Annotated in this window: 99 protein-coding genes, 1 tRNA gene and 10 pseudogenes (1 of these 110 running past the window's edge); 60 read left to right on the plus strand and 50 right to left on the minus strand. The window is 74.2% G+C overall.

The window, feature by feature from the left end; all coding sequences use genetic code 11:
* A pseudogene (locus ACFVVU_RS02925) lies at window positions 1–194 on the plus strand (M23 family peptidase); the annotation flags it as partial.
* Between the two features lie 92 nt (window positions 195–286).
* Here ACFVVU_RS02925 and helR read toward each other — a convergent pair.
* Window positions 287–2,516: pseudogene (helR, locus tag ACFVVU_RS02930) on the minus strand (RNA polymerase recycling motor ATPase HelR).
* 346 nt (window positions 2,517–2,862) lie between these two features.
* Here helR and ACFVVU_RS02935 point away from each other — a divergent pair.
* Window positions 2,863–4,080, plus strand: coding sequence for an ROK family transcriptional regulator (locus ACFVVU_RS02935; RefSeq protein ID WP_387788064.1), 1,218 nt, complete (start codon window positions 2,863–2,865; stop codon window positions 4,078–4,080).
* 33 nt (window positions 4,081–4,113) lie between these two features.
* On the opposite strand, the gene ACFVVU_RS02940 is transcribed toward ACFVVU_RS02935, so the two are convergent.
* Window positions 4,114–4,581: a DUF6623 family protein gene (locus tag ACFVVU_RS02940; protein WP_380681493.1), complete on the minus strand. Its 468-nt coding sequence runs from the start codon at window positions 4,579–4,581 to the stop codon at window positions 4,114–4,116.
* 41 nt (window positions 4,582–4,622) lie between these two features.
* Window positions 4,623–5,276 carry a DUF397 domain-containing protein gene (locus ACFVVU_RS02945; protein WP_387788067.1) on the minus strand — a complete coding sequence of 218 codons (654 nt, stop codon included), beginning with the start codon at window positions 5,274–5,276 and terminating at the stop codon, window positions 4,623–4,625.
* Window positions 5,277–5,320: 44 nt separating this feature from the next.
* Between ACFVVU_RS02945 and ACFVVU_RS02950 the strand changes: the two genes are divergently transcribed.
* From ACFVVU_RS02950 to ACFVVU_RS02970, 5 genes and pseudogenes are all read left to right on the plus strand, one after another.
* Complete coding sequence (locus ACFVVU_RS02950; RefSeq protein WP_387788069.1) at window positions 5,321–6,088, plus strand: class I SAM-dependent methyltransferase; 768 nt, start codon at window positions 5,321–5,323, stop codon at window positions 6,086–6,088.
* Entirely contained in the window at window positions 6,085–6,678 is a 594-nt protein-coding gene (locus tag ACFVVU_RS02955) for a DedA family protein (protein WP_387788071.1), read from the plus strand. Before ACFVVU_RS02950 ends, ACFVVU_RS02955 begins: the two co-directional genes overlap by 4 nt.
* Before the next feature lie 179 nt (window positions 6,679–6,857).
* A complete protein-coding gene (locus ACFVVU_RS02960) occupies window positions 6,858–7,481 on the plus strand; it encodes a hypothetical protein (RefSeq protein WP_387788073.1) in 624 nt (207 codons plus the stop codon).
* Between the two features lie 118 nt (window positions 7,482–7,599).
* A pseudogene (locus ACFVVU_RS02965) lies at window positions 7,600–7,788 on the plus strand (transposase); the annotation flags it as partial.
* A gap of 223 nt (window positions 7,789–8,011) precedes the next feature.
* Window positions 8,012–8,164: pseudogene (locus ACFVVU_RS02970) on the plus strand (IS5/IS1182 family transposase); the annotation flags it as partial.
* Window positions 8,165–8,227: 63 nt separating this feature from the next.
* Here the strand turns inward: ACFVVU_RS02970 and ACFVVU_RS02975 are convergent.
* Together ACFVVU_RS02975 and ACFVVU_RS02980 are read right to left on the minus strand one after the other, a co-directional pair.
* The gene (locus ACFVVU_RS02975; RefSeq protein WP_387788075.1) at window positions 8,228–8,797 is read right to left on the minus strand and encodes an SMI1/KNR4 family protein; all 570 of its coding nucleotides are present in this window, start codon (window positions 8,795–8,797) and stop codon (window positions 8,228–8,230) included.
* A 128-nt stretch (window positions 8,798–8,925) separates the two neighbouring features.
* Window positions 8,926–9,972 (minus strand): saccharopine dehydrogenase family protein, encoded by a 1,047-nt coding sequence (locus ACFVVU_RS02980; protein ID WP_387788076.1) that lies wholly within the window; start codon window positions 9,970–9,972, stop codon window positions 8,926–8,928.
* Between the two features lie 128 nt (window positions 9,973–10,100).
* Here ACFVVU_RS02980 and ACFVVU_RS02985 point away from each other — a divergent pair, with 128 nt between their 5' ends.
* Window positions 10,101–11,036 carry a helix-turn-helix domain-containing protein gene (locus ACFVVU_RS02985; protein ID WP_387788078.1) on the plus strand — a complete coding sequence of 312 codons (936 nt, stop codon included), beginning with the start codon at window positions 10,101–10,103 and terminating at the stop codon, window positions 11,034–11,036.
* 16 nt (window positions 11,037–11,052) lie between these two features.
* Here the strand turns inward: ACFVVU_RS02985 and ACFVVU_RS02990 are convergent.
* Window positions 11,053–11,241: pseudogene (locus ACFVVU_RS02990) on the minus strand (transposase domain-containing protein); the annotation flags it as partial.
* A 91-nt stretch (window positions 11,242–11,332) separates the two neighbouring features.
* The gene (locus ACFVVU_RS02995) at window positions 11,333–11,941 is read right to left on the minus strand and encodes a TetR/AcrR family transcriptional regulator (protein WP_380681509.1); all 609 of its coding nucleotides are present in this window, start codon (window positions 11,939–11,941) and stop codon (window positions 11,333–11,335) included.
* 142 nt (window positions 11,942–12,083) lie between these two features.
* Between ACFVVU_RS02995 and ACFVVU_RS03000 the strand changes: the two genes are divergently transcribed.
* The 4 genes from ACFVVU_RS03000 to ACFVVU_RS03015 all read left to right on the plus strand — a co-directional run bounded on the left by ACFVVU_RS03000 (window position 12,084) and on the right by ACFVVU_RS03015 (window position 16,618).
* Entirely contained in the window at window positions 12,084–12,875 is a 792-nt protein-coding gene (locus tag ACFVVU_RS03000) for a cyclase family protein (protein ID WP_387788080.1), read from the plus strand.
* 103 nt (window positions 12,876–12,978) lie between these two features.
* Window positions 12,979–13,911 carry a fumarylacetoacetate hydrolase family protein gene (locus tag ACFVVU_RS03005; RefSeq protein ID WP_387788081.1) on the plus strand — a complete coding sequence of 311 codons (933 nt, stop codon included), beginning with the start codon at window positions 12,979–12,981 and terminating at the stop codon, window positions 13,909–13,911.
* Complete coding sequence (locus ACFVVU_RS03010; protein WP_380681515.1) at window positions 13,908–15,137, plus strand: thiolase family protein; 1,230 nt, start codon at window positions 13,908–13,910, stop codon at window positions 15,135–15,137. The genes ACFVVU_RS03005 and ACFVVU_RS03010 overlap by 4 nt, the downstream gene beginning before the upstream one ends.
* A complete protein-coding gene (locus ACFVVU_RS03015) occupies window positions 15,134–16,618 on the plus strand; it encodes an AMP-binding protein (RefSeq protein WP_387788083.1) in 1,485 nt (494 codons plus the stop codon). Before ACFVVU_RS03010 ends, ACFVVU_RS03015 begins: the two co-directional genes overlap by 4 nt.
* A gap of 209 nt (window positions 16,619–16,827) precedes the next feature.
* Here ACFVVU_RS03015 and ACFVVU_RS03020 read toward each other — a convergent pair whose 3' ends face one another.
* The 3 genes and pseudogenes from ACFVVU_RS03020 to ACFVVU_RS03030 all read right to left on the minus strand — a co-directional run bounded on the left by ACFVVU_RS03020 (window position 16,828) and on the right by ACFVVU_RS03030 (window position 18,183).
* Entirely contained in the window at window positions 16,828–17,304 is a 477-nt protein-coding gene (locus ACFVVU_RS03020; protein ID WP_387788294.1) for a hypothetical protein, read from the minus strand.
* 21 nt (window positions 17,305–17,325) lie between these two features.
* Window positions 17,326–17,742, minus strand: a pseudogene (locus tag ACFVVU_RS03025) (peptidoglycan-binding protein); the annotation flags it as partial.
* 78 nt (window positions 17,743–17,820) lie between these two features.
* The gene (locus ACFVVU_RS03030) at window positions 17,821–18,183 is read right to left on the minus strand and encodes a peptidoglycan-binding protein (RefSeq protein ID WP_387788085.1); all 363 of its coding nucleotides are present in this window, start codon (window positions 18,181–18,183) and stop codon (window positions 17,821–17,823) included.
* Window positions 18,184–18,712: 529 nt separating this feature from the next.
* On the opposite strand from ACFVVU_RS03030, the gene ACFVVU_RS03035 reads away from it, so the two are divergent.
* Window positions 18,713–19,195: a helix-turn-helix domain-containing protein gene (locus tag ACFVVU_RS03035; RefSeq protein ID WP_387788087.1), complete on the plus strand. Its 483-nt coding sequence runs from the start codon at window positions 18,713–18,715 to the stop codon at window positions 19,193–19,195.
* Between the two features lie 56 nt (window positions 19,196–19,251).
* On the opposite strand, the gene ACFVVU_RS03040 is transcribed toward ACFVVU_RS03035, so the two are convergent.
* From ACFVVU_RS03040 to ACFVVU_RS03055, 4 genes are all read right to left on the minus strand, one after another.
* On the minus strand, window positions 19,252–19,971 hold the full coding sequence (locus tag ACFVVU_RS03040; RefSeq protein WP_387788089.1) for a peptidoglycan-binding protein: 720 nt from the start codon (window positions 19,969–19,971) through the stop codon (window positions 19,252–19,254).
* Window positions 19,972–20,168: 197 nt separating this feature from the next.
* Entirely contained in the window at window positions 20,169–21,248 is a 1,080-nt protein-coding gene (locus ACFVVU_RS03045) for an N-acetylmuramoyl-L-alanine amidase (protein ID WP_387788091.1), read from the minus strand.
* Window positions 21,249–21,391: 143 nt separating this feature from the next.
* Entirely contained in the window at window positions 21,392–21,757 is a 366-nt protein-coding gene (locus ACFVVU_RS03050) for a peptidoglycan-binding protein (RefSeq protein ID WP_380684763.1), read from the minus strand.
* Window positions 21,758–22,126: 369 nt separating this feature from the next.
* Window positions 22,127–23,035 (minus strand): NAD(+)/NADH kinase, encoded by a 909-nt coding sequence (locus ACFVVU_RS03055; protein WP_387788093.1) that lies wholly within the window; start codon window positions 23,033–23,035, stop codon window positions 22,127–22,129.
* A 507-nt stretch (window positions 23,036–23,542) separates the two neighbouring features.
* Between ACFVVU_RS03055 and ACFVVU_RS03060 the strand changes: the two genes are divergently transcribed.
* Both ACFVVU_RS03060 and ACFVVU_RS03065 read left to right on the plus strand, forming a co-directional pair.
* Window positions 23,543–24,457: an NAD(P)H-binding protein gene (locus tag ACFVVU_RS03060; RefSeq protein ID WP_387788295.1), complete on the plus strand. Its 915-nt coding sequence runs from the start codon at window positions 23,543–23,545 to the stop codon at window positions 24,455–24,457.
* Between the two features lie 92 nt (window positions 24,458–24,549).
* Window positions 24,550–24,939 carry a cupin domain-containing protein gene (locus ACFVVU_RS03065; protein WP_387788095.1) on the plus strand — a complete coding sequence of 130 codons (390 nt, stop codon included), beginning with the start codon at window positions 24,550–24,552 and terminating at the stop codon, window positions 24,937–24,939.
* On the opposite strand, the gene ACFVVU_RS03070 is transcribed toward ACFVVU_RS03065, so the two are convergent.
* On the minus strand, window positions 24,908–25,738 hold the full coding sequence (locus ACFVVU_RS03070; RefSeq protein ID WP_387788098.1) for an SDR family NAD(P)-dependent oxidoreductase: 831 nt from the start codon (window positions 25,736–25,738) through the stop codon (window positions 24,908–24,910). The genes ACFVVU_RS03065 and ACFVVU_RS03070 overlap by 32 nt on opposite strands.
* 487 nt (window positions 25,739–26,225) lie before the next feature.
* Between ACFVVU_RS03070 and ACFVVU_RS03075 the strand changes: the two genes are divergently transcribed.
* Complete coding sequence (locus ACFVVU_RS03075; RefSeq protein ID WP_380684758.1) at window positions 26,226–26,912, plus strand: alpha/beta fold hydrolase; 687 nt, start codon at window positions 26,226–26,228, stop codon at window positions 26,910–26,912.
* Window positions 26,913–27,831: 919 nt separating this feature from the next.
* On the opposite strand, the gene ACFVVU_RS03080 is transcribed toward ACFVVU_RS03075, so the two are convergent.
* The gene (locus tag ACFVVU_RS03080) at window positions 27,832–28,320 is read right to left on the minus strand and encodes a hypothetical protein (RefSeq protein WP_380684757.1); all 489 of its coding nucleotides are present in this window, start codon (window positions 28,318–28,320) and stop codon (window positions 27,832–27,834) included.
* A gap of 260 nt (window positions 28,321–28,580) precedes the next feature.
* Between ACFVVU_RS03080 and ACFVVU_RS03085 the strand changes: the two genes are divergently transcribed.
* The 3 genes from ACFVVU_RS03085 to ACFVVU_RS03095 all read left to right on the plus strand — a co-directional run bounded on the left by ACFVVU_RS03085 (window position 28,581) and on the right by ACFVVU_RS03095 (window position 30,678).
* A complete protein-coding gene (locus tag ACFVVU_RS03085) occupies window positions 28,581–28,952 on the plus strand; it encodes a hypothetical protein (protein WP_387788101.1) in 372 nt (123 codons plus the stop codon).
* 11 nt (window positions 28,953–28,963) lie between these two features.
* Complete coding sequence (locus ACFVVU_RS03090; protein WP_380684755.1) at window positions 28,964–30,316, plus strand: ammonium transporter; 1,353 nt, start codon at window positions 28,964–28,966, stop codon at window positions 30,314–30,316.
* 179 nt (window positions 30,317–30,495) lie between these two features.
* Window positions 30,496–30,678 (plus strand): hypothetical protein, encoded by a 183-nt coding sequence (locus ACFVVU_RS03095; RefSeq protein WP_387788103.1) that lies wholly within the window; start codon window positions 30,496–30,498, stop codon window positions 30,676–30,678.
* Here the strand turns inward: ACFVVU_RS03095 and ACFVVU_RS03100 are convergent.
* Genes ACFVVU_RS03100 through ACFVVU_RS03110 form a run of 3 tightly spaced genes read right to left on the minus strand, consistent with a single transcriptional unit; the run spans window position 30,665 to window position 39,764 of the window.
* The gene (locus tag ACFVVU_RS03100; protein ID WP_387788105.1) at window positions 30,665–32,353 is read right to left on the minus strand and encodes an acyl-CoA dehydrogenase; all 1,689 of its coding nucleotides are present in this window, start codon (window positions 32,351–32,353) and stop codon (window positions 30,665–30,667) included. The two genes, ACFVVU_RS03095 and ACFVVU_RS03100, sit on opposite strands and share 14 nt — an antisense overlap.
* Window positions 32,350–38,034, minus strand: a complete 5,685-nt coding sequence (locus ACFVVU_RS03105) for a beta-ketoacyl synthase N-terminal-like domain-containing protein (RefSeq protein WP_387788108.1) — start codon at window positions 38,032–38,034, stop codon at window positions 32,350–32,352. Before ACFVVU_RS03105 ends, ACFVVU_RS03100 begins: the two co-directional genes overlap by 4 nt.
* Window positions 38,031–39,764, minus strand: a complete 1,734-nt coding sequence (locus ACFVVU_RS03110) for a methyltransferase (protein ID WP_387788110.1) — start codon at window positions 39,762–39,764, stop codon at window positions 38,031–38,033. The genes ACFVVU_RS03105 and ACFVVU_RS03110 overlap by 4 nt, the downstream gene beginning before the upstream one ends.
* 802 nt (window positions 39,765–40,566) lie before the next feature.
* Between ACFVVU_RS03110 and ACFVVU_RS03115 the strand changes: the two genes are divergently transcribed.
* On the plus strand, window positions 40,567–41,097 hold the full coding sequence (locus ACFVVU_RS03115; RefSeq protein ID WP_380684086.1) for a hypothetical protein: 531 nt from the start codon (window positions 40,567–40,569) through the stop codon (window positions 41,095–41,097).
* 223 nt (window positions 41,098–41,320) lie between these two features.
* A complete protein-coding gene (locus tag ACFVVU_RS03120; RefSeq protein WP_380684087.1) occupies window positions 41,321–41,476 on the plus strand; it encodes a DUF6131 family protein in 156 nt (51 codons plus the stop codon).
* A 97-nt stretch (window positions 41,477–41,573) separates the two neighbouring features.
* On the opposite strand, the gene ACFVVU_RS03125 is transcribed toward ACFVVU_RS03120, so the two are convergent.
* The 3 genes from ACFVVU_RS03125 to ACFVVU_RS03135 form a co-directional block, all read right to left on the minus strand.
* On the minus strand, window positions 41,574–42,494 hold the full coding sequence (locus ACFVVU_RS03125) for a Rieske 2Fe-2S domain-containing protein (RefSeq protein WP_387788113.1): 921 nt from the start codon (window positions 42,492–42,494) through the stop codon (window positions 41,574–41,576).
* 729 nt (window positions 42,495–43,223) lie between these two features.
* Complete coding sequence (locus ACFVVU_RS03130) at window positions 43,224–43,397, minus strand: CsbD family protein (RefSeq protein WP_380684089.1); 174 nt, start codon at window positions 43,395–43,397, stop codon at window positions 43,224–43,226.
* Window positions 43,398–43,444: 47 nt separating this feature from the next.
* Window positions 43,445–44,050, minus strand: coding sequence for a hypothetical protein (locus tag ACFVVU_RS03135; protein ID WP_387788115.1), 606 nt, complete (start codon window positions 44,048–44,050; stop codon window positions 43,445–43,447).
* Window positions 44,051–44,174: 124 nt separating this feature from the next.
* Here ACFVVU_RS03135 and ACFVVU_RS03140 point away from each other — a divergent pair, with 124 nt between their 5' ends.
* Window positions 44,175–44,879, plus strand: coding sequence for a TetR/AcrR family transcriptional regulator (locus ACFVVU_RS03140; protein ID WP_387788117.1), 705 nt, complete (start codon window positions 44,175–44,177; stop codon window positions 44,877–44,879).
* 272 nt (window positions 44,880–45,151) lie between these two features.
* On the opposite strand, the gene ACFVVU_RS03145 is transcribed toward ACFVVU_RS03140, so the two are convergent.
* Window positions 45,152–45,670 (minus strand): winged helix-turn-helix transcriptional regulator, encoded by a 519-nt coding sequence (locus tag ACFVVU_RS03145; RefSeq protein ID WP_380684093.1) that lies wholly within the window; start codon window positions 45,668–45,670, stop codon window positions 45,152–45,154.
* Window positions 45,671–45,814: 144 nt separating this feature from the next.
* Here ACFVVU_RS03145 and ACFVVU_RS03150 point away from each other — a divergent pair, with 144 nt between their 5' ends.
* The 3 genes and pseudogenes from ACFVVU_RS03150 to ACFVVU_RS03160 form a co-directional block, all read left to right on the plus strand.
* Window positions 45,815–46,600: an SDR family oxidoreductase gene (locus tag ACFVVU_RS03150; RefSeq protein ID WP_387788119.1), complete on the plus strand. Its 786-nt coding sequence runs from the start codon at window positions 45,815–45,817 to the stop codon at window positions 46,598–46,600.
* A 25-nt stretch (window positions 46,601–46,625) separates the two neighbouring features.
* A complete protein-coding gene (locus tag ACFVVU_RS03155; protein ID WP_380684095.1) occupies window positions 46,626–46,985 on the plus strand; it encodes a nuclear transport factor 2 family protein in 360 nt (119 codons plus the stop codon).
* Between the two features lie 246 nt (window positions 46,986–47,231).
* Window positions 47,232–47,771: pseudogene (locus ACFVVU_RS03160) on the plus strand (IS5 family transposase); the annotation flags it as partial.
* A gap of 42 nt (window positions 47,772–47,813) precedes the next feature.
* Here the strand turns inward: ACFVVU_RS03160 and ACFVVU_RS03165 are convergent.
* From ACFVVU_RS03165 to ACFVVU_RS03185, 5 genes and pseudogenes are all read right to left on the minus strand, one after another.
* A pseudogene (locus tag ACFVVU_RS03165) lies at window positions 47,814–47,873 on the minus strand (hypothetical protein); the annotation flags it as partial.
* An 86-nt stretch (window positions 47,874–47,959) separates the two neighbouring features.
* Window positions 47,960–48,358, minus strand: a complete 399-nt coding sequence (locus ACFVVU_RS03170) for a DUF2267 domain-containing protein (protein ID WP_387788122.1) — start codon at window positions 48,356–48,358, stop codon at window positions 47,960–47,962.
* 57 nt (window positions 48,359–48,415) lie between these two features.
* Window positions 48,416–48,820: a DUF2267 domain-containing protein gene (locus tag ACFVVU_RS03175; RefSeq protein WP_387788124.1), complete on the minus strand. Its 405-nt coding sequence runs from the start codon at window positions 48,818–48,820 to the stop codon at window positions 48,416–48,418.
* Window positions 48,821–48,869: 49 nt separating this feature from the next.
* A complete protein-coding gene (locus ACFVVU_RS03180; RefSeq protein ID WP_387788126.1) occupies window positions 48,870–49,163 on the minus strand; it encodes an STAS domain-containing protein in 294 nt (97 codons plus the stop codon).
* A gap of 130 nt (window positions 49,164–49,293) precedes the next feature.
* Window positions 49,294–49,728, minus strand: a complete 435-nt coding sequence (locus ACFVVU_RS03185) for an Hsp20/alpha crystallin family protein (RefSeq protein WP_380684099.1) — start codon at window positions 49,726–49,728, stop codon at window positions 49,294–49,296.
* 109 nt (window positions 49,729–49,837) lie between these two features.
* Between ACFVVU_RS03185 and ACFVVU_RS03190 the strand changes: the two genes are divergently transcribed.
* Together ACFVVU_RS03190 and ACFVVU_RS03195 are read left to right on the plus strand one after the other, a co-directional pair.
* Window positions 49,838–50,527 carry a hypothetical protein gene (locus ACFVVU_RS03190; protein ID WP_387788128.1) on the plus strand — a complete coding sequence of 230 codons (690 nt, stop codon included), beginning with the start codon at window positions 49,838–49,840 and terminating at the stop codon, window positions 50,525–50,527.
* Window positions 50,502–50,750, plus strand: a complete 249-nt coding sequence (locus tag ACFVVU_RS03195; RefSeq protein ID WP_387788130.1) for a hypothetical protein — start codon at window positions 50,502–50,504, stop codon at window positions 50,748–50,750. The genes ACFVVU_RS03190 and ACFVVU_RS03195 overlap by 26 nt, the downstream gene beginning before the upstream one ends.
* Before the next feature lie 175 nt (window positions 50,751–50,925).
* Here ACFVVU_RS03195 and ACFVVU_RS03200 read toward each other — a convergent pair whose 3' ends face one another.
* Window positions 50,926–51,621 carry a response regulator gene (locus ACFVVU_RS03200; protein ID WP_387788132.1) on the minus strand — a complete coding sequence of 232 codons (696 nt, stop codon included), beginning with the start codon at window positions 51,619–51,621 and terminating at the stop codon, window positions 50,926–50,928.
* A complete protein-coding gene (locus ACFVVU_RS03205) occupies window positions 51,618–52,856 on the minus strand; it encodes a sensor histidine kinase (RefSeq protein ID WP_387788134.1) in 1,239 nt (412 codons plus the stop codon). The genes ACFVVU_RS03200 and ACFVVU_RS03205 overlap by 4 nt, the downstream gene beginning before the upstream one ends.
* A gap of 134 nt (window positions 52,857–52,990) precedes the next feature.
* Between ACFVVU_RS03205 and ACFVVU_RS03210 the strand changes: the two genes are divergently transcribed.
* The 3 genes from ACFVVU_RS03210 (at window position 52,991) to ACFVVU_RS03220 (ending at window position 56,571) form a co-directional block, all read left to right on the plus strand.
* A complete protein-coding gene (locus ACFVVU_RS03210) occupies window positions 52,991–53,920 on the plus strand; it encodes an ABC transporter ATP-binding protein (protein WP_380685561.1) in 930 nt (309 codons plus the stop codon).
* Window positions 53,917–54,756: an ABC transporter permease gene (locus ACFVVU_RS03215; RefSeq protein WP_387788137.1), complete on the plus strand. Its 840-nt coding sequence runs from the start codon at window positions 53,917–53,919 to the stop codon at window positions 54,754–54,756. The genes ACFVVU_RS03210 and ACFVVU_RS03215 overlap by 4 nt, the downstream gene beginning before the upstream one ends.
* A gap of 174 nt (window positions 54,757–54,930) precedes the next feature.
* Window positions 54,931–56,571 (plus strand): MFS transporter, encoded by a 1,641-nt coding sequence (locus ACFVVU_RS03220; protein WP_387788139.1) that lies wholly within the window; start codon window positions 54,931–54,933, stop codon window positions 56,569–56,571.
* A gap of 34 nt (window positions 56,572–56,605) precedes the next feature.
* Here the strand turns inward: ACFVVU_RS03220 and ACFVVU_RS03225 are convergent, their stop codons facing one another.
* Entirely contained in the window at window positions 56,606–56,773 is a 168-nt protein-coding gene (locus ACFVVU_RS03225; RefSeq protein WP_387788140.1) for a hypothetical protein, read from the minus strand.
* A 171-nt stretch (window positions 56,774–56,944) separates the two neighbouring features.
* Between ACFVVU_RS03225 and ACFVVU_RS03230 the strand changes: the two genes are divergently transcribed.
* Window positions 56,945–57,463: a DUF4240 domain-containing protein gene (locus tag ACFVVU_RS03230; protein ID WP_387788142.1), complete on the plus strand. Its 519-nt coding sequence runs from the start codon at window positions 56,945–56,947 to the stop codon at window positions 57,461–57,463.
* A 31-nt stretch (window positions 57,464–57,494) separates the two neighbouring features.
* Here the strand turns inward: ACFVVU_RS03230 and ACFVVU_RS03235 are convergent, their stop codons facing one another.
* Complete coding sequence (locus ACFVVU_RS03235) at window positions 57,495–58,430, minus strand: CAP domain-containing protein (RefSeq protein ID WP_380685567.1); 936 nt, start codon at window positions 58,428–58,430, stop codon at window positions 57,495–57,497.
* Window positions 58,431–58,628: 198 nt separating this feature from the next.
* Between ACFVVU_RS03235 and ACFVVU_RS03240 the strand changes: the two genes are divergently transcribed.
* From ACFVVU_RS03240 to ACFVVU_RS03265, 6 genes are all read left to right on the plus strand, one after another.
* Window positions 58,629–59,795 carry an AAA family ATPase gene (locus ACFVVU_RS03240; RefSeq protein WP_387788144.1) on the plus strand — a complete coding sequence of 389 codons (1,167 nt, stop codon included), beginning with the start codon at window positions 58,629–58,631 and terminating at the stop codon, window positions 59,793–59,795.
* Window positions 59,792–60,226: a hypothetical protein gene (locus ACFVVU_RS03245; RefSeq protein ID WP_387788146.1), complete on the plus strand. Its 435-nt coding sequence runs from the start codon at window positions 59,792–59,794 to the stop codon at window positions 60,224–60,226. The genes ACFVVU_RS03240 and ACFVVU_RS03245 overlap by 4 nt, the downstream gene beginning before the upstream one ends.
* Complete coding sequence (locus ACFVVU_RS03250; protein WP_387788148.1) at window positions 60,223–61,911, plus strand: hypothetical protein; 1,689 nt, start codon at window positions 60,223–60,225, stop codon at window positions 61,909–61,911. Before ACFVVU_RS03245 ends, ACFVVU_RS03250 begins: the two co-directional genes overlap by 4 nt.
* Window positions 61,908–64,775: a bpX6 domain-containing protein gene (locus ACFVVU_RS03255; RefSeq protein ID WP_387788150.1), complete on the plus strand. Its 2,868-nt coding sequence runs from the start codon at window positions 61,908–61,910 to the stop codon at window positions 64,773–64,775. The genes ACFVVU_RS03250 and ACFVVU_RS03255 overlap by 4 nt, the downstream gene beginning before the upstream one ends.
* 115 nt (window positions 64,776–64,890) lie before the next feature.
* Entirely contained in the window at window positions 64,891–65,430 is a 540-nt protein-coding gene (locus tag ACFVVU_RS03260) for a hypothetical protein (RefSeq protein ID WP_380688163.1), read from the plus strand.
* 14 nt (window positions 65,431–65,444) lie between these two features.
* Window positions 65,445–66,296, plus strand: a complete 852-nt coding sequence (locus tag ACFVVU_RS03265; protein ID WP_387788152.1) for a LysR family transcriptional regulator — start codon at window positions 65,445–65,447, stop codon at window positions 66,294–66,296.
* Between the two features lie 77 nt (window positions 66,297–66,373).
* On the opposite strand, the pseudogene ACFVVU_RS03270 reads toward ACFVVU_RS03265, so the two are convergent.
* Window positions 66,374–66,499: pseudogene (locus tag ACFVVU_RS03270) on the minus strand (TetR/AcrR family transcriptional regulator); the annotation flags it as partial.
* A gap of 13 nt (window positions 66,500–66,512) precedes the next feature.
* The gene (locus ACFVVU_RS03275; protein WP_387788156.1) at window positions 66,513–67,355 is read right to left on the minus strand and encodes a MerR family transcriptional regulator; all 843 of its coding nucleotides are present in this window, start codon (window positions 67,353–67,355) and stop codon (window positions 66,513–66,515) included.
* Between the two features lie 122 nt (window positions 67,356–67,477).
* Between ACFVVU_RS03275 and ACFVVU_RS03280 the strand changes: the two genes are divergently transcribed.
* Genes ACFVVU_RS03280 through ACFVVU_RS03290 form a run of 3 tightly spaced genes read left to right on the plus strand, consistent with a single transcriptional unit; the run spans window position 67,478 to window position 69,899 of the window.
* Window positions 67,478–67,951, plus strand: a complete 474-nt coding sequence (locus ACFVVU_RS03280; RefSeq protein ID WP_387788158.1) for an RrF2 family transcriptional regulator — start codon at window positions 67,478–67,480, stop codon at window positions 67,949–67,951.
* Window positions 67,952–68,010: 59 nt separating this feature from the next.
* On the plus strand, window positions 68,011–69,231 hold the full coding sequence (locus tag ACFVVU_RS03285) for an MFS transporter (RefSeq protein WP_387788160.1): 1,221 nt from the start codon (window positions 68,011–68,013) through the stop codon (window positions 69,229–69,231).
* Window positions 69,228–69,899 carry an HD domain-containing protein gene (locus ACFVVU_RS03290; RefSeq protein ID WP_387788162.1) on the plus strand — a complete coding sequence of 224 codons (672 nt, stop codon included), beginning with the start codon at window positions 69,228–69,230 and terminating at the stop codon, window positions 69,897–69,899. Before ACFVVU_RS03285 ends, ACFVVU_RS03290 begins: the two co-directional genes overlap by 4 nt.
* 8 nt (window positions 69,900–69,907) lie before the next feature.
* Here the strand turns inward: ACFVVU_RS03290 and ACFVVU_RS03295 are convergent, their stop codons facing one another.
* Window positions 69,908–70,234: a hypothetical protein gene (locus ACFVVU_RS03295; protein WP_355359280.1), complete on the minus strand. Its 327-nt coding sequence runs from the start codon at window positions 70,232–70,234 to the stop codon at window positions 69,908–69,910.
* A gap of 189 nt (window positions 70,235–70,423) precedes the next feature.
* Between ACFVVU_RS03295 and ACFVVU_RS03300 the strand changes: the two genes are divergently transcribed.
* The gene (locus ACFVVU_RS03300; protein ID WP_387788164.1) at window positions 70,424–71,275 is read left to right on the plus strand and encodes a helix-turn-helix domain-containing protein; all 852 of its coding nucleotides are present in this window, start codon (window positions 70,424–70,426) and stop codon (window positions 71,273–71,275) included.
* A gap of 13 nt (window positions 71,276–71,288) precedes the next feature.
* Window positions 71,289–71,486, plus strand: coding sequence for a DUF397 domain-containing protein (locus tag ACFVVU_RS03305; protein WP_387788165.1), 198 nt, complete (start codon window positions 71,289–71,291; stop codon window positions 71,484–71,486).
* Window positions 71,487–71,525: 39 nt separating this feature from the next.
* On the opposite strand, the gene ACFVVU_RS03310 is transcribed toward ACFVVU_RS03305, so the two are convergent.
* Window positions 71,526–72,842 (minus strand): serine hydrolase domain-containing protein, encoded by a 1,317-nt coding sequence (locus ACFVVU_RS03310; protein ID WP_387788167.1) that lies wholly within the window; start codon window positions 72,840–72,842, stop codon window positions 71,526–71,528.
* 276 nt (window positions 72,843–73,118) lie between these two features.
* Between ACFVVU_RS03310 and ACFVVU_RS03315 the strand changes: the two genes are divergently transcribed.
* Window positions 73,119–74,567, plus strand: coding sequence for an MFS transporter (locus ACFVVU_RS03315; RefSeq protein ID WP_387788169.1), 1,449 nt, complete (start codon window positions 73,119–73,121; stop codon window positions 74,565–74,567).
* Between the two features lie 396 nt (window positions 74,568–74,963).
* Entirely contained in the window at window positions 74,964–77,510 is a 2,547-nt protein-coding gene (locus ACFVVU_RS03320; RefSeq protein ID WP_387788171.1) for a collagenase, read from the plus strand.
* A 72-nt stretch (window positions 77,511–77,582) separates the two neighbouring features.
* On the opposite strand, the gene ACFVVU_RS03325 is transcribed toward ACFVVU_RS03320, so the two are convergent.
* Window positions 77,583–77,921 (minus strand): ArsR/SmtB family transcription factor, encoded by a 339-nt coding sequence (locus ACFVVU_RS03325; protein WP_380689977.1) that lies wholly within the window; start codon window positions 77,919–77,921, stop codon window positions 77,583–77,585.
* 216 nt (window positions 77,922–78,137) lie between these two features.
* The gene (locus ACFVVU_RS03330) at window positions 78,138–79,667 is read right to left on the minus strand and encodes an FAD-binding protein (RefSeq protein ID WP_387788172.1); all 1,530 of its coding nucleotides are present in this window, start codon (window positions 79,665–79,667) and stop codon (window positions 78,138–78,140) included.
* A 319-nt stretch (window positions 79,668–79,986) separates the two neighbouring features.
* On the opposite strand from ACFVVU_RS03330, the gene ACFVVU_RS03335 reads away from it, so the two are divergent.
* The 3 genes from ACFVVU_RS03335 (at window position 79,987) to pgm (ending at window position 82,326) form a co-directional block, all read left to right on the plus strand.
* Window positions 79,987–80,066: transfer RNA gene (locus tag ACFVVU_RS03335), tRNA-Tyr, on the plus strand.
* 103 nt (window positions 80,067–80,169) lie between these two features.
* Window positions 80,170–80,469 (plus strand): YciI family protein, encoded by a 300-nt coding sequence (locus tag ACFVVU_RS03340; RefSeq protein ID WP_387788174.1) that lies wholly within the window; start codon window positions 80,170–80,172, stop codon window positions 80,467–80,469.
* A gap of 201 nt (window positions 80,470–80,670) precedes the next feature.
* Complete coding sequence (gene pgm, locus ACFVVU_RS03345) at window positions 80,671–82,326, plus strand: phosphoglucomutase (alpha-D-glucose-1,6-bisphosphate-dependent) (RefSeq protein WP_380686695.1); 1,656 nt, start codon at window positions 80,671–80,673, stop codon at window positions 82,324–82,326.
* A gap of 78 nt (window positions 82,327–82,404) precedes the next feature.
* Here the strand turns inward: pgm and ACFVVU_RS03350 are convergent, their stop codons facing one another.
* Window positions 82,405–83,946, minus strand: coding sequence for an oxidoreductase (locus ACFVVU_RS03350; RefSeq protein ID WP_387788176.1), 1,542 nt, complete (start codon window positions 83,944–83,946; stop codon window positions 82,405–82,407).
* Window positions 83,947–84,092: 146 nt separating this feature from the next.
* Here ACFVVU_RS03350 and ACFVVU_RS03355 point away from each other — a divergent pair, with 146 nt between their 5' ends.
* Window positions 84,093–84,839, plus strand: coding sequence for a hypothetical protein (locus ACFVVU_RS03355; RefSeq protein WP_387788177.1), 747 nt, complete (start codon window positions 84,093–84,095; stop codon window positions 84,837–84,839).
* Between the two features lie 70 nt (window positions 84,840–84,909).
* Here the strand turns inward: ACFVVU_RS03355 and ACFVVU_RS03360 are convergent, their stop codons facing one another.
* From ACFVVU_RS03360 to ACFVVU_RS03380, 5 genes are all read right to left on the minus strand, one after another.
* Complete coding sequence (locus tag ACFVVU_RS03360) at window positions 84,910–87,753, minus strand: hypothetical protein (RefSeq protein ID WP_387788178.1); 2,844 nt, start codon at window positions 87,751–87,753, stop codon at window positions 84,910–84,912.
* 67 nt (window positions 87,754–87,820) lie between these two features.
* Window positions 87,821–88,177 carry a hypothetical protein gene (locus ACFVVU_RS03365; RefSeq protein WP_387788179.1) on the minus strand — a complete coding sequence of 119 codons (357 nt, stop codon included), beginning with the start codon at window positions 88,175–88,177 and terminating at the stop codon, window positions 87,821–87,823.
* 589 nt (window positions 88,178–88,766) lie between these two features.
* Window positions 88,767–89,618 carry a hypothetical protein gene (locus tag ACFVVU_RS03370; protein WP_387788180.1) on the minus strand — a complete coding sequence of 284 codons (852 nt, stop codon included), beginning with the start codon at window positions 89,616–89,618 and terminating at the stop codon, window positions 88,767–88,769.
* 253 nt (window positions 89,619–89,871) lie between these two features.
* The gene (locus ACFVVU_RS03375) at window positions 89,872–90,135 is read right to left on the minus strand and encodes a hypothetical protein (protein ID WP_380686543.1); all 264 of its coding nucleotides are present in this window, start codon (window positions 90,133–90,135) and stop codon (window positions 89,872–89,874) included.
* Window positions 90,136–90,466: 331 nt separating this feature from the next.
* Entirely contained in the window at window positions 90,467–90,784 is a 318-nt protein-coding gene (locus ACFVVU_RS03380) for a hypothetical protein (protein ID WP_387788182.1), read from the minus strand.
* 642 nt (window positions 90,785–91,426) lie between these two features.
* Between ACFVVU_RS03380 and ACFVVU_RS03385 the strand changes: the two are divergent.
* The 8 genes and pseudogenes from ACFVVU_RS03385 to ACFVVU_RS03420 all read left to right on the plus strand — a co-directional run.
* A pseudogene (locus ACFVVU_RS03385) lies at window positions 91,427–91,732 on the plus strand (Hsp70 family protein); the annotation flags it as partial.
* Window positions 91,733–91,773: 41 nt separating this feature from the next.
* The gene (locus ACFVVU_RS03390; RefSeq protein WP_387788184.1) at window positions 91,774–92,385 is read left to right on the plus strand and encodes an Hsp70 family protein; all 612 of its coding nucleotides are present in this window, start codon (window positions 91,774–91,776) and stop codon (window positions 92,383–92,385) included.
* Window positions 92,386–92,553: 168 nt separating this feature from the next.
* On the plus strand, window positions 92,554–93,450 hold the full coding sequence (locus ACFVVU_RS03395) for a hypothetical protein (RefSeq protein WP_380686549.1): 897 nt from the start codon (window positions 92,554–92,556) through the stop codon (window positions 93,448–93,450).
* A gap of 87 nt (window positions 93,451–93,537) precedes the next feature.
* Window positions 93,538–94,593: a hypothetical protein gene (locus ACFVVU_RS03400; protein WP_380686551.1), complete on the plus strand. Its 1,056-nt coding sequence runs from the start codon at window positions 93,538–93,540 to the stop codon at window positions 94,591–94,593.
* 85 nt (window positions 94,594–94,678) lie between these two features.
* Entirely contained in the window at window positions 94,679–96,136 is a 1,458-nt protein-coding gene (locus ACFVVU_RS03405) for a hypothetical protein (RefSeq protein ID WP_387788185.1), read from the plus strand.
* On the plus strand, window positions 96,133–98,169 hold the full coding sequence (locus tag ACFVVU_RS03410; RefSeq protein ID WP_387788187.1) for a dynamin family protein: 2,037 nt from the start codon (window positions 96,133–96,135) through the stop codon (window positions 98,167–98,169). The genes ACFVVU_RS03405 and ACFVVU_RS03410 overlap by 4 nt, the downstream gene beginning before the upstream one ends.
* A 4-nt stretch (window positions 98,170–98,173) precedes the next feature.
* The gene (locus ACFVVU_RS03415; protein WP_387788189.1) at window positions 98,174–99,118 is read left to right on the plus strand and encodes a hypothetical protein; all 945 of its coding nucleotides are present in this window, start codon (window positions 98,174–98,176) and stop codon (window positions 99,116–99,118) included.
* A complete protein-coding gene (locus tag ACFVVU_RS03420; RefSeq protein ID WP_387788191.1) occupies window positions 99,115–100,590 on the plus strand; it encodes a dynamin family protein in 1,476 nt (491 codons plus the stop codon). Before ACFVVU_RS03415 ends, ACFVVU_RS03420 begins: the two co-directional genes overlap by 4 nt.
* A gap of 23 nt (window positions 100,591–100,613) precedes the next feature.
* On the opposite strand, the gene ACFVVU_RS03425 is transcribed toward ACFVVU_RS03420, so the two are convergent.
* Window positions 100,614–101,267 (minus strand): hypothetical protein, encoded by a 654-nt coding sequence (locus tag ACFVVU_RS03425; protein ID WP_380682990.1) that lies wholly within the window; start codon window positions 101,265–101,267, stop codon window positions 100,614–100,616.
* A gap of 35 nt (window positions 101,268–101,302) precedes the next feature.
* Window positions 101,303–101,935, minus strand: coding sequence for a hypothetical protein (locus tag ACFVVU_RS03430; protein ID WP_387788193.1), 633 nt, complete (start codon window positions 101,933–101,935; stop codon window positions 101,303–101,305).
* 377 nt (window positions 101,936–102,312) lie between these two features.
* Here ACFVVU_RS03430 and ACFVVU_RS03435 point away from each other — a divergent pair, with 377 nt between their 5' ends.
* The gene (locus ACFVVU_RS03435) at window positions 102,313–103,695 is read left to right on the plus strand and encodes an SMI1/KNR4 family protein (RefSeq protein WP_387788195.1); all 1,383 of its coding nucleotides are present in this window, start codon (window positions 102,313–102,315) and stop codon (window positions 103,693–103,695) included.
* Between the two features lie 317 nt (window positions 103,696–104,012).
* Here ACFVVU_RS03435 and ACFVVU_RS03440 read toward each other — a convergent pair whose 3' ends face one another.
* A complete protein-coding gene (locus ACFVVU_RS03440) occupies window positions 104,013–105,050 on the minus strand; it encodes a hypothetical protein (RefSeq protein ID WP_387788197.1) in 1,038 nt (345 codons plus the stop codon).
* Window positions 105,047–105,811 (minus strand): Crp/Fnr family transcriptional regulator, encoded by a 765-nt coding sequence (locus ACFVVU_RS03445; protein WP_387788198.1) that lies wholly within the window; start codon window positions 105,809–105,811, stop codon window positions 105,047–105,049. Before ACFVVU_RS03445 ends, ACFVVU_RS03440 begins: the two co-directional genes overlap by 4 nt.
* Window positions 105,812–106,032: 221 nt before the next feature.
* Between ACFVVU_RS03445 and ACFVVU_RS03450 the strand changes: the two genes are divergently transcribed.
* Window positions 106,033–107,607, plus strand: coding sequence for a S8 family serine peptidase (locus ACFVVU_RS03450; protein ID WP_380682985.1), 1,575 nt, complete (start codon window positions 106,033–106,035; stop codon window positions 107,605–107,607).
* Between the two features lie 55 nt (window positions 107,608–107,662).
* Here ACFVVU_RS03450 and ACFVVU_RS03455 read toward each other — a convergent pair whose 3' ends face one another.
* On the minus strand, window positions 107,663–108,565 hold the full coding sequence (locus ACFVVU_RS03455) for a LysR family transcriptional regulator (protein ID WP_380682984.1): 903 nt from the start codon (window positions 108,563–108,565) through the stop codon (window positions 107,663–107,665).
* A 115-nt stretch (window positions 108,566–108,680) separates the two neighbouring features.
* On the opposite strand from ACFVVU_RS03455, the gene ACFVVU_RS03460 reads away from it, so the two are divergent.
* Both ACFVVU_RS03460 and ACFVVU_RS03465 read left to right on the plus strand, forming a co-directional pair.
* The gene (locus tag ACFVVU_RS03460) at window positions 108,681–109,607 is read left to right on the plus strand and encodes a pseudouridine-5'-phosphate glycosidase (RefSeq protein ID WP_380682983.1); all 927 of its coding nucleotides are present in this window, start codon (window positions 108,681–108,683) and stop codon (window positions 109,605–109,607) included.
* Window positions 109,608–109,610: 3 nt separating this feature from the next.
* Window positions 109,611–110,516 carry a carbohydrate kinase family protein gene (locus ACFVVU_RS03465; RefSeq protein ID WP_387788200.1) on the plus strand — a complete coding sequence of 302 codons (906 nt, stop codon included), beginning with the start codon at window positions 109,611–109,613 and terminating at the stop codon, window positions 110,514–110,516.
* A 111-nt stretch (window positions 110,517–110,627) separates the two neighbouring features.
* Here ACFVVU_RS03465 and ACFVVU_RS03470 read toward each other — a convergent pair whose 3' ends face one another.
* Window positions 110,628–111,588, minus strand: the 3' portion of a protein-coding gene (locus tag ACFVVU_RS03470; protein ID WP_387788202.1) for an endonuclease/exonuclease/phosphatase family protein. 77 nt of this gene lie beyond the right edge of the window; only the last 961 of its 1,038 coding nucleotides appear in the window; its start codon lies off the right edge, out of view — the gene reads right to left on this strand; it ends in the stop codon at window positions 110,628–110,630.

The raw sequence follows: 111,588 nt of genomic DNA on the forward strand, positions 1-111,588 counted from the left end.
ACCAGGGGACGAACTACGTGTACTGCAAGGCGTGGGGCCGTGAGGTGTCCAGCGGCGGCAGCTTCAACCACTGGTGGCTGAAGACCGACCCGGACTCGGGCCCCAGCCGTCAGTGGGTGTCGGCGTTCTACCTGTCCCGGTGGGGCAACGACACCGCCAAGGACAACAACGGCACCACCATCCCCGACTGCTAGGACGCGCTCGGGACGGACGGATGCCGGCCGTGCCGCTCGCAGCCTCGAACCCCTGGCTGCGACCGGCACGATCGCTCGGTACCCGCCCGCCCTCAGCCGCCGCTCGTGAGCACGACGAGCTGCCGGGTCGCCCGGGTCATCGCGACGTAGCGGTCGACCGCGCCCGCGACACCCTCGCCGAAGGACGCCGGCTCGACGAGCACCACCAGGTCGAACTCCAGGCCCTTCGCCAGCTCCGGCGTGAGCGAGCGGATCCGGTCGGTCTCCCCGGACCCCTCCCCGAACGTCTCCGCGAAAGCCGCCGTGAACGCCGCGTCGCCGATCACGCAGGCGGTGCCCTCGGCGTGCGCGTCGAGCCAGGCGCCGAGCACGCCGTCCAGCTCCGCGACCGCCCCGTGGGTGACCGGCACCCCGCTGCGCCGCACCGAGGTGGGCACGTTGGCGTCCGGCAGGGCGGCCCGGACGACCGGCTCGGCCTCCGCCATGACCTCCTCGGGCGTGCGGTAGTTGACGCTCAGCGAGGCGACCTCGGCGCGGTCCAGGCCGATCCGCGCCAGCCGCTCCCGCCTCCCGCCAGGACTCCGCGAAGCCGTCCCGGGACTGGGCGCGGTCCCCGACGACGGTGAAGCTCCGCGACGGGCAGCGCGCCAGCAGCATCTGCCACTCGGCGTCGGTCAGCTCCTGCGCTTCGTCCACGACGACGTGGGCGAACGGCCCGGCCAGCCGGTCCGGGTCGGCGGCGGGCAGCGCGTTCCCGTCGGCCAGGGTGTCCCTGAGGTCCTGGCCGCGCAGCATGGTGACCGCGCCCTCGCCGTCGTCGTCGGCCGCGAGGATGTCCGTGATCACCTCGGCCATCCGGGCCCGCTCGGCGGCGAGCGCGGCCTCCTGGCGCCGCTTGCGCCGGGCGGTCTCCGGATCGCCGAGCCGCCGGCGTGCCGCGTCCAGGATCGGCAGGTCGGACAGTGTCCAGGCCTGCGCCTCGGTGCGCCGCAGCCGGCGCACCTCCTCGGGGGCGAGCCACGGGGCGCACAGCCGCAGGTAGGCGGGCACCGTCCAGAGGTCGCCGACCAGGTCGGTGGCCTCCAGTAGCGGCCAGGCACGGTGCAGGGCGGCGACCAGCTCCTCGTCCCGTCGCAGCGAGCGCAGGAACGTCTCGACCGGAATCACCTCGCCACCCTCCAGCTTGGCCAGCAGCAGCTCGGCCAGTTCCGCCCAGATCTCCTCGCGCGCCTCGTTGTGCGGGGTGCCCGGGTCCGGTGCCTCGAAGGCCTCGGCCCAGTCCTCGGCGCTCAGCCACAGGTCGTCCCAGTCCGTGGAGACGGTCATCCCCTCGGTCGGCGGCTCCTCGTAGATCCGCACCGCCTGCTCCACCGCCCGCACCATGGCCGCCGAGGACTTCAGCCGCGCCACCTCCGGATCGGGTTCGGGCGCCGCGTCCGCGCCCTCGGCGAGCAGGTCCCGCACGGTGCAGGTCCGCACGCCCTCCTCGCCGAGGCAGGGCAGCACGTCGGAGACGTAGTCCAGGTAGGGCTGGTGCGGGCCGACGAACAGCAGGCCGCCGCGGCGGTGGCCGAGCCGCGGGTCGGAGTGGAGCAGATACGCCGCGCGGTGCAGGGCGACCACCGTCTTGCCGGTGCCGGGGCCGCCGTCGACCACCAGCGCGCCGCGCGAGCCGGCCCGCACGATGGCGTTCTGGTCCGCCTGGATGGTTGCCAGCACGTCCCGCATCCGCGCCGAGCGGCTGCCGCCCAGGGTGGCGATGAACGCGGACTGGTCGTCGAGGGCGGCGTGCCCCGCCAGTCCCTCGGCGGCGAACACCTCGTCCCAGTAGTCGGTGATCCGCCCGTCCGTCCAGCGGTAGCGGCGGCGGCTCGCCAGGCCCATCGGGTCGCCGTGGGTCGCGGCGAAGAACGGCTCGGCGGCGGGTGAGCGCCAGTCGAGCAGCAGCCGGCGGCCCTCGCTGTCGGTGAGGCCGAGCCGGCCGATGTACACCGGTTCGCCGCCGTCGGCCGGAACGATGCGCCCCAGGCACAGGTCCAGGCCGAAGCGGCGCAGCGTCCGGAGCCGCCCGGTCAGACGGTGGACCTCGATGTCCCGGTCCATCGCGGCCCGTCCGGCACCGCCGGGCGCCCGCCGGGTGGTGTCGAGGAGCTCGGAGACCTCGGCGGTCGCCCGCTCCAGGCTCCGCGCGACGGCCGCGAAGTGCCGCTCGTCCTGGGCGACGAGCGCCGGGTCGGCCTTGGCGCGGAGGCGGTCGGGGAGGCCGAACGCACTGGTGGTGTCCGCGCCGGTGGCGAACGTGCTGGTGGCGGGGGCGGTCATGGCAGCGGCTCCGGTCCTGGAATCCGACACAAGCTGATGCACTACGCAAAGCTCCCAAGTGGGGTTGGTTCCGGCTTCGGTCGACGATTGTGCGCCAGGACCGGGGCCTTGCGGCAAGGCCCCCCGTGCGCTATAGCTTGAGAGTGGCAGGAGGAGCGTGCCGTTCTTCCGCTCCCTGCTCTCCCCTTCGGTTTCCGTCCGTGCGCGCGGGACATCCCGCCGATGACGCCGTGACGACCGGTCATACTGGCTGATGCCCAGGCCCGGGCGCCGACCGACGCACCCCGGACCGCGCCTGGCTGCGCCTGACCGCGCCCCACTGCCGCGTCCGAGACCGGAGGACCCGATGAGCCGCGACCTGCCGACCACCGTTCCGCCGGGCCCCGCGCCGGCGCAGCCGTGGAACCGGCAGCGGCTGCGCAGCAACAACGAGTGGCTGCTGCTCGAACGGCTGCGCCTCGACGGACCGTCCTCCCGGGCCCAACTCGCCCGCGACACCGGCCTGTCCAAGCCCACCGTCTCCGCCGCCCTGGCCGCTCTCGAACAGGCCGGACTGGCCCGCGAGGCCGGGCGGTTCATCCCCGAGCGCGGGCGCACCGCCGTGCTGTACGAACCCGACCCGCTCGCCGGGCACGTCCTCGGCGTCGACATCGGCCGGGCCCGGCTACGGGTCGCCGTCGCCGACCTCGCCGGGGACATCGTGGCCCGCCGCTCCGTCCCCAACCGGGGGCGGACGGCGAACGCGGTCGCCGACGCGGTCGTGGCCGCCGCCCACGAGGCCATCGCCGAAGCCGGCGTCGGGGCGGCCGACATCGTGCACGCGGTGATCGGCACGCCGGGCGTCTGGGACGAGCAGCGGCGCGGCGTGCGGTACGCCACCAGCCTGCCCGGCTGGGGCAGACCCGGGCTGTTCGACCGGATAGCGGCCGGGCTCTCGACCGCCATCACCGTCGGCAACGACGCCAACCTCGCCGCGCTCGGCGAGTACACGCTCGGCGCCGGGCGGGGGAGCGGCAGCCGGATGTTCGCCTATGTGCTGGTCGGCACCGGCCTCGGCGTGGGCGTGGTCAAGGACGGCGAGCCGCTGGTCGGCGCGCACGGCGCGCTGGGCGAGGTCGGCCTGGTCCCGCTCCCGCCGCACGCCGACGGGACGCCGGGCGGCACCGTCGAGCAGGCGGCGGCCGCCGACGCCGTCGTCCGCACGGCCCTGGACCTCGGCATGACCGGCCCGTTGACGGCCAAGGGTGTTTTCGACGCGGCCCGCTCCGGCGATCCGCTGGCGGCCGTCGCCGTGCACCGAGCCGCCGGTCAACTCGCCTATGCCGTCGCCGTGTTGTCGGCCGTACTCGACCCGGACCTGATCGTTCTCGGCGGCGGCATCGGCGCCGGCGCCGACCTGCTGCTCGACCCCCTCGGCCGGGCCCTGGACCGCCTCAGCCCGATGCGGCCCACCCTCGCCCCGAGCCGCCTCGGTGAGGAGGCCGTCCTCCTGGGCGCCGTCGCCACCGCCCTCGACCGAGCCCGCCCCGAGGTCTTCGAACGCCGCTCGGCGCCGGTGGACTGAGCGGCCGGGATTCTGATTTCCGGTCAGGCCGTGTCAGGTCGTGAAATCACCGCCCGCCGTTCCCAGGATCAGGCGCGAGGGGGCGATCGGCGTGTCGAACCCGATCGCCGCGACGACGAAGAAGGAGATTCCGATCCCGAAGGCCACCGAATGCGGCTGATCGAGGGTGAACGTGTTCTGACCGTCCAGCCCGGTGCGGTGCTCGCCCTCGGAGGCGAGGTTCTCGAATTGTTGGAGCGGTCCTCCGGACCCGTCCCAGACGTGAACCCGGGTGAGCCGGCCGAATCCGACGTCGGTCTTGAACAGGACGAACACCCTGACCAGGTTCGTCCGGACGTCATTGACGATCACCGGCGTCGGCACGGCGACGTGGAACCAGCTGGACTTGCCCGGTGTGATGTCCACGTCGGAACCCCACCCGAAGTGCCCGTTGCGGCTGAGATTCTCGGGATTCTCCACCACCATGGCGTTCCCGTGGACCCAACTCGCCTGCAATGCCACAAGACCCACCTCCTCGGCAGGTTATTTCTTTTCTTGTAGTCTCACACCCCGAAGTCGGGGCTTTCAAGAGCCGAGCCCTGCATACTTTCCGCTATCAAGGCCCCATTACTGATTCGTACAGTAATGGTGAACACCGCGGCCCCGCACCGGATCGGTGGGGCCGCGCTCGCGGTTTCAGCGGCGGGTGACGAAGCCTTCGACACGGACGCGGCCACGAAGGCGAGCCACGCATCGCTGCTGAAGGTGAGCGCGGGCCCGTGCGGATCCTTGCTGTCGCGGACCACGATCGTGTCCTCCAGCGTGCCGCACTCCACGCAATCGTCGTTCGGACTACTGGCCGTCGCCTTCCGCCACATCACTGGGAGGGCGGAAGCAGCGGAATGAAAGCTCGCCTGAACTGTTCTCCTTCGCGGGCGGTCCAGCCAGTGGAAGGACTGGCCGAACGCGACGACGTCGAACTCGCCGAGGTCGTCCGGCAACTGCTCGGCCCGGGCCCGGATCCAGTGACACGAATCGCTCAACCCGATTTCGGCGGCGGCCCGTTCGGCCTCGGCGATCATCCCGGCGTCCGGATCAGGGAAGACCGGGTGGACGTCAAGGGCACCGTCACCCGGGCGACCGCCGGTCTGACCAACGTCGCCGTCACGCCGTGATGACGGGGCGGTCCCCACTTTCGTCGGGGAACCGCGTCGCACAATGGCGGTCCCGGGGCGAACCGACGCTTCCTACCGTCGAGTCCATGAAGCACACCGACCGGCAGGCCGCGGACCGAGGCCCCTCCACGACACTCGGCCGTGCGGACGGTTGGGCGTTCCTGCGGGAGGCCGTGCGGGATCTGCGGACCACCGGCGCCGTCGCCCCCAGCGGCAGGGCCCTGGCCCGGACCGTGACCGACCCGATCCGCGTCCGGGCCCCGCGCCCGCTGTCCGTCCTGGAGGCGGGGGCCGGTACCGGTGCGGTCACCCGTGCCCTGCTGCCCCAGCTGCCGCGCGGCAGCCGCCTCGACATCGTGGAGGCCAACCCGCGTTTTGTCGCCCGGCTCCACGACTTCCTCGACGCGCACCCGGCCCCGCCCGCCCGGCACATCCGGGTCACCGTGCACCAGGCCCGCGTGGAGGACCTGGACACCGAGCAGCGCTACGACGTCATCGTCTCCGGCCTGCCGCTGACCAACTTCACCCCCGACCGGGTCGACCGGATCATGGCCCGCTACCTGGACCTGCTCCACCCCGGCGGCACCCTCTCCTACTTCGCCTACCTCGGCACCCGCCGGGCCCGGACCCTGCTCGCCTCCCGGGCGGAGGCCCGCCGCCACGCCGCCGTCGACGCGGTCACGGCCGCCTACCGGCGCCGCTACGCCACCGGCCGCTGGACGGTCCTCGCCAATCTGCCCCCGGCCCACGTGTGGGAACTGCGGCGTCCCCAGGCGACCGGCGAGCAGTCCGGGGAGCAAGTCGATGGGCAGGTCGATGGGCAGGTCGATGGGCAGGCCGGTCACCGGCGGTGAACGTCCTGACCGACGCCCTCGGCCACCTGTCGCCGATCGCCGTGTACGCGGTGGTGGCCCTGACCGTCTGTGCCGAGTCGGTCCTGGTGCTGGGCGCGTTCGCCCCCACCCTCGCCCTCCTGCTGACCGCCGGTGCCCTGGCCCGCGCCGGCGACGTCAGCCTGCCGCTGGTGATCACGGCCGCCGCCGTGGCAGCGTTCGCGGGCGACTGCCTCGCCCATCGCACGGGCCGCGTGATGGGTGAGCGCCTGCGGGCCGGCCGCCTCGGCGGGCGCCTCCCCGCCGTGGCCTGGCAGCACGCCGAGAGGCTGATGACCCGCCACGGGGGGCGGGCCGTGTTCCTCGGGCGGTTCCTTCCCGTGGTCCGCACCCTCACTCCCCACCTGGCCGGTGCCACCGGTCTGTCCTACCGGAGCATCGCTCCCTACAGCGCCTGCGCCGCCGGACTGTGGGCCGTCGCCGAAGCCGGCACCGGATACGCCGCGGCGACCTCCCTCCAGGGGCTCCTCGGCGTCGGTGGCCCCGTCCTCGCGGTGGTGGCCGTTCTGGTGGTCACGGGCGCGGTTCTCTGGGTGAGGAAGCGGTACTGACAGATCCACGGCTCAGCTGGACCGAAAGGGGGCGGTATGTGATCGAAACTCTCCGCTGATCGACGCTCCGTGATCGTCAGATCTCGATCTGCTTACAAGTGCTTGAACTATGGACAGATCGTGTGGCTTATCTGGTTGACTCGCGAACCTCTTCCAAGCGGAACGGAGCGTTCACGTCCATGCCTTCACGGATGCGCGGCGGTCGTCGCGGCCTGGCCGCCGTCGCCGGACTCGTCCTCACGGTCGGCCTCGCGCTGACCGGCTGTGACCCCACGACGGGCGATGCCTCGACCACCGCGGCCTCCTCGCCCGCCGTCACGGTCACGGCCACCACCCCGGCCGCGCCGGCTCCGGAGCCGCCCGCGCCGGTGGTCACCGCGCCGGTGGTCACCCCGCCGCCGGCCGTGCCCGTCGAGACGCCGCCGGTGCCCCCGGCACCTCCGGCACCGGAGCCGACCGCGGCGGCGCCCGCGCCGACCTCCCCGGCGGTACCGTCGAAGGCGCAGCCGACCAAGACCGCCGCCGCCCCCGCCAACACCCCCAAGCCGCAGCCGACGCCCACCAAGGCCGAGCCGCAGCCCAAGGTGACGACCGCCCAGCCGCCGACCGATCCCGACCCGGCGCCCGCCGAGACCAAGGCCGCGGCGGCCACCGGCGACTGCGAGATCAGGTCGAACGCGGGCAACTGCTACAAGGCCGGCCAGTTCTGCCGCAACGACGACCTCGGCAAGAGCACCCACGAGGCGAGCGGCCGGGTGATCAGCTGCGTGATGGTCAGCGGCAAGCCGCACTGGCAGGCGTGAGCCCGGCGCCGGCAGCCGGGAGCGACGGCTCAGGGCAGCTCGGCGAGCGTGCTCCGGAACCCTCGCTCGTACGCCTGTAGCAACCGGCCGTACTCGCGGGCGGCGTCGAGGTCCGGGCCGGCGTCCACTGGACCTGCTGCCCGACCGGGAGGCGGCCAGCCTGGCGGCTTGGCTCGCGAAACGGCCGGGGGTGGAGGTGGTCTGCCGCGATCGGGCACCGTTCTTCGCCGAAGGCGCCACGGCGGGGCGCCGCAGGCGGTGCAGGTCGCGGACAGGTGGCATCTTTGGCGCAACCTGAGCGAGGCTGCAGAGCGGTGCGTCGCAGACCACCGCGGATGCCTGCAGGTCCTGGCGCCGGATCCAGGCCAGCCTGCCCCCGAGCCGAAGAAGTTCGAGGACCCCTCCGGCTCGCCCTGGCCGAGGGGACACCGCTTCGCCGACCGCACCCGTGCCAACCACGCGACCGTCCAGGAACTCCCGCCGCGCGGGGTCGGACTCGGCTTCGGCCATCGTCCCGAGCAGAGCGGGCGATCAACCGAGCCCTGCCAGCGGCACGAGCACCGGTCGAACGAAGCATCGCGCGACTCAAGTCCTGGCAGATCCTCCGCCGGGCCCGCTGCAGCCCCAACCGGATGACTTTCATCGACGCAGCCATCCTCACCTTGGAACGTCAATGCTGCTGAATCCCATTGCCGTTCCAGGGTGGGGACGGATTGGCAATGGCCGTCCTCCAGTTGGGAGCCGTCTCACGACCAGACAAGTCGACCTTCGGTGAACCGACAGACCGGTGAGCTTCCATCGGCGATCCTCGTCAGCGTCTCCGCCACGGAGTCGAAATACTGGGCCATCGATTCGTACTCGCCCGTGACCGTGGGGTCACCCACGAACCAGCTGCCGACGCGCCCGTCCCGAACATCGACGAACTTTCCCATCCAGCCGTCCTGGTCCGACAGGAACGGGATCCACTCATTCCGCCAGAACGGGGAGTCCGGCTGGTCCGGAGGGTCGAATCCGCAGGAGGTGGAGCGGTTCGCGTGGAGCCTCTCCATCGCCCGGATGCCCAGAAAGAAGCTTCCCTCGTCGGGGAACCCGTCGAAGCCGCAGCATGCCGCTTCGTCGTCGACGTCTCCCTCTGGCAGATCCAGATTGTTCTGCAACAGCCACGTCCGCAGGTCCCCATGCAGGGAGATCCCCATCCGTGCCTCGGCTGCCGCGAGCATCTGCTCCGTAGCGGGCCCCGGCAGATCTGCGTGATCGGCCGGTGCGTGCTCCCGAAGAAGAGTCATCACACGCGACCAACTCTCAGTCACACTCATCGCCCTTTGCCCTCCGTCCTCTCTGCAGGGATGTCTCCGCCCGACCGCGCCGCTGCGGGTTGGGAAGTATCGGCCGAAGAACCTTGCAGGGATGGTACTTCGAGTGTGTGTTCCTCCTCTCCCCATGATCATCTTCCCGTCTGCTTGTGCGGGTGCAGGTCGAGTGTGATGTGCGGGTCGAGCGCGTGCAGGAAGTCGGGGGCGTCGAAGATCTCGCCGGCGGAGACGACGCCGACGGTCTTGGTGCGGCCGGTCAGGACGCGCTCGAGGGCCTCGGTGACGAGGGGCGCGGTGACGGCGTAGATGTCCTTGCCGGCGGCCGTGGCCCGGCGTTCGGCTCCGCCGGAGCGGACGACGACGTCGACGAGGAAGGTCTGGTTCGAGCGCCCGCTCTCGTCGGCGGCGGTCGGGGCCGGCGTGTGGGGCGCGGCGACGTCTCGGGCCGCCTCGGCGGTCATGTAGGTGGTCACATCGGGGATGGAGAGGTGCTGGGGGACGGTGACGACGTCCGCCATCGTGAATTCCCCGATCACCGGCCGGGGTCCCATCGGTTCCGGGAAGGTCCACTCCAGGGTGGGCGCGGCGTCGGTGCGGTGCTCCCACTGTCCGCCGCTGTAGCGCAGACGGTGGTCGCCGCGTCGCTTGCGGGAGACCGCACCCGAGAGCCGGGTACCGGCGGTGGGGTGCCAGTTGCTGAGCGCGTAGGCGATGTGGGCCTCGTCGGCTTCGGTCCAATCGCCCATCGCGGCGGTGGCCAGCAGGTCGCCGAGGCCGCCGAAAAAGGCCATGGCCGGAACGATCACCGCCTCCGCGTCCCGGGCCCGCTCGCGGTAGTGGGCGAAGGTGTCGAGGTTGGCCTCGAGTTCGGCGGCCACGTCCAGGTAGGGGATCTTCGCGCGGAGCGCGGCCTCGATCACCGGGCCGGTGGTCGAGGCGAAGGGGCCGGCGCAGTTGACGACCGCCGCCGTTCCCGCCAGAGCCCGGTCCAGCGAGGCCGAATCGTTGACCGACGCCACCCGGGCCTCCAGCCCGTGCTCGTGGGCCAGCTCTTGCAAGGTCTGCGCGTTGCGCCCGGACAGTACCGGGACGAACCCGCGCGCGGCCAGCTCGGCGACCACGAACCGTCCGGTGTGACCGTAGGCGCCGAACACCGTAACCAGCTGACCTGACCCCATGAGACCGCTCCCGTGGATTGCAACACCCGCTGCGAGGTCGATCCGCCGCGGCTTGACTTCCCCATCCTGTCCCTCGGCCGACGCCCGGCGGGAGCGTCGGAAACGACATGCCACGTACAGTTTCGGACATGCCCACCGTTGCGCTGGCCGTCACCGACGGCATGCTCCACTACGAACTCTCCGTGGCTGTCGAGGTCTTCGGATCCGACCTGACCCATATCGTGGACCCTTGGTACGAGTTCTCCCTCTGCGGGAGCGGTCCGGTGCGCATCGACCGTTTCCGCCTGGAACCTGACCACGGACTCGACCACCTCGCCCAGGCGGACACAGTGATCGTCCCCGGCTGGGCCGACACCGACCTCGACCCGTCCGCCGAACTGGTCGAGGCGGTGCGTGCGGCCCACGCGGCCGGTGCCCGCGTGGCCTCACTGTGCACGGGGGCCTTCGTCCTGGGCGCGGCAGGACTGCTCGACGGCAGACGTGCCACCACGCACTGGGCTCACACGCGGGAACTGGCCCGGCGCCATCCGTCAGCCGTCGTCGATCCGGACGTCCTCTACGTCGACAACGGCGACGTCCTCACCTCCGCGGGCAAGGCCGCCGCCATGGACCTGTGCCTGCACCTGGTCCGCCTCGACCACGGCTCGGCCAACGCCAACAAGATCGCCCGACGCCTGGTCGTCCCGCCCCACCGCGACGGGGGCCAAGCCCAGTTCATCGCCACGCCCCTCCCCGCCCCGGGCAACCACCCCCTGGGTGAGATCTTCCCCTGGGCGCTGGAGCGGCTGGACCAGCCGCTGACCGTGGAGGACCTGGCCCGACAGGCCCGCATGAGCTCACGTCACCTCGGCCGCCACTTCAAGCACCTCACCGGCACCACGCCACTGCAATGGCTCCACACCCAGCGCATTCGCCGCGCCCAGGAACTGCTGGAGACCACCGACGCCACCGTGGACACCATCGCCGCGGCCACCGGCATGGGCACCGCTACTACCCTGCGCCGCCACTTCCACCGCAACGTCGGCGTCCCACCCGACACCTACCGCCGAACCTTCCGTCCCTAGAGGCAATACCGGTGATTTAACTGGGTTTTCGGTTGGTTGGGCCGGTCTTGGTGTCGGTCCGACCAGCTCGCCGGGCCCGGCCGATGGCCGCCGTCGTCGGCACCCGCCAGGCACCGGCCCACCGGCCCTCCCGCTCCAGGCCCTGGACGAGAAGCCGGGCCACCTCCTCATAGCCCTGCCCGAAGAACAGGCACATCGCCAGGACGAAATGGACACTTCGCGTGCGGCGCGGTCGGCGTGGAGGGGGTCGGGGAGGTGGGTGGAGGGTGGGAAGCCGGTGGTCCGCTCCTCGGGCCTCAGGTGCCTGCGGAGGTGGGGGGCTCGGTGTCGGAGAGCGCGTCGGTGTAGATGCCGGTCATCGCCGTCACGGCGCGTCGGCGGTCCAGGTCCGGGTCCAGGCGGTGCTGGATGTTGATGCCCAGGGTGCCGCCGAGCAGGGCCGCCGCGACGGCCTCCGGGTCGGCGGCGTGCGCGCCGGTCGCGCGCAGGTGGTCGGCGTACAGGCCGCGGATCTTGGCGTACTCCTCGGCGTAGGTGGCGCGCAGGGGGGACTCGCGGCTCACGGCCTCGATCAGGAGCGTCGAGAAGATGTGCGACTCGGGGCGGGACATCAGCGCGAAGTTCGCCTCGATCAGGGCCTCGACCCCGGCCTGCGGACCGGCGGCGGAGAGGCGCTCGCGCATGAACTCCACGCCCCACCGGAACGCTTCCTCGATCACCGCCTTCAGCAGGCCGTCCTTCGAGCCGAAGTGCCAGGCCACCGAGCCCCGGCTGATGCCGGAGCGCTCCGCCACGGCCTGGACGGAGGCCGCGGCGGTTCCGCCCTCGGCGGCGAGTTCCCAGGCGGCGGCCACCAGCCGGCGCCGGGTCTCGGCGGAGATCTCCTGCTTGCGGGTCGCGCCCACGCGGTGTCCTTTCCAATGCTGCGGCCGCTTGACCGGGCCGATTCTGTCACGCCACGGCCGGGTGGTTCCGGGGCGGCGAGCGGTTGCCTGTGTTGGAAGTCCAGTTCTATGCTGAGCGTCCAATAACAAAGGAGGATCCGTGATGGAACTGATCGACCTGACCAGGACGCTGGACCCCGCCGACCGCGAACTGCTCCCCGAGCCGCTGCGCCCGCTCGCCGAGGTGATCGCGCCTTCCATCGCCTACGCCCACCCCGCGGGCGAGGGCCGCGAGCAGTTCGCCGCCGCCCTGCACTGCCGCGTCGAGGACCTGCCCGACGGCGAGGGCTGGGGCGCGGAGACGCTGACCGACTTCAGCACCCACCTCGGCACCCACGTCGACGCCCCGCTGCACTACGGCTCGACCTGCGAAGGCAGGCCCGCCCGCACCATCACCGACATCGCCCTGGACGAGCTGTGGTGCGAGGCGCTCGTGCTGGACCTGCGGGGACGCTGCGAGCTCGACGCCCCGATCACCGTCGAGGCGCTGGAGTCCGCCCTCGCCGACAACGGCGCCCCGGTCCCGGCCGGCGGCGCGGTCCTGCTGCGCACCGGCCAGGAGCGCTACGGGCTGTCCGACCCCGAGTTCTTCCGCTACCCGGGGATGAGCCGTGAGTCGACGCTCTTCCTGGCCGACCTCGGAGCCAAGGTGCTCGGCACCGACGCCGGGGGCTGGGACCTGAGCTTCCCCGTGATGGCCCGCAGGTTCCGTGAGAGCGGCGACAACTCCGTGCTGTGGGACGGCCACCGGGCCGGCCGCGAGCGGGAGGTCTTCATCGTCCAGCAGCTGACCAACCTCGCCGCCCTGCCCCCGTCGGGATTCCGGGTGGCGTTCTTCCCGATCAAGATCGCCCGCGCGAGCGCCGCCCCGGCCCGCGTCGTCGCCTTCGTCTGACCCCACCGGCCTTCGCCCGATCCCAGGGGTCTTCGTCCGACCCCCTCGGCCTTCGTCCGACCCCACCCCGCTTCCCGTTCCCTCCTGAGAAGAGGAACCGACCGTGAAACTCGCAACCGTGGAACACGAGCGCGCCGAACGGACCGCGCTCGTCCTCGACCAGGGCGCCCGCCTGCTGCTGCTCGACCGCGCCCACCACCTGGCGACCGGCGACCACGCCCCCGCGCTGGCCACCATGCAGGCGATCATCGACGGCGGCGATCCCGTACGGCGGATCCTGGACCGGCTCGCCGGACAGGCCCCGGACGAAGCCGTGGTCGCCGCCGCCGAGGTGCGCTGGCTCTCCCCGCTGCCCAGGCCCGTGCAGATCCGGGACTTCGGCGCCTTCCCGGGCCACTTCCGCAACGCCCGCGCCCGGATCGAAGGCATTCCGGCCGAGCAGGTCGAGCTGCCGGCCGTCATGCTCGAACGGCCCCTGTACTACTTCACCAACCGGCTCTCGGTGACCGGCCACGACAGCGACATCGCCTGGCCCGGCTACTCCTCGGTGCGGGACTACGAGCTGGAGTTCGCCTGCGTGCTCGGCCGCGGCGGGACGGACATCACGGCCGCGGACGCCCCTTCGCACATCTTCGGCTACACCATCTTCAACGACTTCAGCGCCCGCGACACCCAGCTGGAGGAGATCGCCACCGGCCTGGGCCTGAGCAAGAGCAAGGACTTCACCGACGCCAACGTGCTCGGCCCCTGGATCACCACCGCCGACGAGGTCGGTGACCCCTACGGGCTCACCATGACCGCCCGCGTCAACGGCGAGGAGGTCAGCCGCGGCACCACCGCCGACATGCACCACACCTTCGCCGACATGATCGCCTTCGCCTCCCGGGCGACCCGGCTGCACGCCGGAGAGGTCTTCGGCTCGGGCACCGTGCCCACCGGCTGCGGACTGGAACACGGCCGCTTCCTGGAACCCGGCGACACCGTGGAGCTCGAAGTCTCCGGCCTCGGCATCCTGCGCAACCGGGTGGTGTCATGAACCGCGAAGCACTGATCCTCGGCGTCGGCGCCACCCCCTTCGGCCGCCACCTCGACCGCACCGCCGGCGACCTCGCCGGGCAGGCCGCCCACGAAGCGCTGCGCGACGCCGGACTCACCCCCGCCGACGTCGGCGCCGTCTTCCACGCCACGGTCAGCCAGAAGGCCATCGACGGCCAGCACATGATCCCCGGCCAGGTCGCGCTGCGCCCGCACGGCTTCGCCGGCGTTCCCGTGGTGAACGTGGAGAACGCCTGCGCCGGCGGCGCCACCGCGCTGTGGCTGGCGATCGCCCACGTCCGGGCGGGTCTGGCGGACGTCGCCCTGGCCGTCGGCGTGGACAAGCTGGTCTGCGCCGACCCCGCCCAGGGGCTGGCGGTGTTCGACGGCGCCATGGACGTCGCCCACCGCGAGGAGACCCTCGCCGCCCTCGCCGCCCTGTCCGACCCCCTGCCGCCCGAGCTGTCCGTGCCCGACGGCGACCGGTCGGTGTTCATGGAGATCTACGCCTCCCTGGCCCGCGCCCACATGCGGCGCTTCGGAACCACCGAAGCCCAGCTGGCCGCGGTCGCCGCGAAGAACCACGCCCACTCCGTCCACAACCCCCGGGCCCACTTCCGTAAGCCGTTCACCGCCGACCAGGTCCTCGCGGCGCGACGGGTGGCCTGGCCGCTGACCGTGCCGATGTGCTCACCGGTCAGCGACGGCGCCGCCGCCGTCGTCGTGAGCAGGGCCGGCTTCACCCGCGACGAAGCGGCCGTGGCGGTGCTCGGCAGCGTCCTGCTGTCCGGCACGGACCGGGCGGCGGACGAGGCCGAGCGGCACATCGGCCGCCGGGCCGCCCTCGCCGCCTACGAGCAGGCCGGCGTCGGACCGCAGGACGTCGACGTGGCGGAGGTCCACGACGCCACCGCCTTCGGCGAGATCCAGCAGGTGGAGAACCTGGGATTCTGCCCGATCGGCGACGGCGGCCCCTGGTCCGCCTCCGGCGCCGGCGCCCTCGGCGGCAGCCTCCCGGTGAACCCGTCCGGAGGACTCGAATCCCGCGGCCACCCGGTCTCCGCCACCGGGCTCGCCCAGGTCTTCGAACTGGTCACCCAGCTGCGCGGCCGCGCCGGCGAGCGCCAGGTCCCCGGCGCGCGCATCGCCGTCGCCGAGAACGGCGGCGGCCTCTACGGAATCGAGGAGGCGGTGGCCGCCGTCACCGTCCTGGGGAGAACACGATGAGACCCGGATACGCCGAGCTGATCCTGTCCGCGCTGCGCAGGCGGCCCGAACGCACCGCCTTCCGCTTCACCGACGACGACGGGGCCGAGCACAGCTGGACCTACGGCGGGACCGCGGACCGGATCGAGCGCACCGCGGCCGCGTTCAGGCGGCTGGGTCTCGCACCCGGCGACGGCGTCGCCCTGCTGTGCGGCCCGGACCCGCGCGCGTTCACCGTCATGGCCGCCGCCTGCCTGGCCGGACTGCGCTACACCGCCCTGCACCCGCTGGCCACCGCCGCCACCGACCGGACCGTCCTGCGCGACAGCGCGTCGGACTGCCTGGTCGTGGACGACACCCGCTTCGCCTCCCGCGCCCGCCCCGAGGGCGTCCGGGCGATCACCCTCGCCGAACTCGACGGCCTCGCCGCCGACACGGCTCCCGGCCCCGACGACCCGCGCGGCCCCGCCCTGTACCTCTTCTACACCGGCGGCACGACCGGCGAGCCCAAGGGCGTGATGCTGCGCGACCGCTCCCTGCTCGCCAACGCCTGGGCCTGTTCCACCTGGGCGTGGCCGCCGGACACCCACTTCCTGATCACCACCCCCATGTCGCACGCCGCCGGCCTCCTCGTCGCCCCCGGCCTGCTGCGCGGCGCGAGCTTCGAGCTGCACCCCTCCTTCGACCCGGACCGCGTCATCGACGCGATCGAGCACGACGGGGTGAGCGCCACGTTCGTCGTCCCCACCATGCTCTACGCGCTGCTCGACCACCCCCGGCTCCTCACCGCCGACCTGTCGGGGCTGAACTGGGTCCTCTACGGCGCCGCACCCGCCGACCCCGCCCGGCTCGCCGAGGCGCACCGCCTCCTCGGCCCGGTGCTCAGCCAGCACTACGGCCAGGCCGAGGCCCCCAACGCGCTGACCGTCCTGGATCCGGCCGAACACCGCGACGACCCGCACGTCCTGGGCAGCTGCGGCCGGCCGGTGCCCGGCGTGGAGATCGCCCTGCTCGACGCGCACGGCCGGCCGGTCCCGGACGGCGAGCCCGGCGAACTGTGCGTCCGCGGGCCGCTCGTGATGGACGGTTACTGGAACAAGCCCGAGCAGACCGCGGCGGCTCTCGAAGGCGGCTGGCTGCACACCGGCGACCTGGCCCGCCGGGACGGCACCGGCCTGATCACGATCATCGACCGGCTCAAGGACATCATCATCACCGGCGGCTTCAACGTCTACCCGCGCGAGGTCGAGGACGCCCTCGCCGCCCACCCGGCGGTCGCCGCCGCCGCCGTGTACGGCACAGCCGATCCGCACTGGGGCGAAGCCGTCACCGCCGCCGTGGTCCTGCGCCCCGGGCGGCACGCCACCCCCGCCGAACTGGCCGAGCACGTCCGGGCCGGCCGGGGCGCCCTCTGGGCCCCGAAGCGGATCCACCTCGTCGACGCCTTTCCGGTCACCGCTCTGGGCAAGATCGACAAGAAGAAGCTCCGCAACCGGCCCTGAACGGCCGCGAGTCCCCGCCCGCACCGACGACTCCGTGGCCGAAGCACCCCGGCCTCGATGGCGCCGGAAAGCCTCGGGACCTCGGGCACCACGCGATCGAGTCGTTTCCCGTGGTCGGCTCCGGCGGCGCGCTCGCGGAGCTGCTCGAAGCCCCGAGGGGCACCGGATGCGTCCGGTGCCCCTCGGGGTGTGGTCCTGCCGGGTGGCCGTCAGCCCGTGAAGGTCACGTCCCAGTGGTTGCCCTCGTTGGCGTAGACGTTGCCCGAGGGGGCGGTGTAGAGGGTGGCGCCGTCGCCGCGCACGCCGCTGTAGGCGAAGTTGCCGGTGATGTGGCTGGTCAGGCAGCTCACCATCGCGAAGTCCAGCTTGTAGCCGTTGGCGTGGCTGTAGGTACCGGCGGCGTGGCCGGTCTCGGTGCCTCCGGTGATGGTCAGGCCGCAGCCGCCCACGGCGTGCTTGAGCGCGACGGCGCCGTCCGCCGAGGCGCGGCGCAGGCCGTCGAAGGAGGTGCAGCTGCTGTTGTTGCGGTTGGAGCAGTTGCCCGAGGAGGACCAGGTGATGCCCGCGGAGGAGAACATCGAGGCGGCCTGGGACTGGCTGAGCAGGTCGCCGCTGCCGCCGCCGGTGCCGCCGCCCGTGCCGGAGAGCAGGGCGGACCAGGTGGCGGGGCCGGCGATGCCGTCCACCGGGCTCAGGCCCGCGGACTGCTGGAAGCCGCGCACCGAGGAGTCGGTGCCGGCCCCGAAGGCGCCGTCCACGGCGAGGTTGGCGCCGCGGGCGTTGAGCTGGACCTGGAGCGCCTTGACGGCGTCGCCGTTGTCGCCCTGGCGGACGGTGACGATCAGCTTCGGCCAGGTGGCGCCGCCGACGATGCCGTCCACCGGGCTCAGGCCGTTGGCGCTCTGGAAGCTCTTGACCTTGGCCTCGGTCGCGGGGCCGAACGCGCCGTCGGCGTCGGTCGCGTAGCCGCGGGCGTTCAGCAGGTACTGGACGGTGGACACCTTGGCGCCCTGGTCGCCGCTGCGGACGACGGGCCAGCTCGCGGCGTGGGCGGCGGGGACGGACAGCACCGCCGCCAGGAGGCCGGCGAAGATCGCGGCCACGACGGCCGGGAAGCGCTTCACAGAAGTTCCTCATTTCTGCTGAGGTGGAGGAGGGGAAGGGGACGTACCGTCGGCGGACGGCCCCGGGAACGGGTCGGGCTACCAGGTCGGCAGGTTCTCCCAGCAGGTGGTGCCCCAGGAGAACTCGTTGTGGACGATCACTTCCTGCATCTTGCTGCCGGTCTGGATGCCGACGATCCCGTCCACGTCGAGGCCGTTGGCCTGCTGGTACCGGCGCACGGCGGCCTCGGTGCGGTCGCCCCAGATGCCGTCGACCTGGAGGCCGGAGTGCAGGGAGGCGTTGACCGCGAGCTGGACGCACTTGACGCCGGTTCCCCGGTCGCCGTAGGCGATCTCGCCGGCGGTGGGCCGCGCACTGGCCGTGCCCGCCAGGACGGTGACCGCGAGGGCGGTGGTGGCCGTCACGACGGCGGCGCGCTTGATGACCGGGAACATGGGCATGGCGGGGCTCCTGGGAGACGTGGGTGAGGACGGCCGCAACGGCCGGTCGACAGCCGACACTAGGAAGCCCCGAGGACGTCCCGCGATCGTTTTCGCGTCCCTGGGACGCCCTCCCTCACGGGGCGTCGGCCGGGGACGGCGGCGGAGTCGCCGCGCCGTGCCGGGCGCTGGGCCCCGGCTCCGGACCGCGGGCGGCGACGGCGTCCCACGGCGCCCGTCCGAGGCCAGCGGTGTCTCAACCTGAGCGGTTCCGGCGTCTCAAACCGCAGCTCAGGGCGGTTCGATGCGTCGTACCCATCCCAAAAATCCGAAAGATCGTGGACTTCGTCCCGGGGATGGCACACAGTGGATCAAGCCGCAGCACGTGACCCGGGGTGGGCCGTGCCGCGGGAGGGCGCACCGTGGGGGCGGGGGGCCTCGGCCGCCGGGAGACCGGTTCGGCCCGTGGGGACCGGCCGGCGGGAGTGCGGCACGGCGCCCGGCTCCGTTGCGCGTCCTCGATCGCACCGGAACGACCTGGGGGGTACACATGATGGACCACGTTCCTTTGTCCGGCGGCGCGCCGAAGGGCCCTGCCGACCGGCTCTGCGAGGAGCTTCAGTCACTGAAGTCCTCGTCCGGCCTGACCTACGCCCGGATCAGCGAGCGCACCCACTACGCGAAGTCCTCGTGGGAGCGGTGGGTGAACGGCAAGCAGTTCCCGCCGCGTGACGCCGTCGAACGGATCGCCGCCGTCTGCCAGGCCGACGAACGGCGCCTGCTGGAGCTGTGGACCCTGGCGGAGGCCTGCCGCACACCGGCCGCCGTACTGGGCGCCGCACCGGGGGCCGCACCGGGGGCCGCCGGGTGCGGCGCCGCGCCCGGCGAGGGGGACGCCGCCTCGCCGGACCGCCGGCAGGCGGTCCGGCTGCTGCTGACCGTGCTGGCACTGGCCCTGACGGCGGGTCTGGCGCGGTCCGTGGCCCTGCGACGGGAGCTGCGGCGCGATACCCTTCCCGGCGGCGGCGTGTAGGGACGACGCGGGCAGGGCCCCACCCCGCCCGGGGTGGGGCCCTGCCCGCGTGCCGCTCAGTACCAGTTGTGGGACTGCCAGAAGCTCCAGGCCGAGCACGGGTCGCCGTAGCGCGACTTGATGTAGCTCAGGCCCCAGCTGAGCTGGGTGGCCGGGTTGGTCTGCCAGTCGGGCCCGGCGGTCGCCATCTTGGTGGCGGGCAGCGCCTGCGGTATCCCGTACGCGCCGGACGAGGGGTTGGTCGCGTAGACCTTCCAGCCGCTCTCGTGGGTGTAGAGCTGCTCCAGGCAGCCGAACTGCCCGCTCACGCTCCAGCCGAGGGCGGGGAACTTCCACTGCGCGGTGATCCGCACGGTGCGGGCGATCCCCAGCGCGTTCATGGTCGCGGGCCCGGCGATGCCGTCGGCGTCGAGCCCGTGCGCCCGCTGCCAGGCGGTGACGGAGGAGGTCGTCCCCGCGCCGTAGGCCCCGTCGGCGCCCGAGCCGGTCGCGCGCTGGACCTCGGCGACCTTGTTGTGGAGGGCGAGTTCGGTCCGGGGGCCGTACACGCCGTCCTCGTCCAGCCCGTTGTCGCGCTGGAAGCCGCGGACGGCGGCGGTGGTGGCCGGGCCGTAGTCGCCGTCGACACCGCCGCTCGCCAGGTAGCCGATCCCGACCAGGTTGCGCTGGATCCAGGTGGTCGAGTCGATGGCCTGCGCCTGGGCGGGCAGCAGGGCGAAGGCGACGAGTGCGAGCACGGCCACGGCGAGGCCGCGCAGGGCTGCGATGTGTTTCACGGTCATTCCTTCCGGTGCGCCTGTCGGACGATCAGGCGGTGCGGTTCACTCTCGGCCCGGGTACGGGCGTCCCACCACGGTCCGTGGCGTCCCGGGGACGTCCCGCGACGGCCCGGGCCGGCCCCCGTGCGCCGGGCGTGACGCCGCCCGCGGTGACCTGGTCCGCGGGCGGCGCCGGAGCCGTACGGCATCGTGCGTCAGGCGAGCAGCCGGCTCCAGGTCCGGGCGTCGACCACGCCGTCGGCGGGCAGCGACGCCGCGCTCTGGAAGGACGCCACCCCGGACTGCGTCCCGGGGCCGAAGGCGCCGTCGACCGCCACCGTGACGCCGTGCGCGACCAGCTGGCTCTGCACGGCGGTCACCGCGCTGCCCGAGGCCCCGCGCGCGAGCGGCGCGACCGCCTGGCTCCACGTCTGGTTGCCCGCCACGCCGTCCGCCGAGGCGTGCACCGTGCTCTGGAAGGCCGTGACGGCGCTGCGGGTGGCGGGACCGAACGAGCCGTCCACGGTCAGGGAGGCGCCCCGCTGCACCAGCAGGTACTGCAGGGTCTTCACCCGCTCGCCCGAGGCGCCGCTGCTCAGCACCGGCCACACCGGGCCGGTCGGGTCCCCGCCGATCTGGGCGGCCACGTCGCGGCGCAGCTGCGGAATCAGCGCGTACAGGCGGTCGCCGGGGCACTCGGTGGCGTTGAAGTCGCGGTGCCCGTAGATCTGGTAGGCCCGCAGTCCGTACTGGCGGCAGATGTGGGTGATGAGGGCGACCAGCGCCGCGTACTGCTCGCTGCGCGGGTCGACGGTGCTGTAGGTGCCCTCGTTCTCGATGCCGATCGCCACCGTGTTCTGCCCCGTGCAGTGGGCGGACTCCACGTGCTGGGTGCCGCCGGTCAGCGTGGAGAGGCTGTTGTGTCGGCCTTCCGTGATGTACGCGCCTCGGCTGACGGTGAAGTGCTGGCCGGTGTCGATCCAGCCCTCGGTGTCCATCTGGTACGTCTGCATCGACCTGGCCAGCGAGAACGCGGCGGCCTGCGAGTAGTCGGTGACGTTGGCGGTCGCGGTGTGGTGCACGATCACCTTGTCGGGCGCGCCGGGCAGGATGTTGAGCGGGCCGGACGCGGGCCGGGCGCCCCAGGCGGCCGTGGAGGCGATCGCCGGGCCGGTGGCGGCGCGTGCCGTCCCGGAGGGGAGCGCGGTGGAGAGCAGCGCGCCGGTGCCGAGAGCGAAGGCGCCGGCGAGTACCGAGCGGCGCCCGGGGTGGGAGGGGGTGGGGTCGGTGGTCATGTCGAGGGCTACCTGGTCCTTCGGAGGAGGAGTGGGAGGTCCGGGGCGCGGCGGAGCACCGCTGCCCCCGCGCCTGCTGTCGGCACGAGGGCAGCGGTGGGCCGCCGGGATCCGGCGGGTGGGTGGGGCGTCCGGGCGGCGGGTCAGCTGCTGGTGGGGATGTACTCGTAGCAGAGCTCGCTCAGGACCACGTCGCCCGAGTTCAGGAGAAAGCCGTTGTAGAGGACGTCGCCGGTCCTCCTACCGACGATGCCGTCCGCCGAGAGGCCGTGGCGGCTCTGGAAGTCGGTCAGTGCCGCGTAGGTCGCGTTGCCGTACTGGCCGTCGACCGCGAGGGAGTACCCCGCCCTGTTCAGCCCCGCCTGCACGCAGGAGACCGCCCGGCTGTGCTGGCCGGGCTTGATGTTCGCGGCGCTCGTACTGGCCTGGGCGACGCCGGCAAGCGAGGTGACGGCGATGGCCGCGGCGCCGAGGGTGACGGCTCCGCGCCGGAACACGTGCTTGATCATGGAAGGTTCCCCCTTCTCGGAAGCGGTCACGGGCCGCCCCCGCGGGAAACTCCCCCCGAGGCTGCGGTCCGTGACTCGGACACGGCCCATGCTCAGCGCCGCGGCACCCGTCCCTCCAGGGCCTCTCCGTCCCTGGGACGCCCCGGACCGGCCGGGGGAGAGCGGCCGGGGCGTCCCCCTCCGTCCCGCTCCCTCCCTGCCCTTTCCCGCCCGCGTCCCGGCCCCGGTCCCCGGTGCGGGACGCCGTCGCGGCCCCTTCTGGACGTGCCGGAGGCGAGGGCTCCCTGTCCGGTCGACCGGATCGAGGCCTGGTCTGCTGGTGCGTAGCCCACTGAGGCCGGGCGCGCGTTTCCTCACCGGACCGGGGAGTCAGCCGTGTTCCGCCGAGCCGCTGAGTCGGAGTTTGCGCTGGGCCCGCTGGTAGAAGGTGGTGTGGCCGAGCCGTACGACGCGGGCGGCGGCAGGGAGCATGGTCACCTCGACGGTGTCGCCCGGTGCGACGTGGCCGACCAGGAGGCCGTCGGCCTCGACGGCGAGGTCGCCGCTGTGCGGGAGGACCTTCAGTTCGAGTCGCTCGCCGCTGGAGAGGAACACGGAGCGGTTGAACGCGGCGTGCGGTGCCACGGGCGTGATCAGCAGGCCCTCCGCGTTGGGGGAGACGATCGGGCCGCCGGCGGAGAAGCTGTAGGCGGTGGAGCCCGTCGGGGTGGCCACGACGACCGCGTCGGCGGTGTAGGCCACGAACGGCTCGCCCTGGACCCGCACGGCGACCGCCGCGGACCTGTGCCCGGGGCTGCGCAGGAGCACCACGTCGTTGAGGGCCGTCTCCTGCGCGGCCCCGAAGCGGGCGTGGACGCCGGAGCGGGCCTCCACGGTGAAGCGTTGGGCGTCGATCGCGTCCAGCGCGCCGGGGAGTTCCGGGATGTCGACCTCGGCGAGGAACCCCAGGCGTCCGACGTTGACGCCGAGGACCGGCGCGTGGCCGCCGGTCGCGAGCCGCATGGCGCGCAGCATGGTGCCGTCCCCGCCGAGGCTGATCAGCAGGTCGGCGCTCGCGGCCATCTCCTCGGCCTCGACCGGAACGGCCTCGCAGCCGATCCGCGTCACCTCCGCCGTCAGCCCCAGCACCTTGGTGCCCCGGGCCCGGCTCCACTCGATCACGGCCTCCACGGTGGGCGCGCAGGTGCGCTCGGGGTGGAGGACCAGTCCCACCGTGCCGATGAATCCCATCCGGGCCACCTCGATGTCCGCCTGGCTGCTGTTGCCCCCTCCAGTCATGCACAGCCCGGGCCGGAACGCCTGCGCTGAGGCGGTCCGACTGCTGCTCGTGGCGGCCTCTCCGTGCGAGTCGGCCGGTCGGGATCCGGACGGGCGGCCCGACGGCTTCGGCGTCGACCTGCCCGGGAGAACATCCGCCCCAAGGCCTTCTCGCCTGCGGACCGGCTCTCGGGCGAGCGGGTGTAGAAGACGTCGAGCACCTTCGCGGGATCGATCTCGGGGGTGCCGACGGCATCGATGACCCAGGGCGCCCAGCCGTGCATGCCGGGCGCCCCTGAGGTGCGGCCGAGGCGAGCACGAGACGCCGGACCAGTGAGGGTCGGATCAGCGCGATCTCCTGGGCCACGAAGGAGCCCAGGGAGAAACCGTGCGCAGTGATGGATCACCCCCCGCCGAGCGGGCGGTGCCGGCCGAAGGCGGCTGCGTGGACGATTCGTGGTCCGTAGGGTTGTCCCGAACGGGCCGAGCGGAGTGGCTGTCCGGCCCGGAGGGCAGGAGGTGGTCGTGGTGCAGGTCCAACCCGTCCTTGTCACCGGTGTCGGCGGGCGCGTCGGGGGAGTCGGACGAGCGGTCCTGGACCGGTTGCGTGCCGGGGGTGTGCCCGTGCGGGCGTTTGTGCACCACGACGACGAACGGGCCTCGGCGCTGCGGGCCGTGGACGGCGTCGAGGTGGTGGTCGGAGACCTCACCCGCGGCGCCGACGTGCTGAAGGCCCTGGCGGGCTGCCGTCGGGCCTACTTCGGGATGGGCGTGTCGCCCGCGTACCTGGAGGCCGCGACGACGGTCGCCGCGGCCGCGCGGGAGGGTGAGGGCCTCGACCTGCTGGTGAGCATCTCGCAGATGACGGTCTCGCAGATGGACCTCACCAGCGCCGCCGAGTCCCGGCAGCAGCGGCTGCACTGGCTGGCGGAGCACGTCCTCGACTGGTCGGGTGCGCCGGTGGTGCACGTCCGGCCCACGGTGTTCATGGAGAATCCGTTGTTCGCGCGGATCGCCGTCGCCTCGATCCGGCGGGACCGCACGATCCGCCTGCCGTTCGGCTCCGCCCGGACCTCACCGGTCGCCGCGGCCGACGTGGCGGAGGTCGTCGCACGGCTGCTGCTCGATCCGGCGCCGCCGTCCCGCCGCGTCTACGAACTGACCGGGGCGCGCTCGCGTGACATGACGGCCGTCGCGGCCGAGTTCTCCGCCGCCCTGGGCGATGCCGTCACCTACGTCGACGTGCCGTACGAGGAGTGGCTGGAGCGCGACCTGAAGACGCAGGACCTGCCGCCCCACGTCTTCGAGCACATCGCCACGATGGCGCGCCTGCACGGCGAGAACCGGTACGACCGGGCCACGAACGACGTCGCCGAGCTGCTCGGGCGCCCCCCGCTGGGGTTCGACCACTTCATCAGGAGCACCGCCGGCCTGCGGTTGTAGGCCGACTCCGCCGGCCCTTGCCGTGGAGGTCGTACGCGGTCCGCAACTGCGTTCGGGCCGCTTGGCAGTGGCGCTTGCGGCGGAGCTGTGCCGTGCCCGGCGGCGGTGCGATCCCGCACGCCCACGGCCGCGAGGAGGAGGCGTTCCACGTGCTCTCCGGCGACTGCGGCTTCGTCAATGGCGACGTGATCATCAAGGCGGGGCCCGGGGACCTCCGCTTCGTCCCACGAGGCAACCGGCGCGGTTCCACCGGCACCGGTGACCTGCCAGGCGGATTGCCCGCCTTCATCATGCTCGGCGGACGCGAGGGCTTCTGGCTCGACACGGCATCGATCCGGAGCCCGGGAAGGCGGCGCCGCCCCTGGCCCCGGAGGGCCTCATGGCCTCACGGCGGAGCCGGCGAGGCACCAGGTGACGATCATGCCCGACCGGGAACCCTGACCTCCCGCCTCACAGGGAGTCCACGAGCCCGCCGTCGATGACGAAGTCGGCGCCCGTGATGTTCGCGGCACCGGGACCGGCGAGGAACAGGACGAGGTCCGCGACCTCCGCCGGGCGGGTGAAGCGGCCGGTCGCGGACTGGGCCGCGGCGGCCCGGGCCACGTCGTCGGGGCCGACACCACGGGACCGTCCGACCGTGGCGGCGACGCCGTCGGCGCCCTGCCACAGCGCGGTCTCCACCGGGCCGGGGCCGATCGTGTTCACCCGTACGCCTCGTGGCCCCACCTCCTTGGACAGGGCTTTGCAGAAGTTGGTCAACGCGGCCTTGGCGGCTCCGTAGTCGATGACCAGCGGGTCCGGCAGCCGGGCGTTGACCGAGGAGACGGTGACGATGCGTCCCGCGCCGGAGGCCAGCAGGTGCGGCAGGGCGGCTCGGGTGGCGCGGACGGCGGTCAGGAGGTTGACGTTCAGGGCCCAGTCCCACTCCTCGTCCGTCACGCTCAGGAAGCCATCCACCCTCGGGCGCACCGCTCCGACATTGTTCACCAGCACGTCGATGCCGCCATGGAGCCCGGCGGCCTTGGTGATCAGCTCGGCCGGACCGCCCGGTGTCGCGAGATCGACTTCCACGACGGTGAGGTCCGCGCCCTGCTTCACGTGCGCGTCGAGGGCCCCGGTGCGTGCCCGTGATCCCGCGACGACGTGGCATCCCGCTGAAAGGAACGCCTCGGTGATCGCGAGCCCGATGCCGCGCCCGGCCCCGGTGACGACGACGGTCCGGCCGGCCAGACCCGGGTCGGCACCCGGCACTGCCCCTCGCGACGGTGTGGAAGGGGTCATCGCAAGGTCTCCGCGGTCGGTCGTGTCGGACCGCTGAACGCGGTGCCTGCCAGGCTGCTGTGCGGTCGGCGTCCGTGAACGAGGATGACGGGAATCGAGGTGGTCACGGTTGCGGCCTCTCTGCGCGTGCGTGCGCGGGTGCCCTGACCCGGTATGTCCATATCAGACCGGAACCCTGGCGGCCCCGCATCAGGAAGGGCCGTGGTGTTCACGGTCGGCTACCGACAGCCGCGGGCCGGGCGTGAATCCGGCGGGGCTTCGACACCGCCCGCGCGTTCTCCTCGATGCGGGGGCCGCGTGGTCGTCGGCGGTGACGCCGGTGGTCGGGGTGGACGGCGTCGGCCCCAGTTCCATGACGACCATGGCAGTCCGAACCCGCAGACGGAGGTGGAAGGAGCAGCAGTCGCGGCCGACTGCGACGAGTCATAGCATGGCGACCCGGTGTAGCCGGATCATCATGGCTCGATGACGACGAAATGAGGAACCCATGGCCAGCAAGGCCGGCATCGTCTTCGCTCACGGGCTCTGGGCCGACGGCTCGTGCTTCAACAAGCTCATCCCCGTGCTCCAGGCCGAGGGGCATGCGGTCTCCAGCTCGCAGCACGGCCTCGACTCGCTCGAAAGCGACGTCGCGTGCGTCACCCGCTCCATCGACCACGTGCCCGGCCCGGTCGTGCTCGTCGGTCACTCCTACGGCGGGACCCTGATCACCAAGGCCGGCGTTCACGATCGCGTCGGCGCACTGGTCTACATCGCCGCGCTCGGCCCGGACGAGGACGAGACCTCGCAGGAGCAGCAGAACAAGTTCCCCCGTACGCCCGTGTTCGATCACATCGACATCTCCCACGGCCGGATCTGGCTCAAGGAGTCGGGCACCGACGATTTCTGCGGCGATCTGCCGCCGGCCGAGCAGCAGCTCGTCCGGGCCGTGGGCGCCGTGCCGGTCCCCGACCTGTTCGACCAGCAGGTACCCGGCACCGCCTGGCGCACCAAGCCGAGTTGGTACATCGTCGCGAACAACGACCGGACGGTGAACCCGGACCTGGAGCGGGCCGCCGCCGAGCGCATGGGCGCCAAGACCTACGCCGTCGACAGCAGCCACGTGCCCATGCTCTCGCACCCGGACTTCGTCCTCGACGTCATCCGCGACGCCGCCAAGTCCCTCGAAGCGTAGGCACCGGTCGAGCGGCTCTCTCCCGGCGGCACACGCGGTAGGTCACGGCGAGCCCCGCAGGATCACGAAGAGCTTGGGTGGCGCTGTGACGAGTCGGGTACCGGCGACTTCTGCGGGTACGAGCGGTCCGGCGGGCGGCTTGGAGGCGGCTCCGAGGCCGTGACGGCGGGTGGATGCCGCGCCTCCGGAGGGGCATTCGGGCCGGTGGCCGTCCGGGGCCGAGATCGTGTGAGGGCGGTCAGCGGCAGGAGCCGGAGGTGCCCGGCTGCGCGGCGGTCGGACACCTCCCGTCCGTTCAGGGGGCGGCCCGGTGGTCGTCAGCGAACTCGCCGAGCCCGGTCGTGCTTGTGCGAAGCCGCTCGGGGTGGGCGAAGCCTCGTTCCCGCACGCGGTCGCGGTGGATCTCCTTGTCGAAGCCGAGCAGTCCGCCGCCCGGCGCTCGACGGCCGAGGGAGCGCGGGCCAATGGGTTCCGGGAAGTACGGAGTGACCGGAACCGATTGCCGTCCCGATGCTCCGTGCTCCCGGTTCGGGAGGCGGTGGGGCGTCGGTGCGACGATCGACGCGGGGCCCTGCCGGTTGGCGGCGGAGCGCGGTTCCGCAGGGTCGCGGCCGGGCGGTCGCGGCCTGCTGCTGGTACACGGCCATGTGGGCCGACAGCCCCGTCGCCCGCGCGCCGCCGACGGTCTCGCGCAGCAGGCCCAGCCGATACGGACCGGGTGGCACCCGGGCGGCGGCCAGCGCTGACAGGGCCGTGCCGACGGCTTCTCGCAGGGTGGCCCAGGCCGCGTCCTGCTCCTGGGGCCAGGCCGCATCAGGCACCTGGAGCATCCGCGCCGCACACCCCAGGTGGCGCCGTGCGCCCCGCTCCGCCGCCACGTGAGGGCGGCCGCTGGGTGCGGGGCGAGGGGTGAGGGCGCTCATGCCGGCCATCCCCTTCGGCGGGCGGCCACCAGGAACGAGTGCAATGGCCCGGTCAGCTCCGCAGCGTGGGTGAAGGAGCAGTACCGGGTGTCCACGAGTGGGCTGAGGTCCTGCAGCAGGGTCGTCCTGATCGGGCAGGATGCGTGGACGGCGAAGAAGATGGGCAGCCGGGGCCCGGCGTGGACGTTGTACGCCACCTCGTACGCGCCCGACTCGCTCAGCTCGGTGCGCACGACCAGCATCGCGTGTGCGCTGTCGAGCAGACCCAAGCGCCAGGCCCGGAAATCCGCGGGCGTGAACTCCAGGCCGGTCTCCTCGGTGAAGGCCTCCTTGAACGTGCCCGCGTGCTGGGCGGCGGGATAGGGCAGGAGGGCCACCAGGCCGCTTGCCACCCCGGGATCGGCGGCCAGGTCCACCACGGCCTGCACCACGTTCCGGTCGCCCGGGCCGGAACGGGTCAGCGGTTGGCGGACGAACAGGCGCAAGGGACCCGACGTGGGAGTGGCCGTCGGTGTCGTGGTCAGCGAAGGGGACGAGGTCGGGACGGGAGGCATCAGGATCACCCCAAGTTGATTTACCTTTCCGCAATCTCTCCGTAGCTCCAAGGTTACCCACTGGGGTTGCTCGGCGGCGCGCCGTACACCGACCGCCATGGGCGCTTCCGGCGGGCGTCGGACGGGGAGGCGCCTTAGCATTCCGGTGGGACAGGGGGCCGCACGCACGGGAACATCCGAGGAGTTTCGCCATGAGCACGCAGCCGTACCCTCCTCGCGCACGCCGTGGCCGACGGCTGCGGGTGCACGGCCACCTGTGGCCGCATGGGCAGGCCGCCCGGCAGTATCCTCACCCGCCCACGGTCCATGGCGTCACCACCCATCTGGCGGAGGCGGCGGCCGCGCTGCACAGCCTCGGTGAGGACGACGACCAGGAGCGCACGGCGATCCTGCGGACCGCGCGCCATGCGACGGACACCGCGCTCGGCGTGCTCACCGCCCTGGGTGCCGCTCCCGGCCCCCGCCGACTGGAGCTGTTGCGCGACTCGGTCCGCGCGGCGCGCGGCACGTTGGAGTCCGGGAAGACGGCGATATACCGGAGCACCGGCGACCGGCTCAGCTGAGCCGGCCCGTGATGCCGGCCGGTTTCAGCGCGGGCGACACCGCTTTCGTCCTGGTCAGCGCGGCTCTGGTGATGCTGATGACCCCGGGGCTGGCGTTCTTCTACGGCGGGATGGCCAGGGTCAAGAGCACGCTGAACATGCTGTTGATGTGCTTCGTCGTCCTGGCGATCGTCAGCGTGCTGTGGGTGCTCTACGGCTACTCGCTCAGCTTCGGGCCCGACGCCTTCCACGGCCTGATCGGCAACCTCGACCACTTGGGGATGCGCGGTATCGGGCGGGACGACCTGCACGGCTCGGTCCCGGTCACCGTGTTCGCCGCGTTCCAGCTGATGTTCGCGGTGATCACCCCGGCGCTGGTGAGCGGCGCGATCGCCGACCGGGCCAGGTTCACCGCGTGGACGCTGTTCGTGGCGCTCTGGGCCACGGTGGTCTACTTCCCCGTCGCGCACTGGGTGTTCAGCACCGACAACGGGCGCGGCGGCTGGCTGGTCGACCGGGTAGGCGTGATCGACTTCGCCGGCGGCACCGCGGTGCACGTCAATGCCGGGGTCGCGGGCCTGGCGCTCTGCCTGGTGTTGGACAAGCGGGTCGGCTTTCGGAAGAGCCCGATGCGCCCGCACAGTCTGCCGCTGGTGATGCTCGGCTCCGGACTGCTCTGGTTCGGCTGGTTCGGCTTCAACGCGGGCTCGGCGTTGGCCGCGAACGGCATCGCCGGCACGGCGTTCCTGAACACCCAGATCGCCGCCGCCGCCGCGATGCTCGGCTGGCTGGCCTACGTGCGGGCGAGGAACGGTGTGTTCACCTCGCTCGGCGCGGTCTCCGGCGCGGTCGCCGGCCTGGTCGCGATCACCCCGGCCTGCGGGTCGGTCTCGGTCCTCGGCGCCGTTGTGATCGGGCTGGTCGCGGGCGCGGTCTGCGCTGCGGCGGTCAGCCTCAAGTACCGGCTGGGCTTCGACGACTCGCTCGACGTGGTCGGCGTGCACGCGGTCGGCGGGGCGGTCGGCTCGATGCTGATCGGCTTCCTCGCCACCGGACACGTCGCCCAGAGCGCCCGGGGCCTGTTCTACGGCGGCGGGATCGGACAACTCGGCAAACAGGCGGTCGGAGTGGTCGTGGTCGCCTGCTACTCCTTCGCGGTGTCCTGGCTACTCGGCCGGACGATCGAGCGGACCGTCGGCTTCCGGGTCGCCGAGGAGGTCGAGGTGGACGGCATCGACCAGACCGAGCACGCCGAGACCGCCTACGACTTCACCGCGGCGGGGGCTCCCCGGCGCGAGCCCGCAGCCCCCCGCCCCCGGCTGCGAGGTGCGGTGGGCGGCCTGGCGACGGCCGTGCGGAAGGCGTTGCGAAGGAACGCCCGGTAGGCGCTCGCACTGTCGACGACCTCGCGTAGCGGCGTCGGCGGCGTTCAGCCAGGAGGAGGTGGACGGGGTGTGGGCGATCTCAACGTTCTTGGTCCCGGCCCGGTCCACCACCCGGCGGCCCTTCCCTGTCGGCGCCGCATTGGTCACACTCTCTGTGGATGGTCAACAGGTGCCGTGCGATGAGGAAGGACAGGAAGCTCTGCGGGAACCGGGTCTCCCACGCCTGTCGGCTGCACGTGCAGGGCAGCGACAGCGACGGCACACCCGTGCAGATCTACTGGTGGAACGGCACCGGAGCCCGGGACGGGACGACCGCCGAATGGACGCCCCCGGAGGTGGGGTGTCGGCTCACTCCCCGCTGAGTGCCGCGATGTAGTCCGGGCGAGCGAGGGGGCTGTCGAGGAGTGCGGGCGGGACGGCCATCAGGTCCACCACACGCGCGGCCAGCGGGCGAAGCCTGTCGTGGATTCCGTCCAGGGCCACGGACCAGCTGGTGACCTGATCCGCAGTCGCCAGTCCGGACATGAGGTATCCGGCGGGGTCCGAAACCACCCGGTCCAGGCGGGCAGCGCGCAGGAGGTCGGCTGCCACGGGGTCGTCGGCCTGCCGGGGCAGCGCGGTCTCGGCAGCGGTGCGGGTGACGTGGGCGCGGGCCAGGGCTCCCGCCAGGGCTGACTGGTCGTCCCAGGCGTCGGCCGGGTCGGCTCCGTCGGCGGCGGCTCTGGCGAGTCGTTCCGTCAGGTCTTCGTGCAACGTGCGCTCGTGCGTGCGGAAGAGGGCGCCGAGGCCGTCCTCGTCCCGGAGGTGCGCGAGGCCCGCGGGTGGCGCGGGTTGTGCCGCGAGGGAGCGGGCGGCGTCCAGCATGATCAGCCGGTTGTCCCCGCCGGCGGAGTGGAAGGCCGCGGTGAGTGCCTGGTAGTCGACGAGTCGGTTCTCGGAGAAGAAACCGAGTGCTCCGGTCGCCGAGCGGCACCGTGCCACCGCCCGGTCGGCGAGCAGGTCGACGGCCGCCTTGGTGAGCGCCAGGGTGCTCATCACCTCGGGAGATGGTCCGCGGCCGCGCCCGCCGCCTGCGGGGATGTCCCAGCAGGCGGCGGTCACCTGGCGGGCGAGGACGGTGGCGGTGTAGGCGTCGGCCGCCGCACCGAACAGCAGACGCTGCTGGTCCCGGTGATCCAGGGCGGTCCGCTCGCCGCCGTTACGGTCGGCGGTGATGCGGCGCAGCGCGTGCGGCAGTGCGATGGAGACGGCGGCACGGGCGGCGGCGGCCAGGCCGACGGTGACGGCGCCCCACGCGAAGCGGCTCATGCCCAGGCTGCGCCGGGTGCGCTCCCCGGCACCGCCGGCCGGGTCGTGGAAGCCGCCGTCGGGAGTGAGGGCGGCGCCGTCGGCGAGCCAGCGGTGGCCGGGGATCCGGACCCGGTCGAAGCGGACGGTGGCGTAGTCCAGCGGCAGCAGGGCGGTCGGGGGATGCCGGCGGATGGTGACACCCGGCGCGGTGGCGTGCGCGTCGCGGAGCTCGACCAGGAAGAGGAAGACACCACGGTCAGTGCCGTCGACCCGCAGCCGGGCGCTCACGACGGCGAGCCGTGGCACGCCGGGTTCACCCACGTTGGGCGGGTACTTGGCCGCGCCGGGCTCTGGTGAGTGCAGGACGAACTCGCCGCCGGCGCGGTCGAGGACCGCTTCGGTGCGGATGGCGGCACTGCTGTTCCCCCGTCCGAGTTCGGTCATCAGGGCGGCGCCGACGAAGCTGCCGGTGGCGAGTGCGTCGAGGTCGGCCGGGTGGGCACCGTAGTCGAGTGCCGGGCCCAGCGTCATGCAGTGGTGGAGGAACATGACGTGGAAGAGCCGGGGGTCGGCGGCGGCGGTGAGTTCGAGCAGGTTCCGCAGCCGCGGCTGATCGGTGATCATGGGCTGGCCGGCGCCGAGTTCGGCGGTGAGCCGGCGCAGCGCGGGGTAGGGAGAGGCCGTCCGGTCCGCGTCGCGCACGCGCAGCAGCGCCTCGGTCACCTGGTGGTGGGGGCGTCCGGTCACGGGTGTGGCTCCTCGGGGTGGGGTGGTCCGCCGCACCGGTCGGCGATCCAGGATTCGATGACCCGGGCCAGGGCGGGCGCGTGCTCGGTCATGACGGTGAGGTGGTCGCCCGGGACGTCCGCGGTGGTGTGCGGCAGGTTCCAGCGGGCCAACGGACCGACGCTGGACAGTGGTTCGGCTGCCCGAACCAGCAGCGTCGGGGAGCACAGGGGGCCGGGAACGAGGTGCTCCAGCAGGCGGAGGTAGCCGCCGGCGGCGCTGAGTCGGCGGGTGCCGATCGGCTCGGTGGCCAGCGGGTCGGGGCGTTGGGCCAGGCGGGCGAGGACGGGCGGGAGGGTGGTGGCGTGGAAGGCGGCGTCGGGCCACGGGGTGTCGAGCAGGACCAGGCCGTGCGCCGGGTGGCCCAGCCGTTCCAGATGCTGGGCCAGGGCGTGGGCCAGCAGACCGCCGGAGGAATGTCCGCAGAGCAGTATCGGCGACTGCGGTGCGTGCCGGCGCAGGCTTTCGACGTGGCTGGTGGTGAGTGCCGTCAGGTCGGCGGGCAGGGCCTCGGTTGCGGCGAAGCCGGGCAGTGGCAGGACGGTGGTTCGGCCGCGGTAGTGCCGGGCGAGTTCGGTGTACTCGTGGGGGCCGCCGGTGGGGAGCACGGAGGGGACGCAGAGCAGGAGGGGAAGGCCCGCGGCGGGGTGTGAGGTCCCGCCGGGCAGCGGGATCGTCCGGGGCGCCTGCGCGCCGGCAGCCTCGCGGGCGAAGGTCCGGCGGAGCGCCGCGGCGGCCTGGAGGAGGTCGCGCGCCGCCGCGCCGTTGCCCGTGCGGCAGGCTTCGCGGTACAGCGCGTCCAGGCCGTCCGGGAGTTCGGGGTCGTCGTCGGGAACGGACCGCTCCGGGGGCCTGGCGACATCAGGGGTGGCGGGCTGCTGTCGGAACTGTTGTGACAGGTGGTCGGCGAGCCGTCGCGGGGTCGGGTGGTCGAGGACGACTGTTGCCCGCAGGGCGAGGCCGAGCTCCCGGGCAAGGCGGGTCCGCAGCTCCAAGGCCGCCAGGGAGCCGGCGCCGAGCTCGCTGAAGGTCGCGTCGGTCGGCACTTCGGCGTCCGAGGACCGGCCGAGGACGGCCGCGGTGTGCGCCACCACACGGGTCAGCAGGTCGGGGCCGCCGGTACTGGGCTCGTCATCTTCGACGGGTGCGGCGGGATCGGCGGTGCGGGTGGTGGTGAGCCAGAAGCGCCGGCGCTGGAACGGGTAGGTCGGCAGCTCCACCCGCTCCGGCGGTGCGTCATGCAGAACGGGCCGCCAGTCGACCGGACCGCCGGCCGTGTGGACCTCGGCCGCCGAGAGCAGGAAGCGGTGCGGGCCGGGCTCCCCGCGGACCAGGGTGGGGATGACGGTGGCGGGCAGGGCGGCCGCGTCGGCGGTCTCCGCCACGGCCTGGGTGAGCACGGGGTGGGGGCTGATCTCGATGAAGCGCCGGTGGCCGCCGTCCAGGAGGGTGCGGACGGTGTCGGCGAAGCGCACCGGTTCGCGCAGGTTGCGGTACCAGTACCCGGGGTCCAGGCGGACGGTGTCCAGGTGGCCGGGTTCGACGGTCGAGTAGAACGGCACGGTGGCGGGGGCGGCGCGGACCCCGGCCAGCGCGGTGGTCAACGTGGCGGCGAGCGGTGCCACGTGGGCGGAGTGCGAGGCGTAGCCGACGGGCAGCAGTCGGGCCGGTACGCCCTCGGCGGTGAGATCGGCGACCAGCCGTTCGACGGCCGCGGTCTCCCCCGCGACGACTGCGGAGCGAGGCGAGTTGCGGGCCGCCACCGTGATCGCGCGGCGGCCCGCCAACTCGGCGGCCAGTCCGTCCTCCGGCAGCGCCACGGCTGCCATCGCGCCGGGCGCCAGCCGCCGGACCTCGCGGGCGCGGACGGCGACCAGGCGGGCCGCGTCCTCCAGGGAGAGGGCTCCGCACACATGCGCGGCAGCGATCTCGCCCTGGCTGTGGCCGGCCACGGCGTCCGGGTGGATGTCGAACGACCGCCACAGCGCCGCCAGGGACACCATGACCGCGAACAGCGCGGGTTGGGCGACATCGGCGCGTTCCAGCGGGGGCGAGTCGGCCTCATCGCGCAGCAGTGCCGTCAGGGACCAGTCGACGTGCGGGCTGAGCGCGCTCTCGCAGGCGACCAGCGATCGGGCGAACGCCGGGAAGGCCGCGGCCAGGTCGCCGGCCATACCCGGCCACTGGGATCCCTGCCCGGGGAAGACGAACACCGTGCGGCCCGGCTCGTCGGCCCGTCCGAGGACGGTGTCCGGCGACCACGCGCCCGCCGCCACCGCGTCCAGCCCGGTCAGCAGCGTCTCCTGGCGGGTACCGACGACGACCGCCCGCTGCCGCAGCGCCGGGCGGGTCCCGAGCAGGGCCCGCCCGACCGCTGCCGGTACCTGCTGCGGCGCCGCCCGTACGGTCGCCGCCAGCCGCCCGGCCACCTCGCGAAGCGCCTGTGGGTCGTGCGCGGAGAGCAGCCAGGGCACTGGGGTGTCCGCACGGAGCTCCGGCCGTGGCCGCGCCGGTGCGGGCGGCTCCGGCGGCGGTTCGGCGAGGATCACGTGGGCGTTGGTGCCGCTGATGCCGAACGCCGAGACGCCGGCGCGACGCGGCCGGTCGGTCGAGGGCCAGGGCCGCGCCCGGTGCAGCAGTTTGAGCGCGCCGTCCGCGAGGCCTGGGGGCAGGTCCGGCCCGGTGACGTGGCGGGTGGCAGGCAGCGTGCCGTGCCGCAGCGCCAGTACCGTCGTGACCACCCCGGCCATGCCGGCCGCGGCCTGGGTGTGGCCGAGGTGGGACTTGACCGAGCCGAGCCACACCGGGCGATCGGCGCGCGTGAAGACGGCGGTCAGCGCCCCGGCTTCGATCCGGTCGCCCAGCGGGGTTCCGCTGCCGTGTGCCTCGATGGCGTCGATCTGTTCGGGTGTCAGGTCGGCGTCCGCGAGGGCCTGGCGGATCACCCGTTCCTGGGCGGGACCGCTGGGTGCGGTCAGGCCGTTGCTGGCCCCGTCCTGGTTGACGGCGCTGCCCGCCACCACGGCGAGCACCGGGTGGCCCTTGGCGCGGGCGTCGGACAGCCGCTCCAGGACGATCACCGCGGCGCCCTCGCCCCAGCCCGTGCCGTCCGCCTCCGCGGTGAACGGCTTGCAGCGGCCGTCGGGGGCCAGCGCCCGCTGCCGGGCGAAGTCCACGAAGGGGGCGGGCGTTCCCATCACGGTGGCACCACCCGCCAGGGCCAGGTCGACCTCGCCCTCGCGCAGGGCTCGCACGGCCAGGTGCATCGCCACCAGGGAGGACGAGCAGGCGGTGTCGAGGGTCAGGGCGGGCCCGGTCAGGCCGAGCTGGTAGGCCAGCCGGCCGGAGGCGACGCTCGGCGCGGTCCCGATGAGCAGCTGCCCGTCGTACAGTCCGGGGGCCTCGCCCACGCGCGGCGCGTAGTCACCGGGCATCACCCCGAGGTAGACGCCTCCGGCGGTGCCTTGCAGGGTGGTGGGGTCGATGCCCGAGCGCTCCAGCGCCTCCCAGCCAGTCTCCAGCAGCAGGCGCTGCTGCGGATCCATCCGCAGGGCCTCCCGGGGCGAGATGCCGAAGAAGGCCGCGTCGAAGCCGGCGGCGTCGGACAGGAAGCTCCCGCCGCGGGCGTACGTGCGCCCGGGGCGCCCCGGCTCGGGATGGTACAGCCGGTCGACGTCCCAGCCCCGGTCACGGGGAAGGCCGGTCACCGTGTCGCGGCCCTCGGTGAGCAGCCGCCACAGTGTCTCCGGGGAGTCCACCGCGCCGGGGAAGCGGCAGCCGATGCCGGTGATCACCACGGGATCGTCATCGTGCTCCCGGAGCCGGTCGGCTGCCGGGGCGGGCGAGGGTGTGGCCGTGAGGAAGCGGGCCAGTTCACGCGGCGAGGGGTGGTCGTAGGCCGCGGTGCTCGCCACCGGCCGCCCGAGCCGTCCGGACAGGCGGACAGCCAGGCGCACGGCCCCGGCCGAGTCCAGCCCCAGCTCACGGAACCGGGCCCCGGGAGTGGGAGGGGCGCCGGTGAGGCCGGCCAGCTCCGCCTCGATCAGCGCCAGCACGGCCTCGAACGACGCCGGGCCGCCTGGGGCGGCCGACCCGGGGGCCGCCAGGTCGGCCAGCAGGTCAGCGAGCCTCGCGCGGGCCACCTTTCCGGTCGGGGTCAGCGGGATCGCGTCGACTGCGAACAGGTCCAGGGGCCACTTGTAGCGGGCCACGCCGCGCTCGGCCAGCAGGTCGTGCACCTGGGCCAGGTCCAGCGCCGTCCCGTCCCGGAGGGCCACCAGCAGCACCGGGTATTCGCCGAGCCGGGCGTCCGTGCGCGCGGCGACGGCCAGCGTCCGTGGTTGCGGCAGGGCGGCGAGTTCGGTCTCGACCTCGGAGGCGGTGAACTTCAGGCCGCCGACATTGATGAGTTCGGCGTTCCGGCCTCGGTGGACGAGGTTGCCGTCGGCCCGGCGCAGGGCGCGGTCCCCGGTGCGGAGCCAGCCGTCCGGGGTGAACGCCGCCGCGGTCGCCTGTGGATCGTCCAGGTAGCCGCGGAACAGATGCGGTCCGCGGAACTGGAGTTCGCCGGTCACGTCGTCGGGGCACAGTGTGCCGTCCTCGGCGACGACCCTGGCGTGCGACCCGGAGACGGGACGGCCGATGGCGGCCACCGTCTCGGGCGGATCGTCCGGCCTGGTGAAGGCACCGGCGCCCAGTTCGGACATCCCCCACTGGACGACCGTCCGCGCGCTCAGCACCTCGCCCACCTGGGCGACCAGTTCGCCGGGCACGGCCGCGCCGCCGGTGCGCACCTCCCGCAGGGTCAGGTCGCCGGGCTCGACCTGCCGGACCAGGTCACGCAGTTGCGCGGGCACGGCGAACAGCACGCTCGCCCCGCTCTCCCGCGCCAGCGCAGCGAACGCGTCCGCGTCCCAACGCTCCAGCAGCACCTGCCGGGCGCCGGTGACCAAGGCCAGGTGAACGGAGAGCAGGCCGAACAGGTGCGTGAACGCGCTGGCGCTGACCAGCACGTCGGCGGCCTGCGCCTGACCGTCCCGGGCGACCGCCTCGGCGTTGGAAAGCAGTCCGGCGTGGCTGTGCAGGCAGATCTTGGGCCGCCGCGAGGTGGTGCCGGAGGACGGCATGAGGACGAGCGGAAGGTCCGGGGTGACCTCCACAGGCTCGGGACCGCGCCCGCTGAACCGTTCCACCAGCTGCGCGAAGTGCGGCGCGGAACCGGCGCCCGGTCCAACGGCGAGCCGGCGGACCCCGGCGCTCTCCTGGCCGGTCGGAGCCACGAGGAGTGCGGCCCGCGCCCGGTCGAGCAGGGCGGCCGACTCCCGCGCACCGAGCGCGAGGTGCAGCGGTAGCAGGACGGCACCGAGTTCGGCGACGGCCGCGTGGGTGACCAGGTACTCCCAGCAGTTGGGCAGTTGGACGGCCACCACGTCGCCGGGGCCGATGCCGAGGTCCTGGAGGCCGGCTGCCAGGGCGCCGGCCTCGGCCCGCCAGTCGGCCCAGCTGTGGCTGCGCCGCCCGTCGGTGGCGGCGACCGCCGCACCGAGGGCGGCGGCCCGGCGGTCCAGCAGCCCGGGCAGGGTGTGCCGGTAGGCCGCGTCCGGCCCGGGGGCGACCAGGTAGTCGGCCGTGGTGACGCTCATGCCCGCACCTCACGTTCGGCCGGGGCGCCGCCCGGTTCGGGCCAACTGGCGCGCAGCAGGTGGCCGTCCAGCGGCAGGGGACGGACCTCCGTCACCCGCGGGCCCGCCGTGGCCGGCGGTTGCTCGTAGTGGCCGAGGGCCCGCTCGCGGCCGCCGACGTCGCACAGCATGTGCAGGTCCCAGGGAACGGCGAGCGAAGGCCTCTCGTCCTCCGGCAGGAGCCTTTCCACCACGAGGAGTTCGGCGTGTGCGGGAATGGCCCGCGCGCAACGCTCCAGCAGGTCGGCGCAGAAGCCGTCGTCCCAGTCGTGCAGGACCCGCGAGAGCACGTACACGTCCCCACCGCCCGGCACGGTCCGGGTGAAGTCGCCGGACACCACCTCGCAGCGGTCGGCGAGGCCGGCGGCAGCCATCCGGGCGCGGGCGGCCCGGGCGACCGCCTCCCGTTCCAGCAGCACCCCCCGCGTCGCCGGGGCACGGGTCAGCACACCGCGCAGCAGCTCACCGTCGCCGCCCGCCACGTCCACCACCACCCGGGCCCGCGAGGCCGCCACCGCCTCGGCCACCGGTGCGAACATCGCGGCGCCGGCCGCCATCGCCCGGTCGAACAGGACGGACAGCTCGGGATCGGCGGAGAAGTGCTCGAAGTGCCCGCGTCCGAAACGGTGCGCGAAGGCCTCGCGGCCCGTCCGCACGGCGTGATCCAGGTCGGCGAAGGAGTCGTGGAACGGGCCGCCGTACAGCAGCGCCAGCGGCCGCAGGCTGTGCGGGACGTCGCTGCGCAGCGACGCGCCCAACGGCCCCAGGCGATAGCCGCCATCGTCGCGGGCGGCGATCCCGAGGGCCGACAGGTGACGCAGCAGCCGTCCGAGCCCGTCCGGATCGGCGCCCGCCCGCTCCGCCAACTCCCCGACCGACGATGCCGGTTCGGCAGGCGCGGGCAACAGGTCGGCCAGACCGGGCCGGGCGGCCACGGCGATCGACTGGCTGGTCCAGGCGCCCGTCATCAGCTCCAGGAGCCGGCGCTCCGGTTCGACAGCGGGCTCCTCCAGGTGGGCCGCCAGCACCTGCGGGTGCGCGCCGCGTGCATACAGCTCCAGGCGGCGGCGCAGCGCCGGTCCGCCTCCGGAGCCGGCCCGGAAGTAGAGCACCGTGCCGTCCTCGTGTGCGTTGTAGCCACCCCCGTCCGGCCGCATCCCTCCCGCGCCGGTCAGCAGCACTCGTAGACCGTCCGGGACAACGCGGTCCGGCCGGACCACCCGCAGCGCCAGGTGCTCCTCGCCGCGCTCGACCGCCTCCCGCTCGGCCACCCGCCGGGCGGGCGACCCGTCCGGCGCGACCAGGGCGAAGACCTCGACCTCCCGCGGCCGGCCACCGGGTCCCGGCACCGGGGCGCTCAGTATGCTGACCTCCAGTTCCCGCGGAGCCAGTCCGTAGCGGTCGGCCAGGCGCTGCCGCACCACCGTACTCGGACGGGAGGAGCCCACCTCCAGCCCACGCGAACGCACTGCCGCGCGCAGCACCGGTTCCGACGGAGCACTCAGCAGTACGGCCGCATGGGCGAGTTCGCAGTGCCGGGCGAGATCGGCGCGCTCCCCGGGAGCGAGGGCGGGGGCCACTGCGCCCAGCGCCTCCTCGATCCCGGCCTCGCGGATCAGCGCGAGCGCCTCGTCGAGCGGTGCGAGATTCACCGGGCTGGTCGCGGGCTCCGACTCCGGACGATCCGTCATCGTTGTCTCCCCTTCTCGGCAAGCTGCACCGCTCCTGCTCCGCGTGACGCAGCCCCGCCAGGAACTTCCCCGACCGCGGTGCCCGAACACATCAAGGTCAGGAGAGATCCGCACGGGATTCCCGAGGCGGGCCGTGAACGCGCAGTTGATCTTGGCCAGGCAAGAGGTATCCCGTGGCGAGGTGATGAACCTTCGCTGAGGACGCACATGCGAACGCGGGGGGCGCCCGCGGTGGGCCACAGGACGCCACCGCCCTTGAGGCGGCATCCCCGTAAGCCTTCCGGTCGGCTCTCCCGGCTGCAGGACCGCATCGAAGTCGCCAAGGGCAGCGCTCTGACCAGCGGCGAGGGAAGTGATCTTCGAGGAAGGGGGAACCTGCGCAGCATGACTCACCGCTTGTTGCAGGTCAACCGATTGTGTCGAGCGGCCGCGGCCGTGGTCAGAGGGGAGTCGACCCACAGGCACCCGGCGTGATCACCGTCACGGAAGACGCCGACGCCATCCCCCGGCTCGTGGACCTGCTCGGCACCCACCGCATCTGGGAGCGGTTCTCGGCGCAGAACTGACATCCGTCGACGTGCCTGCACGCGTGCTGAAGTACCCAGACGTGCAGGCACGTCTCGCCCGGGAGGCGCCCGGAAGAGCGGGTCAGGAGCAGGAGAGCAGACGGCTGGGTCTGCGGGCTGTCTCCCCGGCGGCGGCCCCGGTGGGCGGGCGTCCGTCGGCCGTGTGCGCAACGATGGACAGGGACAGCTCCCTGCGGGGCTGCCCTCAGCAGGCTCAGGTCTTCGGAGGACAGGCGATGGCTGCGCGGCTGCGGACGGATCCGCTGAACGTCTACTTGAACGACCATCTCACGGGCGCCTTCGGCGGAAGCGCGCTCGCCCGCCGTATGGCCGGCACCCACCCCCACCTTGCGCGCGCCTCCGCGCTGCGCCAGCTGGCCCTGGATGTGGAGCAGGACCGGGACGACCTCGTGCGGATCATGAACCGGCTGGGCGTACCGGTCCGGCACTACCGCACCTGGCTGGGCGTGGCCGGCGAACGGCTCGGGCGCCTCAAGCCGAACGGCACGCTGGTGCGCCGCTCCCCGTTGAGCGATCTGATCGAGCTGGAGACGATGCGCGTCGGCGTCGAGGGCAAGGCCGCGCTGTGGCGGGCGCTGCGTGCCATCGCCGACCAGGACGCCCGCCTGGACCCGGACGACCTGGACCGCCTCACACATCGGGCCAACGAACAGGCCCGTCTGCTGAACGGCTGGCATCACGAGGTCAGCGTGAACGTCCTCGCCCCGCAAGGCGCCGGTCACCACCGTTCCGCGTCCACCCGGTGAAGCCGACGACGAGCGCCGTACGGCGGTGGAGTGGCAGTTCTCAGCCTCGATCGATGCCGGGGCGCGAGTTCGGGGGCCTGCGCCGGCAAGAGGCAGCCGTCAGACGCGAAGGGCGACGCTCGGACCGAGGTCGGAAGCGCCCGACTCGGAGACGCGTGTGTGAGCTGTCGCCCCCGCGGCACCGGTGGGCAGCATTGAGGGGGGACAGACAGTGGAGGTCATCGTGATCATCCTCGGAGTAATCCTCCTGGTCATCGGATTCCTCACCAGCATTCCCATCCTGTGGACCATCGGCATCGTTCTGGTCGTTATCGGCCTGATCCTCTGGATCCTGGGCGCGGTCGGCCACGAGGTCGGCGGTCGGCGCCACTACTTCTAGTACTTCTAGACACGGTGTATCCGGCAACCTGACGTTGAACGCGGTCGCTCCACGCGCGTACTGGCGACTGTTGCCGCAGCCGGGAGGCGTGCAGCCGCTAGCCGGCATCGGGCAGGCGGGCCTGGAGGTTGCCCTCGCGGTCCGTGCGGGTGGCGAAACACGGCTGCGGGGCGGTCGCCGGGCCGGCGACGTTCCAACCGTCGGACAGGCGGAAGACGCTCCCGTGCCAGGGGCAGGTCACGCAGCCGTCGGCAACGTGGCCTTCCGAGAGGGGACCGGAGGCGTGGCTGCAGCGGTCGGCCAGCACGTGGAACACGTCAGCGGATTCCCGCACCACGAGCACCGGCACCTCGCCCACCGCCCGACGTGCCGGCCGGCCCTCGGCGAACTCCTCCGTGCGCCCAAGCGTGTGCCAGCCCGGCTCCACCAGATGCGGGACGGGCTCCGCCTTGTTCGCACCGGTCGCCTGGCGGTAGGCGAGATGGCCGCCCACCGCCGCTCCGCTGCCGGCCGCCGTGAGCCCTACCAGGCCGAGCGCGCGCCCCATCCGGTGGCGGCCGCGCGAGCGGGCCGCCCACGACGCACCGAACAGGCACGCCGCGGCGGCCATCGCCCCGGCGTGCAGCAGGCCGGTACGCATCTGCTGGTTGGGTTGTTCGGCCCAGTCGACCCACCCGGTCAACGCTGCCGGAGCCGCGGTGATGACACCGACAGCGACGAGAAGGCGTGCCGCGCGCTCCGAGCCGGGCACGAAGTCGAGGACGGTTGAGGACATCCACGCGCCGACCGGCAGCTGGACGAGGGCCGGGTGCAGCGGGTGCCCAAGGGGCCGGCCGTGCAGCACCCCGCGCAGCCGCCCCAGCGGCAGTGCCTGGACGACGCGCTTCAACGGCGCGGTGACCGTGTCGAGCTCCGCCGCTCCGCCCACGGCGTCGAGCGTCCGCAGGGCCCGGGCCCCGGGCGCGTCGCCGTGGCCGGACCGGGTGGCGGCGCTCATGCGCGCGATGAAGGTTCCCATGAGGACAACGCTGCCCGCACGGCCGTCCGGGCGCGGCCCGTGTTGAGCCGGACGGTGCAACGACGAGCCGCGCGCTCCGGGCCCGGTCGGAGGGCTGCGCCGGTCGTCGGGAGGAGCGGCCCGGACGGTGCCGCACGCACGCCCGGCGAGTGCCGGACGCGCCCGGCGCTCCGGTCAGGGCCGTTCGTCCTCGGGCCAGGGTGTCTCGGGAGCCGGATGTACGGCTCCTCGTCCTTCGGCAGGCCGCCCTCGATGGCGCGTGCGCGGGAGAGTTCGGCGTCGAACTCCAGGGCCGAGCAGGTTGGCAAGGTTGGAGAGCCACAACCAGACCGTGTCCGACGCCATTGTCATCGGAGCAGACCCAACGCGCTGGTGGCCGCCAACATCCTGGCCGATGCCGACTGGCAGGTCGACGTCCTGAAAGGCCGGCCCGAGCCCGGCACGAGCGGGTCCGGGGTTGCGCCGGCCGACGGTCGTGGGGACCGGACCGGTTTCCGGAGCCGGGTCCACAGGGTCACCTGCCGGCCGGGTTGGGCGGGCCCGGCGGGCTCAGTGCCCGGGGGAGCCGTAGTAGGTCGCGAGGCCCTCGCGCTCGCCGGAATCTCCCTGGTGGACGTTGGAGTCGTACTCGGGCGCGTCCTTGATCTGCTCGTCCGGCCCGGGCGCCCACGGTTTCGAGCCGGACGGCGCCCGGGACCGGACGGACCCGGCGGGCGGGTCCGGAAGGGGTCAGTGCTTGAACGCGTCCTTGACCTTGGCGCCGGCCTGCTTGAGGTTGCCCTTGGCCTGGTCGCCGCTGCCCTCTGCTTCGAGGCTGCGGTCGCCGGTGGCACGTCCGACGGTCTTCTTCATGCCGCCCTTGACCGCTTCGGCCTTGTGGGCGGTCTTCTTGCCGATACCCATGACTGGTTTCCTTTCGTGGCTGCGGACGACGGGGCAGCTGCGGCGGCCTACTGGCGGCCGGAGCCGCGCCCGAGGAGCAGGTGGGGTCTGCGGTGCCCGTTGTCGGACTCGGGTTCGACGTCGTCCGGCGGCATCGGGGCCGCCGGTTCGGCATCGCTCTGCGGCATCCGGGCCGCCGGTGTGGCGGTGCCCTGCGGCATCGGGGTGAGGCGTGTGCCGGCCGTCTGCTCGTTCGTGTGGAGCTGCCGGCTCATGAGGTCGTCGCGCTGCTCGGCGAGCGTGTTGCGTTCCTGGGCGACATTGTCCCGGTCCTTCGCCATCGCGGTCGCCTCCGCACGGGCGCTGTCGCGTTGCTCGACCAACTCGTCGCGGCGCCTGCTGGCGGTCGCCGTTTCCTTGCGGGAGTGCCGCAGTCCACGGCGCGTATTGGCCGCGCGGCGCGCGCCGACCAGCAGGAGGCCGAGCCCCAGCATGCCCACGGCCCCGACGACGATGCCGTAGAGGAACAGTGTGCCGGTGGAGCCGGTCATGTGGTGCCCGAACACCGTGAACGTGTCGGTGAGCCCGTGTCCGCTGCCGGTGTTTCCGAGAATTCCCGCCACCGCGACAACGGCCGCGGCGACCAGGATGATGAGTCCGAGAAGAATGATCATGACGTGCTCCAGGGGATCTACGTCGTATGTCTACAGTGAACTCCTGGATTAGACTGGCGTCTACACCGTAGGTCTACGAACTTTTAGTCACCTGCCATCACGCCGAGCGAGAGAAGGTGCGGACATGGTCGCCCCCCCGGTCGATTCCGCCAGCGCGGACGGCGCCCCGTCCACGGGCGGAAGGCTCAGCCGAGAGCGGATGCTGGCCTGCGCACTGGAGATCATCGACAACGAAGGCGTCGACAGAATGTCCATGCGGCGGCTGGCCCGCGCGCTCGGCCACGACCCGATGAGCCTCTACCGCTACGCGCCGAACAAGGCCGCTCTGCTCGACGGCGTCGCCGAGACCGTCCTGGCCGAACTCGCTGTGGACCCCACCGATCCCGACTGGGCCGCCCAGCTGCGCACCGTCGCCCGCGACTACCGCCGCCTCGCCCTGGCACACCCGCACGTCGTGCCGCTCCTGGTCACTCGCCCGCTCGCCACCCCGCTCGCGCTGCGTCCGCTCGGCACCCTGCGCCCGCTGGAAGCCATCCTCGCGCTGCTGACCCGGGCCGGCTTCAGCGGCCCGGACGCCCTGCACGTCTATCGCGCACTGTTCGGTCTGCTCCACGGCCACATCCTCAACGAGCTCCAGGAACTCGTCGAGAACGCCGACGAAACCGACGACCTGCTCCGCCTCGGCCTGCACCGGCTGCCAATCGCCGAATTCCCCCTCCTGCGGAGTCTCGCGACGGCCATGGTCACCTACGACGGGGCAGCCGAACTCGAACGCAGCCTCGACATCCTCCTCACCGGTCTGGCCTCCGGGCTGGCCCCGGCCCCGTAGCGCCCCGGCGGGGAACCGCAAGACCGGCGGCCGGACCGGACGACGCCGCAATTCCCGGATTAGAAACCCGCGAACAGGAAAAACGCAGTACGCCGACGGCTTCCGCGCGCCCGAGCCGGCTCCGGCGGGTGATTGTCTGGTGAGGTCGCGTTTAGTGGGCGTTGTTGGGTTGGCAGGTATCACGCCGGCGACAAACCGGCGCTTCGAGGCGGTCAGGTGCAGTCCGTGCACGCGGCCCTGCTAAAGGCTGTACGAGGCTCTTCCGGGCGGGCTTACGCCTCTTCCGCGGGAATGGCCGGCCGTGCCGCGTAGCGGCTGCGCATCGCGTCGCTGGCTGCGGGGCCGGCGGCGAAGACGTAGGCGGTGCTGTCGTCGAGTCGGCGGCCGGTTTTGGCGTCGACGACGACGGGCTCGACCTCCTCGCCGCTGTGCGCGTCGACGAGGATCATGCTGCGCTCCGCCGCCGTGAGGCGGGCATTGCCCCACGCGGCCAGGGCGACGATCACCGGGCGCAGCGAGCGCCCGAGTTCGGTGAGTACGTACTCGTGCCGGACGGGGCTGGTCCGGTATGGCCGGCGCTCCAGTAGACCGTCCGCGACCAGGGTCTTGAGCCGGGTGGTGAGCATGCTGGAGGAGATGCCCAGGCTCTCCTGGAACTGGTCGAAGCGGGTGTAGCCGTCGAAGGCGTCGTGGAGGATCAGCAGCGTCCACCACTCGCCGACGTGTTCCACCGTCGTGGACAGCGGGCACTCCCGGTCCTCCAGCCTGATCCGGCTCGCCACGGCGACCATCCCCTCAGTTACTGCTAAAGTCGAAGTTAGTAGCTTCTATTTTAGCAGTAGAGGTGGGGCGGCTTTAGCAGTAGAGGTGGGGCGGCTTTAGCAGTAGAGACGGGGCGGCGCCTCGTATGCCCGCACCCGGGAACGGAGCACACCGTGACCACATCCATCAGCGAATCCCTCGAGGGCCGACGCGCTCTGGTCACCGGCGGCACCAAGGGCACCGGAGCCGCGATCGCCCGACGCCTCACCGAGGCCGGCGCGACCGTGCTGGTCACCGCCCGCAGCCGCCCCGACGACGTCGAGGAGAAGGCGTTCATCACCGCCGACCTGTCCACCGCCCAGGGCGCCGCCCACGTCGCCTCCGAGGTGGACGCCCGCGTGGGAGGCGTCGACATCCTGGTCAACACCCTCGGCGGCTCCGAGGCATCGGCAGGAGGATTCGCCGCGCTCGGAGAGGACGACTGGGCCCGGGAGCTGAACACGAACCTGCTGGCCGCCGTCCGCCTGGACCGCGCACTCCTGCCGCACATGATCGCCACGGGCAAGGGCGTGGTCGTGCACGTCACCTCGATCCAGCGCCGCATGCCGCTGTGGAACGGCACCCTGGCCTACGCTGCCGCCAAGGCCGCCCTGACCACGTACAGCAAGGGCCTGGCCACCCAGGTCGCCCCGCACGGCGTCCGCGTCAACACCGTCTCACCCGGCTTCGTCCAGACCTCGGCCGCCGACAACCTCGTCGCCCGGATCGCCCACGACGTCGGCATCAGCCAGGAAGCGGCGCTGGGCCGGCTGATGGACTCCCTGGGAGGCATCCCGCTCGGCCGTCCCAACCGGCCCGAGGAGGTCGCCGAGCTCGTCGCCTTCCTCGTTTCCGACCGCGCCTCGGCCATCGTCGGCGCCGAACACGTCATCGACGGCGGCACCACCCCCACCGTCTGAACCCGCCACCACCATCAGGAGCGTCATGCACGACAACCAGCCCCGGACCATCACCCCGGACGACCTGCCCGAGGTGATCACTCGCTACCTCACAGCGCACCGCGCCCACGACACCGCCACCGCGGTCACGACGTTCACCGACGACGCCACAGTGATCGACGACGGCAACACCTACCAGGGCAGCGCCGCGATCGAGCGGTGGCTGGACCACTCCGCCACCGAATTCACCTACACCATCGACCTCACGAACGCTCAGCAGACCGACACGGCCCACTACATCGCCACACACCGCCTCGAAGGCAACTTCCCCGGCGGCACCATCGATCTCCGCTATCGATTCACGCTGCGCGACGACCTCATCGAACACCTCTCCATCGAACCCTGAGACCGCTCCCACATGCCCACCCAGCCACCCGATCAAGAGCCAGCCGTCGAGTTCGGCATCCACCCGCAGATCAGCACGTGCACGCCTGAGGAATCAAGGCGAGCAACTCCGGGGCCATCCTCAGCACAGGGTGAGGAGGTTCAAAGATCCCCATCGACTTCGGTCACCCTCGCGTGTAACTGCCTCGCTCACCGGTTCGGGAATGCCGCCGACCGCGGGGTCCGTGCGCGCCGCTACCCGACGGACATGTCGGACGCGGAGTGGGCGGTGGTGCGGCCGCTGCTTCCGGTGCCGGCCTGGCTGCGAGGCCGGGGCGGTCAGCCGGAGGCCTACTGCCACCGCGTGATGTTGGACGCGATCCGCTGCCTCGTCGACAACGGATCGAAGTGGCGGGCGATGCCGGCCGCCTTCCCGCCGTGGGACCGGGTCTACGCGTTCTTCCGCCGCTGGCGCGACCACGGTCTGGTGAAGGAGTTCCACGACCGGTTGCGTGGAAGGGTCCGGGAGAGGGCGGGGCGGGATCCGGAGCCGAGCGCGGGCGTGATCGACTCCCAGTCCATCAAGGCGGACGCCGTCGTCGGCGCCGACAGCCGCGGCTTCGACGGCGGCAAGCTGATCAACGGCCGCAAGCGCCACGTGGTGGTCGACACGCTCGGTCTGCTGCTGGGGGTGATGGTCACCTCGGCGGACATCGGCGACCGCGCCGCCGCCCATGTCCTGCTCGCCCAGGTGGCTGCCGCGCACCACCTGTTTGCGCTGGTCCGGGCCGATGGCGGCTACACCGGCAGCGGTGTACGCACCGGTGAGATGGACGACGACGACCTCGGGCGGCCCATGCCGGCCGGGCCGGCCGGGCAGGGTGACCGCGTAGCGGTGGGGTCCGTCCATCGGTCGCCTCGCCTCATCCGGTGTGCGGTTGGGTGCTTGCCAGGGCAGCTCGGAGCGCTCCCGCGCTGGCGGGTCGGGCCCGCCGCTCAGGCGACGGCGGCCAGGTCCGCGCGGCCGAACAGCAGGGCGTAGTCGCGGGGCAGGTGGGTGAGGAGGCGGTCGGTGAGGGTGTCGTCGGTGAGGGTGGTGAGGGTGGTCAGGACGGAGGAGGCGTCCCAGCGGGCGGCGGTGAGGCTGGTGCCCAGGGTGTGGGCGAGGGTCTCGACGAAGGCGGGGGCGGTGACGGGACGGGGCAGGGGGATCTGGGTGGCGAAGACGGCGCGGGCCCGTTCGGGCAGGGCGGCGGCGAGGTCGCAGCGTTCGTCGCCGGTGAGCTGGGAGCCGAGGAGGGCCAGGACGGCGTCGAGGACGCGTTCGGCTTCCTCGTTGGTGGTGTAGCGGCCGAGGTTGCGGACCTGCTGGAGGAGGTGGCGGTAGCGGGTCATGACCGTGGGGCCTTCCAGGGGCGGGCCGACGGCGGGCCGGCGGCGGGTGAGGGGTGGTCAGGGTCGTGTCCCTGCGGTGGGACGGCCGAACAGCAGGTCGTAGCCGGGCGGCAGCTGGAGCAGGACGCGCCGGGTGAGGTCGTCGCCGGCGGCGTCGGCCACCGTGGACAGGACGGCGCCGACGTCCCACAGGGCCGTGGCGTCGGTGGCGCCCTCGACCCAGGCCGCGGTCGCGCGCACGAACCGCTCGGCGTTGAGGGGCTCGGCGGCCTGCAGCGGGTTGAGCAGGATCAGGGCCATGGTCTCGGGCAGTCGGGCGGCCAGTTCGGCCCGTACCTCGCCGACCAGATGGGCGCCGAGCAGGGCCAGGACCACCCGGGCGGCCCGCTCGGCCTCCTGCGGGCTGTCGTACTCACCGCGTTCCCGGACCTCTTCCAGGAACGTCTCCCATCGAAGCGTCATCGCGGTTCTCCCTCCGTCCCGGCCTGCCCGGTACGCCGCCCGCCGCCGGTCAGGGCTCGACGGCCAGGCGCCGGTGCAGACCGGTCAGCTTGAGCAGCCGCACCACGCAGCGCCCGGCCCCGCGCAGGACCAGGCGGGCACCGCACCGGTCGGCCTGGTTGCGGGCCCGGACCAGGGCGCCCAGGCCCGCGCAGTCCATGAACGTCACCTCCGACAGATCCAGCACCACCTCCCGGTGCGACTCGAGCGCGGTGGCCAGAGCACGGCGCAGCGAGGGGGCGGTGTCGAGGTCGATCTCTCCGTGGGCTCGCACGATGAAGGGCTGGTTGCTCTGGCCGTTCATGGCGTTTCCGCGTCGCTGCGGGCAGGCCGGCCCGGGCGATGCCGGCCCGGCGGTCGAGGGGTGTTCCGGCCGCCCCTTTCGATCGAGGGGGGAGAGATCAGGGGCGGCCGGAACGGCATCGGGGAACGGGTCAGGCCTGGATCTGCTTGCGGCTTCCGCTGTGGCTGATCTCGATCTTGCGGGGCTTGGCCTTCTCGGCGACCGGGATCTTCAGGGTCAGCACGCCGGCGTCGTAGTCGGCGGTGATCCCGGCGGGGTCGAGGGTGTCGGAGAGCATGACCTGGCGGGAGAACACGCCGAGGGGGCGCTCGGACAGCTCCCACTTGATGCCCTCGCCTTCCTGGCGCGGGCGGCGCTCGGCCTTGACGGTCACCATGTTCCGCTCGACGTCGATGTCGATCGCCTCCGGGTCGACCCCCGGCAGGTCGAAGCAGATCACGTACTCGTCGCCGGACCGGTAGGCGTCCAGCGGCATCGGCGTCGGACGCGACCAGGTGCCGGTCGTGTTGAGGAACTGCTGGGTCAGCCGGTCCAGCTCGCGGAACGGGTCAGTGCGCAGCAGCATTGCGAAACACCTCCATGGATCGAATGGGTGCCAGTGCGCTTCACCTGACTCCTTTCTAGCGCGTCATCCATCCGATGACAAGTTGCCGTGTCGCCTATAGAGTGACTGCATGAGCGAGAAGTCCCGCAGGGCCGCCTCAGACGCCTTCCCGCCGGTCGAGCCGGTCCCGTTCCTGGCAGCTGCGGCGGCCCTGGCGGCCATCGACCACGCCGTCCGCACCGCCCAGAACCCGACGTCCCCGCCCCCGACCACCCCTGACGAGCACGGTGGCCCCGAGCAGGCCCTGGCCGCACTCGTCCTGCTGCGCGAACTGCGCGGCCAGCTCGCCGGCTGGGAAGCCGGCCTGGTGGAGAGCGCCCGGCAGGCCGGCGCCACCTGGGCCGACCTCGCCCACCCGATGGGCGTTGCCAGCCGCCAGGCCGCCGAGAACCGCTACCTGCGCCTCAAGCCCTCCGCCGGCGGCGCTTCGCGGTCCGGTACCGGCGCCGAACGGGTCAAGGCCGTCCGTGACCGGCGGGCCGCCGACCGATCGGTCACCGTCTGGGCCCGCGACCACGCCGCCGAGCTGCGGGTCCTCGCCGCCGAGATCACCACGGCCGCACTCGCTCCCGACGCCCGTCCCGCCCAGGCTGCCCTGATCGCCGCCCTCGGCGCCACCGACCCCGCCGACCTCATAGAGCCTCTCGCCGCCGTCCGCCCCCACCTCGGCACCAGCCAGGGCGACCTCGCCACCCGCCTCGACGCCCTCACCCACCACACCACCCGGCTCCGCGATGACAGCGACCGACGCCGCGCCTGACCCTGCCACCGCCGCCGAAAGGCGCTGGCAGGACCTCCTGGACCGGATCCACGACCTCGAAGCGCGAGTGGCCGCCACCACGAGCACCGTCAACGCCGCCCTCGACCACCACCTCGCCCGGCTCGACGCCCTGCGCCATCATCTCGCCCACCCCACCTGGCCGCTGCCCGCCCCTGATCCCGGCAGTCCGCAGACCACACCGGCGAACAATCGGCCGGCCTGACGAGGCCGGGAGCCACCGCAACCACCCCGGCCGTCAGAAACGGCTCCCGTGTCCCACCGGCGCACCCAGGGGGCGGGTCAGCGCTGGTGGTCTCCGGCGGCGTACCGGCTCCAGGCGGCCCCGCGCCCGCTGCGGCGTGTGGGGGCCGGGCCGCGGCCCCCACACGCCGACGGGATCATCCCCGGGCGCCGACCAGGCCGGACTCGTAGGCCAGGATGACCAGGTGGACGCGGTCGCGGGCGGCGAGCTTGGTGAGCAGCCGGGTCATGTAGGTCTTCACGGTGGCCGGACTGAGCACGAGTTCGCCGGCGATCTCGGTGTTGGACAGCCCCCGGCCGACGAGGGTGAGGATCTCGCGTTCGCGGTCGGTGATGCCGGTCAGCCGGTCGTCCGGGGAAGCGCCCGGGCGAGACGTGGGGGAAGCGGGGGCGGGGCGGGCGGCGAACTCGGCGATCAGGCGGCGGGTGACGCTCGGGGCGATCAGGGCGTCGCCGGCGGCCACCACCCGGATCGCGCCGAGGATGTCGTCCAGGGCCATGTCCTTGACGAGGAAGCCGGACGCCCCGGCGCGCAGGGCCGCGTGCACGTTCTCGTCCTCGTCGAAGGTGGTGAGCACGACGACCCGGGCCGGGTCCGGTCCGGCCGTCACCCGGCGGGTGGCCTCGATGCCGTCGAGCACGGGCATCCGCAGGTCCATCACCACGACGTCGGGCCGCAGTTCCTCGGCGAGCCGGACGGCCTCGGCACCGGTGGCGGCCTCGCCGACCACCTCCAGGTCGGGCGCCTCGGTGATCACCATCTCCAGCGCGGCCCGGACGAGCGGCTGGTCGTCGGCGAGGACGACGCGGACGGCGCGGGCGGGGGCCGTCACCGGGTCGCCGCCTCGGCGACCGGCAGGCGGGCGGCGACCCGGAAGCCGCCGCCGGGGCGCGGCGCGGCGTCGAACTCGCCGTGCAGCAGGGCGACCCGCTCGCGCAGGCCCGCCAGGCCGTAGCCGGCCCCGGCGTCGGTGCCGTGGCCACGGCCGCGGTCGGTGACCTCGATGGAGAGCTCCGCCGGACGCCGGTGGTCGACGGTGACCCGGCAGGACGGGGCGGCGGCGTGGCGGACCACGTTGGCCACCGACTCCTGGACGATCCGGAACGCCGCCAGGTCGATCTCCGGTGGCAGCGGCCGCCGTTCGCCCTGCCACCGGACGTCGACCCGCACGCCCGCCGCCGTGGTGGCGGCGGTCAGCCCGTCGAGGTCGGCCAGGCCCGGTGGACGCAGCGCGGCGCTCACGGGCTCGGCGGTGTCGTCGGCCCGGCGCAGCGCGCCGAGCATCCGGCGCAGGCCCGCCAGCGTCTCCCGGCCGGCGGTCTCGATCTCGCCGAGGGCCTCGCGCGCCCGGTCCGGCCGGGTGTCGATGACCCGGCGGGCCGCGCCCGCCTGGAGGGCGACGATGCCGATGCTGTGGGCCACGGTGTCGTGCATCTCGCGGGCGATCCGCAGGCGTTCGGCGGTGACCGCCTCGGCCGCCGCCCGGGTGCTCAACGCCTCGGCGTGCTCCCGGGACTGGTGCACCGAGCGGCCCACCAGCCAGGCGATGACGGCGATCAGCACGCCGGCGTCGTTGGCGCCGATCCGGGTGCCGGTGAGCAGCAGACCGCCGCCGAGGGCGGGGGAGAGGATCAGATGGAAGGTCAGCGTGCCCAGCACCATGGCCAGTGCGGCCCGTGAGGTCCGGCGCGGTTCGGCGGCCGTGACCAGGCAGAGGGCGGCGGCGACCGCGAGCAGCGCGGTCGGCGGCAGTTCGAGCTCCCAGCGCCAGGCCTTGGTCTGCGCCACGGTGGCGGCGAGCAGCAGGGCGACGGCCGTGCGCGGCCGGCGGCGCAGCAGAGCGGCGGCGAGGAACGCGACGGGAGTGGTGAAGGCGGCGGTCGCCCAGTCCTGCGGCGCGGGCGGGGCGAGTCTGCCGTCCGCGGAGGCCGGGCGGCCGGGGACGGCGCCGAGGACGAGGGAGGGGTAGAGCAGCGAGACGCACCACGCGAGCGCCGTCCAGGCGCCGGGCGGCACCCGCCGGAGCCGGGGCGGGAGGAGTATCGGTGGCGGGGGCGTCGCGGACATGCGGTGATCGTAACGAGGCGGCCTGCGGCGCGGCATCGGACCACGGGTGTACGCCCGGAGGTGACTGCGGGGCCGGGCGGGTGTCGGCCCGGGGCCGATGTGCCGCCCGGCCGTTCGGCGGCACCGTGGTCGGCATGATCGAAGTGCACCGACTGACGAAGCGTTACGGCCGCACCACCGCCGTCGACGACCTCACCTTCGCCGTCCACCCGGGTCAGGTCACCGGGTTCCTGGGACCGAACGGCGCCGGGAAGAGCACCGCGCTGCGGATGATCCTGGGGCTGAGCGAGCCCACCGGCGGGACGGCGACCGTCGGCGGCCGCCCGTTCCGGGAGCGGCCGCGCGGTCTGCGGCACGTCGGCGCGCTGCTGGACGCGGGCGACGTGCACGGCGGGCGCAGCGGCCGTGCCCATCTGCGGGCGCTGGCCCGGGGCAACGCCGTGCCGCGCGCCCGGGTGGACGCGGTACTGGAGGAGGTGGGGCTCGCCGGGGCGGCCGGGCGTCGGATCGGCGGGTACTCGCTCGGGATGAAGCAGCGGCTCGGGATCGCGGCGGCGCTGCTCGGCGATCCGCCGGTGCTGCTGTTCGACGAGCCGCTGAACGGGCTGGACCCGGAGGGGGTGCGCTGGGTGCGCGGTCTGTTCCGGAATCTGGCGGCGGAGGGGCGGACGGTGTTCGTCTCCAGTCATCTGATGAGCGAGATGGAGCACACAGCGGACCGGTTGGTGGTCATCGGACGCGGTCGGTTGATCGCCGCCGAGAGCGTGGCCGAATTCGCCGCCCGAGGTACGGGGCCGGCCGGCGCCCGGCCGGGGGTGACCGTGCGCGCGGCCGAACCCGAGGCGCTGGCGGGCGTTCTGACGGCGGCCGGTGGCACGGTGTCGCGCGCGGAGGCGGACGGCGCGCTCGCCGTGACCGGCCTGGACGCCGCGCGGATCGGCGCGCTCGCCCTCGACCACCGGATCCCGCTGCTCGAACTGACCACCCGCACGGCCTCCTTGGAGGAGGCGTTCATGGCGCTCACCGCCGACCGCGTCGACCACCCCGCCGGAGGGCCGCGATGACCACCGCGACGATCGGCACCGCCACCACCGAACCCCGGCCGCGCCTGCGCGACCTGCTCGCCGCCGAGTGGATCAGGTTCTGGTCCCTGCGCTCGATCCCCTGGGTGCTGGGCCTCGGCGTGCTCGTCCTGGTCGCCGTCAACCTCAACGCCGCGCGCTACACCTACACGCACACCGAGCCAGGTGGCCCGCCGCCCGGCTCCGGAGTCGTCGCCGTGGCGGTGAACGCCTCGTTCACCGGGCTGGCCGCCGACCTCCTGATGCTCCTCGCGGGAGGCGTCGGCGCCGCGGTGATCGTCGGCGAGTACACGACCGGGATGATCCGCACCACCTTCGCCGCCGTCCCGGACCGCCGGGCGGTGCTGCTGGCCAAGGCCGGGGTGCTGGCGGCGGTCATGCTCGGCCTCGGCGTGTGCGCTTCGGGTGTCTCCTTCGGACTCGCCCAGGCCCTGCTCGGCCGACGGCACGCCGGGGTGTCGCTCGCCGATCCCGGGGTGCTGCAGGCTGTTGCCGGGGCCGCCGCCCTCGCCCCGGTCTGCGCGCTGATCGGTTTCGGGCTGGGGACGCTGGTGCGGCACGCCGCCGCGAGCGTGGTGATCACCGTGCTGGTGCTGTTCCTGCTGCCCGCCTCGTTCAACGAGGACCACCGCTGGTCGGCGGTGGTCGAGCACGCCATGCCGTTCATCGCCTGGCGGCGGCTGGCCACGCCCGACCCGACGCAGGTGCTGGCGCCGCCGTACCCGGCCACCGCGCTCGGGTCGTGGCTCGCCTTCGCGGGCTGGGCGGTGGGCGCGGTCCTGGTCGCGACGGCCGCCGCGCACCGCAGGGACGTCTGAGGCCGGCGGACGGACCGCGCGGACCCGTGCACTCCCGGGGCAGCGCCGGTGCGCCCGCGGGCGCACCAGGGCGCGCGGCCCGTCCTAGCCTCCGTACGGCCGACGCCGGACCGCGGCAACCCCCACGGCCGCCGCGTCGGGCCGCGCCCCGACCCCCACCCGCAACGGACCGGTATGAGCACAGAGACCACCACCCCCGCCCGACGCCCGGCGGACGACTCCGCGTGGGCCCCGCTCACCGGCCGGGTCTTCCGCGCCCTGTGGATCGCCCAACTCGTCTCCAACGTCGGCAGCTGGATGCAGACCGTCGGCGCCCAGTGGCTGCTGGTCGGCCACGACGCCGCCCTGCTGGCGCTGGTGCAGACGGCCGCGAGCCTGCCGGTGGTCCTGCTGGCGCTGCCCTCCGGGGTGCTGGCCGACCGCCGTGACCGCCGTTCGGTGCTGGTCGCCTCGCAGCTCGTGATGCTCGTCGTCGCCACCGTCCTCGCGGTGCTGGCCTTCGCCGGCGCGCTGACCCCCGGTCCGCTGCTCGGCCTCACCTTCCTGCTCGGCTGCGGCACCGCCGTGATGGGCCCGGCCTGGCAGGCCGTCCAACCGGAGTTGGTGGAGCGCCGGCAGCTCGGGCAGGCGGCGGCGCTCGGCGCCGTCAACATGAACCTCGCGCGGGCGGTCGGCCCGGCGATCGGCGGCGCGGTGGTCGCGGCGGCCGGCGCGGGCTGGGTGTTCGCCTTCAACGCCGCCTCCTACCTCGGCGTCCTGGTCGTCCTGCTGCGCTGGCACCGGAGCGCGCCGCAGGACGGGCCGGCCGGCGGGGGCGAAGGACTGCTCGCCGCCGTGCACGCGGGCCGCCGCTACATCCGGCACGCGCCGGGCGTACGGCGGGTGCTGCTGCGCACCGCGCTGTTCGTGCCCGGCGCGGGCGCGCTGTGGGCGCTGCTGCCGCTGGTCGCGCGCCGGTCGCTGGGCCTCGGCCCCGGCGGCTACGGGCTGCTGCTCGGCGCGGTCGGCGTCGGCGCGGTGGGCGGGGCGTTCGCGCTGCCGCTGATGCGCCGCCGGCTCGGGGCCAACGGCACCCTGGTGGCGGGGACCGTCGCGCTCGCCGGGGTGCTGGCCGTGCTGGCGACGGTCCGGCTGCCCTGGCTCGTCGGCCTCGCCCTGCTGCCCGCCGGGGTGGCCTGGATCGGGGTGCTGTCCACCCTCAACGCGGCCGTCCAGACCCGGCTCCCCGGCTGGGTGCGGGCCCGCGGCCTGGCCGTCCAGCTGCTGGTCTTCCAGGGCGGCCAGGCCCTGGCGGCCCCGCTCTGGGGCGTGCTGGCCGAGCGTCACGGCCCGGGCGCCGCGCTGCTGACCGCCGGCGCGGTGCTGCTGCTCGGCGCGCTCGGCGCCCGCCGGCTGCCGCTGTACGACGGCGACCGGGTCGACCCGACGCCGTCCGGCCACTGGCCCGAGCCCCCGCTGGTGGTCGAACCGGGCGACGCGGACGGACCGGTGCTGGTCACCGTCGAGTACCGGGTGGAGGCGGAGCACCGGGCCGCGTTCACCGCGCGGATGCGCCGGGTCGCCGCCTCGCGCCGCCGCACCGGCGCCCTCAGCTGGGGCCTCTACCAGGACGGCGGCGAACCCGAGCGGTTCGTCGAGACCTACCTGGTCTCCTCCTGGGCCGAGCACCTGGCCCAGCACGGCGGCCGGCTCACCGCCACCGACCGCCGGGACGAGGAGCAGGCCCGGGCCCTGCTGCGCCCCGGGACCGCGCCGGAGGTGACACACGCCTTCGACGTCTCGGCGGGGCCGCTGGCGCCGGCGGCGGGGCACTGAGACCGCGCCGCCGTCCGCGCCCGCCCGTCGGACGTCACCCGCCCGCCGCGCCCGGCCCGCGCCGCGGCAGCCGCAGCCGGCGCAGCGCGCCGACGGTGACGACCGCCCAGACCGCCGCCACCCAGAGCAACGCCCGGCCGAGCGGGTCGAGCCAGTGCACGCGGGCGGCGGTGGCCGTCGACAGCGAGGCCACTGCGGTCATGCCCAGCGGGAAGACCGTCGACCAGCGGCGCAGGTCGTAGCAGAGCCGGGGACGCCGCCGGACATCCGCCGGCTGTTCGGTGAACCTGCCGGTGGGTCTGACCGGGGCCGATTGTCGGTGGCGCGTGCCAGGATCCGTTCCGACGCACCTTCGCAACGGAACGGAACGACCGTGAGCACCATCGCCATCGACGGGGCACCCGCCGAGCTGTCCTGGGAACGCTTCTGGCAGCTGATCGACCTGATCGGCGGTGAGCCCGCCGTCGCCGTCTGCGCCACCTTCGACGCCGGCTGCGAACGTCTCACCGAGGCGCTCGCCGCCGGACCGGTGGACGAGATCACCGGCTTCGGCGAGCGCCTCGCCGAGGCCCTGTACCGGCTCGACCGCGAGGAGTACGGAACCCAGCTCGCCGCGGACCCGGACGACCCGAGCGACCGGCCCCTGCCGCTGAGCGACGACAGCTTCCTCTACGGCCGCGCCGCCGTGGTCGCCGCCGGTCGCGCCGCGTACGAGCAGGTGCTGGCCGACCCCGCGCTGTTCGCCCGCCACTCCTTCCGCAGCGGTGAGCCCCTGCTCCACGCCCCCGAGGAGGCCTACGAGACCGCGACGGGGGAGGAGTGGGACCACCTCACCCGCTACGACTACGAGTCCTGCTCGAACCGCGAGGGTTGGCCGGACCTCCGGGCGTAGGAGGTCCGGCCGGCCCGTCGGGGGACGCGTCTCAGCGGGTGCCGAAGTCGGCGTTCCAGGAGGCCGCGCCCACCTGGGAGAGCCCGACCTCGGCGTAGTCGCCGACCATGATCGTGAGGTGCGGGGAGGAGTTGACCCAGCCGTCGAAGGCGGCATCGATGCTGGTGGGACCGTAGAAGGCTATTTCGCCCCAGGCCCGCGCGTTGTACCCGAGACCGCGCGCGACGGCGTCCGAGGCGCAGAAGTGGCCGGAGACGTGGCGCTGGTCCATCTGGGCGGCGTTGCACTGGGCGGCCTGGGAGAGCGTCGGGTTGAGCCGCACCGGCGCCTTGCCGTACCGGGCGCGCAGTTCGTTGAGGCGCTGGAGGAAGCGCTGCTCGGCCGGGGGAGACGGGGGCGGGGTGGTGCCGGACGGCACCAGGTCGAACCGCTGGGACGCGCTGCCGTCGCAGGTCTCGACGGTGACCTCGCGGTCCAGGCCGTGGTAGGTCAGACAGCGGTTGTCCCGGGCGTTGTGCAGATACGTTCCGCCCTCGGCGGCGTCCTCCAGGGTCCACTGCTGGTTGTCGCCCGCCCACCAGTGGATGAACTGCGTCGTCCGGCCGTCGTTGAGGTCCATCTCGATCACGCGCTCGGTGCCGTTGACGGAGCGGACGAAGTCGACCCGGCCGTTCGGCTTGTTGGAGATCCAGAACCGGGTGGAGGCGTCCTGGTAGCCGCGCGCGACGATCCGCGAGCCCTCCCCGTCCGCGGTGGCCAGCGCGTGGTGGTTCTGGTGGTCCTGGATCGTGATCGTCTGCTCGACCACGGCCGTCGCCGCGGCGCCCGCCGGTGCGGCGGCCGTGGTCGTGGCGCCCGCGGGTGCGGCGAGCACGGCCAGGCCGCTCACGGACAGCGTGCACGCGGCGAGAGCCAGCCTCGCCAGTCGGGCGCCGACGCCGGTGGCCCGGGTGGAGGTGTCTGACACGGGGTTCCCCTTCGGTTCGATGGCCCGCGTCCGGTCGGGGCGGCGGGCCCGAGCAGGACACCAGCGGCGCGTCTACAACCGGTCAGCGATCCGTAGACGCCGCGGGCGGGCGAAGCCCCCCGGGGGCGCGGGTCGCGGCCGGGGCCGACGGAAACCCGCTGGTGACGGCAGGTCCGGGGCCCGTAGACTCCGGTGCTCGTGACCCACATCAGCACCCCGCCCGACGCCCGCTCCGCCGCGCTCCGACCGGACGCCGAACTGATCGGCGCCGCCGTCGCCGCCGCCGGGCGCGGCACCGTCGACCGCGAGACGGTCGCCGAGGTGGTCGCGCTCTGCGCCGTCGCGGGGGAACACCTGCTGGTCGTCGGCCCGCCCGGCACCGCCAAGTCGCAGGCCGTGCGCCGGGTGGCCGGGCAGCTCGGCGGCCGCTACTTCGAGTACCTGCTCGGCCGGTTCACCGAACCCAACGAGCTGTTCGGCCCCGTCGACCTGCGCGGCCTGCGCGAGGGCCGGGTCGAGTTCGAGACGGCGGGCATGCTGCCCGAGGCCGAGATCGCCTTCCTCGACGAGGTCTTCCTCGGCTCCACCGCCGTCCTCAACACCCTGCTCGGCCTGCTCAACGAGCGGGTCTTCCGGCGCGGCGGCACCGTCCTCGCCAGCCCGCTGCGGGTCTGCGTCGGCGCGGCCAACCACCTGCCGGAGGACCCGGCGCTCGCCGCCTTCGCCGACCGCTTCCTCGCCCGGGTCTTCGTCGAGCCGGTCGCCGACGCCCGCCTTGAGGAACTGCTGGAGGCCGGACGGCGGCCCGCCGCGCCCGCTCCGGCCGCCGGCGCTGACGTGCTCGGCGCGCTCGACCGGCTCACCGCCGCCGCCCGCGGCTGCGACCTCGACGCCGTCACCCCGCTGCTCGCCACCGCGCTGCGCCGACTGCGCGCCGCCGGCGTGCCCGTCGGCGACCGGCGGGCCGTCCGCTCGCAGCGGCTGGTGGCGGCCGCCGCCGTCCTGGACGGACGGGACGTCGCCGGTGCCCGCGACCTGTGGGTGCTGCCGCTGATCGCCCCCACCGCCGACACCCAGGCGCTGGCCCGCGACACCCTCGGCGACCTCATCGAGAAGGCCGCCAACGAATCCCTCACGCACGCCGCCGAGGAGCTCTCCCGCAGCACCGCCGCGCGCGCCGAACGCCTCGCCCGCACCGGCGCCGCCCTGCTCGCCGAGCACCGTGACCTCCCCGAGGGGCGCGACTCCCGGCTCCGGCTGGAGGCCGCGCTGCGCGAGATCGACGCCGGATTCGCCCCGGCCGACCTGCCCGCCGCGCTCGCCGGCATACGGGCCGAGCTCGTCGCGGCGGTCGCGCCCTCGTGACGGCCGCCCCCGCTCCGCTCGCGCCGCCCGCCGTGGCCCTGCGCTGGGAGCGCCGCGAGCCGCCGCTGCCCGCCGCCGCCGTGCTCGCCGTCGGCGCCGCCGTCCCCGCGCTGGCCGCCGCCACCCGGGAGCGGCTCACCGACGGCGCGCGGCTCGGCGTCCTCGCCGACGACACCACGCTGCTCGTGCTCGGGGCGGAGGTCGACCTCCCGTGGGCGGACGGCGCCCGCTACCTCGGCCAGGACGGCGAGCTGCTCGTCCCCACCACCGCCCGCCCCCGGCCCGCGCCCGCCCTGTGGCGCACCGCGCTGGGCGCCGAACCCGGCGACCTCTGCGTGCTCGTCCCCGGCCACGCCCTCGTCGCCGCCCGGCCCGCCCCCGCCACCGACCCGGACGCGCTCGCGCCTCTCTCCGGGGAGCCCGCGCGATGACCGCCGCCCCGCTGCCGGCCGGACTGGCCGCCTGGGCCGGTTCGCTGTCCGCGCTCACCCCCGAACTCGCCACCGCCCTCGGGCCGTTGCTGCGCCGCCTCGACGTACTCGTGGGCGAGCGCGAGCCGGTGACCGACGGACCGGGGGAGCCGGACGGCCTGGGCGGGCTCGGCCGCTCCGGGCGCCCCGACCAGCTGCTGCCCGCCGAGTGGCTGCTCGCCGAGGAGTACCCCGAGGAGTTCCTGCGCCGCTTCGTCGACCGTGAACTGCTCTACTTCGCACCCGAGTTCCATTCCACCGCGGCGCGCGGCCGGACGGTCGCGATGGTGGACACCGGCCCGTCGCAGGCCGGCGCCGGGCGCCTCGTCCAGCTGGCCGCGCTGCTGGTGCTGCACCGCCGGGCCACCGCCAGGGGCGGTGAGCTGCTGGTCGGCGTGCTCGGTGACGAGCCCGTGCACTGGTTCGGGGGCGAGCCCGCCGAGCTGCTGCCCGCCTGGCTCGCGGCCCGCCGCACCACCGAACCGACGCCCGAGGACGTCGAGTTCGCCGCCGCCACGCTGGACGCCGCCGACCGGGCCTGGGTGCTCACCTCGCCCCGGCTCGCCGACCGGCTCCCCGGCCTGCCCAGGGTCCTCGCGAGCGAGGCGACCCGCTGGGGCTCGGCGGGCGCCACCCATGTCACCGTCCGTCTTGACCGCGCGGAGTTCGAACTGCCGCTGCCCGCCGCCGACATCGCCGTCCGGGCGCTGCGCGGAGCGGAGTTCCGGCGCGCCGCCCCGAAGCCCGTCACCCCGTCGCCGGCGGCGGCTCCGCCCGGGCGGGGGCTGCCCACCTTCACCACCGAGGCGCCGTTCCTGCTCGCCCGCGGCCGGGACGCCGGAACGCTGCTCGCCGTGGACGTGCGCGACATCGAGCGGCGGCACGGCGGCGTCGTAGGGCCCAAGGCGCACCGCGTGAACGGCCAGGTGATCGCCGCCGGACGGCACGGCCGCCGGCTGATCGCTCTGCACCTCGCCCAGGGCCGGGTGCTCCGGTACGTCAGCGGCCGACCGCTTGCCGGTCCCGCGGAACTCTCCGTCGAACCGGCCGAACTCGGCCTGGACGAGGGCTTGGTGGCACGCCTCGCGGGGCGCCCCGTGCTGCCGCTGCTGCGCGCCGGGGACGATCTGCTCCTCCCGGTCGCCGGACGCTGGCGCCGGATCGCCCCCGATGGCACGGTCACCGACGACGGGCCGGTCGGCCGGGGGACGGAACGCGAGCGCGGCTTCGACCGGTTCCGTGAGCCGCGCCTGGTCGAACGCGCCCTGCTGCCGGAGGCCGCGCAGGCGCGGCACCTGGTGCACGCGGGCGGGACGGCCGCCTGGTCGGAGGACGGCAAGCACTGGACGGTGTGGACCAGGCTCGGCGACGAGCGGCGGCTGGCGTTCCGGGAGAACGCCGAGGTGCTCGGCCTGGTGCACGACGGCCGCGAGCCCGCGCTGATCACCTGGTCGGCGGGCGGCCGCCTGATCCGGGCGGTCCGCGCCGACGGCGTCCGCACCCTGAGCCGGTTCTCCGGCGGCACCGTCCCGCCCGCCGTGCACCCCGCCCTGCCGCTGATCGCGGCCGAGACCTCGTCCGGGCGGATCGTCGTCGGCGACGCCACCACCGGCCGGATCCACCACCTGTTCGGGAGCGACGAGTGAACGCCGCGGGCTTCGTCTTCGACGTGCCGCTGATCGGCCCGGCCGAGGCCGCCGACCGCGTTCTGGCGCTCTGGTGCGACGGTGCGATGCTGCGCGAACTTCCGGACGGACGCTGGCTGCTGACGCTGCCCGAGCCGGTCCGGATGCGCGCCGACCGGCCCCTCGGCCTGCCGCTGGAGCGCACCGGAAGCGGTGCGCTGGCCGCCCCGGGGGCCTCCTCGGAGGGCGCCGGCCCCGGTCATCTCGTCCTGCTGCAGGCCGGTCTGACGATACGTCAGATCATCGGCGAACTGCCGACGGTGGACCCCGCCGACTGGCTGCTGCTGAGCGGACTCACCCTGCACCGCCCGCGCCCGCTCGGTGTCGCCCCCGCCCCCCGTGCCGAGCACGTCGAGGAGTCCCTGCCGCCGTTGCCCCGCCCGGACCTGCGGACGGCGGCCGGCATCCGGCCGCCGTCCGACCGGGCCCGTCGGCTGACCGCCGAGGAGCCGCCCGCCACCGGCGCGCGCTCGCGGCGGCAGCGTGGCCCGCAGCTCGCCGTGGACCCCCGCACCGCGAAGGTCATCCTCGCCCTGACGGTGGTGCTGCCGCTGGTACTCGTGGTGCTCCACGGCGTCGGACTCCTCGCGGACGGCGGCCTCCACCCGGGCCGTGTGGTGGTCGTGGCAGCCGTCTCGGGCGCCGTCTACGGACTGCTCTTCGGTAGAAGGGCCACCCAGGAGGGGGGCGGCGGCACCGCAGGCACCCCCACCGGTGGGCCGGCCGCGCCGCGCCGCACCGGTCGCCCGTGGCTCGGCGACCTGCTGGCCCGCCTCACCCTGCGCACCCCCGCCGCCCACCTGCTGCACGGCCGCCACGCCCGCTACCTGCGCGAGCTCACCCGGGCCTTCGAGCAGCACCGCTGGGAGGACGCCCTGCGCGACGCCTTCCCGCTCGCCGCCGGGCAGCAGACCGCGGCCACCGCCCGCGGCTGGCTCACCCTCACCCTGCCCAAGCGCTTCACCGGCCCGCTGCGCCCCACCCCGGCGACCGGCGGCCGGACGGTGACGAGCCCCTTCCACGGCCCCACCGCCCACGCCCACCTCACCGCGCTCTACCGCGCCGCCGCCGAGCGCCTGGAGCAGCAGGGGCGGATCGACGAGGCCGCGTTTGTCCTCGCCGACCTGCTCGACGCGCCCGCCGAGGCCGTCGCCCTGCTGGAGCGGCACGACCGCCGCACCCAGGCCGCCGAACTCGCCGAGGGCCGCGACCTGCCCGCCGACCTGGTGGTCCGCCTCTGGTGGCAGGCCGGCGAGCACGAGCGCGCCGTCCGCACCGCCCACCGCCGGGGCGCGTTCGCCGCGGCCGTCGACCGCCTGGCCGCCGTCGACCCGCGGGCCGCCCGCGCCCTGCGCGCGGCCTGGGCCGAGCACTGCCGCGCGGCCGGCGACCGGCTCGGCGCCGTCGAGGCGGCCTGGCCGGACGCGGCGCTGCGCCCCACGCTCGCCGCCGACCTGCGGGACGCCGTCGCCCTCGGCGGCCCCGTCCGCGGCCGCGCCCTGCCGTACCTGCTGGCGCTGGGCGCCGGCGACGCCACCCGCGCCCTGGCCCGCGCCGTCCTCGACGGCGACGGCGACCCGCACACCACCGGCCGCTCCGCCCTCGCGGCCGCGCTCGCCGACCTGCCGGCCGCCGACGTGGCCACCGACCGCGAACTCGCCACCGCCGCCGCCCGGGCCGCCGTCCGCGACGGCGGCTTCGGCGGTGCCGACGGCAGTGGCCCGGGCGGCGCGGCCGAGAAGGCCCTGTTCGACGGACTGCTGCGCCGCGCCGACCCGCTGGCCGCCGCCGACCTGGCCCGCCCCCGGCCGCTGCCCCGCCTGCGCACGGCCGCCCCCGCGTACACCGCCGCCGACCGTCCGGGCACGCTCCCGGTCCTGGACGCCGCCCTGCTCGCCTCCGGCTCCGTACTGGTCGCCTGCGGCCAGGCGGGCGTGCGGCTGCTCGCCCTCGACGGCCGCACCCGCGCCCGCTGGGACACCCCCGCCGACCGGCTCGTCCTCGCCGACCACGGCGGCAGCGCGCTGCTGGTCGCCGACCACGGCCCGGAGTCGAGCGCCTTCGCCCGGCTCGACCTCGCCACCCGCACCGTCCGGCCCTGGACCACCCTGCGGGCCCGCCGGGTGGCGCCGTCCTTCGACGGCCGGCATCTGCTCGCCGAGGACGAGGGCGTCCTCGTCGTGCTCGACACCCTGACCCCGCGCCCGACCGCGGTGTGGCGCGAACTCGGCGGCGAGCAGCGACTGTTGGGGGGCATCACGCGTACCCCGGGCGGCTGCGCGGCCGTCGTCCGCTCGCCGCTGCCCGACGGCTCCCCGCTCACCGAGGTGTGGCGCTGGGACCTGCCCGGCTGGGAGCTGCGCGGCCGGCTGCGGGTGGACGACGCCCTCACCGGCGCGGCCCTCACCGGCGCTGCCCTCGCCGAGGAGCCGCTCGCCGACGTTCCCCTCGACCCGGTGGCCCTGGCCGCCGGCAGCCTGCTCACCGCCTTCGCGGGGGAGTCGGAGCACACCCGCCTGCGCTGGACCTCCGACCTCCCCGCCGTCGAACTGGGCGTCGACGGCCGGGCGTTGACCGGCCCCGCCGCCGACGGCGAGCACTGGGCGCTGGCCGTCCCGGAAGGGGCGGACCTGCGCGTCCACGCCGGCACCGGCCCGTCCGCCGCGCCCGCGCTCACCCTGCTCGTCCGCGACGCCTCCGATCCCCGGATCGGCGTGCGCCGTCACGCCGGCACCGTCACGTACTGGCACCGCTCCGGACGGGTCCTCGCCACCTCCGCCGACGGCACCGCCCTCCTCGTCAACCTCCGGGTGACCACCGGCTGACGGGCCGCCACCCGCCTCGTCGGCGAGCAGAAGGATTCGGCGGATTCCCACCCCGGGGAGGACTACCCTACGAACATGCGCCGCTACCCAGTGCGGCCGGTTGAGGAGGATTCCCGTGTCGTCTCCCTGTGACCCCGCCTACGCCCGCGCCGGCGATGTGAGCACCGCCGTCATGGTGATGGACTCGCGACTGAAGGCCATCTACGACGGCAAGAGCGGCACCGACCCCGAACAGCAGCGACTGGCCGACGAGTTCGCCGCCTCGATGGGCCCGGAGGACGCGGACGCGCTGCTCGACGGGGTCTGCACGCTCATCTACATGTACATGGACTGGCTGCGGACGGTCTGCGAGCGCCATGACAAGGACGTCATCGAGCACGTGGTGCCCACCCTGGTGGCCACGATGCGGATGATGCCCAACACCTTCCGCCGCGAGGTCATCCCCACCATGGCCGGCCTCCTCATCGCCTCGGGCACCGGCCTGAGCCCCAACCTGTGGCGCGCCCAGTACGGCGACTGGACCCGCGCCGAGATGAACCCCCTGGAGGCCACCGCCGTCCTGCTGGCGGAGCAGATCAACCGCATGGTCGGCGACGACCAGGAGTTCGCCACCCGCCTGATCACCGACGCCCTGGCCGTCACCGACGACAACTGACCTATCGTTGCGGCGTGGAGCTACGGACCCTGCGCTACTTCGTGGCCGTCGCCGAGGAACTCCACTTCGGCCGGGCCGCCACCCGACTGCACATCAGCCAGCCGCCGCTGAGCCGGGCGGTCAAACAGCTGGAGGCCGACCTCGGGGCCCTGCTCCTGGTCCGCTCGCCCAGTGGCGTCACGCTCACCCCGGCGGGCGCGGTGCTGCTCGACGAGGCGCGGTCCCTGCTCGACCACGCCGACCGCGTCCGCCTCCGCGTGAGCGCGGCGGCCGGTTCCGCGGCCATCGCCGTCGGCATCCTGGGCGACGGCACCGACCCGGCGGTGGCCAGGCTCGCCGCCGCCTACCGCCGGAACCACCCCGGCGTCGACATCCGCATCCGCGACACCGACCTGACCGACCCGACCTGCGGCCTGCGCGCCGGACTCGTCGACGTCGCCCTGACCCGGGCACCGTTCGACGAGACCGCCCTGACGGTGCGCACCCTGCGGACCGATCCGGTCGGCGTGGTCCTGCGTGCCGACGACCCGCTGGCCCGCCACGACCGGTTGCGGCTGGCCGAGTTGGACGGGCGCCGCTGGTTCCGGTTCCCCCGGGGCACCGACCCGGTCTGGCAGGCGTACTGGCACGGCGGCACCCCGCGCGAGGGCCCGGTCGTGCGCGCCGTCCAGGAATGCCAGCAGGCCGTGCTCTGGAACGGCACGATCGGCCTGGCCCCGCTCCGGCACGACGTACCGGCGCAGCTGACCGTCGTGCCGCTGACCGACATGCCGCCGAGCCGGGTGGTGGCGGTGTGGAACGAGGGCGACACCAACCCGCTGATCCGCTCCTTCGTCGAGATCGCGACAGCCGCGTACTGCCGTTAGCCGGCGACGCGGGCCGGCTACCCGTCCGGGTCCCGTCCGGGTTCTCGTCCGGGTGGAGGGCGTCGAGGACGAGGGTGGAAGCCGTACAGGTAGCTGTCGATCAGTGAGACCGCGTGCGCCGTCATCGGCACGGAGAATCCGCCGGCGCGCGGCGCGCCGATGACGGCGTCGTGGTGGCGAAGGGGCGCAGGGCCGGGCTTGGCGGAGACCGCGGACTCAGCCCTCGTCGGGCTCCGCGATCGGCCAGGCGATCTCCAGGCGGTTGTCCGGGTGGTCCGGCGTGCCGGTCCAGCGGCGGTAGATCATCCGGGCCGGGCCCCCGAAGGCGAAGCCGTGCTCGGTGATCCAGCCGGCGACGGCGTCGTACGCCCCGAGGATCCGCGGGAACGTGGCGGCCTCGCCCTCGACCTCCGTGCACGCGAGGGTGCTCGCGGGCAGCTCGCGCACGGCCATGCCCTCGGGCAGGTCCGTGGGCTGCGCGCCGTCCTCCCGGAACGGCAGGCACGCCTCGACGAGCGTCGCGTTCTCGTCGTCGCACACTCCGTGGAAGCGGACGAAGGCGGGCCCGGCGAAGGTGAGCGGGCCGCGGCCGGCGACCGCGTACATCTCCTGGTACGCGTCGCGCAGGAAGGCGTCCAGCCCGGAGTTGTCCAGGGTCGCCCCGCGGACCAGGATCCGTTCGGCGGCGCCCTGGCGGACGGTGACGCGGTGGGTCATCTCTGCTCCTTCGGTCAGTCGGCTCAACAGGCTGTGGACCACGGAGCGCTGCACCTCCAGCCGCCGCTCGGCCGCCCGCAGCTGCTCCCGCAGGGCGGTGGCGAGCCCCTCCTCCTCGCCGAGCAGCCGGCTCAGCTCCTCGACCGGGATGTCCAGTTGCCGCAGCGACCTGATCAGCTGCGCCGTCCGCACCTGGTCACGCCGGAAGTACCGGTAACCGCTCACCGGGTCGACGAACGCCGGCACCAGCACGCCACTGGCGCCGTAGTACCGGAGCGCGGTGACCGAGAGGCCGCTGGCCTGCGAGAACTGCCCGATCGGCAGCAGGTTTCTCCTGTCCACGGCAGTGACTGTGCCGTCTCGTGCCACCTGAGAGTCAAGCCCGGTGACCCCGGGGCAACCCCGGAGCGGGCCGGCGCGGGGTGATGGGGGTTAACGGGACATGTAGTATCCCGATTGTGCTGATGGGTGAAGGCGTGGAGTGGGGCCTGCACTGCTGTCTGGCGTTGGCGTGGCTCGATGAGCAGGCGCCGATTCCCGCCGGGCGGCTGGCGGAGATCTTCGAGCTGCCGCCGGTGTATCTCAAGAAGCGGCTGCAGCCGCTGGTCAAGGCCGGTGTGCTGGTCTCGGTGGCGGGCGCGCGCGGGGGGTACCGGCTGGGGCGGGCGCCCGAGCGGATCACGCTGATGGACGTCGTCGCGGCCGTGGAGGGGGCGACCGAGGCGTTCCGCTGCACCGAGATCCGGCGGCGCGGTGCCGGCGTGGAGGCGGTGGGCGGGGAGTTCGCGAAGCCGTGCGGGGTCGCCGGGGCGATGCGGCGTGCCGAACTCGCCTGGCGGCGGGAGCTGGCGGCGCAGACGATCGCCGACCTGCTCGCCGTGAGTCCGCCCGGCGCTCCGGACCGGATCCGCCGCTACCACGAGCGCCTCGGGTCCTGACGGCGCGTCGACGACCGGCCCGGCCGAGCGGCCGGGCCTTCCTGTGGAGGGGAATCGGGATGTTCAATGTCTCGTTAAGCGGATCGAAGAAGGCCAAGACGCCGGGCGAGGCGCCCGGGCGGGACGTGCTCGGCGCCGTCCCGGCGCTGGCGCTCGGCACCTTCGCGGTCGGCACCGACGCCTTCGTGGTCGCCGGCTTCCTGCCCGAACTCGCCGCCGACCTCGGCGTCCCGACGGCCACCGCCGGGCAGGCCGTCACCGTCTTCGCCGCCTCGTACGCGCTGCTCTCACCGGTGCTCGCCACCCTGGCCGCCCGGCTGCCCCGCCGCCGACTGCTGGTCGGCGCGCTCGTCGGCCTCGCGCTCGCCAACCTCGCCTCCGCCCTCGCACCCGACTTCGCCGTGCTGCTCGCCTCCCGGGTGGCCGCCGCGGCCGCCGCCGCGGCGTTCACGCCCAACGCGGGCGCCGTCGCCGCCTTCCTGGTCCGCCCGCAGCGGCGGGCCCGGGCGCTGGCCGTGGTGGTGGGAGGGCTCACCGTGGCGACCGCGCTCGGCGTGCCGCTGGGCGGCCTGGCCGGCCAGTGGACGGGATGGCGCTGGGCGCTCGGCGCGGTGGCGGGGCTGGCCCTGCTGGTGGCCGGGGCGGTCGCCGTGCTGCTGCCGTACCTGCCGGGCAACCCGCGCGTTCCGCTGCGCGAACGCCTCGCGGTGCTGCGCCGCCCGGCGGTGCGGGCGATCCTGCCGTTGACCGTGCTCGGCATGGCGGCCGCGTACACGGTGTACGCGTACAGCGTGCCGGCGCTGGCGGCGGTCGGCCTGACGGCCCGCGACACGGCGTGGGCGCTCGGCCTCTACGGCGTCGGCGCGATCCTTGGCAACCTCGCGGCCGGGCTCGCCACCGACCGCCTGGGCGGCGTGCGGGTGCTGACCGCGGGCTACGTCGTGATGGCCGCCGGACTCGCCGGCCTCGGTGCCCTCGCCGCGACCGGCACGCACGCGCCGGCGCTGGTCGGACTGCTCATGGTGGCCTGGGGAGCGGGCAGTTGGTGCCAGACGCCCCCGCAGCAGCACCGCCTGATCGCCGCCGCGCCGGGGGAGGCGCCGCTGGTGGTGGCGCTGAACTCCTCCGCCATCTACACCGGCATCGGCACCGGTACCCTGATCGGCGGCCTGACCGCCGGCCCGGGGGCGACCACGATGTACGTGGCCGCCGCCGGACTGGCGCTCCTCGCGCTCGCCTACCTGTCGCTGACGGCAGGAGAACGGACCACCACCTCGTGAACGACGAACTGGCGCTCCCCGGCACGGATCTCGCGCGGCACACCCTGGCGTTCGCGCGGAGCCTGCTCCCGCCCGCGCTGTGCCACCACAGCGTGCGGACCTACCTCTACGGACGTCTCCTCGGCGAGCGCCGCGGACTGCGGCCGGACCACGACTACGACGACGAACTCCTCTTCCTGGGCTGCGTCCTGCACGACTGCGGGCTCAGCGCGGAGGGGAACGGCGACCAGCGGTTCGAACTGGACGGCGCCGACCTCGCCGTCCGCTTCCTGGCGGGGGAGGGGGTGGCGGCGGACCGCACGGAGGTGGTGTGGGACGCGATCGTGCTGCACATGGACCGGGAGGTCGCCGAGCGCAAGCGCCCGGAGATCGCCCTCGTCGCTCTCGGCGCGGGCTTCGACCTGGGCGGCGGCCCGGACAGGCTCCCGCCCGGCTTCGCGGACCGCGTCCACCGGACGCTGCCGCGCCTGCACACGGCGGCGGTGCTGCACGACGCCATCGTCGGCCAGGCGCTCGAAAAGCCCCGGAAGGCACCGCCGTTCACGATGCAGGGCGAGCTCCTCCGGCAGGCGACCGACGGGAGCCGGCCGTCCTGGGAGCAACTCGCCCGGTCGGCGGGGTGGAACGACTACGAGGGCTACCGGCCCGCCCCGCCGACCGCGAACTGAGGCGGGCTTCAGGCGGCTTCCAGCCGGTCGAGGGCGGCGGCGCCGGGCTGCGTGAGCCACACGAGTCTGCTGGTGAGGTCCGGTCGCGTCGTGAACAGCCGCAGCGCCCGCTCGGGCGAGGCGAGCGTCATGCGCGTGTGCCCGTCGATGCTGACGACGTGGGCCGGCCCCTCTTCCGTGGCCAGCCCCCAGGCGACCACCCACCCGTCGGCCTCCTCGCCGTCGGGCCGGTGAACCTGGACGACGGCGAACAGCTTGGGGGCGGTGTCGTGCACCAGTTCGCACAGTTCCCGATCGAACGGCGAGTGAGGGTTTTGCGGGGGCGCAGCGGGCATGGAAGTCTCCTACCTGAGGGGAGTCGGACGCGACGCCGCCGTCGCAGAAGGGGCGGCGAGCGGCCCTGACGCAGCATCAAAAATAGCCAGCCGGTAGTATGTAGTCCACCGCATCTGGGGAATTCATGGCGCCGCCACTCCCATGGGTGAACGCCGCCGGCCATGGCGTCGGAGGGAAGGGAGCAGCGGATGCCGCCCAGCAAGATCCCGCCGAGCATCCGGCAGCGGAGGCTCGGGGCGGAGTTGCGCCGGTTGCGCGAGCAGGCGGGCCTGTCAGTCACGCGGGCCGGGGAGCTTCACGGCACCCAGCAGTCCCGCATCAGCAACATCGAATCCGGCGGATACCCGGTGAGCGCGGACCGCGTGCGGGCGCTGGCGCGCCTCTACGGCTGCGCCGACGACACCCTGATCGAGGCGCTGACCGGCATGACCGGCGGCCGCACGCGGGGGTGGTGGGAGGAGTACCGTGAGATCCTCCCGGCCGGGGCACTCGACCTGGCGGAACTCGAACACCACGCGACGTCGATGCGGATCGCGTCCGCCATCCACATCCCGGGCCTGCTGCAGACCGCTGAACATGCTCGTGCGTTGTTCCGGGATGTTGTTCCACCCCTTTCCCCGCCCGAAGTCGAGCATCTGGTCTCGCACCGCATCAAGCGACAGGCGGTGCTCCATCGCGAGCGGCCGATACCGTTGTCGGCGGTCGTCCACGAGGCGGCGTTGCGGATCGGCTTCGGCGGTCCGGAGGTCGCGCGTGTGCAGTTGGAATACTTGCTGAGCGCGAGCGAGCACCCTCACATCGAGCTGAGGGTGATCCCGTTCGGAACCGGTAGCTACCCCAGTTCGGGTGCTGGGATCGTGTACTTCGTCGCGGAGGTCGCGCGATTGGACTGTGTTCAGGTGGACGGGGACCGCTCCGAGTTCGTCGACACCGAGCCGCAACTCATCAAGTACCGGGCTGTGATGGATCGGCTGGAGGCGAGCGCGCTCAAGCCGGACCCGTCTCGCGACCTCATCCGCCGTATCGCCCAGAGCATCTGAGACAGGAAGACCCATGGCCGCTCACACCTGGCAGAAGTCATCCTTCAGTGGTGACGCCGCCAACTGCATCTACCTCGCGGGAACTCCGGAGGGTGTCGTCAAGATCCGGGAGAGCGACGATCCTGATGTCGTCATCACGACGACACCGGATCGGCTTCGTGCCTTCATAGGTGGCATCAAGGCGGGGGAGTTCGACCACCTCGCGCGGTAGTCGTGGCTCTTCTCCCGCGGGCCGGGCGGCGGGCCGGCGTCAGCCGATGCCCGCCGCGGCCTCGATGGCGAGGTCGGGGCTGGTGAGGGGGAAGGTGAGAGGGCGAGGGCCCGGCGCCGTGAAGGCGGTCGCGCCGGTCGGCGGGTCGCACAAGGTCTTGGCCACCAGCGAGCCGATGGCCTCGTTGCTCGCGGAGGTGTCCCTGCCCAGGAACGGGTTGTGCGAAAGGGCGAGCTGGCGGCGCCCGTCGCGGCTGCCGAGCAGCAGGGTGCTCCAGCCGGCGAGGCTGCCGTCGTGGCCCCAGGCCGGCTCGCAGCCCGGGCCCAGGTCGAGCCGGAGCACGCCGAGTCCGTACCGGCCGCCCCCGATCGTGGTCGGCACGGTGTTCGTCAGGGCGGCCATCTCGGCCGGGCGCAGCAGCTTGCCGCCGAACAGCGCGGCGTGAAAGCGGTCGAGGTCGGACGTGGTGGAGATGCCGTTGCCGGCCGCGTCCACGAGGCTGGGGTTGAGCCGGGTGATGTCGGCGGGGCTTGTCGGCATGTCGACGTACGCGTGGGCGTGGGGGCCGCCGAAGCCGGTCTCGGAGCCCGGGAACAGTGTGTCGTCCAGGTGCAGGGGCCGGACGATCCGGCGCTCGACCTCGTGCTGCCAGGTGTGCCCGGTGACCTTCCGGACGATCATTCCGGCGAGGACGTAGTTGGTGTTGGAGTAGTGCCAGCTCTGCCCGGGCGCGAAGTACGGCGGGTGCTCGGCGGAGACCGCGGCCAACTGCTGCGGCTGGTAGTCCCGATAGCGCCACGTCCCGTACACGAAGTCCTGGAGGTCAGCCTCGGTGCGGACCTGGAAGCGCTCGTCGTCCGTGTAGTTGAACAGGCCGCTGGTGTGGTTGAGGAGCTGCCGGACGGTGATCGCCCCGCCGTTCGGCACGACGCCCGGCAGGTGGCGCTCGACAGGGTCGTCCAGCCGGAGTCGGCCCTCGCCGACCAGCTGGAGGACGACCGTCGACACGAAGGTCTTGGTCACGCTGCCGATTCGGAACCGGCCGTCCGACCCGGCCGGCTGCCCGGTGGCCAGGTCGGCGGTCCCGGCGGCGCCCCGCCACGGGGAGCGGCCGGGGATGCGGATCTCCGCGAGCGCGGCGGTCATCCCGCCGTGGTCCACGAGGTCCCGCAGCTCCTGCTGTCCGTCGACGCGCGGGCGACCTTCCACAGTGGACCCGGTTCCGGCGGCGGGGGCGTCCGCCGCCACCGCTGCCGGGGCGAGTGTGACGACGGTGGCCCCGGCCAGGGCGACGGCGGCGAGCCGCTTCCCCAGCCGGCCACGCCGGTGCGATGTCCGAGCCTGAACGATGGTCATGGTTCCCGCCCCTTCCCGCCCGGCGGCCCCGGGCCGTCAGCCCCATGATCGCACCCGCCGTACGCCCCGCACGTCCTCCTCCGGGGGCAGCTCCGTGCACCGGCGGCGGGGGTGACACCGAATCAAATCATCGTCAGGTTGCTTGACTTGGTCTTTCGGCCCGGCCGTGGCGCCGGCCTTGGCGCCGGGGCGGACCGGCGTTGCCTGACTGTGCGATAGTACGTAAATATGCGTACCATCAGTCATGGTCTCACCGAGATCGAGGAGCACCTCCGCATGCCCGTGACACCGATCGCGCCCGCCCGCCCGGGCTGGACCCTGGTCCTGCTGGCCCTGGGGCAGACCGTGTTCGCCCTGGACCTCAACATCGTCTTCGTCGCCCTGCCCGAGATCGGCACCGACCTCGGCTTCCCCGGCCAGACCCAACAGCTCGTGGTCAGCGCCTACGTCGTCTTCGCCGGGGGCTTCCTGCTGCTCGGGGGCCGCGCCTGCGATCTGCTCGGGCGGCGGCGGGTGTTCGTCTGCGCGCTGGTGCTCTACGCGCTGTCCTCGCTGGCCGGTGGGCTGGCCCGGTCGCCCGAGGTCATCGTGGCCGCCCGGGTCGTCCAGGGGATCGGCGGGGCGCTGCTGCTGCCGTCGATCCTCTCGCTGGTCAACACGCTGTTCGAGGAGGGGCCGCGGCGCAACCGCGCCCTTGCCGTGTGGGGCGGCGCGGGCGCCAGCGGGCTGACCCTGGGTGCGCTGCTCGGCGGCGTGCTCACGCAGGGCTTCGGCTGGCCGGCGGTGTTCTTCGTCAACGTGCCGCTGGCCGGGGCCATCGCGCTCGCCGCCGTGTTCGTCATCCCGCCCGACCCCGCGCGGACCGGGCGCCGCCGCTTCGACCTGCCGGGGGCGCTGACCGTGACGGCGGGCGCCACCCTCCTGGTCTTCGCGCTGGTCGAGGGCCCCGAGCGCGGCTGGGCCGACCCGTGGATCCTCGGCGCCCTCGCCGCCTCGCTCGTCCTGCTCGCCGCCTTCGCCGTGATCGAGACCCGCAGCGCCGACCCGCTGATGCCCTTCCGGCTGTTCCGCAACCGCAGCCTGAGCGCCGGTGCGGCGATCACCTTCCTCTACATGGCCACCTTCGGCGTCCTGCCGTACTTCCTCACCGTGCTGCTGCAGAGCGTGCACGGCTACAGCGCGCTGCAGAGCGGACTCGCCTTCCTCGCCCCCTCGCTCGCGATCGCCGCCGGCACCCAGCTCGGCGAGCGGCTCACCACCCGGGCCGGCCTGCGGCCCACCCTGCTCGGCGGGTTCGCGGTCGGTGCCGTCGGGACGGCCGCGCTGGCCGCGGGGTTCGACGCGGACGCCGGCTACCTCGCGCTGCTGCCCGGGCTGGTGGTCTCCGGGCTGGGCCAGGGCGTGGTCTGGACGGCCATGTGGATCGCGGCGGCCGCCGGCACCCCCGCCCATGAGCAGGGCATCGCCGGCGGCGCCGCCTCGACCACCATGAACCTCGGCAACGCAATCGGCCTCGCGCTCTTCACCGCCGTCGCCGACGCGGGCACCGACGGGCTGAGCGGCGAGGGGCTGGCCCGCGCCACGGCGGACGGCGGGTTCCTGGTGGTCCTGCTCACGGCGGCGGGCATGCTGCTGGGCCTGCTGTTCGCGCTGACGCTGCGCCCGGCGCGCGCGGACGTCGCCACGGCCGTTGCCCCCGACTGCCCCATGGCCGTGTCGGGTTGACCGCCCCTCGCGTGGGCGGCCTGGGGCCGGACGGTGCTTCCACCGTCCGGCCCGGGCCGTCCGTCGTCCCCGGACCCGGCCGGTCACCCCGCAGGCCGCCCGGCCGGTCGCACCGCCCGGGGGTCGGCCAGGAGGGGGCGAGTTCCGCGGAACGCAACCGTCGCCGCGCACCGAACCGGCCCGGAGGGCGCTCGTGATCACTTGGTGTGATCAAGTGAATTCACTGAATGGCTCGGCTGAATAACGATGCACATGTGACATGTCACAGGCTATTGATGCGCGGTCGGTCGTGTGAGACGGTTCGTCACGCGCTTCGACGGCCTCTTCCCCCCACGCCCGAGGCGCGTTCATATGCCCTTCCCCCACGAAGGAATGACGATGCGTCCACTCCCACGCATGCCCAGACTGCTGTCCGCAGTCGCCGCGGCAGGTGCCACTCTGCTCGGCATGGCCGCCGGCCCGAACCTGGCAGTCGCCGCCCCCACTCCCGCACCGGCCATATCGAGCCCGCACCAGCCCGCCGGCAGCTCTTCGGAGGTGCCCGGCAGCCCGTTCGCCGATCCCGAGAGCCCGGGCGCGCCTCAGTCCCGTCCGCTCACGGCCGCGCAGCTGCCGCTGGTCAACCCGCTGTCCGTCACGGCGCCGGCGGAGACCGGCGCGGACCAGGGCCTGGCCAAGGCCGCACCGCGCGCGCTCGCGGCGGGGCCGGTCACCGCCCAGTCGTGCACCCCGGCCGACTTCGCCGGCAGGACCGGGGCCGCCCTGGTGTCCTACGTCAAGGCCTCGACCCCCCAGTGCATCGGCTCGCTGTTCTACACCGCGGGGAGCCCGTACGCCTCGGCGCTGTTCCGCCAGGGCCAGATGGCGACGATGGCCGACGCCTTCCAGAGCGCCGCCGCCTCCTACCCCGGTGACAACTCGGCCGCCACCTGGCAGGTCGTCCTGTACCTGCGCGCGGGCTACTACGTGCAGGACAAGGACCTCGCGCACGTCGGCCCCTACGACGCGACCCTGACCGCCGCCGTGACGCGCGGCATCGACGCCTTCCTGGCCGGCCCGCACGCCGCGGACGTCACCGACGCGAACGGCCAGGTCGCCAACGACGTCATCATCCTCACCGACAGCGCCGGTCAGCAGGGCCGCTACCTGAACACCTACCGGCAGGTGCTGAACGGCTACACCAGCGCGTACGACGGCTCGAAGAACCTGCTCACGTACGTCAACAGCGCCCTCGGCGCGCTGGACCGGGGGCACGAGAACAAGGCCTTCGTCGACGCGGTGACCGCGGACCCGGGCATCGTCGACACCCTCGACGTGTTCACCCGCACCCACCACGACCTGCTCGGAACCTACCCCGGCTTCCTGGTCTCCAACGCCGGCATCGAGCTGACCCGGTTCGTCAAGTACCCGGCGCTCCAGGCCAGGATCCGCCCGCTGGCCAAGGCCCTGCTCGACAGCTCGTCGATGACCGGCCCCACCGCCCCGCTGTGGGTCGGCACGGCCAACGCGGCCGCCTTCTTCGACAAGGACCAGTGCTCCTACTACGGCGTCTGCGACCTGAAGCAGCGGCTGACCAAGGCCGTGCTGCCGATCAGGCAGACCTGCAACGCCACCCTCACCGTCCTGGCCCAGGACCTCACCGCGGCCGAACTCGCCGCCGTCTGCGCCGACCTCAAGGGCGAGGACGCGTACTTCCACGGCCTCGTCCGCGACAACGGCCCCATCCCCGGCCAGTACGAGTCGTCCGTGCAGCTCGTGGTCTTCGCGAGCCAGGCCGACTACCAGACCTACGCCGGCGCGATGTACGAGGCGAACACCAACAACGGCGGGGTCACCCTGACCGGGACCCCGAGCGACCCGGCCAACCAGCCGGTCTCCCTCATGTACCGGCATCCGAACGAGAACGGCTTCACCGCCCGGATCTGGAACCTCAACCACGAATACGCCCACGTCCTGGACGCCCGCTACAACCTCAAGGGCGGCTTCACCCAGCAGACCAGCGTGCCCGACCTGTGGTGGATCGAGGGCGTCGCCGAGTACGTCTCCTACACCTACCGCGGCGTCACCGACGTCAACGCGGTCGCCCTGGCCCCCAAGCACACCTACGCGCTCAGCACCCTGCTCCAGAGCACGTACCTGAACAGCGACGTGGTCCGCACCTACCACTGGGGCTACCTGGCCGCCCGCTACATGATCGAGCGCTTCCCGGGCGTCGTCCAGACCATGCTCGGCTACTTCCGCACCGGCGACTACGCCCGCGCCTACGCGTACTACAACGGTATCGGCACCGCCTACGACGCCGACTTCACCAGGTGGGTCGACACCTGCGCCACCGACACCTGCCTCACCGCGGGCACCCCGAAGGCGGCCTTCGACGCCGCGGTGCGCGGCCTGAACGTCCAGCTGACCGACCGCTCCACCGAGACCGCCGGCAAGGGCAGCATCACCGGCTGGGCCTGGAACTTCGGCGACGGCACCACCGGTACCGCGGCCTCCCCGGCGAAGTCCTACCGCGCTGCCGGGACCTACACGGTCACCCTCACCGTCACCGACAGCAACGGCAAGACGGCCACCACGAACCGGACCGTCACCGTCACCGCGCCGGCCGCCCCGGCGGCCTGCACCGACCCCGACGCCCGGAAGCTGGACTACAACTGCTTCCGCGCCGGCCGCTCGGCCGACGCCGGAAGCTTGGACCAGATGTACATCTACATGCCGGCCGGCACCACCACGCTGACCGTCTCCACCACCGGTGGCACCGGGACCGCCTACCTCTACTACAGCCCGGACCGCTGGGCCTCCACCACGGACTACGCCGCCTCCTCCACGAACAGCGGCACGACCCAGACCGTGACCGTCACCAACACCACGGCCGGCTACCGCTACATCACCCTCTACGGCAAGACCGCCTTCAGCGGCGTCACCGTCACCACCCAGTACTGACGCGGCGACCGGCCACCGTGTGAACGGCCCGGGGCGGACGGCCTTCCACCGTCCGCCCCGGGCCGTTCGGCGTCAGTCGGCGGCGGGCTCCTGCCGTTCGTCGTCGCGGGCGCCGGACAGCACGGCGTCGAGCAGGCCGGGGTAGCGCGCGTCGAGGTCCTCGCGGCGCAGGTGGAGGAGGTTCTCACGACCCGAGGGCTGCTGGTGGATGACACCGCTGTCGCGCAGCACCCGCCAGTGGTGGGTCATCGTCGACTTGGCGGTGATGCCGATCGCGGCGAGCACGCTCCCGCAGTTGTGCTCCCCGCCGCCGTCCAGGACGCGGACGGCGGAGAGTCGGACGGGGTTGCCGAGAGCGGTCAGGACGTGTTCGATCCGGATCTGCTCGCGGGCGGGATGGCGGTAGCTCATGACCCCACCGTAACGCGAGGGTTGACGGCGGCCACCGGCCCGGCGGTGCTCGGTGCCGGGGTGCGGGCGGGCGGGCGTCGATCGCCGCCCGCGCACTGGGGGCGCGGGGGCTCCGGGAAGGCGTGCGCCGTTCGCGGCGCGCCCGTCGGCGGCTGGTGGGACGCCCGCCCGCCGCACACCCGGAGGCGGGGTGCGGCGGACCGGACGTCGGCGGGCTCAGGAGTGGATGCCCTGGCCCGGTGTCAGGATCCCGGCCGGGTCGAAGCGGTGCTTGGCGGCCACCGCGCGCCCCCACTGGGTGCCGTAGTGGCGGCGCCACTCGGCGGGCGTCACGTCCGGGATCGCGCCGATCAGGTACCGCTTGCCGCCGAGCCGGACCGCCAGGTCGTGCAGCCGGCGGTTGCGCCGCAGCGCGGCGGCGTGGTCGGCGCCCGGGAACGGGAAGGACAGCAGATCGAAGTGGAAGCCGACCGGCTCCTTCGGCATCACGGTCATCGGGCGGGTGAACACGTCGGTGCGGAACGGGTAGAAGAGCAGCAGGCCGGCGCCCAGGTCCTCCGGCGTCAGCATCGCGGTGGCCTCGCGCATGAACGTTTCGGTGGTCGAGGCCGGCAGGAACAGGCTCAGCCACGGCTTGGGCTGCGACCAGAGGCCGGCCCCCTTCAGGTACCCGGCGAAGGCGTCCACCCGGAACGCGTACTCGCGCGCCGTCTGGTCGACGAACGTCGTGTCGGCCGCCACGCAGCGCAGGCCGCGCACCAGCTTCGCCCGGTCCGGCGCGGCGGCGCCGTCGTAGTGGACGACGCCCTCCACCTTGTACCGCCAGCCGGTCCCGGCGGCGTTGCGCGAGACGTCGCCGACGTGCAGGTCGAAGCGCCGCTCCAGCATCAGCTTCCGCTGGTCCGCGAGGTAGTCGGCCAGGTCGTCGTAGAACAGGTTGAGCACCAGCGCCCGCTCGCGGGCCCGCACCAGGCGCAGGGTGGCCCGGACGATGATGCCGGCCTGGCCGCCGCCGCCCAGCACGGCCTCGAACAGCTCGCGGTTGGCGCTCGCCGAGGCGGTCACCAGCTCACCGGTGCCGGTGACCACGTCCACCGACTCGACCGTGTCCACCTGGAAGCCGAAGCGCTGCACGCCGCCGCCGATGCCGCCGACGCTCAGCGTGCCGCCGACCGACAGGTGGAGGTAGTCCGTCAGGCTGGGCGGCATCCAGCCCTGGGCGAGCGCGGCGTCGGTCAGCTGCGCCCACGTGACGCCCGCCTCGACCACGGCGCGGCCGGGGGCGATCCGGACGATCCGGTTCAGCCCGCGGGCGTCGATCGCGACGCCGTCGGGCGCGGCGGCCTGGCCGTAGCTGGAGTGCGACTCCAGCTCGGCGGCGCTGCCGGTTCCGCTCTGGCCGTTCATCGCGACCGGGATGCGGTGGCGGCGGGCGAAGCCGACCACCGTGGCGACGTCGCGCACCGAGCCCGGGCGCAGTACGGCGCGCGGCGCGGCCGTCACCAGGTGCCCGAAGTCCCCGCCGAACCGGGCCAGCGTCCCGGTGTCGGCGACCATGCTCCCGTCGAGCGGGGGCAGCGCGGCGAGGGAGGCGTCGGCGGAGGCTCCGGCCGCCTCGGCGGGGGCGTCGGCGGCGGCCCCGGAGGGGGTCTCCACGGCCCAGGAACGGCCGACGGTGTTCCAGCCGATGACGGTGGCCGCCGCGCCGACGATCACGCTGCGACGGGGCAGGGATGACTTGCTCATTACAGATAACTCCGATCAATCGTCATATGAGCAGTGTTGTATCGCAGTCAGCACGTACACGCGCAATAGGCCGGACCTGAACGCTTCGGTGACGTTCCGTCCCGGGCGTCACCGCGGCAGGGACGGGGGCGGTCTACACCACCTCCGGTGCGGGCGCAGGATCCGGACAGTCGCGACACTTCATCGCCATGTCCCTGACCAGCGGAAAGCGTCGGCTGACGGGGCGTCGGCGGCCGGGCGCGGTGGCCGGAAACCCGGTTGTCCGGCTGTGCTGATCGAGAGAGAGTGGAGTCGTCGGGATCAAGGGAACGACAACCGAGGGCGAGCTGGGCCTGGGAGAGCCCAAGGGCCTGTAAAGCCCCCGCTTCGGCTGTGGTGGTTCGAATCCATCCTCGCCCACCTCGGACCGCCCCGGGCCGTACCACGGCCCGGGGCGGCGTGCGTCTTCCGTCCCGGCGGGCAGCCGACCGGCACCGGACCGGTAGCGGATAGGCTCGGCCGCATGTTCGTTCTGGAGCTGACCTACACCGCACCGCTCGACCGCATCGACGCTCTGCTGCCCGCCCACGTCGAGTGGCTCGGCCGGCACTACGAGGCCGGTGCCTTCCTCGCCTCCGGCCGCAAGGTGCCGCGCGACGGCGGCATCATCCTCGCGGTGGGGGAGGACCGGGCGGCGGTCGAGGCGCTGGTGCGTACGGACCCGTTCGCCGTCGAGGGCCTGGTCGAGTACCGCGTGACGGAGTTCCTCGCCACCACCGTCGCCCCCGTCCTGGAACCCCACCGGCAGCAGCTCCCCGCCTGATCCCCCGCCGGATCCCCGTCCGATCCTCCGTCCGGTCGTCCACGGGTCCGGGCCGTCGCCCCGCCGATGCCGCGCCACCGGCCCGGACGGCCCGCCCCGGTTCGGAGCCCGGTCGCACACTGGCTACGATCGGTGAGCACGGGGCAAGGAAGCGCCGGGCCGCGGTCCGGCGCACGGCGAGAAATCCAGTGGGAGTAGACGATGGCACACGCACGGGCCGGGCAGCCGGCGCAGCCGGGCGACCTGGTGGACGTGGCGCGGCTGGTGACGGCGTACTACACGCTGCACCCGGACCCGGAGGAGCCGGGCCAGCGGGTCGCGTTCGGCACCTCGGGCCACCGCGGCTCCTCGCTGGACGCGGCGTTCAACGAGGACCACATCGCCGCCACCACCCAGGCGATCTGCGAGTACCGGGCGGCCCAGGGCATCACCGGCCCGCTGTTCCTCGGCGCCGACACCCACGCGCTGTCCGAGCCCGCCCGGGCCACCGCGGTCGAGGTGCTGGCGGCGAACGGCGTGACCGTCCTGCTGGACAGCGCCGACGGCTACACCCCGACCCCCGCCGTGTCGCACGCGATCCTGACCCACAACCGGCGCAGCCCGCAGTCGCTCGCGGACGGCATCGTCGTCACCCCCTCGCACAACCCGCCCCGCGACGGCGGCTTCAAGTACAACCCGCCGAGCGGCGGCCCGGCCGGCTCGGAGGCCACCGGCTGGATCCAGGACCGCGCCAACGCCCTGATCCGCGAGGGCCTGCGCGGCGTCAAGCGGGTCCCGTACGCGCGCGCCCTGGCCGCGGCCACCACCGGCCGCCACGACTACCTCACCGCCTACACCGAGGACCTGGTCTCCGTCCTCGACCTGGACGCGGTCCGCGCGGCCGGCCTGCGGATCGGCGCCGACCCGCTGGGCGGCGCGTCCGTCGCCTACTGGGGCCGGATCGCCGAGACCCACCGCCTCGACCTGACCGTGGTCAACCCGGCCACCGACCCGACCTGGCGCTTCATGACGCTGGACTGGGACGGCAAGATCCGGATGGACTGCTCCTCGCCCGCCGCGATGGCCTCGCTGATCGCCCGCCGTGACGAGTACGCCATCGCCACCGGCAACGACGCCGACGCCGACCGGCACGGCATCGTCACCCCGGACGGCGGCCTGATGAACCCCAACCACTACCTGGCGGTCGCCGTCGACTACCTCTACCGCCACCGTGCCGAGTGGCCGGCGGACGCGGCCGTCGGCAAGACGCTGGTCTCCTCCTCGATGCTCGACCGGGTCGCCGCCGACCTCAAGCGCGAGCTGGTCGAGGTGCCGGTCGGCTTCAAGTGGTTCGTCGACGGCCTGCTGGAGGGCTCGATCGCCTTCGGCGGCGAGGAGTCGGCCGGCGCGTCGTTCCTGCGCCGTGACGGCGGGGTGTGGACCACGGACAAGGACGGCATCCTGCTCGCCCTGCTCGCCGCCGAGATCACCGCCGTGACCGGCCGTACCCCGAGCGAGTACTACCGCGACCTCACCGACCGCTTCGGCGCCCCCTCCTACGCCCGCGTCGACGCCCCGGCGGACCGCGAGCAGAAGGCGCTGCTGTCCCGCCTGTCGGCCGAGCAGGTCACGGCCGGAGACCTCGCCGGCGAGCCGGTCACCGCCGTGCTCACCGAGGCCCCGGGCAACGGCGCGGCCATCGGCGGCATCAAGGTGTGCACCGAGAACGCCTGGTTCGCCGCCCGTCCGTCCGGCACCGAGGACGTGTACAAGATCTACGCCGAGTCCTTCCACGGCCCCGAGCACCTCGCCCGGGTCCAGGAGGAGGCGCGCACCCTGGTCAACGGCGTGCTGGCCGCCGGTCCGGCGAACGGCTGATCCGCGCCGTACCGCGACGGCCGCGGCCCCGGTGGGTGACCCGCCGGGGCCGCGGGCCGGTGTTCGGTCAGCGGCGGGTCAACTACGGTTCAGCGTACGGCTGATGCCCGCCAGGACCGCCGTCGTGAGCAGCCAGCCGAGGGCGATGAGGGAGTAGCCGAACCACTGCTGGGCCCCGGTCCAGTACCAGGCGGTGCGCTGGCCGAGGCCGCCGATGGGGATCAGCAGGTCGAGGGTGTAGACGAGCGGGCTGAACGGGACGCTCTCGCCGGCCTTGACCTCGTGGGGCGTGCCGTGGCGGAAGACCAGGGTGCCCAGCAGGGCGAGGCCGGCCAGCCACAGCCCGGCCTGCCAGGGGCGGTAGCCGTAGCCCACGGTGGCGTCCAGCAGCCGGCCCCAGAGCCGGCCGGGCGCGCCCAGGGTGCGACGGCGACGGCGCTGCTTCGCCAGGAGCACCCGCCGGGCGTCGTCGTCGTGGCCGATCCTCCGGTACCAGCCGGCGAGTTGCTCGTAGGGCTGGGGGGAGTAGCCGGGGAGCGCGGCCAGCCAGGCCAGTCGGCGGGCGACGGGTTCGGGGGCGGGGGTGGAGGTCTGGAGGGAGGTGTAGGTGAAGCCGTCCAGGCGGGTGTCGGCCGGCCAGCTGTGCTCGTTGTCGTGCAGGACGACGGTCTGCGCGTCCTGGAGGTCGACCGTGCCGATCGGGAGGGCGGCCGGGGTGAGCCGGAGGTCGCCGGCGGTCAGTCGGTTTCCGTCCAGGGCCACCGCGCCGCAGCCGTCCAGCACGGCGGCGTCGAGCGAGAGCCGGCTGCGGATCGCCGCGCCCGGGAGGCGGACCGAGCCGTTGGCGGTGAAGCCGCCGGCGAGGACGAGGGTGGAGGCGGTGAGGTCGTCGCCGGTGAACGCGTCGCCGCCGTGGTTGTCGATCCGGGCCCGCTCCATGAACAGCCCGCCGTTGAACCGGGCGCCGACCAGCCGTAGGCCGCCGCGGGCGTGGAACCCGCCGCGGGCGAAGCAGCCGCCGTCCATCACCAGGCCGCCCGCCCACAGCGCCCAGACGCTCGGGGCGCGCGCCGGGTCCGGGACCGGGATCGCACCGCCGGCACCGTCGGCGCCGAGCAGTTCGGTGGCGGTGAGCCGGGCGCCGCTGAGCCGCAGTTCGCCGGTGATCTGGGCCCGGGTGAGGGTCAGCCGCCCGTCGAGGACCGAGTTCTCGAAGAAGAGGTTGCCGTCGACCTTCAGCAGCCATCCGTCCAGCCCGGGTATCCGGCAGCGGCTCAGGCTGGTGGAGCGCAGCGTGGCGTCCCGCAGTACCACCTGTTCCTCGAAGTGGCAGCCTTCGAGGCGGAGTTCACCGGCCGCCGCCAGCCCACGCAGGTCGAGGCGCCCGGCGACGCGGGCGCCGATCAGGTACAGCGTCCGGATCGGGCCGACCGGTCCGGCGCCGCCGAGCAGGGCGGTCGTGATCACCTCGGCGCGCACCGTGCGTGCGTCGCCCCAGGCCGCTCCGCCGACCGGGTCGTCCGCGGCCGGGTCGCCGCTGCGCAGGTCCACCGCCGCGCCCGTGGCGCAGGCGTCCCACACCCGCCGTTCCGGTCCGGTCAGGTCCTGGTACGTCAGCATCCCGCCCCCTCGGTGTGATCATCCGCGGAGGCAGCCTAGTCGGGCGACCGGCAGCGTCTGTAGTCGCGGCTCCGGGCTGCGGAGGGGAGGACCTCACCCTCCGCGCGCGCCGCATACGGGCTTCGCCCGTGGGGAATCACGAGGGTGTGAAGAGCCGGGGGTACGGGCGGGGTTGGTACGACGGGCGGCTGCCCGGCTGGCTGCGCGGACTGGTCGTCCTCGCGGCCGGGTGGGGAGTCCTTCTCTGCGGTCAGGAGGTCGCCGAAGGGTACCGGGCGACCATGGTGTACCGCGCCGCGTCGGCCTGCGAGGTCGGGAGCCAGGAGGGGAAAGGGGCCGACGGGGCGGAGTGCGTGGGGCGCCGGGCGGTCACGGTGCTCGACCGCCGGAAGGGCGAGCACTGCACCTCCAACGGCGGTGGCGGCGCGGGCGGTGCGGAGACCGGTGGTGGCGTGGGCGGTACCTCGTGCACGCCGTACTACGAGGTGAAGGTCGAGTGGCCCGACCGGATCGCCTGGCTGGACGTCTCGTCGGAGACGTACGGTGAGGTCCGCGAGGGCGACCCCGCCGAAGTCCGGCTGTGGCACGACGAGGTGGTGGCACTGAAGGTGCGCGGCCACACGCACTCCTACGCGCCCTCCTCGGAGAGCGGGGTCCTGGTGTGGATCGCGCTGGGCTGCCTGATCCTGGCGGCGGGCGCGTGGGGAGCGGTGAGCGGACGGCTCTCGGGCCTGATCGCCTTCCCCAACTTCGGCTGGCTGTTCGTAGCCTTCGGGGTCGGAATGCTCGGCTCCATGGCGCTGTTCGGCGGACCCCTGCTGCTCTGGGGCTTCATGATCCTGTGGACCGGGTTCGCGGTCTTCTGGATCGTGGGCGCCTGGCGGACGGGGTGACGGCCCCGCTGCGGCCCCGCCACCCGTCCCGGGAGCGGGGCCGCACCCGGGACAGGCGCTCGGACCCGCGCTACGGCGCTTCGTCCGGTTCCGCGCCCGTCGCGCCGGTCGTGGCGGCGGGCGCGGTGTCGGCGAGGGTCCGCAGTTCGTCGGCCTCGCGCGGCAGGCCGTTGACGTCCAGCACCTCGCACAGGTTGAGCTTGAACTCCCAGGCCCTGGTGCTGTCGGCGATCGCGCGGATCACGGTGCGCTGCGCGCCCGTGAGCGGCTCGCCGTCGTCGTAGGCCTCGGTCGGGAAGACGATGTCGAGCAGGGCGTTGGCGACGGAGACGGCGGCGATGGCGGTGACCTCGTCCAGGACTGCGCACAGCTCGGCCAGCAGGGGTTCGGCCTGCTCGGAGGGCAGGAGCGCCAGAGCGGTGGCCGCGTCGGTGGCCGGGTCGCCCGCGCCGAGGTGCAGGTCGGCGAAGCCGGCGGCGTCCAGCTCGCCGCGGAGCGCCTCGACCAGCGGCCTGGCGCCGCGACGGGCGGGGGAGCGGTGGGTGCGCACCCAGGTCAGGGCGGCACAGAAGCGGAGCAGCGGATCGTCGTCGGCGAGGTGCCGCTCCAGCGCCCGGAGGGTGTCGGGGCCGGCCTCGTGCAGGGCCAGGCCGAGCAGGATCTCCGCGCGGATCCGGGGCTCGGGCTCGACGGCGAGGCGCTCGTGCAGGGCCCTCGCCGCCGCCTCGCCCGGCGCCGCGGCGAGCAGGACGACGGCCCGGCGGCGGATCCCGGGTTGCTCGTGGGCGGCCTGGCCGGTCCAGGTCGGAACCGTGTCGGCGAGCACGGTGTAGACCTCGTGGTAGGCGGACTCGGCGCCGTGGTCGGCGAAGTGCTCGGCCGGGTCGGTGCCGTCGGCGGGAAGACCGGCGAGGACGCGCTTGAGTTCCCGGGCGGCTTCGAGGCCGCCGTCACGCGTCGCGATGTCGGTCAGGAACTCCAGCAGCGCGGGCCGGGGTCCGGCATCGTCGACGCGGCCGACCAGCGCCGCCATGTAGCGGAACGCCGGACCGGTGGCCGCCGTGATGGTGTGCTGGTGCAGCAGCAGGTCGGACAGCTGTCCCAGGGCCAGGTGGAAGGCCTCCGGGTCGTCGACGGCCAGGCCCTTGAGCAGGAACGGCACATCCTCCGGGTCGCCGTAGAAGGTTTCGAGCTCGTCCCACGGCACCTCCTCGACGCCGTGCAGCTCGCTCGGCACGGGCGCCGTGCGCCAGGTGTGGAGGGCGCGGGCGGCCGTGCCGAGGTCCTCGTCGCGGGCGAGGTCGAGACCGTCGAACGTCACGGTTCCCGGTTCGGTGCTGCCGCTGCCGCTGCTGCTGCCGTTGCCGTCGGTGTCGGCGGTTCCGGTTCCGGTGTCGAACACGCGCCATTCCCCGACCGGGCCGCCGCGGATGCCGGGCTCGACGTACCCCTCGGCGATGACCGCCCCGGCCGCGTCCACGGCGCGCCACCGTTCGACCGCCGCCCCGTCGACCGTGACGTCGGTGGGCGTGACGTCCGCCCTCCGGGTGCCGTCGGCGCCGTACCAGCGCTCGGTGACGAGGACGCCGTCCCGCTCGGTGCGTTCGGCACGGAGGGCGCCGTCGGCGTGGAACCGGCGCTGGACGGTGCTGCCGTCCGCGGGCCACTCGCGCTCGCGCCTGGGCACCCCGTCCTGGTACTCGCGATCCAACAGCAGGGTGCCGTCCGGCCGGTAGCGCTTCAGCCGGTACGGGTTGCCGGAGTTCAGGTACCTCCTGCGCTCCACCTGTCGGCCGTCGGCGAAGTCGGCCTCCTCGTAGCCGTGGTAGAAGCTGTCGGGCTCGTAGTAGCTCGGCCCCTCCGTGTCGCAGGTGCTCTCCCACGCCTGCTCCCACAGCCGCCACGTCCCGACCGCCGCCCCGGTCGTCCCGTCGACCGCGCCGTCGACGAACGCGAGCAGGCCCGCCACCCACACCGCGTCCTCGGGCACGCCGGTGGACGGCACCGCGGGCGGGGTCCGTATCTCGGCCAGTTGCCCGGCCTCGGCCGGCTCCGACCGCAGCAGCCGCAACGCCAGCTCCGGCAGCCCCTCGAAGGCGGCGTGCCGGGCCGCGCCCGGGGAGGCGCCGAGCCCCGCCTCCAGGCACAGCTCGACCGACGCGGCGTCGCCGTCGCGGGCGGCCTCGATCAGCGGGGAGGCCTTGGCGTCGCCCCGGGGGAAGCGGGCGATCTCCCTGCCGTCGCGGTTGTAGACGAGCCGGTCCGCCGCGCCGTCCCCCGTCCAGTGCCGGGCCACGCCTTGGAGGACGCCGTCCTGCCGCCAGCGGGGCGCCGACCACTCGCCGTCCGGCCAGAAGGTGGCGGGCTCCGGCACACCGGCCGGACGCTCCGGTACCGGCCCGCCCTCGAAGGTCACCTCGGTGCCGTCGGCGGCGAAGCAGGCCTGACGGATCCGGATGCCCTGCTCGTCGTACTCCTGGACCACGGTACGGAGGACCGGGTCCAGGCCGTCGAACGAGAACGGGTCGCTGCTCGGGTGGTCGCAGCGGTGGCCGGTGACCGTGACCGGCACGCCGTCGCGGTGCTCGGCACGGACGGCCAGGGTGCCGTCGTCGTGGTGGCGCAGCAGCGTGCCGTGGCGCCTGCCGGCGCGCCAGTCGCTCTCCTCCAACGGCGTCCCGTCGGTGCGCCACAGCTGCCACCGGCCGGTGAGCGCGTCGCCGTCGCGCTCTCCGACCGCCCATGCGGGCAGCTTCGGGCTGCCCTTGGAGAGCTCCCACTCTTCGACGAACTCGGCCTCCGGGGGGACGGAGGCGGGCCGGTCGGCCGCGGCTTCCGAGGTCCCGGCCCCCGGGCTCCCCGGTACCTCCCCGGGGTGGGTCCCGGCACCATCGACATGCAGATCGTCAGACATGCCCCGTATGCAAGCACCTTCCACCGACATGTCGCATCCCGAGGCGCCCGGCGGAGCCGACGCCACGTCAAGATGGGGGTGAGAGCAGGTTTCCATCGGTGGCGGTGGGCCGTGGGCCGACCTTCGCGGGCTCCGGGCGGGGCGACGTCGTTCCGGGGCTCCCGCCGAGGACGAGGATGAGTGCGAGCGCGACGAAGCCGGCGACGAGGACCACCAGGACGGCGAGCGCCAGGGGCCCGCAGCCGCCCGGCCGCCGGCCGGGTGGCTGCTCGCTGTGGTGTTCCCCGGTGCTGCTCCCGTCCCACGGGCGTCCGTCGGTGGCGGCCCCGGGACGCTCGGGGTGGGCGGGTCGCCCGGGCGGCGCGGGGCGTTTCGGCACGTCCACCGCGAACGCCGCGCAGGCCGCGCCCAGGCGATCCGGCACCGCGGCGACCCGCAGCGCCACCCCGATCGGGCGTGCGGCGTGCCCTGCACCCGCCCCGCCGCGCCGGCGCCGGGAACGCCGAACCGGGAGGCGATGTCCGGGCCCAGCGCGACCAGGTCGAGCGGCACCGTGTACCGGAGCTCGATCCGGCGGGTCGCGCCGGAGGACAGCGGCTCCTCGACGGCCCGCCGGTCGAAGTCCAGCCGCCCCCGGAGGGGTTCGACGGGGTCGATCCGGAAGCCGGTCGGCTGCGGCCCGGCGTTGTGCACGAGCAGGTCCAGGAGGACCGTGCCGCCGACGGTCCCGAACCGGCGCGGCGGTTCGCACCAGGCCCGCACACCCGCGTCCGGACCGGCCCGCAGATCGGTGCCGCAGTACTCGCCCGGGCAGTAGCGGCCGAGCCGCTCGGCGCCGTCGGTGCGACTGCCGCACAGTTCGCAGTGGAGCGCCATGGTCGTCCCCTCCGTGCCGGTGGCCCCCGCCCCGTCCAGTCCCGCCCCGGGGTTACCCGGCCGGCCGCCGGAACAACCGCAGCCGCCGGGACCGGAACCGCTCCGTGATCGGGTGCGGCCCGTCCGCCGTAACGCCGTCAGGTCGCCGCCCCGGCGGTGGCGGGCTGTTCGGCGTCCCCGAAGCGGGCCAGGGTGAGCGCCCCGAACACCGCCGCCGCGAAGCCGAGGACGGCGAGCGGTTCGAGGTCGTGGCGGGTGTGGTCGCCGAGCAGCAGCACGCCGACGACGGCCGGGCCCAGCGTCTCGCCGAGCACCATGGCGGCCGTCGCCGCCGTGACCGACCCGTTCTGCATCGCCCAGGTCAGCGCCGCGAACCCGCCCAGCCCGGCGAACACGATGGCGTAGGCGGCCGGTTCGGTCAGCAGGTCCGGGAACCGGGCGTCCGGCAGCACCCGCACGGCGACGCCGACCACACCGAACTGCAGGCCGGCGACCAGCCCCAGCAGCGGCGCCCGCCGACTCCCGCCGAGCCGCACGGCCGCCAAGCCCGCGCCGATCAGCAGCACCGAGCAGATCAGCGTCCCGAGCCGCAGCGCCGGGGTGCCGTGGCCGGGGCCGTCGCGCCCCGCGCTGACCGCGAGCACGCAGAGCCCCGCGCACACCGCCGCCACCCCGACCCACTCGCTGCGCCGCAGCCGCACGTCCAGCACTCGGGCCGCGCCGACGGCGGTCACCGCGAGCGCCGACGCGAGCACCGCCTCCACCTCGTACAGCGGCAGCCGGTCCAGCGCGAGGAGCTCGGCGCCGAACCCGAGCATGTCCATCCCCACCCCGGCGAGGAACGGCCACTGCCGGAACGCCCCCGCCAGCGCGGCCGCCCCGCCGGGCCGCTGCCCGGCCGCGGCTCGGCGGGCCCCGACCGCCTGGAGCACGGTGGCGGACCCGGTGAGCAGAGCGGCGGCCAGCGCCGCCAGCAGGCCGAAGAGCATGCGCCGACCGTACGGGCCCGCCCCGCTCCCACCCGGCTCCGGCACGCCGGGCACGGTGGGCCGTCGATCGTGGATCAGGGGCGCCGGCGCGGCGCCTCGTCGTCGGGGGAGTCCGGGGAGGCGAAGTGGAAGGGCACCGAGAGGTGGGCGGCGAGGGCGCGCCCGGCCCGTTCGGCGGCCACCGCCACCGGGTGGCGCGGGCGGTGGCCCTCGTCCGTGCCGAGGTACCGCTCGGCCGTCTACCAGTCGTCGGTCAGTCGTCGAGCGGTGACGGGTCGGTGGCTCCGGAGGGGTCGGGGGTGCGCTCGCGGGCGGTGCGGCAGGGGAGGTGACGGGTGAGGGCGTCGCTGCAGTTCGCGGCGGCCATCCGTTGCACCAGACCGGCAAGGCGGGTGACCAGCGGGCGCAGCCGAGCCCGCAGGGCGGCGTCGGCGCGGGCGTCGAGGCGCTCGACGGCGGAGCAGATACGGGTGACGAAAAGTGCGGTACCGCGAACGGCGCGGCGGACGTGGTTCACGCGAGTGCAACCGGTCGGTCACCCGGCCGGTTCCGGCCCACGGCCGGGTGGCCGATGGAAGAGAAGCTGGCGCGCGCCCGGCGCGCCCGGTCCACGCCCGCGCGGGCTGCCCCGGCGGGCGCGGCCGCCGGGGCGGTCCGCCCGCCATCAAGGTTGCGCCGACGCTCCGTCTGCTTCATCGGCAGGTTGCCGACCGGGAGCCCAAGGGCACCGTGATGCGGACCGGATCGGGTGTGCCGTGGTGGTGGGAGGGGTGTGGCCGGGTTTGGGTGGGGAGTGGGGCTGCACAGGAAGTCGGGTGGGCCGACTTCCTGTGCAGCTCTACGGGGGGCTATCCGCTGCGGTGGAGTAGGAGGGTGGTGGCGATGGCGATCTGGGTGCAGGCGCGTAGTCCGGCCGCCACTCCGGCGGTCTCGGGGCGGACGTGGTGCAGCCGCAGCACGGCCGGCGAGCCGTCCGCGCGGCGGACCGGTAGGGCGAGGGAGGCCATGCCGTGGGCGGGCGCACCGTCCGGGCTCAGCGTCCAGCGGTCGAGGAAGTCCTTGGCGATCGTGGGGAGTTCGCGGATCCAGCGGCGTTCGGCGGGGCCGTTGGCGCCGTAAGCGGTGGCGAACGCCCCGGGGACGGTGGTCGGGCCGGGCGTGCTCATCGGAACCTCCCTGCGCGGGGTGGCGGTGTGTCCCGCGCTGTCCGGTTCCGACTCTTGCACGGACCGGTCGAGAGGGCGAATCGATAAGGAGCTGCGCGAATTCGGTCACCTGACGGTGTTTCGGTCGAACGCCGCGCCGAGACTGGTCGCGGCACCCCGGCCCGGGGGAGCGGGGTGCCACCCGGCGCGTCCGGGCCGTGCTCAACCGGCAATGGCCATGCCATTGTTACAAGATGTGCCGAATTTCTCCACAGTTGCCCCCGGGGCCCTACCATCCTGGCGGGGGTGCCGGAGGCCCGACTTCCCGCTCCGCCCGTGCGCCCGTGCGCCGAAGCAACTCACCTGTGAGGTCACGTGTCTGACTGGTCGTTGGCGATCGACTTCGGTACCTGCTTCACCACCGCGGCCGTACGCGTCGAGCAGGCCGGCACGGCGGCGTCCGGCGCGGTGGCGTCCGGCACGGCGGCGTCCGGTGCGGCGGTGGCGGCGGTCGAGATCGAGAACAGCCGCTACCTGCCGTCCCTGGTCTGCCTGGACGACGACGACCGGCTGCTCACCGGCCGGGCCGCCGTCCAACTCGCCGCCCAGCGGCCGGAACGCGCCGAGTTGCACCCCAAGCGGGCGCTGCTCCGGCAGTCGGCCGTGCTGCTGGACGGCGGCGAAGTCGCCACCGTCGAGCTGGCCGCCGCCGTGCTCGCCCGTGCCGCGGACGAGGCGCGGGCGCAGCGTGGCGGGACGGAACCGGCGCGCACCGTGCTCACCCACCCGGCCGACTGGTCCCCGGGTGATCTGGACCGGCTGGTCGAGGCCGCCCGGCTGGCCGGGCTGGACGCGCCGGACCTGCTGCCCGAGCCGGTGGCCGCCGCTCGCTTCCACGCGGCGGAGGTCCAGGCGGAGGGCGCCGGGCCGATCGCCGTCTACGACCTCGGCGGCGGCACCGTGGACACCGCCGTGCTGCGCCGCGAGGGGGCGGGCTTCGGGCCGTCGCGGTGGCCGGGGACCCGGACTTCGGTGGCCGCGACCTCGACCAGGCCCTGTTCGAACTGCTCCGCGACCGGGCGCTGGACCTCGACCCCGAACCGTGGCAGCGGCTCTGGGCCGATCGGACGCCCACCTCGACCCATCAACGCGCCCAGCTCGCCCGCGAGTTGACTTTGGCCAAGGAGTCCCTGTCGAGCACCGGCACGGTGTACCTCGCGGTGCCGGGCTACCCCGAGCCGTTCGTCGTCCAGGGCGGCGAGTACCGGGCGGCCGTCGCCCCGGCGCTCACCGCCTCGATCGAGCTGCTGGAGCGGACCGTCGCCCGGGCCGGGCTGACCCCGGCCGAGCTGGGAGCCGTCGTGCTCTGCGGCGCGGCCAGCAGGACGCCGCCGGTGGCCGACCTGGTCGCCACCCGGCTGGGCCGGATCCCCGACCTGGCCGCCGACCCGAAGGCCGCCGTGGCCCTCGGCGCACTCACCGACCCGCCCGCCCCGGCCGGCGCCGACACCGGAACGGATGCGGGGGAGGAGGCCGCGCGGGAAGCCGCGTCGGCGGACGGCCCCCGCCGCTGGACCGTCGCCCACTACCCGGACGAGGTCGATCCCGAACTCTGGTTCTGAGCACGTCTGCCGTCCACGTCGCCGTAGTCACTCCACCTCACCCTGCCTGGCCCCGCCCTGCCCCGCCATGCCCCGAAAGCGGCCGGTCCGGAAACGGCCGGTCCGGAAACAGTCGGTCCGAGCGCGGACCGCCCCGCCCGAGGACCCGCGAGAGCCGCGAGGAACCGCATGGACATCGTGATGCTCGGCCACAGTGCGGCCGGGAAGACCAGCTACCTCTCCCTCATGTACGCCGCCATGTGTGACGGGGTCGAGGGCATGACCCTGCGCACCGACGACCGTGACGCCCACCGCTCGCTGCTCGCCGACGCGCGCGCCATCCTGCGCGGTCGCTACCCCCGCGCCAGCGACCGGCCCCGCTGCTACGAGTTCGTGCTCTGCCACGACGGCGACGGGATCTTCCCGTTCCGCTGGACCGACCACCGCGGCGGCGCGCTCACCGAACACCGCCGCTCCAGCCGGCAGGCCGCCCAACTGCACGACGACCTGGTCGCGGCGGACGGCATCGTGCTCTTCGTCGACGCCCTGCGTCTGGACACCGACCCCGAGGCGGCCGAGGACGTCCGCCGGCTCGTCGTCCGCGTCCACCAGGCCGTCACCGACCGCGAGGAGAGCGTTACCCCGCTGGTGATCGCGCTCACCAAGACCGACCTGGTCGACCTCGGCGCCCCCGACGCGGAGGAGCGCTTCTTCGTCCCGTTCCTCCCGCTGATCGAGGCGGTCCAGGAGACCCGGCACATCCAGGGGGCGTTCATCCCGCTGGTCTGCGGACCGGAGCCGGAGGGCGTGGCGCTGCCGGTGCTGTGGACGCTGAGGTTCGGCATCATCGGCCGGGCCATGGAGCTGTCCGCCTCGATCGAGCGGCTGATGGCCTCGGCGCGGCTCGCCGACCAGCGCGACACCCTCTGGGACCGGATCAGCAGCTGGTGGGAGGACGAGCCGTCCTGGGCCTCCATCCGCGACCGCGACCGCTCCCGGGCCGCCGCCGAACTGGCCCGCCTGGAACCGCTGGTGGAGCCCGCCGACCGGCTCGGCGAACTGCTGGCGGACGTCCTCTCGTTCTGACGCCCACCGAGCGGGCGAGCACCCGCCCCACCCCCTGGACACCGAACAGCGCCACCCCCGACCCCGCGAGACGAAGGACAGCGCACCATGACGGTTCCCACCCTCACCATGACCATGCTCGGCGCCAGCGGCTCCGGCAAGACCGCCTACCTGCACGGCATGTACAACCGCCTCTCCATGGGTGTGCAGGGCTACTACCTCTACACCACCGACCCGGACCTCGACCTCGACCTCGCCGAGGACTGGGCCCGGCTGCGCCGCACCGGCACCATGCCCAAGGCCACCTCGGACCGGCCGATCTCCTACGAGTTCGTGTTCCGCCGGGGCATGCGCGACCTCATGAAGATCGACTGCGTCGACTTCCGCGGCAACGCCGCCCTGGACCGCCGCAACGCCGCCGAGGACGTCGCGCTGCTGGAGGACCGGCTGATGCGCTCCGACAGCATCATCCTGGCGCTGGACTCCGAGCACGTGGCCGAGTGGATCAAGCACGGCGCGCCGGGCAACCTCGACCGGGACGACGACCCGATGGAGATCTCCCGCTTCAGCCGCGCGATCTCCCGGGTGTTCAGCGAGCGCCTGGCGGAACGCGAGCCGGTCCCCGGGGTCACCGTGCTGCTCACCAAGGCGGACCTGCTGGCCGAGCGCACCGGACTGCGGGCCTCCGAGGCGCTCCAGACGGCCGGCCGGAACTTCCCCAGGCTGGTCCCGGTGCTGGGGGGCGACGACGCCGAGGGCGTCACGGTGGCCCTCTGCGCCGTCCAGCTCGGCAACTTCGGCGCGGCGGCCCAGGCCACCGTGGACGCCAGCCGGATCGCCCCGAAGAACCTCCACCTGCCGATCATCTTCAGCCTCCGCCACTACCTCAGCGAGGGCATCGTGCGGAACCGGCAGGAGATGGGCCGGCTCGCCGACAGCCTGGACGCCTCGCGCGGTGAACTGGCCGCGCTCAGCCAGGGGTTGTTCGGCGGACTGTTCAAGGGCGCGCAGAAGACCAGCGCCCGGCAGGAGATCGACCGGCTGGTCGCGAGCAGCTCGGCGACCTCGGCCGACCTGGAGCGGGCCCAGGATCGTTGCCGGGAGCTGGACGAGGAACTGCGCGGGGTCGCCATCTTCCGCGACGGCCGGCTGCTGACGGACTGATGGGCAGGACGGGCGGGACGGACAGGACGGGGCGGGACGGGATGGACGGGCCGTGGAACCGAGGACTGACGGACGGACGAATGCCATGACGAGTGCGACGAACCACGGGCCCGAGTCCGAGCGCGCCGCCGCCGACGCCGGAACGGCGGGGAGTGCCGCGCCCGGCGGCTGGTCGGCGGTCGTCTACGGGCGGACCCTGCGGGTCGACCAGTGGTGGCGGGCGCTGCCCGCGGGGGTCGACCGGCAGGGGCCGGTGGGGGACGCCGTGCGCGCCGCCGTCGCCGGCGGGATCCGGTTGGAGTACGGCCCGCGCTTCCTGCTGCACCGCGACGGCCGGGGCGTCCTGATCGGGGTCGCCTGCGAGCTGGGCCTGATCAGCCGGGTGATGGTGCAGGACCGCTTCGGGCGACCGCTGTACGGCTTCGTCGGCTGGTACCGGCCCGGGTCGGCCGGCACCGGTGGGCGGATCCCCGAACTCGACGAGCTGGCAGGTCACTTGGCCGACTGGGCCGGACCGGTCTACACCGAGTGGATCGCCCCGACCTGGGAGGCGGTCGGCCGGGACGAGGCCGAGCCGCGCACCACCCGGCCGGTCGCCGCCCCCTGGCCGGAGTACACGAAGCACGCGGAGCGCGCGGAAGGGACGCCCGGGGCCGCGGGGTCGGCGGCTCCGGTGCTGCTGCCGCCGGCCTGGCGGCCCGCCCATCCGGCGGGGAGCCACCTGCTGCCCGAGGCGGACGCCCCCGGTCTCTGGGCGGCGGCCGTGGCCGGGCTCGGCAGGTGCGTGCTGGTCACCGGCTGGCGGCGGCGCTCGGACGCCGACGCGGGGCGGATCACCCATCTGACCAGCGCGGACTGCCGCGGGTACGAGCTGCTGCGACCCCCGCCGCCCCCGCCCCCGCCCCCGCTCGCGCCCGCGCCGCCAACACCTCCGAGGCCATCGCAGTTCGGGCCGAAGCCCGAGCAGGGGCCGGAGGCGAAGCCGGGCTCGTCCGGGTGGGTGCGAGGGGCGCGCGGCCTGGGGAAGCTCCGGAGGGCCGTGGTCGACGCCTTCTGGTCGGAGGATCCCGAGCAGGAACAGGCCGGGCAGGGCGAACCGGAGCGCCGGGACGCCACACCGAAGCGCCGGGGGCGGTCGGAGGCCGACCGGCCGGCCACCGGGAAGCGCCCCGGCGGAGAGCCTCCGCCCGGCCAGCACCCGGTCACCGCGCCGCACCCGGCGGCGGGCCCGTACCCGGTGGCGGGCCCGTACCCGGCCACCGGTCGTGACCCGTACGACGGCTTGGGCGAGCCGGGCTCCGGACCGGCGCGCCCGGCGCCGTTCGGCGGCGAGCCCGGGCCCGGTGCGCCCCGTCCGGGCACCGACGAGCGGCCGCGCTGGCGCACCCGGTCGGTCGACCCGAAGGAGGCCAACCTGTCGGGCATGTTCGGCGAGTTCGACGACGAGCCCGAGCCGCCGCCCGTCGCACCGCCGCCCGTCGCACCGGCGGCCCCGGCCCCGGCCGCCGACCCCGCCCACCCCGCCACGGGAGAGCCCTCATGACCCGGCCCCGCCCCGAAGCCCCGTCCCGCGCCCGCGTGCTGGACTTCGCGACCCGCACCGCCGACCTCCTCGAACGCGCCGCCCGTGCCGCCGCCGAGACCCCCGACGATGGCCGGAGCGCCGGCAGCAGCACCGGCACCGGCACCGAGGCCGCCGCCGACGGCGCCCGGCGCGTCCGCGCGGAGGCCGCCCGGGCCGCCGCCGGCGCCGCCTCCCTGGTCGTCGTCGGCGAGAAGAAGCGCGGCAAGAGCTCCACCATCAACAGCCTGGTCGGCGTCTGGGACCTCCTCCCGGTCGACGCCGACGTGGCGACCGGCGTGCACGTCGTCGTCCGCCACGGTGAACGACCGCGCGCCGAGGCCTTCCTGCTGCCCGGCCCCAATCCGCCCGACGGCACCCCCGGCACCCCCGGCACCCTCGGCACCCCCGAACCGATCCCGCTGGAGCGGATCGCCGAGTACGCCGCCGTCGACCCGGCCACCGGCCGCCCGCACCGCCTCGACGTGCACCACGTCGAGGTCGAACTGCCCGTCCCGCTGCTCGCCGCCGGCCTGGAACTCGTCGACACCCCCGGCGTCGGCGGCCTGGTCAGCGGCCACGCCCAACTCGCCCTGGCCGCCCTGGAGAACGCCGACGCGCTGGTCTTCGTGGTCGACGGATCCAGCGAACTCACGCGCTCCGAACTGGACTTCCTCGCCCGCGCGACCGAGCGCACCGCCGAGACGGTCTTCGTGCTCACCAAGACCGACAGCCACGACGCCTGGCCCGCCGTTCTCGAACGCAACCGCGAACTGCTCGCCCGGCACGCCCCCCGGCACGCCGAAGCCCCCTGGTTCCCGGTCAGCAACCGGGCCCGTCGGGACGCCGCCGACGCCGCCGGATCGGGCGAACTCCAGGACGCGGAAGAACTGTTGGAGGAGAGCGGATTCGAACCGCTGGACGCGCTGCTGCGCCGACGGATCGCCGCCCGCGCCGCCGACCTGCGGCTCGCCAACGTGGTGCACGTCGGTCTCGCCGCGCTCGCCGCCCCGCTCGCCGACCAGGAGCTGCACCTGCGCTCGCTGCAGCAGGACCCGACCCTGGCCGCCGAGGTGGAGCGCGCCGAGGAGGGGCTGCGCCTGCTCCAGCCGGAGAGCGCCCAGTGGCGGCGCGCTCTGTCGACCGGCGCCCGCGATCTCAAGAACACCCTCCAGCTCGGCTTCCGGCGCAGCCTCAACGACGTCCGCCAGCTCGCCGAGGCGAAGATCGCCACCGCCGAACCCGCCGCTCTGGCCCAGGAGTTCCCGGCCGAACTGGAGGCCCAGGTGGAGGCGGTCTGGCTGCAGCTGGACAACGCCGCCCGGCGCGGTCTGGTCGTCCTGGAGGAGCGGGTGCGGAGCGAGTGCGCCACGGTGCTCGACGCCGGACGGCCGGATGCCGGCCGGGGGCCCGCCGGACGGCCCGGAACGGAGCTCGCCACGGTCGAGGGCGGCGCCCTGATCCGTGCCGAACGCGGCGCCGCGCTGCCGGAGATGGTGCACTCCACCCATCGGGAAGGCGGCGCCCTGGGTGTGATCGAGAGCGTCATCCCGTCGGTCGGCACCGCCGCCACCTTCGGCACCGTGGTCGCCCTGGTCACCAGCAGCGTGCTGCTGCCCGCCGTCGCCAGCTACGCGATGCTCGCCGTGCTCACCCGCCGCCGTCGCCAGCGTGCCGAGCTCGGCCGGGTGCGCGGCGACGCCACCCGCCACCTCAACCGGGTGCTCACCGAGCTGAGCACCGAGATCCCCGCCCAGATCACCGCCCACGTCGACGAACTGACCGACCGGCTCGCCGTCGCGCTCGACCAGGCGATCGCCGACGAGCGGCTCCGGCTGGAGCGCCAACTCGCCGACCACCGCCGCAACCTGGCCACCGCCGCGGCCGACCTCGGCGCCGCCCGGGACCGCGCCAAGCGCCGGATCGGCTCGCTCACCGCCCTGCGTGACGAGGGCCTCGCCCTCGCCCACGCGCTCGGCGCCACCCCCGGCACACCCGACCCGTACCGGAGCTGACCGCATGGACCTGATGAACCTGCGGGTGGTCGCCCTCGGCCACAGCAGCGCGGGCAAGAGCAGCTACCTGGCCGCGATGTTCACCCACCTCGCGAGCGACCGCAAGGGCTTCCGGCTGGTCACCGCCGACCGCCGTATCGCCGACGAACTGACCTCCACCGGGCGCCGGTTGGGCAAAGGTGTCTACCCGCCGCCGTCCTCGCGGCGCACCGAGCTGACGGCCGGCCTGCGATACGGGCGGAGCGAGATCCTCGGCTTCGCGTGGACGGACTACCGGGGCGGGGCGCTCACCAGCTCCGCCGCCGACGACCCGGAGACCGCGCAGCTGCTGGAACGGCTCACCCACGCGGACGCGGTGGTCGTCTTCGCCGACGCCCACCGCCTCGCCACCGACCCCGACTCCCACGAGGAGGTGCGCCGCACCGTCGTCCTGCTGCACCGTGCCGTCGACGGACAGCAGACGCCGCTGCCGGTCGTGCTCGCCTACACCAAGGCCGACCTGGTGAGGGACCCGGCCGACTGGGCCCGCGCCCGGGCGGCCATGGGCCCGCTGGAGGAGCTGGTGGCCGAGGGCGGCCGGGTCCGCGGGACGGCGGTCGCGGTCTCCTGCGGACCCTCGCCGCGCGGCGTCGCCGTGCCGGTGCTGTGGTGCCTGTCCACCCTGCTCAGCCACCAGGAGCGGCAGGTGGCGGGGCACCTGGAGACGGCCAAGGGCTTCGTCAAGGACCTGCGCAAGGAGGCCAACGGCGTCGACAGCCTGGTCTCCTGGTTCAAGGGTGTGGAGAGCGCGGCCAACCGGCTCAAGTACTGGGAGGAGGAGCTGCGCGAGCGCAAGGAGGAGCTGGCCGTACTGAGCCGCCCGGCCCGGCGCCTGGCGAAACTGCTGGACCGCGAGCAGCGCGGCACCGCCCCGCCGGCCGGCGCGCCCGCCCGGGCGGTGAGGCGGTGACCGTCCCCGCGCCCGACGCGGAACTCGCCCCGGTGGTGGCCGCGTTCTGCGCCGGGCTGGCGGACAGGCTGCCGCCCGGGCCGACCGCGGAGGCGGTCCGGGCGGTCCACGAACGGCTGGCCGAGCGCACCCTGCGGATCGCCGTCGGCGGCCGGATGAACGCGGGCAAGTCCACCCTGGTGAACGCCCTGCTCGGCCGGCGGCTCGCCGCTTCGGCCGCCACCGAGTGCACCACGGTGGTCGCCTGGTTCCGGCCCGGTCGGCTCAACCGGATCCAGGTCCGGCAGCGGGACGGCACCGCCCACTGGCAGGCCGGCGGTCTGCCGCGCGACCCCCGGGACCTCGGCGTGAGCACCGACCGGATCGCCGAGGTCGTCGTCGAGGCCGCCGGGCTGCGGCCCGCCGGCGACTGCGTGCTCGTCGACACCCCCGGCCTCGACTCGCTCAGCGGCCTCGACGAGCCCGCGCTGGACGCCCTCGCCCGCGCCGATGCGATGATCTACGTCATGCCGCACCCCGGCGCGGGCGACGCCGAGGCGCTGGGCGCCCTGCGCTCCCAGGCCGACGGCCGGATGACCGCGCTCAACGCCGTCGGCGTGCTCAGCCGGATCGACCTGCTCGGCGAGGGCCACGGCGACCCCTGGCCGCGCGCCCGGCAGGTCGCCGCGACCAACGCCGGCCGGCTCGCCGGACTGGTCGACGAGGTGCTTCCGGTGGTCGGCCTGCTCGCCCAGACCGCCCTCGGCGACGACTTCACCGAACCGGACGCCGCCCTGGTCCGCCGACTCGCCGAGGCCCCCGCCGGCGCGCTGCGCCACGCCCTCTACTCCGGCCGGCGCTTCCTCGACTGGGACGACGCGCCGCTCACCCGCCCCGAACGGGAACGGCTGCTCGGCCTGCTCGGTGTCCACGGCATCGACACCGCCCTGACCGCCGCCCGCCGGGCCCGGGCCGAGGGGCGCCCGATCGGGGCCGCCGCCCTGCTCGCCGAGTTCCGGGCGGCCTCCGGCATCGCCGCCGTCGTCGAGCACCTGCGGCTTCGCTTCGTCGACGCCGCCGACGCGCTGCGCTCGGCCGCCGCGCTGGGCGCCGTCGAGACGGCCCTCGGTTCCGGCGAGGGCCTGCCCGCCGACGTCCTGCGGGAGGCCCGCACCCGGATCGGCGAGCTGCGCGGTCACCCGGAACTGCGCCGTCACGAACTCGCCCGGGCCCTGGCCGCGGTGGCCGGGCAGCGGCTCGAACTCGACGAGGACACCGCCGCCGCCCTGATCGCCCTCGCCACCGGCCGCACCCCCGCCGCCCGGCTGCGCCTGCCCGACGACACCGGCCCCGCCGACCTTCGCCGGGCGGCGGCACGGGCGGTCCGGGACTGGCGCCGCCTGGAGGACGGCCCGCTGCGCGACGTCGGCCGCTACGCGCGGATCGCCCGCGAACTGTGCGAGGGCGTCTACTTCGCGACCCCGCCCGCCTGACGCGCGCCGTGGGAAGGCTCCCGTCAGGGCGCGGTGGGTGTGGGTGTGGGGACGCCGGGGCCGGTCGGGGGCGTGGTCGGGCGGGGCATGCAGGGCTTGGTGGAGGTCGGGGCCGGCACCCCCGGGGTGGGGGTGGGGAACTCGCACCCGCTCGGGTAGATCGGCCCGATCATCTGGACCTGGCTGACCTGGTACGGCCCCTGTCCGTACCAGCCGTGGAAGGTGACGGTGACCTCCCGGGAGTCGCCGATGAGGAGGGTCGTGGCCAGGGACTTGAAGGTCGTCCCGCTGTCCCAGAGCGTCACCGTCCCGGTGTCCGTCCCGGTCCCGGAGATGGTCACGAAGGTGTAGGGGCCGGACATGTACGCCGAGAACTGGTACCGGGTGTCGGGCACGACCGGTACCGTCTGCGTGCAGCCGGCGTAGTCCGTTCCGCTGGGGCGGCCTTCGACGACCTGGCCGGTCTGCACGAACTCGCCCTGGCAGTGCCAGCCCAGGGAGAGCGGGTAGCGGAAGTTGCCGTTCTGGATCCAGTCCAGCGGCGCGGGCTGGGCGGTGGCGGTCCCGTGCGCGGTGAGGGCGGCGGTGCCGGCCAGGACGAGGGCGCCGAGGGCGGCGCCGACGGAGCTGCCGCGATGGGCATGGCGGGGCCGAGGGCGGGGGCGGAACGAGCGCATGGCATCCTCCGATGCGAGGTGGGGGCGGTCGGCCGTCAGGGGATGTACGTACGCCGGCAGGTGGGGGACGGCGAGGGGGTCGCGGGGCCGGTCGCCGTCGGCGACGGGGTGGCCGACTCACCGCACGGGCTCGGTTCGAAGCCGGGGCCGACGAAGGACACCCACCGTACGTCGTAGGCAGCCTGCTCGTACCAGCCGTGGAAGTACACGGTCAGCTCGGTGGTGGCCGGTCCGGTGGTGACCTGCACCGACAGGTTGTTCCAACTGCTCTGGCTCGACCAGGTGGAGGCGTTCTCACCGGCCGCGCCGGTGACGCCGACGAAGGCGTACGCGCCGCGCACCGTGGCGGAGAGCGTGTAGTCGGAGTTCGGCTGGACCCGCACCCGCTGGGCGCATCGCGCGTTGCCGGTGGCGGTCGGCGCACCCGACACGTAGTGGTCGTGCGGGATGCTGCTGGTCCGGACCTCGGGGTCGCACGTCCAGATCCAGGGGTACGAGTCGAAGGCCCCGTTGACGATCAGGTCGACCCTCGGGAGCGGATCGGCCGCCGTGACGGCCAGGCCGACGGTCGAGGCGGCCGCGGTGAGGGCGGCGACGGCGAGGCCGACGGACAGTCCGCCGCGTCCGCGCCGGCGGGTGGCGGGGTGGGGGTGAACGGGTGCACGCATGCCGTCTCCGGGTGGGGGTTCCGATGGGGCAGCGGTGCGAGGGAGTGGTGCACACCATGGTGGACACGGCCCGCCGCCGTCAAGAGGAGGACGGGGCTCCGGGCGCACGGCCGCGCCGGGCTCCATCTGCCCTCGTCCAAAGGTGTGATGACGAAGGGTCAGCGCGGTTCCGGGCGCCGCAGGACCGGTGCCTCCCAGGATCGTGGGATGTCCGCACGGCGACCGGGACTGCCAGGATGCGGCGGACGGAGTTCCACCCGATCCGGCCGTCTCGAAGGAAAGGCCCGACCTCACGAGGATCCGCCGGTCGAGGGGGTTGTCGTAGGGGGCGGGCACAATCGCGGACGCCGCGATCACCGCACTCATCGGAGGCCCGTTTGTCCTCGCTGTACGACTTCAGGACCTGGGAGCCGCTGCTGCGGCTGCTGCGGGCCGCGCACGCGCAGACCCTGGCCGTGCCCGGCGGCCAGGTGGCGGGGAGCATCGGCCGCGGCTCGTACAGCGTGCCCGTGAAGTGGCGCTACCCGCAGCCCGGCCGGGCCATGCTGGTGTCGGACAACCAGGCGGAGCACGACGCGATCGAGCGGGTGCGGGACACGCTCGTCGGGGCCGGAGTGAGCGACATCGAGTTCACCGCGGAGATCCCGCCGGACGGAGCGGCGGTGCTGCGGCTGTTCGACCACGGTCCGGCGGCCGTGTCCGGCATCGGCAGGGCCGTGGGCGCGCTGACCCTGGTCGAGGGCGCCGTCCCCGAGCCGTGGCGCCGTCTGCCCGAGCCGTCGGACGGGGCCCGCCCGGCCCCGTCGGCGGACGCGGCACTGCTGGAACGGACGCTTCGCGAACGGCTGCCGGACGCCATCGGGGCCACCGAGGAGGAGATCGCCGCCGCCGAGCAGCGCCTGGGCCTTCCGCTGCCCGAGGAGGTCAAGGCGCTCTACCGGGTGACGCGCGCGGGGTGGGAGGACTGGCTGGCCGACCCCGAGGCCGGCCGGCGCCTCGTGGCGACGCTCGGCTTCGAACCGGTCGCTCCGGAACACCTCGACGTCGCCCACCTGTCCCACCGTTGGTCGTTCCAGTGGGAGCACGCGGCGATGGAGGCGGCTCTCACCGGGCCCGACGACGCGGTGCAGGACCTCGTCGGCTCCCCGGGATGGATCGTCATCGGCGTCACCGGGGGAGGGGACCAGGTCGCCGTCGACCTGACGCCGGGCCCCCGCGGTCACCTCGGCCAGGTGATCGTGCTCGACCACGAGCAGAGCGTCGGAGCGTCGTTGTGGGCCGAATCGCTCACCGGCCTGGTCCTCGGCCCGGAGCGGAGCTGGAACACCGGGTACCGCGGGGACAAGCGACCGCTCAGGGCCATCGTCCACGACCGGAGCATCGGAAGCGTCGAGGGGGCCGCCCATCCGGCGCTGGAGGTCCTGCAGATCGGGGCGTGGACCGGTGCGCCGCTGAGCCTCGCCCCCGTCGTCGGCCTGCCCCGGCTGCGCACGTTGTGCGCCTACCCCGGCACGCTGGCCGACCCGCTGGAGATCGCCGCGCTGACCGGGCTGGAGTTCCTCGAACTCGCGCCCGAGGACTGGCGCGCCCTGCTCGACGCCGGGGCCGTTCCGCGCGGCCTCTCGGCCGCCGCGATCCGGACGTTCGGCAGGAACGGCACGCGGCCCGTCATGGCGCTGGCGGACGAGATCCTCGCGCTCTTCGGCCGCCCCCTGATCACCGAGACCGTCGTCAACGGTGACCTCGGCCCCCTGCGGTGACGAGGGGCCGCAGGCCGAAGGCCGGCCGTGGCTACGCGTCCGGGTCCCGGGCCACCGGCCGGTCGAGGACGCGGCGGTCGCCGTCGATCTCCGCCTCCGGGAGGGGCTTCCTGGAGTCGCTCGGCTATCCGCGCAACAGCGCCCGGTTCGTGGTCTCGGGTGGCGGCGGGGTGCCCTTCCAGCCCGGCATCCCGGGCGCCGGCTCCTGCGTCGGCGGTCGGCCCGGGAAGGCCGTCACCGTCGAGGCGCACGGGAACCGCCTGGACGGCGGCTGTTCGGAGCCGAAGAGCGGCCACCGACCCGGGCGGCCGACCGGCTCAGTGGTGCGGCCCGTGCCCCCAGTGGTCCGACGGGTCGTCGGGCGGCTCGTGGCCGTGGTGGTCCTGGTGGTCCTGGTGGCCGCGCGGGTCGTGGTGGTCGTCGTACGGGGTTCCGGCGTCGTCGTGGTGCGGGTCGTGGTGGTGGTGCGGGTCGGTGGACCAGGCATCGGTGTCGTAGCCGTCGTGGTGCTGCCAGTGGTCGTCGTGGTGGTCCGGGTGGTGCCCGTCGTCGTGCCCGTGGTGGTGGTCCCGGTCGTGGTGCGCGTCCTGGTCGGGCTGCCCGTGGTGGCCGTGGTGGCCGTGGTGGCCGTCGTCGTGGTGGTGCGGCGGGGTGACGCCCAGGGCGGCGCCGGCCAGCGCGTCGCCCAGCCCGCGCAGCAGCGCCGAGCCCGCCGCCCGGCGGCGGGAGCCGGCCGGGGCGGGTGAGGGCATCGGCACCAGCGCGCCCGAGCGGGGCGTGCCCACCCAGGCGCGCGCCTCGAAGCGCTTGGCCGGGATCGCCACGGTGATCTCGGTGAACTCCTCGACCGGCACGCCGTCCGCGCCCGCCGCGACGGTGTCGGTGAACAGGTCGTCGGCGATCACCACCGCCAGGTCGGTGTCCGGGGCGCCCTTGAGCGCGGCCCGGGCCTCCTGGCAGTCCAGCAGCCGGCAGGCCGTCTCCACCGAGCGGGCCACGAAGCCCAGCGCCGCCCGCTGCACCCCGCCCTGGGCGAGGGCCGCCCGCACCCGCAGCCGCCCGGCGGTCCCGGGTGCCCGGTTGAGCGTGTGCAGCGCGTCGCGCAGGCCGAGGACCAGGCCCGGCAGCGCCTTCGCCTCGTCGACGTCGGGCGGCAGCAGGAGCAGTTGGCCGTCGCCCCGGTCCTGGGCCTCGCAGCGCGCCCGGTCGACGCCGGCCCGGCCGCAGGCGTGGTCCAGCGCGCGGTCCAGCCGCTCCTGGACCTTCTGCTGCACCCGGTACGGCCTGCCGCTGTAGGCCTCGATGTCGACGACCAGGCAGATCCGGCGCAGCCGGGGCGCCACCGCGTCGCTCATGACCGGCCACCGCCGTCCGCGGGGAGCGGCACACCGGCCGCCCGGGCGAGCAGATCCGGGTCGCGGACCACGAGTTCGCGGTAGCTGGTGCGGACCGCGCCCCGGTCCCGCAGGGTGCGCAGCGAGCGTTCGACGCTGGCGGGGGAGAGCCGGGCGAGCGCGGCCAGGTCGGCGTGGCTGAGCGGGATGTCGATCCGCAGGCCGTCCTCGCCGGGGGCGCCGTAGGAGCCGAGCAGGGTGTGCAGGGTGCGGGCGAGCCGGGCCAGGCCGGTGCCGTGGCCGGCGTCGACCCGGTGGCGGGTGGCGGAGCGGAGCTTGCGGGTGACCGAGCGCTGGACGGCGAGGGCGGCGGCGGGCCGGTCGGCGAGGAAGTCGAGGAAGGCGGGGCCGCCGATCTCGCGGGTGGTGCTGGTGCGTACGGCGAGGACGCTGGCCGAGCGCGGTTCGCCGTCCAGCACGGCCAGTTCACCGAGGAGTTCACCTGGCAGTCGGACGGCGAGCAGGGCCTCGCCACCGTCCTCGGTGGTGGCGACCACCTTGACGCAGCCGGTCAGCAGCAGGGCGGCCCGGTCGCCCGGCTCGCCCTCGATCATCAGGGCCTCGCCGGGGGCGTACACCCGCCGGGTGCCCAACCGCCCGAGTTCCCGCAGGTCCGCGGCGTCGAGCCCGCTGAACGGACCGCGGACGAAGCGGGCGACCGGGGCACCGTCGGGTCTGCCCGGCCCCCCGTCGGATCCGGTGACGTCGCGCGCGCTGTGCATGGTGCCTGCCCCCACCCGGTCGGCAACCCCGCCCCAACGGGGCGATTCCGTACGGAAGATAGCGCACCGCCCGGCACGGTGTCAGTCCCGGGCGCATCGCGCACCGACCGTCGTCCCGTCCCGTCGGGCCCGCGTCGGACGGAGCCCAACGATCGATGGTTGCCAAGGAACTGACGATCCATCAGGCTTTCGACAGGTCGACATCGGAGGGGGATGGGACGATGGCTCCAGGGCAACGGCTGCGCAGGGTCTGCGCGGTGCTCGGTACGGCGGCGGTCCTGACGATCGGGGCCGGCGGGGTGTTCCCCGCCGCGGCGGCGGTCCCGGAGGGGGTGGTGCAGGGCGAGGGCTCGCCCTCCGCCGTCCCCGGAAGCTATCTGGTGGTGCTCAAGCCCACTGCCGCAAAGGGGAGTTCGGTGGCGGACGGCGCGGCGGCGCTGGCCCGCGCCTACGGCGGCACGGTCCACCGCAGCTACGACGCCGCGCTGCGCGGCTTCTCCGCCGGCCTCACCGGGAAGCAGGCCCGCCGGCTGGCCGCCGACCCGTCGGTGGCGCTGGTCTCGCAGAACCGCCGGGTGCGGGCCGACGGCGTGCAGACGGCGCCGGGGTCCTGGGGCCTGGACCGGATCGACCAGCGCCGCTTCCCGTACGACGACCGCTACGCCTACCCGGACACGGCGGGCGCGGGGGTGACGGCGTACATCGTGGACACCGGGGTGCGGATCACCGCCGAGGAGTTCGAGGGGCGCGCCTCCTACGGCTACGACGCGATCGACGGCGACAACGTCGCGGACGACGGCCACGGCCACGGCACCCATGTCGCGGGGACGGTCGCCAGCGCGTCCTTCGGGGTCGCCAAGGCCGCGAAGATCGTCGCCGTGCGGGTGCTCAACGACGACGGCGAGGGCACCACCGAGCAGGTGGTCGCGGGCATCGACTGGGTCACCAAGCACGCCGTCCGACCGGCCGTGGTCAACATGAGCCTGGGCAGCGACCCGGACCCGGTGATGGACGCCGCGGTCGCGGGGTCCATCGCGGCGGGACTGACCTACACGGTCGCCGCGGGCAACCAGAGCGTGGACGCGAGCCAGCACTCCCCGGCCCGGGTGCCGAGCGCCATCACCGTCGGCGCGACCGACCGGGACGACGTCGAAGCCTCGTTCTCCAACTACGGTCCCCTGGTGGACCTCTACGCGCCGGGGGTGGACATCACCTCGGTGTGGCACGTGGTCGACATGGGCGGTCTGGGCATCGACATGTCGGGCACCTCGATGGCCGCCCCGCACGCGGCGGGCGCCGCCGCGCTCTACCTGGCGTCGCACCCGGGCGCCACCCCCGCCCAGGTGTCCGCCGCGCTGACCTCGGCGGCGACCGTCGGCGCGCTGCACGGGCTCGGCACGGGCTCCCCGGACCGCCTGCTGTACACCGGCACGGTGCCGAACCGGCCGCGCGGCCCGCTGTTCGCCGCCCCGGGGCCGGTGGCCTTCGACGGGATCGGCACGGTCGAGTCGCCCGTCACCGTCACCGGGGTCGCCGGCAAGGCGCCCCGCGACCTCGACGTCTCCGTGGACATCGCCTACTGGTGGCGCGGGGACCTCAAGGTGGAGCTCGTCGCCCCGGACGGCGCGGCGTTCCTGCTGCACGACACCAACATCGGGGAGGCCTACACGAACCTCGTCGCCGTCTACGGCGTGGACGCCTCCGCGCACACCGCGGCCGGGGTCTGGCGGCTGCGGGTGACCGACGTCGGCGGCTACTTCCCCGGCACGATCAACGGCTGGTCGCTGCGGTTCTGAGCGGTCCGCGCAAGGTCTGAGCGGTCGCCCAGGTTCCGCACAGGTTCCGCGCAGGTCAGAACGGTTCCAGGGCGGCCGCCTCCTCGCGGATCAGCTCGCGCAGCGCGGCGAGCGCGGGGCGGCGGTCGTCCAGGCGCCACTGCAACTCCAGCGGCAGGGTGGCGCGGCCGGCCAGCCGTACGGTGACCACGTCACCGGTGAGGTGGCCGGTCATCGAGGCGGGGACGAGCGAGAACGCCCGGCTCTGCGCCAGCAGGTAGAGCCGGGAGCCGACGATCCGGGCCGGCCCGACCAGGACCGGCGGCTCCACCCCGCGCTCGGCGCACAGCGCCAGGACGTGGTCGTAGTAGCGCGGGCTCTGCTCGCGCGGCCACAACAGCAGCGGCAGGTCGCCCAGTTCGTCCAGCCGCACCGCGTCCCGCCCGGCCAGCGGGTGGTCCCGGCTGAGCGCGATCCGCACCGGCTCGTCCGCGATCCGCTCCCGCCGGTAGCCGGGGACGTCGTCGAGGAAGCGGCCGAGGCCGATGTCGGCCAGTTCGGCGGCCAGCGTCGGCGAGACCCGCCCGGTGTCCACCGACAGCTCGGCCAGCACCAGCTCCGGCAGCTCCCGTTCGGCCCGGCTGACCACGGCCGGCAGCAGCCGGTTGACCACGGTGGGGGAGGCGACGATCCGCGCCGTGCCCAGCCGGGCCTCCTCGTGCAGCCGCACCCGGGCGAGCAGCGCGTCGGCCCGGGCCAGCATTCCGGCGGACTCGGCGGCCATCACCTCCCCGGCGGAGGTCAGCCGCACCGCCCGCCGGCTGCGGTCGAACAGCTCCACCCCGACGGTCCGCTCCAGCCGGGCGACCTCCTGGCTGACCGTCGGCTGCGAGATGTGCAGCCGCTCGGCGGCCCGCCCGAAGTGCAGGGTGTCGGCCACCGCGAGGAAGACCTCCAGCTGGCGCAGGGTGAGACTCATAGCCGGAAGTCTATGAGAAGGGCCGGTATTCATTCTGGATCCCGATGTGATCGCTCCCTACGCTGAAGCCACTCCTGCCACACCGTGGTGGCAGCCTCACAGGGAGCACACCGCCATGACCGGACTGCCCATCCGCATCTCCCAGGAAGTCGCCGAGGCCGTCGCCGCCGGCGCCCCCGTCGTCGCCCTGGAGTCGACGATCTTCACCCACGGGCTGCCCCGGCCGCGCAACCTGGAGGTCGCGCTGGAGGCGGAGGAGCGGCTGCGCTCCACCGGCGTCGTCCCGGCCACCATCGGCGTCTACGCGGGCGTGCCCACGGTCGGCCTGTCCACCGGGCAGATCAAGGAACTGTCCGAGGCCGACGACCTCGACAAGGCCAGCCTGCGCGACCTCCCGGTGGTCGCCGCGCTCGGCCGCCACGGCGGCACCACGGTCGCCGCCACCGCCTTCCTCGCGTACCGCGCCGGCATCCGGGTCTTCTCCACCGGCGGCCTCGGCGGCGTCCACTTCGGCGCCTCCGAGAGCTTCGACGAGTCCGCGGACCTGACCACCCTGGCCGCCACCCCGGTCACCGTGATCAGCGCCGGGGTGAAGTCGATCCTCGACATCCGGGCCACCCTGGAGCGCTTCGAGACCCTCAACATCCCGGTCATCGGCTACCGCACCCGCAACTACCCCGGCTTCTACGTCACCGACTCCGGCCACCGGATCGGCTACCAGGTCGACTCCCCCGAGCAGGCCGCCAGGGTGATCGAGGCCCGCGACGGACTGGACCTGCCGCAGGCCGTCCTCATCGCCAACCCGGTCGACCCGGACAAGCAGCTCCCGCCGAAGGAACTCGACGCGCTGCTCACCCGCGCCTGGGCCGAGGCCGAGCGCCAGGGCGTCACCGGCAACGCCTCCACCCCGTTCCTGCTCGACTTCATCCAGCGCGACACCCAGGGCCGCAGCCTGGAGGTGAACGTCGAGGTCTACCGGGGCAACGTCCGGCTGGGCGGCGAGATCGCCACCGCGCTGGCCGCCGCCCGAAGCGAGGGCTGACCCGTGCTCGGAGTGCTCGGCGACCTCGTGGAGGACATCGTCGTCTGGGTGGCCGGCCCGCTGCGGCACGGCACCGACTCCGACGCCCGGGTCTTCCGGCAGCGCGGCGGCAGCGCCGCCAACGTCGCCGCCTTCGCCGCCGGACAGTGCCCGACGAGGTTCCTCGGCTGCGTCGGCGACGACCCGGCCGGGCACGGCCTGGCCGCCGAACTGGCCGGCCACGGCGTGGACGTCAGGGTCGCGCGGCACGGGCGGACCGGCAGCATCGTGGTCCTCATCGACGACGCCGGCGAGCGCACCATGCTCCCCGACCGGGGCGCGGCCACCCTGCTGGAGACCGTCCCGGACGCCTGGCTGAACGGACTCACCCACCTGCACGTGCCCGCCTACTCCTTCGACGGCGAGCCGGTCGGCACGACGGCCGTCGACGCGCTGCGCCGGGTCCGCGCGGCCGGCGGCACCACCTCGCTGGACGCCTCCTCGACCGGGATGCTGGAGGGCTTCGGCCGCGAGCGCTTCCTGGCCCTCGCCGCCGAGCTCGCGCCCACCCTGCTGTTCGCCAACCGCGAGGAGTCCGCGTTCCTGGGGCTGCTCACGGACGGGCGCCCCGGGCCGCAGCGTGCCCGGCTGGCGGCCACGACGGTGGTCACCAAATCCGGGGCCGAGGCGACCACCGTCGACGTGCCGGGGGAGCGGCCGTTCACCGTGCCGGTGCCGCCGGTCGGCGAGGTCCGCGACCTCACCGGCGCGGGCGACGCCTTCGCGGCGGGCTTCCTCGCCGCCTTCCTGGACGGCCGGCTGACGGGCACCGGGCTCGGCGAGGCCGGGCTGCGCGAGGCCGCCGCGCGGGGGCACCGCTGTGCGGCGCGGGTGCTCGCCTCGCCCGGCGCGTCCTGCCCGCCGGACTGAGTCGTACGCGCTACCCGCGCCGCCGTCCTCGGACTGCCGACAGTTCGAGGGCGGCGGCACGGCGGCACACCGCCGCGGCCCGCACCGTCCGGCCGTAGGGAGGCACGGCCGTCACCCCGTGAGCCTCGCCGCCACCGGGCGGTGGTCACTGGGCGTCGCGGGGAGCGTCCAGGTGTCGGTGGCGGAGACCTCGCGGGTGAGGATGTGGTCGATGCGGACCAGGGGGAGAGCGGCCGGCCAGCTGAATCCGAAGCCGGTCGCGGCGGGCCTGAGGCGCTCGGTGAGCGGGGCGAGGGAGCGGTCGCCGGAGGCCGTGTTGAGGTCGCCCAGCAGGAGCACCCGGCGCAGTGGCTCGCCGTCCAGCGCCTCGGCGAGGGCGGCGATGTCCCGGTCGCGGTGGGCGGTGGCGAATCCGGCGAGGGTCGTCCGCACCGAGGCGAGGTGCGCCACGTAGACGGCCAACGGCCCGCCGGGGGCCTGGACTTCGGCCCGCAGGGAGCGGTTCCAGCCGGGGTCGATGATCAGCCGCCGGGACTCCGTCACCGGGTACCGGCTCCACAGGGCCACGGTCCCGGTGCGCGCGTAGTGGGGCAGTGCCCTGTCGAGCACGCTCCGGTAGGCGGGCAGGGCGGCGTCGGTGACCTCCTCCAGCGCGACCAGGTCCGGGCCGGCGGCGAGCAGCGCGCGGGCGGTGCCGGCCGGGTCGTGGTTGGCGGCGTTCACATTGTGGGTGACCACCGTCAGGCCCTGCCCGCCGGGTGCGCCCGGCGCCCCGCCGGACAGCAGCAGCGGTCCGAACACCACCGCCCACACCGCGGCCAGCACCCCGCCCGCGCAGGCCGCCGTCGGAGCCCGGCGCAGCGCCGCGCACAGCAGCACCGCCGGCACCGTCAGACCGCTCCAGGGCAGGGCGCTCTCCCACAGACGGCCGAGGCCCAGGCCCAGGTCCGGTACCAGCCGGTGGCCGCCCAGGGCGAGCGCGGTGAGCAGCCCGAGTGCGGCGGGCACCAGCCCGCGCCGCCGGCGCGGTCGGGGCCGCTCCGCGGGTGCGGCCCGCCGGCGCCGGGGCGGG

The organism is Kitasatospora sp. NPDC057965 (genome assembly GCF_042887135.1).
Lineage (GTDB): Bacteria > Actinomycetota > Actinomycetes > Streptomycetales > Streptomycetaceae > Kitasatospora.

Bases quoted from the DNA above. Each gene is read 5' to 3' on its own strand.
- ACFVVU_RS03320 (WP_387788171.1), top strand. From the start codon at position 74,964: ATGCCCAGACTGCTGTCCGCAGTCGCCGCGGCAGGTGCCACTCTGCTC.
- ACFVVU_RS03450 (WP_380682985.1), top strand. From the start codon at position 106,033: ATGGCTCCAGGGCAACGGCTGCGCAGGGTCTGCGCGGTGCTCGGTACG.
- ACFVVU_RS03400 (WP_380686551.1), top strand. From the start codon at position 93,538: ATGACGGTTCCCACCCTCACCATGACCATGCTCGGCGCCAGCGGCTCC.
- ACFVVU_RS03085 (WP_387788101.1), top strand. From the start codon at position 28,581: ATGAGCACGCAGCCGTACCCTCCTCGCGCACGCCGTGGCCGACGGCTG.
- ACFVVU_RS03350 (WP_387788176.1), bottom strand. From the start codon at position 83,946: ATGCTGACGTACCAGGACCTGACCGGACCGGAACGGCGGGTGTGGGAC.
- ACFVVU_RS03035 (WP_387788087.1), top strand. From the start codon at position 18,713: ATGATGGACCACGTTCCTTTGTCCGGCGGCGCGCCGAAGGGCCCTGCC.
- ACFVVU_RS03220 (WP_387788139.1), top strand. From the start codon at position 54,931: ATGAGCACAGAGACCACCACCCCCGCCCGACGCCCGGCGGACGACTCC.
- ACFVVU_RS02980 (WP_387788076.1), bottom strand. From the start codon at position 9,972: ATGGGGTCAGGTCAGCTGGTTACGGTGTTCGGCGCCTACGGTCACACC.
- ACFVVU_RS02960 (WP_387788073.1), top strand. From the start codon at position 6,858: ATGCCTTCACGGATGCGCGGCGGTCGTCGCGGCCTGGCCGCCGTCGCC.
- ACFVVU_RS03185 (WP_380684099.1), bottom strand. From the start codon at position 49,728: ATGCTGCTGCGCACTGACCCGTTCCGCGAGCTGGACCGGCTGACCCAG.
- ACFVVU_RS03170 (WP_387788122.1), bottom strand. From the start codon at position 48,358: ATGACCCGCTACCGCCACCTCCTCCAGCAGGTCCGCAACCTCGGCCGC.
- ACFVVU_RS03370 (WP_387788180.1), bottom strand. From the start codon at position 89,618: ATGCTCTTCGGCCTGCTGGCGGCGCTGGCCGCCGCTCTGCTCACCGGG.
- ACFVVU_RS03000 (WP_387788080.1), top strand. From the start codon at position 12,084: ATGGAACTGATCGACCTGACCAGGACGCTGGACCCCGCCGACCGCGAA.
- ACFVVU_RS03330 (WP_387788172.1), bottom strand. From the start codon at position 79,667: ATGAGCAAGTCATCCCTGCCCCGTCGCAGCGTGATCGTCGGCGCGGCG.
- ACFVVU_RS03445 (WP_387788198.1), bottom strand. From the start codon at position 105,811: ATGCACAGCGCGCGCGACGTCACCGGATCCGACGGGGGGCCGGGCAGA.
- ACFVVU_RS02935 (WP_387788064.1), top strand. From the start codon at position 2,863: ATGAGCCGCGACCTGCCGACCACCGTTCCGCCGGGCCCCGCGCCGGCG.
- ACFVVU_RS03180 (WP_387788126.1), bottom strand. From the start codon at position 49,163: ATGAACGGCCAGAGCAACCAGCCCTTCATCGTGCGAGCCCACGGAGAG.
- ACFVVU_RS03010 (WP_380681515.1), top strand. From the start codon at position 13,908: ATGAACCGCGAAGCACTGATCCTCGGCGTCGGCGCCACCCCCTTCGGC.
- ACFVVU_RS03015 (WP_387788083.1), top strand. From the start codon at position 15,134: ATGAGACCCGGATACGCCGAGCTGATCCTGTCCGCGCTGCGCAGGCGG.
- ACFVVU_RS03045 (WP_387788091.1), bottom strand. From the start codon at position 21,248: ATGACCACCGACCCCACCCCCTCCCACCCCGGGCGCCGCTCGGTACTC.
- ACFVVU_RS02950 (WP_387788069.1), top strand. From the start codon at position 5,321: ATGAAGCACACCGACCGGCAGGCCGCGGACCGAGGCCCCTCCACGACA.
- ACFVVU_RS03380 (WP_387788182.1), bottom strand. From the start codon at position 90,784: ATGAGCACGCCCGGCCCGACCACCGTCCCCGGGGCGTTCGCCACCGCT.
- ACFVVU_RS03110 (WP_387788110.1), bottom strand. From the start codon at position 39,764: ATGACGGATCGTCCGGAGTCGGAGCCCGCGACCAGCCCGGTGAATCTC.
- ACFVVU_RS03050 (WP_380684763.1), bottom strand. From the start codon at position 21,757: ATGATCAAGCACGTGTTCCGGCGCGGAGCCGTCACCCTCGGCGCCGCG.
- ACFVVU_RS03430 (WP_387788193.1), bottom strand. From the start codon at position 101,935: ATGCGTGCACCCGTTCACCCCCACCCCGCCACCCGCCGGCGCGGACGC.
- ACFVVU_RS03090 (WP_380684755.1), top strand. From the start codon at position 28,964: ATGCCGGCCGGTTTCAGCGCGGGCGACACCGCTTTCGTCCTGGTCAGC.
- ACFVVU_RS03210 (WP_380685561.1), top strand. From the start codon at position 52,991: ATGATCGAAGTGCACCGACTGACGAAGCGTTACGGCCGCACCACCGCC.
- ACFVVU_RS03360 (WP_387788178.1), bottom strand. From the start codon at position 87,753: ATGTCTGACGATCTGCATGTCGATGGTGCCGGGACCCACCCCGGGGAG.
- ACFVVU_RS03340 (WP_387788174.1), top strand. From the start codon at position 80,170: ATGTTCGTTCTGGAGCTGACCTACACCGCACCGCTCGACCGCATCGAC.
- ACFVVU_RS03125 (WP_387788113.1), bottom strand. From the start codon at position 42,494: ATGGGAACCTTCATCGCGCGCATGAGCGCCGCCACCCGGTCCGGCCAC.
- ACFVVU_RS03130 (WP_380684089.1), bottom strand. From the start codon at position 43,397: ATGGGTATCGGCAAGAAGACCGCCCACAAGGCCGAAGCGGTCAAGGGC.
- ACFVVU_RS03145 (WP_380684093.1), bottom strand. From the start codon at position 45,670: ATGGTCGCCGTGGCGAGCCGGATCAGGCTGGAGGACCGGGAGTGCCCG.
- ACFVVU_RS03155 (WP_380684095.1), top strand. From the start codon at position 46,626: ATGCACGACAACCAGCCCCGGACCATCACCCCGGACGACCTGCCCGAG.
- ACFVVU_RS03300 (WP_387788164.1), top strand. From the start codon at position 70,424: ATGCCGCCCAGCAAGATCCCGCCGAGCATCCGGCAGCGGAGGCTCGGG.
- ACFVVU_RS03030 (WP_387788085.1), bottom strand. From the start codon at position 18,183: ATGCCCATGTTCCCGGTCATCAAGCGCGCCGCCGTCGTGACGGCCACC.
- ACFVVU_RS03305 (WP_387788165.1), top strand. From the start codon at position 71,289: ATGGCCGCTCACACCTGGCAGAAGTCATCCTTCAGTGGTGACGCCGCC.
- ACFVVU_RS03140 (WP_387788117.1), top strand. From the start codon at position 44,175: ATGGTCGCCCCCCCGGTCGATTCCGCCAGCGCGGACGGCGCCCCGTCC.
- ACFVVU_RS03215 (WP_387788137.1), top strand. From the start codon at position 53,917: ATGACCACCGCGACGATCGGCACCGCCACCACCGAACCCCGGCCGCGC.
- ACFVVU_RS03325 (WP_380689977.1), bottom strand. From the start codon at position 77,921: ATGAGCTACCGCCATCCCGCCCGCGAGCAGATCCGGATCGAACACGTC.
- ACFVVU_RS03405 (WP_387788185.1), top strand. From the start codon at position 94,679: ATGACGAGTGCGACGAACCACGGGCCCGAGTCCGAGCGCGCCGCCGCC.
- ACFVVU_RS03440 (WP_387788197.1), bottom strand. From the start codon at position 105,050: ATGAGCGACGCGGTGGCGCCCCGGCTGCGCCGGATCTGCCTGGTCGTC.
- ACFVVU_RS03225 (WP_387788140.1), bottom strand. From the start codon at position 56,773: ATGACCGCAGTGGCCTCGCTGTCGACGGCCACCGCCGCCCGCGTGCAC.
- ACFVVU_RS03195 (WP_387788130.1), top strand. From the start codon at position 50,502: ATGACAGCGACCGACGCCGCGCCTGACCCTGCCACCGCCGCCGAAAGG.
- ACFVVU_RS03135 (WP_387788115.1), bottom strand. From the start codon at position 44,050: ATGATCATTCTTCTCGGACTCATCATCCTGGTCGCCGCGGCCGTTGTC.
- ACFVVU_RS03425 (WP_380682990.1), bottom strand. From the start codon at position 101,267: ATGCGCTCGTTCCGCCCCCGCCCTCGGCCCCGCCATGCCCATCGCGGC.
- ACFVVU_RS02975 (WP_387788075.1), bottom strand. From the start codon at position 8,797: ATGAGTGTGACTGAGAGTTGGTCGCGTGTGATGACTCTTCTTCGGGAG.
- ACFVVU_RS03310 (WP_387788167.1), bottom strand. From the start codon at position 72,842: ATGACCATCGTTCAGGCTCGGACATCGCACCGGCGTGGCCGGCTGGGG.
- ACFVVU_RS03105 (WP_387788108.1), bottom strand. From the start codon at position 38,034: ATGAGCGTCACCACGGCCGACTACCTGGTCGCCCCCGGGCCGGACGCG.
- ACFVVU_RS02985 (WP_387788078.1), top strand. From the start codon at position 10,101: ATGCCCACCGTTGCGCTGGCCGTCACCGACGGCATGCTCCACTACGAA.
- ACFVVU_RS03285 (WP_387788160.1), top strand. From the start codon at position 68,011: ATGTTCAATGTCTCGTTAAGCGGATCGAAGAAGGCCAAGACGCCGGGC.
- ACFVVU_RS03395 (WP_380686549.1), top strand. From the start codon at position 92,554: ATGGACATCGTGATGCTCGGCCACAGTGCGGCCGGGAAGACCAGCTAC.
- ACFVVU_RS03415 (WP_387788189.1), top strand. From the start codon at position 98,174: ATGGACCTGATGAACCTGCGGGTGGTCGCCCTCGGCCACAGCAGCGCG.
- ACFVVU_RS03205 (WP_387788134.1), bottom strand. From the start codon at position 52,856: ATGTCCGCGACGCCCCCGCCACCGATACTCCTCCCGCCCCGGCTCCGG.
- ACFVVU_RS03175 (WP_387788124.1), bottom strand. From the start codon at position 48,820: ATGACGCTTCGATGGGAGACGTTCCTGGAAGAGGTCCGGGAACGCGGT.
- ACFVVU_RS03295 (WP_355359280.1), bottom strand. From the start codon at position 70,234: ATGCCCGCTGCGCCCCCGCAAAACCCTCACTCGCCGTTCGATCGGGAA.
- ACFVVU_RS03250 (WP_387788148.1), top strand. From the start codon at position 60,223: ATGACCGCCGCCCCGCTGCCGGCCGGACTGGCCGCCTGGGCCGGTTCG.
- pgm (WP_380686695.1), top strand. From the start codon at position 80,671: ATGGCACACGCACGGGCCGGGCAGCCGGCGCAGCCGGGCGACCTGGTG.
- ACFVVU_RS03410 (WP_387788187.1), top strand. From the start codon at position 96,133: ATGACCCGGCCCCGCCCCGAAGCCCCGTCCCGCGCCCGCGTGCTGGAC.
- ACFVVU_RS03115 (WP_380684086.1), top strand. From the start codon at position 40,567: ATGGCTGCGCGGCTGCGGACGGATCCGCTGAACGTCTACTTGAACGAC.
- ACFVVU_RS03075 (WP_380684758.1), top strand. From the start codon at position 26,226: ATGGCCAGCAAGGCCGGCATCGTCTTCGCTCACGGGCTCTGGGCCGAC.
- ACFVVU_RS03190 (WP_387788128.1), top strand. From the start codon at position 49,838: ATGAGCGAGAAGTCCCGCAGGGCCGCCTCAGACGCCTTCCCGCCGGTC.
- ACFVVU_RS03460 (WP_380682983.1), top strand. From the start codon at position 108,681: ATGACCGGACTGCCCATCCGCATCTCCCAGGAAGTCGCCGAGGCCGTC.
- ACFVVU_RS03070 (WP_387788098.1), bottom strand. From the start codon at position 25,738: ATGACCCCTTCCACACCGTCGCGAGGGGCAGTGCCGGGTGCCGACCCG.
- ACFVVU_RS03095 (WP_387788103.1), top strand. From the start codon at position 30,496: ATGAGGAAGGACAGGAAGCTCTGCGGGAACCGGGTCTCCCACGCCTGT.
- ACFVVU_RS03315 (WP_387788169.1), top strand. From the start codon at position 73,119: ATGCCCGTGACACCGATCGCGCCCGCCCGCCCGGGCTGGACCCTGGTC.
- ACFVVU_RS03455 (WP_380682984.1), bottom strand. From the start codon at position 108,565: ATGAGTCTCACCCTGCGCCAGCTGGAGGTCTTCCTCGCGGTGGCCGAC.
- ACFVVU_RS03055 (WP_387788093.1), bottom strand. From the start codon at position 23,035: ATGACTGGAGGGGGCAACAGCAGCCAGGCGGACATCGAGGTGGCCCGG.
- ACFVVU_RS03280 (WP_387788158.1), top strand. From the start codon at position 67,478: ATGGGTGAAGGCGTGGAGTGGGGCCTGCACTGCTGTCTGGCGTTGGCG.